We start from the raw sequence: 114811 nt of genomic DNA, 5'->3' as shown, positions 1-114811 counted from the left end.
GTCGGTGAACAGCAGGGCGCGCAGTTGCTGGTTGTGCGGCGCCGACGTTCCGTTGTCGCCATTCATCGCCTCTGTCTCCCGATCTAGGGTGAGTCCACTGCGTCTGCCCAACGCAGGCAGTTGCCACCATCACGCTTGGCCTGGTACAGCGCACGGTCCGCGCTGGCGTACCACTCGCTCCAGCCCGCCTCCGGTGCCAGCAGGCTGGCGCCGATGCTGACCAGGCTGACGTGCGGCGTGCCGTGGCTGCGTTCCAGCAGACCGTGTACCGCGCTGAGGATGAACTCGGCCGCGTGCTGCACGATCTCGTGGTTGCCACGACGCAGGATCAGGCAGAACTCGTCACCGCCGAGGCGGCAGGCAAGGTCCTGCTCGCCGGCCATCGAGCGCAGGATGTTGCCCATGCTCTGCAGCACGCGATCGCCGGCCTGGTGGCCATGGCGGTCGTTGATCTGCTTGAAGCGGTCGCAGTCGATCAGCAGCAGCGCCTGCGGCAGCCCACTGCCATCGGCGCGGCATTCCTGCAGGTACAGGGTGAGGCCACGGCGGTTGTGCAGCCCGGTCAGTTCATCGGTACGCACCAGCTCGCGGGTGTGGGTCAGCTGGTGGGTGGTGATGTACAGGTTGTCCAGCGCGGTTTCCAGGTCATGGTTGCACCGGCGCAGCTGGCTGATCAGGGCCTGTTCGTTGGTCAACACGCGCATGATCGTGCGGCGCAGGAAGTAGGCGACCAGGCCCGGATCGGATTCGACCAGGCGATGGAAGTCGGCGGGCCCCAGCTCAAGCACCTCGCAGTCCACCAGGGCGCGCGCACTGGCGCTGCGCGGGTGGTCACCCACCAGCAGCCCCAGTTCACCGAAGAACTCGTGCTGGCCAAGCGTCTTGATCACCAGGTCCTCGCCGAAGTCCAGTTCGATCTGGCCTTCCAGGATCACATACATGCGCTCGCCACGATGCCCGCGCTGGAACAGCCACTGTCCGGCATGAAGCTTGCATGGACGGGCAAATCTGGCGAACAATGCGACTTCGGCATCGGACAGCAGCGCATGCACGATCTCGGCCATCGCCACCCGGGCGATACCTGACGTCACATCACTGTTCTCGGCCGCACCCCTGCCGGTCATTCCCTGCACCCGCCGCCAGCGTCCCCTGGTGAGCCGCGGAGCATAGCACCGCTTTAAAATGTGCGCCCTATCTCATTTTGAGCCTTGTGGTCCACTTTCCCGATGTGAAGGCGCGCGGTGGCCGTTCTGCCCGCCACGGTCGAGGGAAAAGTCGTTCCGGATCAATCTGATGGCCACCTTCACAGGGTTTCGGCCAAGTTGCCGGTCTGTGGGGTGCGCCGGATTGACGCTGCCTGCGTTCATCGCGTTTCCATCGATACAACAACGCCGGCAGGTCCCCCGACCGGCCGGCGTTGTCTGGCCCTTCCCTGGCCACCCTGATCGTATTTCGAGGCTTCGGTAGCGCCGGCCGCTGGCCGGCACTACCGATCAGGCGGCGCGCTCGCTACGCCCGCCGTGGAACTGCTCTTCTTCGGTCGAACCGGTCAACGCGGTGGTCGAGGACTGGCCCTGCTGGATCGCCTGGGTCACGGCATCGAAGTAGCCGGTGCCGACCTCGCGCTGGTGCTTGACCGCGGTGAAGCCACGCTCGGCCGCTTCGAACTCGGCCTCCTGCAATTCCACAAAGGCGCTCATCTGGCGGCGTGCATAGCCGTGGGCCAGGTTGAACATGCCGTAGTTCAGCGCGTGGAAGCCGGCCAGGGTGATGAACTGGAACTTGTAGCCGTAGCTGCCCAGCTCGCGCTGGAACTTCGCGATCGTTGCGTCGTCCAGGTTCTTCTTCCAGTTGAAGCTGGGCGAGCAGTTGTAGGCCAGCAGCTTGCCCGGGAACTTCGCATGGATCGCCTCGGCGAACTTGCGCGCGAATTCCAGGTCCGGCTTGCCGGTCTCGCACCACACCAGGTCGGCATAGGGCGCGTAGGCCAGGCCGCGGCTGATCGCCTGGTCCAAGCCATTACGCGTCTTGTAGAAGCCTTCCACGGTGCGTTCACCGGTGGCGAACGGCTTGTCGTTGCCGTCGATGTCGCTGGTCAGCAGGTCGGCCGCCTCGGCATCGGTGCGCGCCACCAGCAGGGTCGGCACGCCCAGCACGTCGGCGGCCAGGCGCGCGGCGTTGAGCTTCTCGATCGCCTCGCGGGTCGGCACCAGCACCTTGCCGCCCATGTGGCCGCACTTCTTCACCGAGGCCAGCTGATCCTCGAAATGCACGCCGGCGGCGCCGGCCTCGATCATCGCCTTCATCAGCTCGAACGCGTTGAGCACGCCGCCGAAACCGGCCTCGGCATCGGCCACGATCGGCTGCAGGAAGTCGATGTCATCCTTGCCTTCGGCGTGGTGCAGCTGGTCGGCGCGCAGCAGGGTGTTGTTGATGCGCTTGACCACCGCCGGCACCGAATCGGCCGGGTACAGCGACTGGTCCGGATACATCTGGCCGGCCAGGTTGGCGTCGGCCGCCACCTGCCAACCGGACAGGTAAATCGCCTTCAGCCCGGCCTTGACCTGCTGCATGGCCTGGTTGCCGGTCAGCGCACCCAACGCGTTGACGAACTCGCGCTCATGCAGCGACGCCCACAGCTTCTCCGCGCCCAGGCGGGCCAGCGAATGCTCGATGTGCACGGTGCCGCGCAGGCGCACCACGTCGGCGGCGCTGTAGTTGCGCTGGATGCCTTCCCAGCGCGGGTTGGTGTCCCAGTCGTGCTGGATCTGTTCGGCAGTGGGCAGCTTGCTCATGTCTTTCTCCAGTTCGGTTCGTGCGTGCAGCGGGGAGGGAAACGGCGGGATTGCGGGCGGTCGGTCAGTCGATGCGCGCGTAGGCCGGCAGGGTCAGGAAATCGGTCAGTTCGTTGCTGCGGCTCAGTTCGGCCAGCAGCGCGATGGCTTCGCCGATGCGTGCGCCACCGGGCAGCGCGCCGGTGTCGCCCAGCCGCGCCGGCAGCTGTGCCAGCGTGGCGTCGAGCAGGGCCAGGTCGATCGCGGTGCCATCGTCCAGCTGCTGGCCCGGCGTGTGCAGCCACTGCCACAGCTGGCTGCGGCTGATCTCGGCGGTGGCCGCGTCCTCCATCAAGTGGTGGATCGGCACGCAGCCGTTGCCATCCAGCCACGCCGCCAAGTAGCGCACGCAGACTTCCACGTTGCCTTCGAAGCCGGCGCGGGTGATGGTGCCCGGCGGCCTTGCGATCAGCTCATCGCGACCGACGCGCACGTCCTGGCGCAGCACGCTGTGCTGGTTCGGGCCGGGCATGTGTTCGTCGAAGATTGCCATCGCCACCGGGATCAGCGCCGGGTGCGCGACCCAGGTGCCGTCGTGGCCGGCTGTGACCTCGCGCAGCTTGTCGGCGCGCACGCGGGCCATCGCCTGCTCATTGGCGGCGGCATCGTTGTTGATCGGGATCTGCGCGGCCATGCCACCCATCGCATGCGCACCGCGGCGATGGCAGGTCTGGATCAGCAGCTCCGAATAGGCCTTCAGGAACGGCTGGGTCATGGTCACCTGGCCGCGCTCGGGCAGCACGCGGTCGGCGTGGTGGCGGAAGGTCTTCAGGTAGGAGAAGATGTAATCCCAGCGCCCGCAGTTCAGGCCGACGATGCGGTCACGCAGCGCGTGCAGGATCTCGTCCATCTCGAACACCGCCGGCAGCGTTTCGATCAGCACGGTCACCTTGATCTGACCGTGCGGCAGGCCGAGCATGCCTTCGATGTGTGACAGCGCGGTCTCCCACAGTGCAGCCTCTTCCATGCTCTGCAGCTTGGGCAGGTAGAAGTACGGGCCGCGGTCCTTGCCCTGCAGGGTGCGGGCGTTGTGGAAGGCGAAGACGGCCGCGTCGAACAGGCCACCGGCCAGCGGCTGGCCGTCGATGGCTACGTGCTTTTCGTCCAGGTGCCAGCCACGTGGGCGCACGATCAGCACCGCCTGCTCGTCGTAGGGGCGCAGGCGGTAGTGCTTGCCATTGGGTGCGGTGTATTCCAGATCACCGCGCACCGCCGCCGCCAGCGACTGCTGCCCGGCCAGCAGGTTGCGCCAGGTCGGCGAGGTCGAATCCTCGAAGTCGGCCATGAACACCTTGGCGCCGGAATTCAGCGCATTGATGACCATCTTCGGGTCGGTCGGCCCGGTGATCTCGACGCGGCGGTCCTGCAGCGCGGCCGGCAGCGGCGCAACGGTCCAGTCGCCGCTGCGGATGGCGGCAGTGTCTTCGCGGAAATCCGGCAGGCCGCCCTGGTCGAAGAACGCCTGGCGCTCGCGGCGGGCCAGCAGCCGTGCCTGCCGGCCCGGTTCCACCGCACGGTGCAGCGACACCAGCAGGGCCAGCAGCGGCGCCGGCAGCATGGTGTCCTGGCCGGCCACGCGGGTCGCCAGGGCGATGCCGGGGGTAGCCTTGCTGGCAGGGGTGGGAACAGCGGAAGCGACGGCGGACATGAGGCGACTCCAGCGGTGGGGGAACGTCTCCACGGTGCGGCCGGGGCCGAGTATTTGGCAAAACAGTTTTTGCAATGTTCTACATAAATTGTGCTAATACTTATGACGCCATGACCACGCGTCCCTCGCCAAGTCCGCGTTTTTCCTACAAATCCGACCGGTTGAAGCCGCTGCGCGCGTTCTGCCAGACGGTGCGCCTGGGTTCGGTCTCACGGGCTGCTGAGGCACTGTTCGTCAGCCAGCCGGCCATCAGCCTGCAGCTGCAGGCGCTGGAACGGGAGTTGGGCGTGCCGCTGTTCGAGCGCAGCGGGCGGCGCCTGGTGCCCAGCCGTGAGGGCCAGCTGCTGTACGAAATGGCACAGCCGCTGGTGGAGAACCTGGACGGGCTGGAGGCGCGCTTCCGCGACAAGGTGCGCGGCCTGGACGCGGGCGAGCTGAACATCGCCGCCAACAGTTCCACCATCCTGTACCTGCTGCCGAAGATCGTGGAGCGCTTCCGCCTGCATCACCCGGACGTGCGCCTGACCCTGCACAACGCGATCAGCGCCGACGGCACCGACCTGCTGCGCGAGGATGCCGCCGACCTGGCGATCGGCTCGATGACCGACGTGCCGGCCGATCTCAGCTACGCCCCGGCCTACCGCTTCGAGCAGGTGCTGATCGCGCCGCACGATCATCCGCTGGCCAGTGGCGGCGAGCTGGAGCTGGCCGACATTGCGCGCTACCCGCTGGTGCTGCCGCCGAAGCGGCAGATCACCTACCGGCTGGTCGACCAGGTGTTCCAGCGCCACCGCATCGCCTACACCGTGGCGCTGGAGGTGGGCGGCTGGGAGGTGATCAAGCAGTACGTGGCGATGGGCATGGGCATTTCCATCGTGCCGGCGCTGTGCCTGAACGAGGCCGACCGCGAGCGGCTGGCGGCGCGGTCGATGAAGCGCTGGTTCCCGGAACGCAGCTACGGGGTGATCGTGCGACGTGGCAAGGCATTGTCGGCGCAGGCGCGGGCGTTCATCGAGCTGATCCAGCCGGAGTTGTTCAGCCCGCGCGATTACGACCAGAGCGGGCATTCCGAGCGGTAGGGGTGTTCTGGTTTGCAGGGCTGCCGCCCTGCACCTGCAGAGGCCGAAGCAACGGCAACGTCAACGGCAACAGCGGGCATTCCGTGGGATGGCGGGGTGGGTCCGGTTGCGGGGGACGCCGTAAACCCGTCCATGGGGGCTTGGTCGCGGCATCCATGCCGCTCACACCCCCGCAACCGGACCCACCCCGCCTTCGACAGTTGGTCGCTGCTGTTGGTGCCAGCTGCTGTTGGTGGGTGCCGACCGTTGGTCGGCACGGGATCGGATCCCATCTCTGATTCATTTCCGGCTGACGATGAATAAACTGGCCCCATGTCCATCGAACTCCGTCACCTGCGCTACTTCCTCGCTGTCGCCGATACGCTGCACTTCGGCCAGGCGGCGGAGCGGCTGGGCATGTCGCAGCCGCCGCTCAGCCAGCAGATCCGCCAGCTGGAAGACCTGATAGGTGCGCGCCTGTTCGTGCGAAGCCATCGCCGCGTGCAGCTGACGCCTGCGGGCGAACTGCTGCAGGAACGTGCACGCGCCATCGTGCAGCAGGTGGAAATGGCCGTGGACGAGGTGCAGCGTGTGCAGCGCGGTGAGCAGGGTGAACTGCATATCGGCCTGACCCGGGCCACGCCGCTGTCGCCGCAGATTCCACGTTCGATCCTGCATTACCGCCAGCAGTATCCGCAGGTACGGTTGCAGCTGAGCGAGATGAACACGCTGCAGCAGATCGACGCGCTGCTCGACGGTTCACTGGACGTGGGCATCATCCGCAAGCGCGCACTGCCCCCGGAACTGGTGGCACACAGCCTGTTTGTTGATCCGCTGGCGTTGATCGTGCATGCAGACCACCCTGCCCTTCATCGGCTCTCGAAACAGGGAACGCTGTCGCTGCGCGACTTCGCGCAGGAGCCGTTCGTGGCGTTCCGGCGCAGTGCCGGCGCGGGCATCCATGACCACATGATCGCGTTGTGCGCGGCTGCCGGATTCACGCCGCGCATCGTGCAGGAGGCAGGCGAAGCCTCGACGCTGATCAGCCTGGCCGCCGCCGGGCTGGGTGCGGCCATCCTGCCCTCCTCGTGCGATCACATCCGCGTGGAAGGGGCGCGCTTCGTAGCGCTGGCCGATGCCGGTGCGCATTCGGAGGTGCAGCTGGCCTGGCATCGCGAACGGGTAACGCCGTTGATCCGCAACTTCGCCACGCTGCTGCGCGGGGCGTTCGCCGGTAGAGTCGACTGTTAGTCGACTATCGCGCGCAGCGCGGGGCTTTTGCGGTCTGATGGAAGAGCAGTCGACTGACAGTCGACTCTACCAAGGCAAGCGCAACTCCACAGGATCAGGCAGTGACCGGCTGCGGCGCGCGCTGCTGCAGCGCCCAGACGATGCCACCACCAATCAGGGTCAGCACCGCAGCGAACGCGCACACACCCAGCCAATCCCAGGCCGCATAGGCCAGGCCACCGACCCCGCCCAGCACACTGGACCCCAGGTAGTAGGCGAACAGATACAGCGCCGAGGCTTCCGCGCGCATCGCACCGGCACGGCTGCCAACCCAGCTGCTGGCCACCGAGTGACCACCGAAGAAGCCGAACGTCACCAGCGCGATGCCCAGTGCCATCGTGCTCAGCCATGGCAATGCCAGCAGCGCGATGCCGGCGCCGATCAGCGCGAACGAGATCGACAGGATGCGGCCGCGCCCGTACCGCGTGGCCTGCTGGCCCATCCACGCCGAACTGAAGGTGCCCACCAGGTACACGCTGAAGATCAGGCCGACCACGGTCTGGCTGAGGTGGTACGGCGGCGCCAGCAGGTGGTAGCCCAGGTAGTTGTAGAGGGTGACGAACACGCCCATCAGCACGAACGAGGTGGCGAACAGCCACGGCAGGCCCGGGTCGGCGAACAGCATGCGCCAGCGCGACGGCAACTGGCGCAGGCCATCGCGACGCGCGTGGAAATGGCGCGACGGGGGCAGCTGCAGCCACAGCAGCGCGGTGCTGGCGATGGCGATGATCGAGACCACGCCGATACCCCAGCGCCAGCCCCAGTGGTCGGCGATGATGCCGGCCAGCAGGCGCCCGCTCATGCCACCGATGGCGTTGCCGCCGATGTACAGGCCCATCGCCAGGCCCAGCGCGCGGCTGTCCATTTCCTCGACCAGGTAGGTCATCGCCACCGCCGGTACGCCGCTCAGCGCCAGGCCGAGCAGGGTGCGCAGCACCAGCAACGTGGTCCAGTCGTCCACCAGCGCGGTGCTCAGCGACAGCATGGCCGAGGCCAGCAGCGCAGCGATCATCAACGGGCGACGGCCGACCGCGTCGGACAGCAGGCCGGCCAGCAGCATGGCCACCGCCAGCGTGCCGGTGGTCAGCGACAGCGACATCGCGCTGCCGGCAGCAGAAACGCCGAAGTGGCGGCTGAACTCGGGCAGCAGCGGCTGCACCGTGTACAGCAGGCCGAAGGTGGAAAAGCCGGCCAGGAACAGCGCCAGCGCAGTGCGGCGGAAGGCCGGCGTGCCCTGCTGGATGCGGGTGTCGGAAGCGGGGTCAACAGCGTGGGGGCAGCGTTCGACGGTCGCGGCGGTTTCGCCAGTCATGGGATCGGTGGGCCGGTGGGGACGGCCGGGTATGGGAGGGAACGGGCCTCAGACTAGGCCCGTCCATCCAGTCGATCCATAACCTGATAGGTCATGATTGATACACAGGAAGTATCAATTCAGCTTACAGGCGCTGCCACTCGAAGCCGTCGCCCCGGCGGTAGTACACCGCCACCGCCCGGCCGTAGACCTTGTCCGCATCGACGAAACCGAAGAAGCGGCCATCGAAACTGTTGCCACGGTGGTCTCCCAGCACCAGCACCTTGCCGGCTGGCACCACCAGATCGGCGATGTCCGGACCACCGCCCATGTCCAGGTCCAGGCGGGCACGACGTTCACCGAAGGCTTCCACGTCCTGCAGGTCAGCGATCTGCAGCGGCTGGCCGTTGATGCTCAGGTGTCCCTCGCGCATGTGCACGTGGTCCCCCGCCACCGCCGCCACGCGCTTGATCAACCGGGTGCCATCGGCCGGCGAATCAAACACCGCCACTTCGCCGCGCTGCGGGGTACCGGTCGCCAGCAGTTCCTTGTTGGTGAACGGCAGGCGCAGGCCGTAGGCGCGCATGTCCACCACCACCCGGTCGCCCGGTTGCAGGGTCGGCTGCATCGAGCCGCTGGGCACCACGTAGTGGTTGGCCAGGGTATCGCGGGCAGCGGCGAGCAGGCCGAGCATCACCAGCAGCGGCAACGCCTCCTTCTTCAGCCAGGCCAGCGCGCGTTCGGAAAAGGGAGGGCGGGCAACAGCATCCATGGCAGGCTCCGGGTGGGTGGTAGCTGCATCAGACCACAGGCGGGCGGGAGAGGTTCCCGCGCCACGATCCTGTAGAGCCGAGCCTACGCTCGGCTGCTTGTCGAGCGTCGGTTTGCGTCAGCCGAGCGTGGGCTCGGCTCTACAGGAAGGGTTACGCAGGTTTTACGCGCGGGGCCGGCCAAGGGCATCGCACCTTTACGGCCGCCGCGCGCATCGTGTGCCCACCGCGCCGCAGGGCGCATTCCGCAAGGTGTTGTATGACCCTCCTGGTGATCCGCCACGCGTCTTCGTCGGCGCCGCGTCCGCAGCTGCCGGCGCAGCTGGCCGGCCATCGCGTGCTGTGCAGCGATTGCGCCAGCCTGTCCGAAGTACGCCAGTGCCTGTGCCAGCCGCAGGCGCGTTCGGCCGACTGGGTGCTGCTGGATGTCGGCGTGGCCGACGAAGCGCAATGGCAGGCCGAGGGCGGTGCGTTGCAGGCGGCGCTGGAACGTCTGCCGGCGCAGTACATCGAGCTGCAGTCGCCCAGCGAGCTTGGCCTGGATGCGCGCCTGCGCCTGCAGCATGGCCCCGCCGCAGTGGTGATCGACCAGCGCAGCCAGCAGGCCGGCTATCCGCTGTCGCTGGCCATTGTCGGTCGCCGCCTGGCGCAGGAGGGCTGAGCCATGTCGATCTTCATCATCCGTGGCCCGGAAGCCGCCGGTGCGTTGATCCGTACCGCCATGCCGCTGCCGGCGCCGGTGCTGAAGTCGCTGGTGCATCGTGCGATCGACGCCGGCACCAGCGTGGCGATCCGTGCCTGTGGTTCGGAACAGGAACTGCTGGATGCACTGCGCGTGGCCGACCACAGCCGCGGCGAGGTGACGCTGCTCGATCCGGGCGCGTGCGCCAACAGCCTGCGCCTGCAGCGTCTGCTGCCCTATCTGCACAACGCGTACGTGGAAGTGCATGACGACGGCGCGGTGGCCGAGCCGTGCCTGCCGGCTGGTGTCGGCCATCGACTGGGCATTGCTGCAGGGTATGGCGCGCAGAGCTATGTGCTGGCGCTGGACATCGCGCTGGATCACCTGGGGCTGGCCGAGCAGGCCAATCGGGTGCACGTGGGGACGTAAACCGCTGGTGTAGCGTCGAGCCATGCTCGACTGGCTTTTCCGCCTTTGTAGAGCCGAGCCCATGCTCGGCTGCCTTTCCAGGAAACATCAGCCGAGCACGGGCTCGGCTCTACAGAAAGAAAAACGGCGGGGTTTCCCCCGCCGTTTTTTGTTTCTTACTTCAGCCCGCGGAACTTCAGCAGCGGTTCCACCGACGGGTCCTTGCCGCGGAAATCGCGGTACAGGGTCGACAGCTCCACGCTGTTGCCGCGCGAGAGGATCTTGTCGCGGAATTCCTGGCCGTTGGCCGCCGTCAGGCCACCGTGTTCGGTGAACCACTGGTAGGCGTCATGATCCAGCACTTCGGCCCAGAAGTAGGCGTAGTAGCCGGCCGAGTAACCGCCACCCCAGATGTGGTCGAAGTAGGTGGTGCGGTAACGCGGCGGCACCTGCGGCAGATCGACCTTGAACTTCTTCAGCGCGCTGGCTTCAAAGGCACCGACATCCTGCAGCGGCGCGTCGGCCTTCTGCGTGTGCCAGGCCAGGTCCAGCAGTGCGGCCGACAGGTACTCGGTGGTCGCATAGCCCTGGTTGAAGCTGCGTGCCTTGAGGATCTTGTCGACCAGTTCCTGCGGCATCGCCTCGCCGGTCTTGTAGTGCTTGGCGTAGTTGGCGAACACCTTCGGGTCCAGTGCCCAGTGCTCGTTGAACTGCGACGGGAACTCGACGAAGTCGCGCGAGGTGGCGGTGCCGGCGATCGACGGGTACTTCACGTTCGAGAACATGCCATGCAGTGCGTGGCCGAACTCATGGAACATGGTGGTGACGTCGTCGAAGCTGATCAGCGCAGGCTGGCCGGCGGCCGGCTTGGTGAAGTTGCAGACGTTGTAGACCACCGGCTTGGCACCGGTCAGGCCGTCCTGTTCGACGAACACGTCCATCCAGGCGCCACCGGACTTGCTGTCACGCTTGAAGTAGTCGGTGTAGAACAGGGCCAGCGAGGTGCCGTCCTTGTCGAACACTTCGTACACCTTCATGTCCGGGTTGTAGGTCGGAATGTCGGTGCGCGGCTTGAAGGTGATGCCGTACAGCTGGGTGGCGGCGTAGAAGACGCCGTTCTGCAGCACGTTGTCCAGTTCGAAGTACGGCTTGACCTGCGACTCGTCCAGATCGTACTTGGCCTTGCGCACCTGCTCGGCGTAGAAGTCCCAGTCCGAGGCGGCGACCTGGAAGCCGCCCTTCTGCGCGTCGATCACCTTCTGGATCTCGCCGGCTTCGGCACGGGCCTTGGCAGTGGCGGCCGGCACGGTGTCGGTCAGCAGCTTCAGCGCGGCGGCCGGGGTCTTGGCCATCTGGTCGCCCAGCTGGTAGTCGGCGAAGGTGTCGAAGCCAAGCAGCTTGGCCTTCTGCGCACGCAGCTGGGCCAGGCGCTGCACGGTCTGCCGGGTGTCGTTGGCATCGCCGCGCTCGGCGCGGGTTTCCGAGGCCTTCAGCACAGCGGCGCGCTGGTCGCGATCGCTCAGCGAGCCGAGCACCGGCTGCTGGGTGGTGTTCTGCAGCGGCAGCAGGAACTTGCCATCCAGCTTGCGGTCCTTGGCGGCGGCCGCAGCATTGTTGATCGCGTCCTCGTCCAGGCCGGCCAGCTTTGCCTTGTCGTCGATAACCACGGCCGCAGCGGCGGTGGCCGCCACCAGACGGGTGTGGAACTGGGTGGAGAGGGTGGTCTCTTCCACGTTGAGCTTGCGCAGCGAGGCCTTGTCGGCGTCGGACAGCTGCGCACCCGCACGCACCAGGCCGTCGTAGTAATGCTCGACCAGGCGCTTCTGCACCGGATCCAGTTCCAGCGTGTCGCGCTGGTCATAGATCGACTTCACGCGAGCGAACAGCTTCGGGTCGAGATTGATCTCGTCCTGGTGCGCAGCCAGCTTCGGCGCCACCTCTTCCTGGATCTTCTGGCGCGCATCGTTGGTATCGGCCTGGACCAGGCCGAAGAAGATGCGCGACACGCGGGTCAGGGTCTCGCCGCTGCGCTCCATCGCCACGATGGTGTTGTCGAAGGTGGCCGGCTCGCTGCTGTCGGCGATCTTGCGCACGTCGGCCAGGTGCTGGCGCATGCCTTCTTCGAAGGCCGGCAGGTAGTCGCTGTCCTTGATCTTGTCGAACTGCGGCGCCTGGAACGGCAGCGTGCTGGCGCTCAGCAGCGGATTGGTGGAGGCCTCGGCCGGCTGCTGGGCCGGGGCTTTCTGGGCATCGGACACGGGGGTGGACTCCTTGCCGGAACAGGCCGCCAGCGCCAGGCTGATGGCGGCGGCCAGGACTACGGTACGCGACATGTAAAACGCTCCTTGGGCAGACGGTATGGAATACCAGCCCTCCACCCTACTCCTGTCGCGCTCGCCCGGCATGTGCCGGACGTGGCGTCTATGCGGCGGCCTGTGACCGGCTCAGACCGTGCCGCGGGTCTTGCCGATCCACGGCCGGTAGAACTCGCGGATGGCGGCCATGTCGGCGGCGTCATCGCCGCTGGGCGTGAACAGCGGGCCGATGCCGATGGTCTTTTCCGGATAGTGGAAATACGCGGCCAGGATCGGTACGTCGGCCATCCGGGCGATCTTCAGGAAGCCGGCCTTCCAGTCCTTCACCGCCTTGCGGGTGCCCTCGGGCGTGATGGCGAACCACATCTTCTCGTTGTTGCGCAGCAGATCCACCGCCTGCCCGACCGTGCCCTGCGGCGAGCTGCGATCCAGCGGGATCACGCCCAGCTTGTGCAGCAGCGGCCCCAGCGGCCACCAGAACAACGAGGCCTTGCCCAGCACCTTCACCTTCATGCCCAGCGCGATCTTGGCCGCCATGCCCCACAGGCCGTCCCAGTTGGAGGAGTGCGGGGCGATGATGAACACCAGCCGCGGGATGTCAGGCAGGGTGCCGGTCACCTTCCAGCCGCCCATGCGCAGGGTGCAGCGCGCCAGCCAGCGCAGGAAGGCGTTGGGTTTGACCTGTGGCATCTGCGGCGGCACGGCCGGCAGCAACGAAGTCGGCTTGTTCAAGCAATCACTCCCAGTCACGTGATGAGCGCCCGCGCTTGATCTGCGCGCGCCCGCGTTTGGCGTCCAGACGACGCAGTTTCGACCCGAGGGTCGGCTTGGTGGCCTTGCGCGGTTTGGGCACGCTCAGCCCGGCCTGGATGAAGGCCGCCAGCCGCTCGCGCGCATCCTCGCGATTGCGATCCTGGGTGCGGAAACGTTGCGCGTCGATGACCAGCACGCCTTCGCCGGTCATGCGCCGGTCACGCCGCGCCAGCAGGCGCTCGCGCAACGGGTCGGGCAACGAGGGCGAGTTGGCCACATCGAAACGCAGTTCCACCGCGGTGGAGACCTTGTTGACGTTCTGGCCACCGGCACCGCTGGCGCGCACGAACCGCTCGACGATCTCGCCGTCGGGGATTTCAAGCTGCGCGCTGATGGTGACCGGTCCACTGCCCATCCGCGCATTGTAGCGGCAGCCACGTGTCGGAGTGCGCATCGCGCGCCGTATGCCGCCGATCAGGTACCGAACACGCCGCCTTCGCCTTGGCTGCGGGTATGCTGGCCATCCCATGTACCGCAGGAAGCTTCGCATGACCCGCTCCGCACCCGCCCTGCCATCCCTGCTGCGCCGCGCTGCCCTGTTGCTGGCGCTGGCCGTGGCCAGTGTCCCGGCCCTGGCCGCACCGCCGACCGACGGCGACATCAACCGCCTGCTCTCGGCCTCGCGCGCGCAGAGCATGATCGACACCATGCTGCCGCAGATCGAGGCGATGCAGCAGCAGCAGTTCCAGCAGGTGGCCGCGCAGCGCCAGCTCAACGCCCAGCAGCAGGAACAGCTCAAGCGGATCCAGGCACGGACCAGCCAGACCCTGCGCCAGGCCCTGTCGTGGCAGCAGCTGCGGCCGATGTACGTGGACCTGTACAAGAAAACCTTCAGCAAGGAAGACGTGCTGGCGATGGCCGAGTTCTATGAGAGCGCGGCCGGCCAGAGCCTGCTGGACAAGACCCCGGCGCTGATGCAGAACGTGATGGTAGCGATCCAGGCGCGCATGCAGCCGCTGTTCGCAGACCTGCAGAAGGACCTGGAAGCGATCGTCAACGAGCCGGAAAAGAAATAACGGGGTGCGCCGGGCCACGCCCGGCCGCTGGCTGTAGAGCCGAGCCCACGCTCGGCTTACCGCAGCAGCATCAGGCGTCGTCCACCTGCCAGCCGAACAGGTCCAGCGCCTTCTGGAACCCATGGTCCAGCGGCGCACGTACATCGACCACGCCACCATCAGGATGCGGGAAACGCAGGCGCTCGGCGTGCAGCAGCATGCGGTGCACGCCCTGCATGCGGAAGATGCGGTTGTGGCGGCCATCACCGTGGCTGGTGTCGCCGATCATGTGATGTGACAGGTGCTTGAGGTGCCGGCGGATCTGCCGGAAGCGCCCGGTCTGTGGCTGGCAGCGCAGCAGCGCGTACCGTGAGCTGGTGAACTCGCCGACCGGCACCGGCAGCTCGCCGATGGCCAGGCGCTGGAAATCGGTGATCGCCGGCTTCTTCACCGGCTTGCCCGGGCCACCGTCGAGGTCGTGGTCGACCCGCCAGGACAGTTCGGCCGGCCAGCCGCGGCAGACGGTCAGGTAGTCCTTCAACACCTCGCCGCCCATCAGGGCCTTGCCCAACGCACTGGCGGTATCGCGGTCGAAGGCCAGCAGCAGGCAGCCACTGGTGGCCCGGTCCAGCCGGTGGACCAGGAAGATCGGGCGGCCCAGCTGCTCGCGCAGGCGGTCGGCCAGGAAATCGTCTTCGCCACGGGCCAGCTTGCTGTCGTGGACCATCAGCCCGGCAGGCTTGTTGACCACGGCCAGGCGTTCATCCAGGTTCAGCAGCTGCAGGGGCGCGGTGTCGGTCTCGACCGCGGCGAGGGTCTCGGGTTCGGTGCTCACCGCGGGATTATCGCAGATCGGGGTCAGAACCCTTTTCCTTCGGAAAAGGGTTCTGACCCCGATGCGGGGCGGCACGGCAATCAGGCGTTGCGCACGGCCAGCAGTTCACCGTTGCCCACCGGCACCAGGCTGGTGCTGAAGTCCGCGTCAGACTCCAGCAGCGTCCGCAGCGGTTCCATCTCTTCCGCGTGCGAGGTGGCGTTGTCCACCACCAGCAGGCCGCCCGGGCGCAGCACGCGACGCAGCTGCGGCCACCAGCCGGCGTACTGCCCGCGGTCCGAATCGAGGAACAGCAGATCGATGCTGTCCTCACCGGCCTGAGCCAACCACTGCCCGGCATCGCCGTGCACCAGCGTGATGTGCTCGCCCAGACCGCTGCGTGCAAAGTTCGCACGTGCCATCGCCACCTTGTCCCCGGCGAACTCCAGCGTGGTCACGTGGCCGTCGATGGCGGCGGCGGCCTCAGCCAGCCACAGCGTGGAATAGCCGTTGGAGGTGCCGACCTCCAGCACCCGCCGCGCTGCGCCGAAACGCACCAGCACCGCCAGGAATTCGCCCGTATCCGGTGTGATGTTGAGCATGCGGCGGCCGCGTTCGACTTCACGGGCGTCGTTTTCGGCACCAAGCCGGGCCAGTTCATTCTTCAGTTCCGACAGTTCCAGAGCCATTTTCCCACTGAGCTCGCCATGAGGCAGCGTCCATTCTTACCCGAATCCCGAATTTCGTACTAATCCTAGAGCCGCTGCATTTTCACGCTGAGATAGTTCCCGCCTCCTTCACGCGGGGGCAGCATGCCTGGCCGCCGCGAACCCGGCTTCCGCTAGGACACAGCCATGACATTGAACATTCTGGCAATCGGCGCCCATCCAGATGACATCGAACTCGGTTGCGGTGGCAGCCTGGCAAAGCTCGCCCGCGCCGGCTCACGCATCCATGCACTGGTACTCAGCCGCGGCGGCCGCGGCTGCCACGCCGGCATCGATCGCAGCGAGGAATCGCATCGCGCGCTGCGCCGACTCGGGGTGGCCGAGGTGATCCAGAAGGATTTCCCCGACACGCGATTCCCCGCCTGCCGCAACGACATCATCGCGTCGATCGAACAGGCCTGCGCCGTGAACGGACCAGGCCGCGTCTACACGATGTGTGGCGAGGATCATCACCAGGACCATCGCACCGTCCACGAAGCGTCGATCATCGCCTGCCGCCACATTCCGCAGATCCTCTGTTATGAGAGCCCCAGCACCCTGCCGCAGTTCGCGCCACAGGTGTTCGAGGACATCAGCGCGCAGCTGGAGCTGAAGATCCACGCGCTGCGCGAGCATGCCAGCCAGGGCGATCGCCATTACATGCAGGAAAGCCACCTCCGCTGCCATGCGCAGTTCCGTGGTCAGCAGATCGGCATCGGGCCCAGCGAGGGTTTCCTGCCATACCGGTTGGTGCTGTGATGAAGACACTGTTGTTCCTGGCCATGTGCGCCTTCATCCTGGTGCGCATCTGCGTGCAGGTCTCGCGCCGGCCCAGCACCCGCCTGTACAGCATCGACGCGATCGTGCCGGCCTACAACGAAGCCCCGTGCCTGGAGCGCTCGCTGGCCAGCCTGTTGGAAAACCCCTACGTGGCGCGGGTGATCTGCGTCAACGATGGTTCCACCGACAACACGGCTCAAGTGCTTGATGCGCTGCAGGTACGCTGGCCCGGGCGTCTGGTGGCCGTGCACCAGGCCAACACCGGCAAGGGCGGTGCACTGATGCACGGGCTGCAGCACGCGACCGCCAAGCAGGTGTTCCTGACCGATGCAGATACCTATATCGATCCACGCAGCCATGGCCTGGGCCATCTGCTGGACGAGATCGAACGCGGCGCCGATGCAGTTGGCGGCATCCCTTCTTCCAGTCTGCAAGGTGCCGGCTTCCTCCCCCATGTGCGCGCCAGCCTGAAACTGCCGATGATCGTGATCAAGCGCAGCTTCCAGCAATGGCTGGGCGGCGCACCGTTCATCGTCTCCGGTTCGTGTGGCCTGTTCCGCACTTCGGTGCTGCGCAAGGTCGGGTTTTCCGATCGCACCTGCGTGGAAGACCTGGACATGTCCTGGTCACTGGTTGCGCAGGGCTATCGGGTTCGCCAGAGCGTCCGCTGCGTGGTCTACCCGCAGGAATGCAACACGCTGGTGGAGGAGTGGCGGCGATGGCGACGCTGGATCGTCGGCTATGCGGTATGCATGCGCCTGCATCGGCGCCTGTTGCTGACCCGCTTCGGCCTTTTCAGCATCCTGCCGATGATGCTGCTCGCCCTGGCCGGCATCGTCCTGTCGCTGCAGGTATGGTTCGGCGCGGCCCGGCTGCACGGACCCGGTGGCCTTGTACTGTCGGTGATGCCCCTGTTCTGGGTCGGCATCGTCATGCTGCTGGCAGTGATCAGCGCCGTCCACCACCGACGCGCGTGGCTGGTGCCGGCGGCGGCCTTCTCGATGCTGTATGTACTGCTCGCCTACGCGATCTGGCTGCTGCACGGCCTGGCGGGACTTTTCACCGGCCGTGAGCCGGTGCGCGACAAACCGACGAGGTACCCGCATGTGGTGGAATGACCTCGACGCCATGGCAGAGGCGCTGTCGACACTGGCGCCCCACACTGACCCCAGCGCACGGGTCTCGCCACGGGCCACCCTGCAGGGGGCCGTACGGATCGGTGCCGGCAGTCGCATCTGCGACGGCGCCCATGTCCAGGGTCCGGTGTCGATCGGCCGCGACTGCCTGATCGGCAACAACGCGCTGCTGCGCGGCCCGCTGTGCATCGGTGACGGCACGCGCATCGGCTTTGCCAGTGAACTGAAGAACGCGCGGTTGGGCAGCCAGGTCAGCGTCGGTCCGCAATGCTTCATCGCCGACAGTCGTATCGATGACCGGGTCTATCTCGGCGCTCTGGTGCGCACCAGCAACCACCGCCTCGATGGCGCCGCCGTCAGCGTGCACATCGAAGGCACCGCCATCGACAGCCAACGCGAGAAGCTCGGTGCCTGGATCGGTGAAGGTGCCGCGCTGGGTGTCGGCGTGATCATCCTGCCCGGTCGCATCGTCGCGCCGGGGAGCCAGTTCGGCCCACGTATCACCGTGGAACGAAACCTGCCGCCCGGCCGCTACCGGCTGCTGCAGTCACTGCATTCCCAACCCCTGGAGTAACCCCATGCGATTGATCATCCGTAGCGCACTGCCGTGCGCCCTGCTGCTGGCTGTTTCCAGCGCCCACGCCGGCGTCGACCGTGTCACGGTGCAGCTGGACCATGCCGACTACAGCGATGGCTTCGGCAAGCGTGACGTACAGACCGTGGACGTGGCCGGCCGCAATGGCGACAGCCGCTGGCACCTCGGGCTGGCCCATGGCGAGCGTGACTACGGCAGCAGGCGATTCAGCGGCAACCGCGTGCAGGGCTCGCTGCACCATCGCTGGAGCCCGCGCCTGTCCACCCGCACTGCCGTCACGGCATCCAACGATGATCCCGTGTTCGTCAACCGCCAGGTGAACCAGGACATCCTGTGGAAAGTGGCACCGCAGACCGTACTGAGCGTGGGCGGCAAATACGCCCAGTACCATGCCGGCGCCTACGTGAGCGGGTGGTCGGTGGGTGCCTCGCATTACTTCCCGCGCGTGACCACCTCACTGCGCCACGAGCGGCACCGCCAGTCCAATGGACCGGATGGGCATGGCACCACACTGTCGCTGCGGCTGAAGGATGCGCAAGGCCGTGGCTCGACCCAGCTGTGGCTGGGCAGCGGTACGTCCGGCTACACCGCCGAGTCCGATCCGCTGCTGCTGCGCGAGCACGACGCACGGCGTGCCTTCCTGCGCCGCAGCCAGCCGTTGGGTGAGCACCTGGTGCTGGACGTGGGTGTCGGCAAGACCTGGCACAAGACGCGCCTGGACAGCTTCCAGAGCGTGCAGTCGCACCTGGGCCTGGGCTACCACTGGTAAGCCTGTGGTCGATCGGCGGCGCACATTGCCGCCGATCTTCAATCTGCTGGGGTCAGCGCCACCACGCGCGTGCCAGCGCAACGACACCTACCACACCGGACAGCCAGCTCCACATCGGCAGGTCGCCCCAGTACCAGCCCGGCGGCTGCAGCACATACATCAGCGCGGCAATGGCGAGCAGGCCGACACCGGTGATCGCACCCACCGCGCGCTTCTGCAGGCGCTGCAGACTGGCATCGAGCGCAACCAGGTCGCGCGAACGCATCGCCAGTTCGTGGCGGCCCTCCACCTGCTGGGTCAACCAGGCGTGCACCAGGCGCGGCATGTCCGGCGCGTGGGTCATGATCTCCGGCAGGCGCTTGCCGATCTCGCGTACCACCCGGCGCGGGCTGTAGCGCTCGCGCAGGATCTTCGCCAGTACCGGCTTGGCCACCGCCCAGATATCGATCTGCGGGTCCAGCTGGCGGCCGACGCCCTCGATGTTCAGCAGGGTCTTCTGCAGCAGGATCAGCTGCGGCTGCAACGTCAGCTGGTAACGCTGCGCCACGCGGAACAGCTTCATCAGCACTTCGGCCAGCGAAATCTGCGACAGCGGCCGGGTGAAGTACGGCTCGCATACCGAGCGCACCGCCGCTTCCAGATCGTCGATGCGTACGTGGTCGGGCATCCAGCGTGCCTGCACGTGCAGTTCGGCGATGCGACGGTAATCCCGGTTGAAGATGGCCATGAAGTTCTCGGCCAGGTAGTACTGATCTTCCTGCGAGAGCTGGCCCATGATGCCGAAGTCCAGCGCGATGAAGCGCGGATTGGCTCGGCGCGCCGGATCGGTGTCGACCCAGATGTTGCCGGCGTGTGCATCGGCATGGAAGAAGTTGTCGCGGAACACCTGGGTGTAGAACACCCGCACACCCTTGGCGGCCAGCGCCTTTCGGTCGATGCCGGCCTTGTCCAGCGCGGCGATGTCGTCGGACGGAATGCCCCACACCCGCTCCAGCGTCAGTGCGCGCTCGGCGGTGTGGCTCCAGATCACTTCCGGCACGTACAGGTCGTCGCTGTTCTCCCAGAAACGACGCAGCACGCTGGCATTGGCGCCCTCGCGCTGCAGGTCCAGTTCGGCGGCCAGGGTGTTCTCGACTTCGGCCACCACTTCGCGCGGGCGGATCTTGTCGGCGCGTGGGTGGGTGCGCTCGACCAGCGCGGCCAGCGAGTTGAGCAGCGCAATGTCGGCGTCGATCTGCTTCTCGATGCCCGGACGCAGCACCTTGACCACCACCTGGCGGCCATCGGCCAGCGTGGCCGCGTGGACCTGCGCGATCGAGGCCGAGGCCAGTGGTTCGGTATCAAAGCTGGCGAACGCTTCGCTGACCGGCAGGCCGAGCGCGTCCTCGACGATGCGGCGCGCGGTCTCGCCATCGAACGGCTTGACCCGGTCCTGCAGCAGGGTCAGCTCGTTGGCCACGTCCGGCGGCACCAGGTCGCGGCGCGTGGACAGGATCTGGCCAAACTTGACGAAGATCGGGCCGAGGTCCTGCAGCGCCAGACGCAGGCGGGCGCCACGCGACTGCGAAGCGATACTGGCCGAGGCGCGCGGCACGAACGGCTTGGCCAGGCGCAGCCAGCGCTCGGCCGGCGTGCCCTGCAACAGGTCGTCGAGACGGTAACGCAGGATCACCCGGCCAATGCGGCTTGCCCGCAGCACGGCCTTCATGCGGCACCCCGCAGCCGCTGTACGCGTGCACCAAGGCGCTCCACGTCATCGCGCAGCACATCCACGTCGTCGTGGAAGGCATCCAGCTCCGCACGTGGCACCACGTCGCGCGATTCCTCGGTGATGAACTCGGCAGCGCTGTGGGCCAGGTCGATGGCACCCTGGCGTGCATGCTGCAGGGCGCTGCGCAGGGTGTTGGCGACCTGCACGCCCAGCACTTCGCCGAACACGCTGACGAAGGGCTGCTGCCAGTCCGGGTCGAAGCCCTTGGCCAGCTGCTGCAGGCGACGCGCCAGCTCGGCATCGCCGGCCACGCGCACACGGCCCTTGCCGTTGTTGTCACCGCGCCGCGCGTTGGCCAGCAGCGGCAGTTGAGCGAGCACGCCGGCCAGGCTGCTGCGCACGGCCAGGTCGGCCTCCTGCGCGTCCACCGGGCCGACCCGCAGTGCATCGCCGTCGACGCTGATGCGCATGGCCAGCGAAGGCGCTTCCAGGGTCAGGTCGATATGCCGGCCGTCGAGGCTGACCAATGCATGGCGGGTATCCGGATCCAGCGCCAGTGCGCGGTTCAGGGCGATCTGCAGGGCGCGGCCAGCGACCGGCTTGAGGGACTTGAGCAGGGAGAGAGCCATGTGCGCATTCTACCTGCGTGGGTGGGGGGCTTGGGCCGGGCTGCCGCCCGGCACCCGCAGACGCAACGGCAACTGCAATAGCCGAAGCAACAGCAACAGCGGGCATTCCGTGGGTTGGCGGGATGGGTCCGGTTGCGGGGGACGCCGTAAACCCGTCCGTGGGGGCTTGTCCGCGGCATCCATGCCGCGGACACCCCCGCAACCGGACCCACCCCGCCTTCGACAGGTTCCTGCCGTCTGTAGGGTCGGATCCCGTTGCTGCGCAACGGGCTCTGACCCCTGTTGATGGGCCATGAGGACGGTAGATCCACGCCATGCGTGGATGGATGGTTGGTTCATCCGCGCCTCACCTGGGCGGCAACGGAAGGTTCATGCTGTACGGCCACGCAACGCACAGGACATCGCATTCGCCATGGCACGGACCCGGGTCGGCATCATCTTCGGTGGCAAGTCTTCCGAGCACGAAGTTTCACTGCAGTCGGCGAAGAACATCCTCGACGCGCTCGACCGCGAGCGCTTCGAGCCGGTGCTGGTCGGCATCGACAAGCAGGGCCAGTGGCACCTGAGCCAGCCGGAGACGTTCCTGATCAATGCCGATGATCCGTCGCGCATCGCGCTGCATCGGTCCGGCGCGTCGCTGGCGGTGCATCCCGGCGCCGAACAGGCGCAGCTGCGCCCTTCCGATGCGGCCGCAGCGCTCGGCCAGATCGATGTGGTGCTGCCGATCGTGCACGGGCCACTGGGCGAGGACGGTGCGCTGCAAGGCCTGCTGCGCATGGTCAACCTGCCCTTCGTCGGTTCACCGGTGCTGGGTTCGGCCGCAGCGATGGACAAGGACGTGGCCAAGCGCCTGCTGCGCGATGCCGGCCTGCGGGTGGCACCGTGGTTGTGCATCCGCCGTCATCAGGCCGCAGCGGTCGATGTCGATGCGGTGATCGCCCAGCTCGGCCTGCCGTTGTTCGTGAAGCCTGCCAACCAGGGTTCGTCGGTGGGCGTGAGCAAGGTCAAGGATGCCGCGGGCTTCGCCGATGCGCTGGAACTGGCGCTGCGGCATGACCACAAGGTGCTGGTGGAATCGGCCATCGTCGGCCGCGAGATCGAATGCGCGGTGCTGGGCAATGAGCAGCCGCAGGCCAGCGTATGCGGCGAGGTGGTGGTGCACGACGAGTTCTACGCCTACGACACCAAGTACATCAATGCCAATGGCGCTGACGTGGTGGTGCCGGCCGACATCGATGCCGCTACCCAGGCACGCATCCAGCAGATCGCGCTGCAGGCCTACCAGGCGCTGGAATGCGCGGGCATGGCGCGGGTCGATGTGTTCCTCACGGCCCATGGCGAGATCATCATCAACGAGATCAACACGCTGCCGGGCTTCACCCGCATCAGCATGTATCCGAAGCTCTGGGGCGCCAGCGGCGTGGACTACACCACCCTGATCACGCGGTTGATCGAGCTGGCGCTGGAGCGCCATGCGGCCGATCGCGGATTGCACAGCGCCTTGTAGAGTCGAGCCATGCTCGACTCATGAAAGGGCGGCGGGGCAGGGGCGCCGGGACCGTGGGGGGGGGGGGGGGCCCGGGGCCCCCCCCCCACCCGGGGAGGCCCCCCCCCACCCCCCCCCCCCCACCGGAAAGAACAGTGCCGGCCAGCGGCCGATCCTGCCCTGCGGTCTGCTATCCGCGCTTGCGGAACATCGAGATCACCGCCAGCACCAGGAAGATCACGAACAGGATCCAGGCGATGTTGCTGGCAGCACCAGCGATGCCGGAGAAGCCGAGCACGGCGGCGATGATGGCGATGACGAAAAATATGACGGCGTAATGCAGCATGGCGCTCCTCGCAGATGTCCGGGCCGTTGGATGGCGTAGGTCCATCCTCCCGATCTGGCGGTGTGCAACCAGTGATGGCGATCTATGCGGCAGATGAAGCCTTCAGCCTGCGCAGCCCTTCTTCGATGCTGACCTGCGGCACGTAGCCGAAGTCGCGGCGCGCCGGTTCCATGCTGTACCAGTGCGGCGTGCACAGCTGCTCGGCCAGGAAACGGGTCAACGGTGGTTCGCCGCGCAGGCGCAGCAGCGGCCACAGGCGCTCGCAGATGGCGCCAATGCGATAAGCGGTCTTGAAGCTGATCGCCTTGTCCACCGTCGGTGCACCCACAGCGGCCAGCAACTTGTTGACCAGCTCGCGCATCGGCAGCGGTTCGCCGTTGGAAATGAAGTAGGCCTTGCCCGCACACGCGGCACCCGGCGCCAATGCCTCGAAAGCGAGGAAGTGCGCGAGCGCGGCGTTGTCGATGTAGGTGGTATCGACCTTGTTGTTGCCATCGCCCACCAGGCGCAGCCGGCCCTGCCGTGCACGTTCGGCCAGGCGTGGCACCAGCTGCTGGTCACCCGGGCCCCAGATCAGGCGCGGGCGCAGCGCCACCGTGGCCAGCACGGCGTCATTGGCGGCCAGCACGCGCTGTTCGGCAATCGCCTTGGTCGCCGCATACGGGGCCTGGAAGTCCTCGCCGTACGGCACTTCGTCGGCGCCGAGGCCTTCCACCGGGTGGGTGGCACGGTGCGTCACGCTGGGCGTGGAGGTATAGACCAGCCGGCTGATGCCATGCGCACGGCAGGCGGCGATCACATTGTCGGTGCCGACCACGTTGGCCTGGTGGTAGCTGTCATAGCTGCCCCAGGCGCCGGCCTTGGCACCGTTGTGGAATACCGCGTCGACGCCGGCCACCGCGTGCAGCACCGCCTGCGCATCGGCCAGGTCGCCACGGATCTGGCCCACGCCCATCGCCTGCAGTTCCGGGTAATGGCTGCGGTTGAACGCCAGCACCTGGTGGCCACGCTCGACCAGACCGCGGCACAGCGCTTGGCCAAGGAAACCACCACCACCGGTGACCAGGATCTTCATGCGCGCTTCTCCAGTTCGGCGCTGGCCCAGACGGCGAGCTTCTCGCGGCCGATCTTGGCGTTGTGACGGATATCGACGGGGAATGATGGATGCACCAGGAAGTGCTGCAGGCCGGCCTCGGGCACCCGTGCAGCGGCCTGCGCGCGCAGCGCTTCCTGAAGCGCCGGGCTGTCGGACTGGCCGCGCAGCAGTTCCACGCACAGCACCGGCACCTGCGCACCGGCCACGCCGACGCCGACCAGCGCGGTGCGCGCCACGCCTGCGACGGTGTTGAACACCGGCTCGACCTGTTCGGTGTACAGCGGTCCGCGCGCTGTCTCCACGCGCTGCGTCTTGCGTCCGCAGAACCACAGGCGGCCCTGCGTATCGAAGTAACCGACGTCACCCATGCGATGGACCACGCGCGTGCTGCCATCGGCCAGCGTCTCGCGGATCTTCGCTGCCGCCGTCGCCTGCGGGCGGTTGAAGTAACTGTCGGTGGCGGTCGGCCCGGCCACGGTGATCTCGCCCACCTCGCCGGTGGACAACACGCGCGCCTGCGACCAGTCCGGCAGCGGCGCGTCGTCGATGGCGATGATGCGCACTTCATTTGGTTCAACCACATTGCCCACGCAGGTACCGGCACCGGTCTCGGTGGCGGCGCGCGTACGCTCCAGCTCACGGCCTTCGACCACGGCCACCGGCAGGCACTCGGTGGCGCCATACGGCGTCCAGAACTGCGCGTCGGCCGGCAGCAGGCTACGGATGGTGGCGACCACGTCCGGCGGCACCGGCGCACCCGCCGAGGTCACCCGGGTCACCGTCGGCAGCGGCTGACCATGCTTCGCCAGCACCCGCATCAGCGCCGGCGAGCCGAACAGCTGGGTCACCCCGAAACGCTGGATGGCGTCGTGCAGGCGCGCCGGGTCGGCCTGCGCCGGCCGGGTAGGGTCCATGTCCGGGATGACCGAGGTCAGGCCCAGCGCAGGATCGAACAGGGCGAACGGCGGGAAGGTCGGCAGGTCCACCCCGCCCGCTTCCATGCCGAAGGCGCTGCCCAGCAGCTGGATCTGGCCGACGAAGTGGCGATGGCGGTAGACCACGCCCTTGGGCACGCCGGTGGAGCCGCTGGTGAACAGGATCGCGGCCATGTCCTCGCCGTCAGTGGCGGCCAGCATCGGCCCACCGCTGGCACCTGCGCGCTCCAGCGCGGCCAGCGTGGTCCCGCCCCAGCCGAGGCGGCGGCCGACGGTCACCAGGCGGGTCGCCGACGGTGCCCAGCGCAGCACCAGCCGCGCCACATGCGCCAGCGGAATGCCGATGAAGGCCTCTGGCTGCGCCTCGTCCAGGCACTGCTTCAGCGCGCGCTTGTCGATGCCCGGGTCGACCAGCACCGGCACCGCGCCCAGCTTGAACAGGGCAAACATCAGCAGGAAGAACTCTGGCGACGGCCGCACCATCACCACCGTGCGCACCCCACGGCCGATCCCGTAACCGGTCAGGCCAGCGGCCATGGCGTCGCTGCGGGCGTCCAGCTGTCGGTAGTCCAGGGTCACGTCGTAAGCGGCCATGCCGTTGCCGGCGCCACGGCGGCCAGGGCAGCGGATGGCGATCTGGTCGGGCCGTTCACGCGCCAGTTCAGGCAAGCGGGCGGCAATATTGCAGGGTCGGTTCATCCGTTCATTGTCGCCGCTTACGGAATTTCTTGCGCGGCGGCCCACTTCGTGGAAAATCCGCACCCTCGTTCCTGATTCCGACTGCCGCCCGAGGCGGCTTGCCCATGCAACATCCCTGCATGACCTGCGGCGCCTGCTGCACCCAGTACCGCGTGGCCTTCCACTGGATGGAATCGGACGAGGTCACCCCCGGCGGCGTACCGCACCAGCTGACCGAGGTGCTCGACCCGCATCGCCTGTGCATGCGCGGCACCCATTCCAAGCCAGTGCGCTGCGTGGCGCTGGATGCGCAGATCGGCGTGTATTCACGCTGCACCATCCACCCCAACCGGCCCAGCGTGTGCCGCGAGGTGGATGCATCGTGGGAGTACGGCAAGGCCAGCCCGCAGTGCGACAAGGCGCGCATTGCCTACGGCCTGGATCCGTTGACGCTGGCCGACTGGCGCTGGCGCGATGACGCCGACAATGACGACGACCATCCGGACGACAACGGCAACAGCCCGTCTTCGCCGCCGCAGGCGCCGGTCGCCGCGTGACCGGCGGGGTCGGATCCGTTTCCGGCACGGAAACGGCTCTGACCCCATGTACGACAACGCCGGGCATGGCCCGGCGCTACCGAAGGGTTCCGTCTCAGATGGGGTCAGAGCCCTCTCTGCGAGAGGGATCCGACCCCGCATCCGGTTACAGCGGGTTCTTGTCCAGGAACGCGCGGATCTCCGGCACCAGCACCTCGTGCTTGTCTTCCAGCACGTAATGCCCGGCATCCTCGAAGGCATGCACCTGGGCCCGCGGCAGCGCGGCCTGGAAGCCCTTCAGGAAATGATGGTCGAACACGAAGTCGCGCAGGCCCCAGCCGAGGAAGGCCGGGCGGTCGGCGAACGACGGCAGCGCCTTGCCGGCACGCTCCAGCAGCGACCACGCCTTGTCGGCCGGCGACAGCGGGATGTCCTGCATGAAGCGGATGGTGCTGATGCGGTTGGCGTAGCTGTTGTACGGCGACACATAGGCGCGGCGCACATCGGCCGGCATCTTCCGCTCCACGCCCAGCCACGAGGCACCGGACGAGAAGGCGTTGAAGGTGCGGATGATCCACTCGCCGATCTTCCAGTGGCGCCCCAGCGCGATCTGCCACGGCATCTTCTTCGCCGCCGGCATCGGGAAGGCAGCGGTGTTGAGCACCACCAGGCGCTTCACCTGCTCGTGGTGCGACAGCGCCCATCCGAAGCCGATCATGCCGCCCCAGTCGTGCACGGCCAGGGTCACCGGGCCGGTGATGCCCAGGTGCTTGAGCAGCGCATCAAGATCGTCCACACGCGACTGCAGCGTGTACTCGTAGCGGCTGTCGTCCGGCTTGTCCGACAGGCCCATGCCGATGTGGTCCGGCACGATGCAGCGGTACGTGTCCGACAGGCCTGCCACCAGCGTGCGCCAGTAATAGCTCCACGACGGGTTGCCGTGCACCATCACCACCACCTCGCCGTCGCGCGGGCCTTCGTCGAGATAGTTCATCGACAGGCCGGGGCGGACCTCGAAGCGCTGCGGGTGGGCGGGGTAACCGGGAAGATCGCGCATGCGGAGCACCTTGGAAGAATCGCGGCGCGGTGTAGCGCCGAGCCATGCTCGGCGGCTCTCCGGTCAGGCCGCGGAAGAACCGCGCTGTGCGCGTGAGCCGAGCGTGGGCTCGGCTCTACAGGGAGTCAGGCAGCGGGCTGCTTACCAGACCACTTCAGCCATCGAACAGTTCAGGCCCGAGCCGATGCCCAGAAGCGCGATGCGATCGCCCTTCTTCAGCTTGCCCAGCTGCTTGAGCTTGCTCAGCACGATCGGCACCGAGGCCGGGCCGATGTTGCCGTGCTCGCCGAAGATGGTCATGACCTTCTTCGGGTCGATGCCGAAGTTCTTGATGAACGCGGCGGTGTGCGGCTGGCTGACCTGGTGGATCACGAACTGGTCCAGCTCTTCCACGGCCCAGCCCAGGGCGATCTTGGCGGCGCTGAAGGTCTTCTGCGCCAGCTTGATGCCTTCGATCAGCAACAGGCGGGTGTCGGTGACCATGCGGTCCAGGTTGCCCAGGCACAGCTGGTTCCACTCGGTGGCCGAACGGGTCACGCCGCCCTTGTAGCGCGGCGCGTCCGGCACCAGCTCCGAGCGCGCCATCACCATCGCCGCGGCACCCGAACCGGTGGTCAGCGCGGCCAGTTCGTTGCGGAAGTCGTCGGCGGTGACGTCCGGGGCGGTCATGCGCTCCAGGGTCTTCTCGTACACCAGGTTGGCGGTCTCACCGTCCACCACCAACGCGTAGTCGATATCACCGCGCTCGATCATGCGCGCGGCGATATCCATGCCGTTGATGAAGGCCAGGCAGGCATTGGCGACGTCGAAGGTCATGCACTCGTCGCTGACGCCGAGGTTGCCCGACACGATGGAAGCGGTGGACGGTTCCAGGTAGTCGCGGCTGACCGAGGTATTGACCAGCAGGCCGACCTGCGTCGCATTGATGCCTGCGTCTTCCAGCGCCTTGCGGCCCGCCATGGTGGCAGCGTCGGACGCCAGCACGCCGTTATCCCACAGGCGGCGGGCGTGGATGCCGGCGATGTCGCCGAGCACGTCGGTGCGGATACCCAGGCGGTCCAACGTCGGCTGCAGCCGCTCGTTGATTTCCTTGGTCGTCAGCGTGTGCGGCGCGTCGACGTGTGCCAGGCCGGCGATCGAGACATTCTTGAAGAGCATCGAGGTTAGCGCCAAGGCTCAGGCAAAAGGGGGCGCTATTCTATAACCCCCGGGGCCTTCACCGCATCTTTACGAATTCAGCCTTGCCCGTATGGTGAAGCGTTCAGCGCGGCGGGCACTGGAACGCAGCAAAGCGCTGGCTGCCATCGGCGGGGGCCGCGGCGGCCTGCACGGCATTGGCGCCGGCACTCGGAGCCTCGTTGCGGGCCAGGGTTTCCAGCTCTTCCTGCACGCGCAGCGGGTTGCGGTTGTAGAAACCGACCTTGCTCTTCACGGTCACCACCACCTCGCCCTTGGCAATGCAGCCGGCCGGAACCGGGCCTGCCGGCAGCACGCGGGTCGCCTTGCCGGCCGGTTCGATCGGCACCCAGGTACAGGCGGTGACGGTGAGCAGCAGGGAGGAAAGCAGCAGAACGCGCATGGGCAGATCCTGGAAGGGTATGGGGGGATTCTGCCTGAACAGCCTGAATCGGGGGTAGCCGGGGCGGAGCCCAGGTAGCGGGGGGGGGGGGGCGGGGGGGGGGCGGCGGGGGCGCGCGGGGGGGGGGGGGGCGCGCCCGGCGGCGGGCCGGCGCGGACCACGCCGGGCCATGCCCGGCGAGCGCACAGCTCGGCATGGCTGGCCGCTGGAAGGCCGCCGGGCATGGCCCGGCGCTACCACGGGAGACCTGCCCGCCGTGGCGGGCAGGCACGTCCCTTATTTCTTGACCGGGTTGCCTTCGGCATCGATCACGGTCACCTCGCCCAGGTTCAGCGCGCGCACGGCCGCTTCGGTCTGCTTGAGGTCACCCACCACCACCCAGGTCAGCGCCTGCGGCTTGATCTCGGCGGCGGCCTGCTGCACCTGCGCCGGGGTCATCGCTTCGATCTCGGCCTTGCGACGCAGCACGTAATCGTCCGGGCGCTTGAATTGCACGATCGAGCCGATGGTCGATGCCACCGCGCTGGCGGTCTCGTAAGCACCCGGCAGGCTCAGGGTCTGGATGTTGCGGATGCGGTTCACCTCGTCGGCGGTGGCCGGCTTGCTGCCATCGGCAAACGCGGCGATTTCCTTGCGCATTTCCGCCATCGCCGGCCCGGTCTTGTCGATCTGCACCGGCGCGCTGGCCATCCACGGACGCTGGCCCACCGAGTTGACCGCGCTGCTGCGTGCACCGTACGACCAGTGCTTGTCTTCACGCAGGTTCATGTTCAGGCGCGAGGTGAAGTCGCCGCCGATCACGCCGTTGGCGATGTCGAAGCGGGTCGAGCTGGCAGCGCTGGAGGGCGCCACCACCTGGCCGGCGAACAGGTTGGCCTGCACCGCGCCCGGCTGATCGATCAGGAACACGCGCGGACCCTTCGGCAGCGCGACGTCGGTGGCCGCCTTCACCTGCGGAGCGTCGCCACTGGCCTTCCAGTCGCCCAGCTGCTTGTCCAGCAGCGGCACGATCTCGGCCAGGGTGGTGTCACCGACCACGATCAGGGTGCCGTTCTGCGGGCGCAGCCAGTCATGGTGGAAGTCGACCAGGTCTTCGCGGGTCAGGCCGTTGATCGCCGCTTCGTCACCGCTGCCGGTGAACGGAATGGCATACGGGTGGCCCTTGCCGTACAGCAGCGGCGGCAGCACGCGCATCGCCACCGCACCCGGGTTGACCTTCTCCTGCTGGATGCCGGCGATCCAGCTCGCCTTGACCCGGTCGATCTCGCCCTGTTCGAAGCGCGGCTCGCGCAGCAGGTCGCGGTACAGCGCCAGCGACGGCGCCAGGTTTTCCTTCAGCGCCGACAGGTCCACGCTCATCGAATCCAGGCCGGCCGAGGCGTCCAGGCTCGCGCCCAGCGCGTCGGCGGCATCGGCAAAGGCCAACGAACCGAGCTTGCCCGCACCCTCGGTCATCAGGCTCATGGTGAAGTTGGCGGTGCCCGGCTTGCGGCCCTGGTCGGCACTGAAGCCGCCCGGGAACTGGTAGCTGAACTGCACCACCGGAATCTCATGGCGCTCGGCCAGGATCACCTGCGTGCCGTTCTTCAGCGTGGCGCGCTGCAGCGCCGGGAACTTCAGCTGCGGGAACTCGCGGGTCTGCGGTACGCCGGCCTTGCGGTCGACCTGCTCCGGCAGGGTGCTGTACTTCGGGTCCACTGCAGGCACATTGAACGGCTTCGGCGCCTGGCTCGGGTCTTCCTTCAGTGCCACACGTTCACCCGGTGCGATCACCAGGGTGTGGCTGCCCTTGTCCAGCCACTGCGCGCCGAGCCGGCTCAGATCAGCGGCACTGGCCTTCTCGATGTTGGCCAGCGAGGTGCGGAAGCAGCCCGGGTCGCCGGTGAACACCGCGCACTCGGCCAGTGCGTCGGCCTTGCCGCCGAAACCACCGATGCGCTCAATGCCGCGGATGAAACCGGCGCGGGCACCGGTCTTGGCGCGCTCCAGCTCGGCCGCGGTCGGGCCCTGCTTGATCAGCCGGTCCAGTTCCTCGTCGATGATCTTCTCGACCTTGGCCGGGTCCTGGCCCTGCTTGACCGTCGCCATGATCACGAAGTTCGAACCCAGCTGCGAGGTCGACAGGCCCGACGCGATGCTGTCCACCAGCTTGTCCTGGTGCTGCAGGCGCTGGCTCAGGCGCGAGGACTTGGCACCGCCCAGCACCTGCGCGAACAGCTGCAGCTGATCGACCTCGGTGGTGCCGACCTGCGGCACGTTCCAGGCGCGGTAGATGCGCGCCTGCGGCACCTTGTCGGTCATCGTCTCGCGGGTATCGGCAGTGCGCTTGGCCACGTTCACCGCCGGCTGCGCCATGGTCGGGCCGGCCGGAATGCTGCCGAAGTACTTGCCGACCTTTTCCTTGGCGGTGGCCAGGTCGATGTCACCGGCCAGCACCAGCACCGCATTGTTCGGGCCGTACCAGGTGCGGAACCAGGTTTTCACGTCATCCAGCGACGCGGCGTTCAGATCGTTCATCGAACCGATCACGCCGTGGTGGTACGGGTGGCCCACCGGGTACATCGCCTTGTTGAGCTGGTCCCAGGCCTGCCCGTAGGGTTGGTTTTCGCCCTGGCGCTTCTCGTTCTGCACCACGCCGCGCTGCTCGTCCAGCGCCGCCTGGTCGATCGCGCCGACCAGGTGGCCCATGCGGTCCGATTCCATCCACAGCGCCATGTCCAGCGCGGTGGTCGGCACGTTCTCGAAGTAATTGGTGCGGTCGGTATTGGTGGTGCCGTTCTGGTTGGTGGCACCCACCTGCTTGAACGGCTCGAAGAATTCGCCGCTGTGGTTTTCGCTGCCCTGGAACATCAGGTGTTCGAACAGGTGCGCGAAGCCGGTGCGGCCGGCCGGTTCGTCCTTGCTGCCGACGTGATACCAGACGTTGACCGCGACGATCGGCGCCTTGCGATCGGTATGCACGATCACGCGCAGGCCGTTGGGCAGGGTGAACTGCTCATACGGGATATCGACCCTGGCCGGTGCGGCCGGCTTTGCCGCCAACGCATGGGAAGGCACAAGCGTGCCCAGGGCGGTGCTGAGGGCGACGGCCAGCAGCGCAGCGCGCGGGCGAAGGGCGAGAGACATATCCGGATCCTTGGTCACATAGGTGAACCCCGATCCTAGCGTGCGCACGCAATGGCAGGAATCGGTCGCCAGTCACTGGGGGTGTTTGCCCCGATTCGCCATCCGGGCAGCCGTCCCAGGCCGGCGTGGGAAGTCACATGCGCCCGCAGCAGGCGTCCGGACAGTGTCCGCGGTGCATCGAATGGACAGGTGTCCGCCCACCGGACACCTTTCTATCCCAAAAAAACCCTTGTAAATCAACAACTAAAAGTTGGCACGAGGATTGCTTGGTAGTTCCTGCGCCAGGAAGGGCTTCAGACAAAAGCTGACTGAAGACTGAACAAATGCGGGAAATCGAAAATTTTCCTTGCAAGCCCAGAATTGGTGTACTACCTTACTACCACACCACCGATCACCAACACTAAACAGGCCCCGTCATGAACGCCAAGACCATTGCCATCGCCATCGCCCTGATCGCCGGCACCGCGGTTGTTTCGTCGGTGCAGGCCTCCGAATCCATCAAGACCCTGTCTACCGTGCAGGTCCGCCCGGCCGCCGACCAGCTGGCCCAGCAGGCCTGGGAACAGGCCAGCGGCATCCCGACCCTGGCCACCGTGGAAGTGCGCCCGAGCGCCGACCAGCTGGCCGAGCGCAGCGGCTACGTCGCCGCCCCGGTCGCCGCCGCGATGCCGATCACCACCCTGGCCTCGGTGGAAGTGCGCCCGAGCCTGGAACAGCGCGTCGCCCTGGCCGCCGAACTGGAAGCCCAGCGCTACGCCGCCACCCTGGCCGCCGCCGCCACCAGCGTCGCCAACCAGGTGATCGTCAACCTGCCGGCCCTGCAGGTGCGTCCGAGCGCTGCCGACCTGCAGGCCCTGGCAACCGAAACCGCCCAGGTCCTGCTGCGCCCGTAAGCGGTGCCGCCCTGCCTCGCGCAGGGCGTGCGCCGTAAAGGCGGCGGCCGTCGCAGGTACACTGCGCCGATGAATGCCGCGCCCCAGTTCCACGTGATCCTGTTCCAACCGGAAATCCCGCCCAACACGGGCAACGTGATCCGGCTCTGTGCCAACACCGGCGCGCAGCTGCACCTGGTCGAGCCACTCGGCTTCGCACTGGAAGACAAGCAGCTCAAGCGCGCCGGCCTGGACTACCACGAGTATTCGCGCCTGCAGGTGCACCCCGACCTGGACACAGCGCTGGCGCGAATCGCACCGAAGCGGTTGTTCGCCCTGAGTACGCGTGCCAGCGTCCGCTATGACAGCGTGGCGTTCGAAGACGGTGATGCGTTCCTGTTCGGCCCGGAAAGCCGCGGCCTGCCGCAGGACGTGCTCGATGCCCTGCCTGATGGCCGCCGCCTGCGCCTGCCGATGCGGCCGGACAACCGCAGCCTCAATCTATCCAATACCGTTGCCGTGGTGATGTACGAGGCCTGGCGCCAGCACGGGTTTGCCGGCGGGGCGTGAAAGAAAGCAGCCGAGCATGGGCTCGGCTCTACACGTACGCTCCTTTAGAGCCGAGCCCGCGCTCGGCTCCCCCGTATCGCGTCCGGAAACCGGATAGCGTCAAAACGCGTTGATGCCGGTCAACTCACGCCCGATCACCAGCTGGTGCACGGTCTCGGTGCCTTCATAGGTGATCACCGATTCCAGGTTCAGCGCATGCCGGATCGCCACGTGTTCGGTGGTGATGCCGGCCCCGCCCAGCAGGTCGCGGCACTCGCGGGCGATATCAATGGCCATGCGGCAGTTGTTCCACTTGGCCAGGCTGACCTGCTGCGGCTGCAGCTGGCCAGCTTCCTTCAGGCGGCCCAGCTGCAGTGCCAGCAGCTGCGCGGTGGTGATGCGGCGGGCCATCTCGGCCAGCTTGATCTGCGCGCTCTGCGTGGCCGCCAATGGGCGGCCGAACAGCACGCGCTCCTTGGCGTAGCCCAGCGCCTCATCCAGGCAGGCGATGGCGGCACCGATCGGGCCCCAGCTGATGCCGTAACGGGCCTGGGTCAGGCAGCCCAGCGGGCCCTTCAGGCCTTTTACGTTCGGCAGGCGGTGGCTGTCGGGCACGCGCACGTCGTCGAAGAACAGCGCGCCGGTCAGCGACGCGCGCAGGCTCATCTTGTGCTTGATTTCCTGCGTGGTGAAACCGGCCATGCCTTTTTCCAGCACGAAGCCCTGGATGCCGTCCTCGGTCTGTGCCCAGACGATGGCCAGGTCGGCCACCGGGCCGCTGGTGATCCACATCTTGCTGCCGCTGATGCGCCAGTCGCTGCCGTCGCGCACCGCGCGGGTCTTCATGCTGGCCGGGTCGGAACCGCCGTGCGCCTCGGTCAGGCCGAAACAGCCGATCAGTTCGCCGCGGGCCATCGCCGGCAGCCATTGCAGGCGCTGTTCTTCGCTGCCGTAGGCGTAGATCGGGTACATGCACAGCGAGCTCTGCACCGACACGAAGCTGCGCAGGCCCGAGTCACCGCGCTCCAGTTCCTGGCAGATCAGGCCGTAGCTGACCGCACCGAGGCCACCGCCGCCGTACTCGGCCGGCAGGGTCGCACCGAGCAGGCCCAACGAGGCGATCTCCGGCACCAGTTCGTCGGGGAAACGTGCCTGGTCAAAGGCATCGCCGATGATCGGCAGCACCCGCTCGTTGGTGAAGCGGGCGACGCTCTCCTGTACGGCGCGCTCTTCCTCGTTGAGCAGGGAACGGACATCGAACAGATCGTACGGATGCAAAGCCATGGCACTCACACGCAGTCAGGACCCGGCCATTGTCGGTCATCCGGGCAGAGCGTGCCGACCAAGGTCGGCATCCACCAGAGCTGCGGCCCTACGCTGCATTGCAGCAATCCGGGTGTGAACATCGGCGATCTAGCTGGATCCGGCGCGTCCCGGTACCCTGACACATTCAAACAACCGTTTCGCCCGTGGCCGCACGCGCGATTCCCAGGCACCGCCGGTGGCCCCGATGCCGGCCCTACCCACGAGTCATGCAATCGATGAGCGCTGAAGCCAACGCCCTGCCCCCGCGTGAAGTAATGGAATTCGACGTGGTGATCGTCGGTGCCGGCCCCGCCGGCCTGGCCACCGCGATCCGCCTGCGCCAGCGCGCGATCGAAGCCGGCCGCGAGCTGTCGGTGTGCGTGCTGGAAAAGGGATCCGAACCAGGCGCTCACGTGCTGTCCGGTGCGGTGATGGACCCGCGCGCGCTGACCGAACTGTTCCCGGACTGGGCCGAGCGCGGCGCACCGCTGAAGCAGAAGGTCACCCGCGACGAATTCCTGTTCCTCAGCGAAACCGGTTCGCGCGGCACGCCCAACGCGCTGCTGCCGGAGTGCTTCCACAACGAAGGCAACTACATCATCAGCCTGGGCGAAGTGACGCGCTGGCTGGCGCAGCAGGCCGAGGCGCTGGAAGTGGCCATCTTCCCGGGCTTCGCCGCCGCCGAAGTGCTCTATGGCGACAACGGTGAAGTGATCGGCGTGGCCACCGGCGACATGGGCATCGAGAAGGACGGCAGCATCGGCCCGGCGTTCGAGCGCGGCATGGCCCTGCAGGCGAAGTACACGATCTTCGCCGAAGGCGCGCGCGGCCACCTGGGCCGCCAGCTGATCGCACGCTACAAACTGGACGAAGGCAAGGACCCGCAGGCCTACGGCATCGGCATCAAGGAACTGTGGCAGATCGACCCGGCCAAGCATGAGCCGGGCCTGGTGGTGCATGCCGCCGGCTGGCCGCTGGACAGCGACACCTACGGCGGCGCGTTCCTGTACCACGCCGACGGCGGCAAGGTCGCCATCGGCTACGTGGTCGGCCTGGACTACAAAAACCCGTGGCTGAGCCCGTTCGAGGAATTCCAGCGCTTCAAGACCCACCCGGACATCCGCAAGCACCTGGAAGGCGGCACCCGCATCGGCTACGGCGCACGCGCGATCACCGCCGGTGGCCTGCTGTCGTTGCCGAAGACGGTGTTCCCGGGTGGCGCACTGGTCGGCTGCGAGGCCGGCTACCTCAACGCCAGCCGCATCAAGGGCAGCCACGCGGCGATCAAGACCGGCATGCTGTGCGCCGACGCCGCGTTCGACGCGCTGGCTGCTGACCGCCAGCACGATGAACTGAGCGCCTATCCGAAGGCGTTCGAAGCCAGCTGGCTGTTCACCGAACTGCAGCAGGCCAAGAACTTCAAGCAGTGGTTCAAGAAGGGCCAGACCGTGGCCACGCTGATGACCGGCGTGGAGCAGTGGCTGCTGCCCAAGCTGGGCGTGCGCAACCCGCCGTGGACCCTGCACCGTACCCAGCCGGACCACGCCTGCCTGGAACCTGCGTCCAAGCACACCCGCATCGCCTACCCCAAGCCCGATGGCGTGCTGACCTTCGATCGCCTCAGTTCGGTGTTCCTGAGCAGCACCAACCACGACGAGAACCAGCCCAGCCATCTGACGCTGAAGGATCCGAGCATTCCGGTGAAGGTGAACCTGGCCGAGTACGCCGGCCCGGAAGCGCGCTACTGCCCGGCCGGCGTGTACGAGTTCGTTGGCGAAGCCGACAACGCGCGGCTGCAGATCAACGCGCAGAACTGCGTGCACTGCAAGACCTGCGACATCAAGGACCCCACCCAGAACATCGTGTGGGTGACCCCGCAGGGCGGCGGCGGCCCGAACTACTCGGGCATGTGATCGCCACGGGCTGCGACCGAGCGTCGCAGTCCATCGCTTGCCGCGCACCGCTATCCTGCCCGCCCATGCGTGCATCACTCCCGCTCATCGCTGTTGCCGTGGCCCTGGTCGCCACGGCCTGCCAGCGCCCGCCTGCAGCGCCCCCCACGCCGGAACAGGCGCACCAGCAGGCCATGCAACGCGCGTTCGAGTTGTGTGCCGGCTGCCACACCGTGCAGCCTGGCGGCATCCACCGCTTCGGCCCGAACCTGCACGGCGTGATCGGCCGTCGCGCCGGCAGCCTGCCCGACTACGGCTATTCCGACGGCATGCGCCGCGCCGACATCACCTGGTCCGCACAGACCCTGGATGCGTTCCTGCAGTCACCCACCCATGTTGTACCGGGCACACGCATGTACAACGCCTTCCCCAGCGCCGAACGCCGTGCGCTTGTGATCGCCTACCTGCAGCAGCAGTCGGCTCAGTGAGCCAGCCGCTGCAACTGCTGTTGCAGCCGCGCCACGAATGCCGCCACCGCGGCGAACAACGGCACCGGATCGGTCTCGGCCGCGTCCTGCAGGCGCTCGACCAGTGCATTGGCCTGCCCGGCCAGTGCCGTCGCCCCCACCGCACCCAATCCACCCGCCTGACGATGCAGGTGCAGCGCGGCAGCCTCACGGTCGCCGGCCTCCAGCGCGCGCTGCACAGCGGCCAGGTCACCTTCACTGGCCTGCAGCAGGCTGTCGCGCAACTGCTCGGCCACGGCCTGTGAACCGAAGCGCTGTCGCAGCGTGGCCAGGTCAGGCAGCATCACGCCGTCGGTGGCGGACTCCAGCACCGCCTCCTCGAACCGTTGACCCTGCGCCTGCGGCAACCAGCGCAACAGGGCCGCGCGCAGCGTCGCCAATGACAATGGCTTGGCCAGCACCTCATCCATGCCGGCTTCACGGCAACGACGCGCATCGTCGTCCAGCACGCTGGCGGTCAGCGCCAGCACGGCCAGCCGGGGTTGCCCGGTGCGTCCCTCGCGCTCGCGCAGAAGCCGGGTGAAGGCGAAACCATCCAGTACCGGCATACGGCAATCGGTAATGACCAGATCAAAGTGCTCCGATGCCAGGCGATCCAGCCCCTGCTGGCCATCACCGACCAGCACGTGCGGCACGCCCAGCTGCTGCAGCCGCCAGGCCATCATCGCCTGGTTGGTCGGATGATCCTCGATCACCAGCACGCGCGCCTGGCGCAGAGCCGACGGCAGCAGGGCAGCCTGTTCCTGTTCGGCAGCCAGCGCTTCAGCATCGGCAATGCCCGCTTCCACCAGCGATAGCCGTACCTCGGCGCAGGTACCTTCGCCGAGGGTACTGTGCAGCTCCAGCTCGCCCTCCATCATCTGCACCAGGCGATGGCAGATGCTCAGACCGAGGCCGGTACCACCATGGTCGCGCTGGATGTAGGCGCCGGCCTGGGTGAACGGCGCGAACAGGTGCTGCACCTGTTCGGGCGCGATGCCCATGCCGGTGTCGGTGACGCTCAGGCGGAGCGGTTGGCGGCCATCTTCGGAGGTCGGGCCCATCACCTCCACCTGCAGCCGCACTTCGCCGCTCGGGGTGAACTTGATGGCATTGCTGAGAAGATTGAACACGATCTGGCGCAGACGAACGCCATCCACTTCATGGGCCGCTGCCAACTGCGGATCGATCTGTACCTGCAACGCCAGGCCGCGCGCGCTGGCCTGTGCGGAGAGCAGGCGGCACACGCTTTCCAGCAACGGCCTCAGCGGTTGTGGTACCGGCTCCAGCCGCAATGCGTTGGCCTCCAGCCGCGAGTAGTCGAGGATGTCGTCAAGGATCTGCCGGAGCATCTGTGCCGAGTCCTCGATCACGCCAAGGATGCGCTTCTGCTCTGCATCCAGCGGTGAGTGCGCCAGCACTTCCAGCATGCCCAGCACGCCACTCATCGGCGTGCGGATCTCATGGCTCATGGTCGCAAGGAAACGGGATTTCGCCTCGGCCGCCTGCTCGGCCTCGGCCTTGGCTGCGGTCAGGGCATCGGCCTGCGCACGGGCCTCGCTGGCATCCACCCAGTAGCCACTCCAGGTCACCACTCCGGCCTCGGCGGCATAGGGTTGCGCCTGGGTACGCACCCAGCGCGGGCCTGCGCCGTCGCCACGCAGGCGGAATTCCAGCACGAGCGGTGCGAACTGGTGCGCGGCCTGTTCGACGGCCTGCAGGATGCGCGCGCGATCGTCCTCTTCAACACGTTCCAGCAGCATCCTGGCGTCCTGCTCGGCCTGCTGCCGGGTGATCCCGAACAGGGCCTGCAGGTCGCCGGCAATGAACGGGAAGCTGAGCGTGCCATCAACCTCGCGACGGGCCTGGTAGACCACGGCAGGCAGGTTGTCGGTCACTTCGGCCAGACGCTGCTCCAGGTGGCGCCGCCCGGCCACTTCACGGCGCAGGCGCCAGTAGCCGATGCCATGGACCAGCAGCGCGGTCAGCAGCACCAGCAGCAGTGGTACGCCCCAGCGCAGCGCACCGCTCCAGTTGATGCCGTTGCGGTACTCGACCGCCAACCAGTCACCGCGCAGCGCCTCGCGCTCGCGTGGAGTCATCTGCATCAACAGCCGGTCGAAGGTTGTGGCCAGGGCGGCATGGCGGCGCTCCACCGCCAGCACCAGCTGGTCGTTGAAGCCCGCCGGCGCAGCCACCTGCAGGCGGCCCGGGAAGCGGTCGCGCAGCAGATGATCAACCACGGCCAGATTGCCGACGTAGGCGTCGGCCTCGCCATCGATAAGTCGCTGCAGCGCCTGCTCCGCACTGCGCGCGGCGATGATCCTGGCCTGTGGCGCCTGCTGCAGCACGTAGCCACGCACGCGCTCGGGATCGGAAAGCAGCACGCGCTTGCCCTGCAGGTCCGACAGGCCCAGCAACGCCGCCCCGTCGTGGCGGCTGACGATCACGTTGGGCACGCTGATGAAGGGCTGGCTGAACACCCACTCCGGGCCCAGGTAGCGCGAATCGGCCGGAATGCCCATCACGGCCTGCACCTCGCCACGGCGCGCCTTCTCGCGTACCTCGAACCAGTCATGGCTGTTCTGCGGCTGCAGATTGGCACCGGCCTGCGTCAGCCGCTGCAGGTATTCGCTGGCCAGGCCACTGGGCCTGCCCTTCTCATCGGCGAACGACAGCGGCGCAGCGTTCGGTGCAAAACCGACCTTCAACGGCGTCTCCAGCACCCGCTGCTCGGCCTGGCTCAGGGCCAGCTGTGCCGAGGCCGACCACTGCGGCGGCGGCAGCCAGCGCCGCGCCAACGCGTCGCGCTGGGCCTGGCTGGTCGCGGCCAGGGCGACGTCCAGCGCTTCGGCCAACGGCTGCTTGCCGTTGGGAACCCCGAAATGCAGCCGCTCGGGAGGCAGATCACTGGGCCTCAGCAGCACCACGCCCTGCAGACGCTCACGCGCGATCAGCTCGTTGGCGACATAGGCGTTGCCGATATAGACGTCAGCTTTGTCGTCTCTGACCATTAGCAATGCCGCAAGCGAGCTGTTTGCGACAAGCTGCCGCGCGCGCGGGAAACGCGCGCGCACCTGCGGACCGGTCAGGAAATCCTGTTCGATCACCACCCGCAGGCCATCCAGATCGGGGGTATCGGAAGCGCGCAGATCGCCCGGTCGCCCCACCAGGGCCAGCGGCGACTCGCCATAGGCCGCGGTGTAGACCATGCAGCGGGTACGGTCGGCGCTCAGAGCGACGTTCATGACCACATCGATCTCGCCACGGCACGCCGCATCCAGCACGGATGTCCAATCGGGGTAACGACGGGCTTCGACCTTCACACCCAGATGATGGGCAAGAAGCGACAGATAATCCGGCCCCAGGCCAACCTGCTGGCCATCACGGAGGGACTCGAACGGTGGCCAGCCGCTGTCATACTGGCCCACGACGATGCTTGGATGGGCGGCGAGGTACTCGCGCTGCATGGAGCTGAGCGGCAACAGCCCAGGCACCGCCTGTGCCAGCGCCACGGGCAGCACCAGCACGGCCAGCAGCAGGACCAGCCCGCGAACAGCCCAGCTACGCATCGGCGTCGATCTCCTAGAATCCTGACAGGGCCGCGATGGTCGCGGTCCGGCTTGCCCGGTGGCCATACTAGAGCATGAGCTTGCGCATCATCATCGCAGACGACCACCCGGTGGTCCGTATCGGTACCCGCGCCGTCATCGAGTCGAGCGGGGTTGGCCGCGTGGTCGGCGAGGCCGACAGCGCGCAGGCGCTGATGGCCCTGCTCGGAAGCCAACCCTGCGACCTGCTGGTGACCGACTACTCCATGCCGGGCAGCCCACAGGCAGACGGCTTCGCCATGATCGGCATGATCCGCCGCCGCTACCCCGACCTGCCGGTGCTGATGCTCAGCGTCTCCAACAACCTGGCGATCCTGCGCATGGTGCTCGACAGCGGTGTGCTCGGTCTGGTCGACAAGAGCTCGTCGATGGACGAACTGCCGCAGGCCATCCAGGCGGTCTACCGGGGCCAGCCCTACATCAGCCGCAGCCTGCGTGAGCGGGTCGAGGCTGCGGGCAGCTGGCGCATGCGCGAGGGTGATGGCAAGCCCCTGTCACCGCGCGAAGTGGAAGTGCTGCGGCTGCTCGGCACCGGCATGACGGTGAAGGAAATCTCGCTGCAGCTGCACAAGAGCGTCAGCACCATCAGCCGGCAGAAGGGCGACGCCATGCTCAAGCTGGGCCTGAAGGGCGACGCCGAACTGTTCGACTACCTGCGCGACGGCAAGATCTGAGAACCAGATCACACTGTAGGGGCCTCTGTCACCGCCCTCTTTGACCGGCCGCCATTCTGTGCCAAGATGATCCGGCATGGGTTTTCAATGCGAGGTCGAAGGAATCGACCGGCTCATGTCCTCGCTCCCGTCCCTGGTGGATGGGGTGCGGTTTCCTGCCGGCCGTCTGGCCCGGCAACGCTGACCATGGAGAGGCGCATGCATCACCCCCCCGAGCTACGTTGGACCCTGCCGTTGCGGCCCCTGCGCGCATTCGCGGCGTGCCTGCTCGTCTCTCTTTCCGCTGCCGCCTGCAGCGCCGCCGATCCGGCCCCCTCGTCCTCCCAGCCTGGTGCCCCCGTGCAGGCTGCCGATGCGCCCCGACAGGATGTTGCCCCGATGCAGAACACCTCTCCCGACACCGCCGTCACCCCGCCCGACGCGCCGACCGTGATGTACTTCACCTACCAGGTGGACGGTGATGGCGCGACCTCCTACGAGGTACAGAACGGCAGCGTGGCGACCTTCTGGTTCGGCCACACTTTCACCCTCGACGGCACCACGTATTACACGGGTTTCTCCTGGGATACCCGCGAGCACTACGGCAAGCCGGGCGAGCAGTCACCGGCCGGCCCGGATGACCGCGCCAACCTCGCCGAGGCCACCTTCGTGCTGGCCGGCAGCGATGCGAACAAGCCCTGGAAGTTCCGTGGCCAGGAATGGACCATCGGCGCACTGGGCGCCTACGACAAGGCCGACGACGTCGATACACGGCGCAAGCCGCTTGAACACCGCACCGCCGACGGCCGCCTGCTGCTGGCGGTGCCAACCAGCAGCTTCGACCGTGGCATCAGCAGCACCGGCTACGCGCTGCTGCTGTTCAACCCCAAGCGCAGCGAAGACAACGTGGACAGCAAGGTCTGGCGCTATGTCGGCTCGGTGCGCACCGGCGAGGACAACAGTGCCGCCTGCGACGAGGGCAACGTGATGCCCTGCACCGACAGCGATGGCGAGCTGGCGTTCGCTGCCGACGGCAATGGCCTGCCGCGACTGACCGTGACCTTCAAGGGCACCACCATCGACGCCCCGGGCAAGACCCGTGCGCTGGCTGCCGGCGACGCCGTGCACTACACCTTCGACAGCGCGACCCAGCAGTACGTCGCGCCCTGATTGCCACCCGCACACGCGGGTTACCTGTTGACCGACATGTTCTTGACTCATGGATGAGTCCGGTTGGCGATTCGCGGCACGCGCCGCTCCATCAACCCCGAGGAAGACGTCATGGCACAGCATGACTACAGCAGAAAGGAAGTCCTGGACATCGTCGAGCAGGTCGCCCGGCACAAGGGCATTCCCGTCGATGATTTCATGCGCTTTGCGCACATCGAGACCGGCGGCACGTTCAACGAGCGCGCCCACAACACCTCGTCCGGCGCCAAGGGCCTGTTCCAGTTCGTGCCCGGCTCCGCGCGCCAGTATCACCTGACCGGCCACGAGTTCGACCCGACCCGCAACACCGAAGCGGCCGCACAGATGTACCAGGACAACCTGGACTCGATGGCACGCCGCAACGAACGCACTGGCCACCCGTACCTGTCCGGTGGCAGTACGCCGACCGGGCTGGACCTGTACCTGGCCCACCAGCAGGGCAGCGCCGGCTATGGCTCGGTGCAGACCGCAATCGCCACCGGAACCTTCGGCGTGGTGCGCAACGGCCATGGTGAAGAGATCAACATGCGCCGCAACGTGCTCAACCAGATCGGCTCCGATGCCAAAGCGCTCACCGGCCACACCCTGGCCGAGATGCGCGGCATGAACGATGGCGACCTGGCGCGCACCTTCTCCAGCTACTACATCCACAAGTACGCGGCGATCAGCATTCCGGAAAAGAACATCGCGCCGCAGACGGTGGCGTCGGGCCAGGGCCAGGCCCAGACCCCGGCAGCGGCCAGCGCCGCCGTGGCGGCCGGTGCTGCCACGCTGGCGGCGACCGCAACCGCTGCTGCCGCGCCGAAGCCGGGCATCGAACTGCAGGCGGCCTACGAGGCCGGCGTGAAGTACGACCACGTCAAGTACGCCATCAACATCCCGGGCCACGCGCTGTACGTACCGGGCAAGACCGGCAAGAACGTGGAGCAGGGCTACATCGACTGTTCCGGCTGGGTCGGCACGCTGCAGAACCGCACCATGGACGAGATCAACCAGAAGGCCGGGCATGCGGTGTTCAGCAAGGCCGATCGCATCGACCTGGGCAACCTGGGCTCCGGCGGCATCGTGCGCAAGGCATTCGACCAGTCCGGCGTGCTGCTTGACCGCGACGCGATCCTGAAGCCCGATGCGCTGAAGGAAGGCATGATCATCGGCCTGGATACGGCCAGGACCCGTCACGAGCATTGGAACGGCATCGACCACATCGTGATGGTGGTGCGCGACCCCAACACCGACAAGCTGCTGATCAGCCAGTCCACCGGCAGCAAGGGCGTGCACACCATGCCGGTGGAGGACTACCTCAAGCAGGTGAAGGAGCACCCGAACTGGAAGCTGTACGCCTCCGATCCGCTGTCCAAGGCGCGCGACCTGCTGGAAAACCGCACCCAGTCGCATGAGCAGACCCAGGGCAAGCCTGCCGCCGAGCACAAGGCCGCTGCCACGCCGCACGCCGAACTGTACAAGCAGGGCGCGCACAGCGAGGGCGTGCGCAAGGTGCAGGAGCAGCTGGGCCACCTCGGCTACGTCGGTGCCGACGGCAAGCCGCTGGTCGAGGATGGCCGCTTCGGCCGCAACACCGACGCGGCGGTGCGCCAGCTGCAGAAGGACAACGGCCTGGTGGCCGACGGCATTGTCGGGGTGAAGACGCTGGAGGCCATCAAGGAAGCCCGCGAACGGCCGTTGCTGAACGACGAGCGGCACCCGCGCAATCCATTGTTCATCCAGGCCAGCAAGGGTCTGGAACTGATGCCGGCAGGCACCTTCAAGGATCGCCATGCGCTGGAAAGCGCCGCTGCGGCCCTGACCAAGGAGGCGCATGCCGCCGGCCTGCAGCGCATCGACACGGTGGTGCCGAGCCCGAACGGTGAGCGCCTGTTTGCCGTGCAGGGCACGATCGGTGACCCCGCCGCCAGCCGCGTGGCGGTGGATACCCGTGCCGCCAGCGAGCAGAGCCTGGCGCTCAGCAGCGGTGCCGTGCAGGGCGCGCCGAACGTGCTGCACCAGCAGCAGGATGCCCAGCAGGAGCAGGCCCGGCAGGCACAGAAGGCGATGGGCGTCTAAGCCCGCAGCGCCTTGGGAGAGAAGGGAGGGCCACGTCCGCGTGGCCCTTTCCCTTTCTGCCAGCTGAGCGGCCGCAGCCGCTTTCAGCCTTGCTTCATGCCGCCTGCCGCTAGATGAATGCGCAAGCCGACCGGTGGACCAGGCAATGTTCCGGCAATGTTGGAACGCCAGCGTGGACACCACGGCAGCCGGGGCGCCCCGCGCCCTCCCTGCCCAGCGTGGCATGCACCTCACAGGAGAACGAACATGCTCAGTACTTCCACACTCAGCTTCCGTGGTCTGGCGATGGCGCTGGCACTGGTTGCCGGTGTCGCCGTGGTCAGCGATGCCAGCGCGATGTCGAGGAAGGACAAGCGCACCCTGGTCGGCGCCGTGGTCGGTGGCGTGGCCGGCAACCTGCTCTCCAACGGCGATCCTGCGGCCACCGTCGGTGGTGCCGTGGCCGGCGGCGCGATCGGCAACCTGACCACCTCCGACCGCCGCGACCGTCGCTATTACGACAATCGCTATTACGACAACCGCTACGACCGCCGCTACGATCGTGGCTATTACCGCAGCGGCTATTACGACCGTGGTGACGACCATCGCTGGCAGCGCGAGCGCTACTACGACAACCGCTACTACCACGACCGCGGCCGCCATCGCGGCTGGTAAGCGGCGCGGCGGCATCATCGCAGGTGATGCACGGACGGGCGGGTCGATGACCCGCCCGTTTGCGTTGGCCGTGGTCATGGCGTTGAATGCGCAGCCTTGGATGTGATTTTTCCCACTCGGGCTGCGGCATGACGTCTTCCTCCCACCGCGTGCAGGGCCTCAACAACGACGAGGTCGCTGCCGACTGGCCACCCATCAGCGCCGCGGACATCGCGTGGCTGGGTGCGCGCTACCCGCAGCTGGGCGAGCACAGCCAGGCCCGCTGGCACAGCCCGCGACCACTGTCGGCCGCCGCCATCGTCGACGGCGTGGACGGCGTGGACGGCGCGGTGTTCGTCAAGCGCCATCACCACAGCGTGCGCAGCGCGGCCTGCCTGGAAGAAGAACATCGCTTCATCGCCCGTCTCGCCGCAGGGGGCGTACCGGTGGTGCAGGTGCTGGCGGCGACCGATGGCCGCACGGCCGTTGAACACGGCGAATGGACCTTTGAACTGCATGCCGTCGGCGTGGGCGAAGACGTCTACCGCGACGCCGTGTCGTGGTCGCTGCTGACCGATGTCGCGCAGGCACGCGAGGCGGGCCGCATGCTGGCCACGCTGCACCGCGCCGCCGCCCGCTACCAAGCGCCCCAACGCAGTACCCACCTGCTGGTCGCGCGCGACGATCTGATCCGCGCCGACGATCCGATCGCGGCAATCAAGTCAGGGCTGCACGAACGCCCCGGCCTGGCACGTTACCTCGCACGCATCCCATGGGAGGCGCAGCTGCAGCGCGACGTGCTGCCGTGGCACGCCGGCCTGGCCGCGCGCCTGCGCGACGAGCCGCGGCTGTGGGCGCACAACGACTGGCATGTGTCCAACCTGCTGTGGCGCGACGGGCAGGTCAGCACCGTGCTGGATTTCGGCCTGGCCTCGCCCACCAGCGCGCTGTTCGACCTCGCCACCGCGATCGAGCGCAACGCGGTGGCGTGGCTGGAACTCGAGCGCGGCATGGAGGCGGTGCGCATCGATATCGCGCTGGCCCTGCTCGACGGCTACCGCCAGGTACTGCCGCTGTCTGCGGCACGCGTGCACCTGCTGGCCGACCTGCTGCCGATGGTCCATTTCGACTTCGCACTGTCCGAAGTGGAGTACTTCGAAGGCATCACCGGCTCCACCGCGAACGCGGACGTGGCGTGGCAGCCCTTCATGCTGGGGCACCCGGCATGGTTCCACAGCGCGCCGGGACAGGCACTGCTGCAGGCCCTGCACGCGGCAGCCTGAAGGGCGCCGGCTCGCAAATCCGTACCATTTGTAGTGAAATGGCCACCTGAAGCGGGGGTGCCTGGATCTGCCAGGCTGAGAGAGTCCCTTGGAACCTGATCCGGTTTGCACCGGCGTAGGGAGCTTTGAGCCGCAGCCACACCCCCGTCATGGGCCGGTGCACCTGCGCGCCGTCGCTTCGTCTCCCTTGTTGTCCGAAGACGAACCGAATGAACAGCTGCCTGCGCCCCACCCTGCTTTCCCTCGCCCTCTGCGCCGCGCTGCCATTGCACGCCAGCGGGGCCGATGCGTCCCCCGATGCGGCTGCCACCGGCGCCGAACGCTCGCCGACCGAACTGGCAGCGGTGCGCGTGCAGGCCGGCAGACCGAAGACCGATACTTCGCGCGTGAATGCCTTCGGTGGCGGCAGCTGGAAGGACACGCCGGCGTCGGTGAACGTGCTTGAGCGCGACTACCTCGATCGCCGCCAGGTGCGTTCGCTGTCCGAGCTGGCCAGCAACGATGCCTCGCTGGGTGATGCGTATGCGCCGGTGGGTTACTACCAGAACGTCGCCATCCGTGGCTTCGCACTGGACCCCGCCACCGGCTACCGCTTCAACGGACTGTCCATCGCCGGCGAACAGCGCCTGGCGCTGGAGAACGTGCAGTCGGTGGAGATCCTCAAGGGTGAAGCCGGCCTGGCCGCAGGCGTGATGGCGCCCGGCGGCATCATCAACTACATCGGCAAGCGCCCGGCCGAAGTGCGCACCGCCACGCTCGGTACCGATTCGGAAGGCTCGCGCTACGTCGCCGTCGATGTCGGCCACTGGATCACCCCGCGTTTCGGTCTTCGCCTGAATGCCGCCTGGGACTCCAGCAATTCCTATGTCGAGCACGCCGATGGCCGTCGCAACTTCTACTCGCTGGCGGCCGACTGGCTGATCGGCGAGCGCGGCAAGCTGGAAGTGGATGCCAACTACCAGACCAGCTCGCAGCGTTCGGTGTCCGGCTACCAGCTGCTGGGCGCACGCGACCTGCCGCGCGGCGTCGACCGCGAGCACCTGCTCGGCTACCAGCCGTGGCAGCGCCCGGTGGATATCGCCAGCACCAACATCACCGCCCTGCACACCTACGATTTCAACGACGCCTGGCAGTCGCGCGTCTCGGTCGGCCACAGCCGCTCGGTGATCGACGACAACGTCGCCTTCGCCTACGGCTGCTACTACGCCGTGCAATGCGCCGATGGCAGCGTGCCAGGCAACTACTTCGCACCCAACGGCGACTACGACATCTACGACTACCGCAGCCCGGACGACACCCGACGCAACCAGCAGGCCCGTGCCGAGCTGCGCGGTCGCTTCGAGACCGGCAGCGTCGGCCACCAGCTGACCGTCGGCGCCGACTACTTCCGCCGCACCGTGGACAAGCGCCCCAGCGTCAACGAGTACGTCGGCACCAGCAACATCCACGAAACGCCGGTGCCAGTGTTCGAGCCGTCGCCGAAGATGCCAGGCCCGTCCGCACGCCGCCTGGACAGCCGCCAGACCGCGTTCTTCGCGCTGGACCGGATGAGCTTCGGTGATGACTGGCAGTGGCTGGCCGGTGGCCGCTTCGTGCGCCTGGACGAGCGCGCCTACGACAAGCGCGGCACCCCGCAGCGCCACAGCCGCCTGTCGCGCTTCCTGCCACAGACCGCCGTGGTATGGAAGGCCACCGACCAGCTCAACGCCTACGCCAGCTACGTGCGTGGCATTTCGTTGGGCCAGGAAGCGCCGTTCTGGACCAGCAATGCCGACACCTTCCTGCCGTCGGTGCAGTCGCGGCAGCTGGAAGTGGGCGTGAAGTACGTGCCGGTCGAGGCGCTGACCCTGGGCGCGGCGGTGTTCCGAATTTCGCAGCCGTACCAGTACGCCAAGCCCGACAACAGCGACGTGGGCTACACCTTCGTCGAGGAAGGCACCCAGACCCACACCGGCCTGGAGCTGACCGCCAACGGCCAGCTGACGGACGCATTGCAGATCGTGGCCAGTGCAAGCCTGCTGCAGGCGCGTGCTCGCGATACCGGCACGCCCACCTATGAAGGCCATCAGCTGGTGAACGTACCGAAGGTTCGGGCCAGTGTGCACCTGGCCTATGCGCTGCCCTTCGTGCAGGGTCTGGACGTGACCGGTGGCTGGCGCTATGCCGGTGCCAAGGTGGCCCGCGCCGACGGCGGCGTGCGTGCACCGGACTACTCGGTGTTCGATGCCGGCCTGCGTTTCCAGCATCGCCTGCACGACCGTGCAGTAACCTGGAACCTGTCGGTGGACAACGTGTTCAACCGCTTCTACTGGCGTGATACCGGCAGCAGCGGCGGTGACTACTACCTGTTCCCCGGCGCGCCTCGACAGGCCCGCCTGTCGGTGACGTTCGCGCTGTGAGCGGCGTGATGCTCGAGTGGACCGCCGCCCTTTGCAGCATCCTCGGTGTCTGGCTGATGGCCCGGCGCCGGCTGGCGGCGTGGCCGGTGGGCCTGCTGTCGGTGACGCTGTACGGGCTGGTGTTCGCCGAGGCCAAGCTGTACTCGGACACCCTGCTGCAGGTCGCCTTCGGTGGCTTCCTGGTCTACGGCTGGCTCAACTGGCGGCAGCATGCCGTCGATGAGGGCAGCATCCGCATCGTGCCGCTGGCGCGCGGCAAGCTGCTGCGCGACCTGGCCATCGGCCTGTGTGGTGGCGTGGCGCTGGGAGCCGGCATGCACACCTTCACCGACGCCGCGCTGCCGTGGCTGGACGCGATGCTGACCACACTGAGCCTGGTTGGCCAGTGGTGGCAGGCGCGACGCCACGTGGCCTGCTGGTGGGTGTGGATCGGGGTGGACGTGGTCTACGTGGGCGCGTACCTGTTCAAGTCGCTGCACGTGACTGCCGCGCTGTACGTGTTCTTCCTGGGCCTGGCCGTGTTCGGCCTGCGTGCATGGAGCGCGGCCGCACGCGAACCGCAGGTGGCGCCGGTTCGTTGATGCGGATGGCCGGGCTGGGCACCGGTAGTCGCCAACCTTGGTTGGCGCGTGCGTGCCGACCAAGGTCGGCATCTACCCAGCACATTCACGCATGGCGTGGATCTACTGGGTAAGCAGCAGGCCCAGCCGCAGCGGCTGGCGCATGTCCGCCGGCGGGGCTGCCTGCAACGGCGCGGCCTGCAGCGTCGCGCGCAGGTCTGCGTCGACCTGGGCATCACCCAGGCTGTCGAACTCCAGCTTCGAGATGCGGCCGTCCGCCGCAATCCACAGGCTCACCGGCAGCGGCGTGGGTGTATCCGGGTGTGCACGCAACCACTCCACCACGCGCTGCGCCTGCGGGTCCTGCTCCTGCTGCAGGCGCTGCTGCAGCTGGCCCCCCACGGTGGCGGCATAGGCCATCCAGTGCGCAGGGGCCTCCTGCGCGGAAACGCTGGCACTCCCCAGTGCCAACGCGCCGAACAACGCAGCCAGCGGCCGCCACCAGCGCCGCGCGCCGGTCCCGTTCCCAGTCCTGACCATCGCCAGCCTCCTGCACTCCCATCCAGCGCGCCATGGTCGGCGCCATAGATGACAGGCAGATGGCGGGCCGTGATGGCCCGGCGCGATCAGTCGCCAAGGTCGGCCAGCACCTTGCGAGAAGGCGCAAAGAAGGTCACGCCGGTAGTGGCGGTGGAGAAGTCGAGGATGCGGTCGTGCAGCGGCGCGGGATTGCCGATGAACATGCGCTCGAGCATCTTCTCGATCACCCACAGGCGGCGCGTGTAACCGATGAAGTAGGTGCCGTACTCGCCACGGCCCGGGTTGGCGAACGGCATGTTGTCGCGCAGGATCTCGTGCTCGCCGTCGGCGTCTTCAATGGTGCACAAGGTCTTGTGCGACTTCTGCGCATCCGCCGGTGCGTCATCCAACTCGATGTTGTCGTGCTTGGTGCGGCCGATGATCGCTTCCTGCGCCTCGGTCTTCTGAGCGCGCCACGCATCGAGGTTGTGCAGGTACTTCTGCACCACCACGTAACTGCCGCCGGCATGCTCCGGGTCTTCGTCACCCACGATCGTGGCTTCCGGCAACGACAGCCCTTCCGGATTGGCGGTGCCGTCGACGAAATCGAGCAGGTCGCGGCCATCGAAATAGCGGAAACCGGCTACGTCATCGACCGCTTCCACCGCATCGCCGAAGGCCATCAGCAGGTTGCGCTCGAACGCCACGATCAGATCCATGGTGCGTGCGCGGATGTGATACAGCAGGTCACCCGGCGTGGAAACAGCGGTATGGGTCGCGCCCTTGATCTCGCGGAAGGGCTTGAGCTCGCGCGGTGGCGTGGTGCCCACCAGCGGCTTCCACACGCGGTGACCAATGGCCACGTTGCAGGTAAAGGTGCGCTCGATCTCGCGGATGGCGGTGTTCTTGATCAGGTCATCGGTGCTGGCCAGCACCTCGCGCGCCTTGGCGATCGACGCTTCGTCACCCTTCACCTTCAGCACCAGGAACGCCGCCGAATGGGTCAGCGGCGCAGTGATCTGCTGCGGCTCGTTGTCGAGCGTGTGGTTGAGGGCGGTGATCGGTGCGGGCTGGGAGTTCACGGCGGTTCCTGCTGGCTTGAGGCGGGCGCATCGCGTGGCGATGTGCGGGCGATCATAGCGGAACCACCTGACCGGGGACGGAGCGGTTCTCGTTCCGTCCACCAGCGAAGGTACGAAGACCTCAATCCACATCACTCCAGACCGCCAACTCGTAGCCATCCAGATCGCGGAACTGGAAGCGGCGGCCACCAGGAAACGCGAACACCGCCTGCACCACCTCGCCCCCAGCGGCAGTCACACGCTGCTGTGCATCGGCCAGGTCCGCGCAGTAGAGGATCACCAGCGGCCCGCCGTGGGCACGCACCGGCGCGTCGGCCACGAAGCCGCCTTTCAGGCGGCCATCGTCGAACTCGGTGTAGGCCGGCCCGTAGTCGGTGAAGTGCCAACCGAACACCTCGCCGTAGAAGCGTTTGCTGCGGGCGATGTCGGCGACGTTGAATTCGATGTTGTCGATGCGGCGTTCGGCATCGTGAGGTGCGACGTGGCTCATGGCGTGGCTCCGTGGTGGGAGCCCCAGCTTCAATCAACGTGGCATCGCGGTCTTGAACGAAACGGCCATCATTGGCCCCATTCCAGGCGCAGCTCGCGTGCTGTCATGCTGGCAAGCTCACGTGCCTCGCGGCTGAGATGGGCCTGGTCGGCATAGCCGGCCTCGGCGGCCAGCATCGCCAGCGAGTGCTGCGGCAGCGCACGGCTGTGGCGAAGAAAACGTTGCAGGCGCAGGATCCGCTCCAGCGTCTTGGCGCCGTAGCCGAACTGCGACTGGCTGAAGCGCCGCAGGCTGCGCGGACTCAGGCTCAGGCGTGCCGCCAGCGCATCCAGCGTGGCGTCACCAATGGCGAGCGCCTGGAACAGGACATGTGCCCGCTGCGCCGGGGTATCGAGCGCGGACGCACCCATATGCTGTTGCAGGCAGTGCGCCATCCGCTGCAGGCGCTGTGCAGGCGTGGTGTCACCAATGGAGGCCGCCGCCTTGCTCGCCCACGCGCCCTTCAGATCGGCCAGTGGCACGGCCTGGCCGATGATCTCGGCCAAGGGCAGGCCCAGCGCGGCCAATGCCTGGCCGGGACGGAAGCGTGCCCCCAGCACCTGCGCACCGGGTGCCAGCGCCGGGTGCGCGGCCACGCGATCCGGGCCGACCACGAACAACGCACCGTCGCGCCAGAGGATATCCACGCAACCATCGGGCAGTACGGTGATGTGCCCATCGGCATCGGCAGGAAGCTGGCTCTGCCACAGCTGACCAAAGTGGCCGCGCAGCGGCGCAGGCGCCGGATGCTCCTGGTAGGCCGTGCCAGTACCTGCGAGGGGGGAAGGGTCGCCCATGCCGCATTGTGGCGCCACAGGGCCCATAAAAGTGAAGCCCGGCGCGAGGCCGGGCTTCGGTTGGCGTGTGGGAGAGAGAGAGTCACACGCCAGAACAACACGCACTAACGACAGGCGTTTGTTACCAGGTGAAGCGCGGGCCCACGAACCACTCGCGGTCGCCGGCCTTGGCCAGCTTCACTTCGCCACTCAAGCCCCAGTTCTGGTTGAACTTGGCGGTGGCGCCCACGCGGCCGTAGAACTCGCCGTCCGGGTTGTAGCCGTGCTTCTTGCTGAAATCTTCGTAGCCGGCCATCACGTAGCCTTCCACGTACGGGTTGAACGCGGTGCGCACGCCCACTTCGGTGGAGTAGCCGTTGAAGTCCAGGCCACGCTTTTCGTCGTACTTCTGGTACGCAACACGGGCCACCAGGTCGGTGTTCGGTGCGATGCCGTAGTTGTAGCCGACACCCAGGCGCCACTGGTCGACGTCATTCTTGAACTTGTCGGTCTCCTGCGCGCTGTAGTCGCCGAAGATGTGGAAGTTCGGGTGCACCGCCACGGAACCCTTCACCTTCCAGCCATCGGCGTCGCCGCCCTTGGCATCGGTGTTCACGTAGCCGCCTTCAACGTAGTTGTACGACAGGCCATCGGTCGCCGATGCAGCGAACGGCAGAGCAGCCAGAAGACCCAGGGCGAGCAGCGAATTCTTGTTCATCGGGACACACCTTTAATTATTTTGGTTTCGTCGACCGCCTCCCGGGAGGGGGAGAGAGAGGAGGTGGTCGACAGGTGTGAATTATCCGTTAGGGGGTCTAATCGACCCTGAATATTGAACTGACTGGTGTATAAATAAGGCTCCCGTTCAGGGAACTCCAACTGCGGTGCGTACGCATCAATCCAACCCAGGGTCGCGAGATGAAGAGATTGGCTTGCCTGCTTCTGCTGCTCACGATGCCGATGCTTGCGCACGGTGCGCATGCAGCCGCCTCCGCGGCGGGGGTCAATGCGGGCACGCTGGATGACTTCCTCGATCAGGTCGAGAAAAGCAACGCAGGCGTCGGCAGCGTATCCATCTTCAGGAATGGCCACGAGGTCTACAACAGAAGCTTCGGGCAGAACAGCCTGCCGCCCGTCGCGCACGACGACAGCACCCGCTACCAGATCGCCTCGGTGACCAAGATGGTCACCGCCATCCTGGCGTTCAAGCTGGTCGAAGAAGGCCGGTTGAGCCTGGACGATCACCTGTCGGACTTCTTCCCCGACATGCCGTCGGCGCAGCAGATCACCGTTGGCCATCTGCTGGCGCATTCCAGTGGCCTGGGCAACTTCGCGATAAAGGACGGCGCGGTCTGGGTGGTGGACGAGGTTAGCCAGGCACGGATCCTCGACGAGATACGAAGGCAGGGCACTGCGTTCGAGCCGGGGACGCGCGTGGCCTACTCCAACTCTGCCTACCTGCTGCTGCGGATGATCCTGGAACAGCGCTACGGCACCGACTACCAGCACATCGTCGAACAGCAGATTGCAGAACCGCTGGCGTTGCAGCACTTCGCTGCAGCACCGTCGCACACCGCCAACACCTTCAAGTCCTATGCATACGCAGGGCAGTGGAACGAGATCAAGGACATCGCGTACACCAACGTCATCGGCGTGGGCGACATCGCCGGCACCACGCGCGAACTGAACGTGCTGATCAACGCGCTGTTCCACAACCGGTTGCTGCGCAGGGAAAGCCTCGACCGGATGACGCCGGTTGCCGGCGCGGGCTGGGGAAAAGGACTGGCCGAGTTCCCGTTCGGTGAGCAGCGCTTCCTGGGCCACGCTGGCGATGTACTGGGCTCTCATTCGCGCGTCATCTACAACCCTGCCGATGATGTGTCGATCGCGTACTCCACCAATGGCGAGCGCATTCCAACCTCTGACTTCCTGCAGACCCTCGTTGGCATTGTCTACGGCAGTGGCTTCACGCTGCCGGCCTTGAAGTAGCCATACGCGCCGATCTACCGGGCAACGGGCAATCCGTGTTTGCAGCCTGTATGAACACGCGAAAGCCTCACAGGGTGATATCGGCTTCATACAGATGAATTGGCTGTTCTGAACAGGCACAAGGCGATCGGCCGGCGTACATCAGCTCGCCTGATCCCGCTTGTTAATGCTGGGTCAGAAGCGGACTTCACAACCCATCCACGTATTCAAATTTCAGCTGAAAGCGCTTGTCAGCAGCGGGAACAAACGCCGCTATATTCCAGCTTCCCCAGACGAAGGAGGGAGTGCAATGAACCTGAACCCGCAACACATGAAGACGGCCCGCGCACTTGCTGTAGCGCTCATCGCCACCGTCAGCCTTGGCGCCTGCGCCTCTTACAAGAACGAGTTTGCAACCATCAACTCGCGTCTCGATCAGCTCGACGTAAAGGTGCAGGGTGCTGCGCAGAGCGCGGAGTCCGCCAACCAGTCCGCGCAGCAGGCCAACCAGCGTCTGGACCAGATCGAAGGTCGCGTGCAGCAGCTTGAAAGGGCACCGGCCGGCCGCAAGCCGCGCGGGTAATTGCTCCCTCACTGTTTGAATTGATCCACCTCTGTATCGGGAGCCAGTGGCCTTCGCCGGCCACTGGCGTCCTTCCACCCAGGATTGCATTGCAAGGAGCCGTCCCATTCGTACCTACTCCTCCCCTGCACGCCGCGCCCTCCATGCCGCACTGGCCATGGCGCTGGTCGTTGCATGCAGCGGCGTAGCCAACGCCAGGGACAAGGACGCACCTGCACCACCGGTGGCCGCCGTTGATGAACTTCCACCTGACCAGGGCGTGTCCGAAACGGTGATCGAACTGGCCGGCTGGGTGGTGGCCAGCAAGGATAACCAGGGCTATCCGTTTGCAGTCATGGACAAGGCGGCGGCGCAGGTTCTGATCTTCAGCGGCGACGGAAAGCTGCGTGGCGCGGCACCGGCGCTGTTCGGTTCGGCCATCGGCGACCACTCCGCACCCGGCGTCGCCAAGCTCGCACTGAGCGCGATTCCTGGCCACGACCGCACCACGCCGGCCGGCCGCTTCATTGGTGGCTACGGCCCCTCCGACGATGCCGGGCGCGTGCTGTGGGTGGACTACGATTCGGCCGTTTCAATGCATCCGCTGCCACCGGGCAGCCCGAAGGAGAAGCGCGCCGAGCGCTTGGCATCGCCCACGCCGGACGACAACCGCGTCACCCACGGTTGCATCAACGTCTCGCCCGCGTTCTACGGGCAGATCGTGCAGCCCATGTTCGAGAAGGGCGGCGTGTTCTACATCCTGCCGGACAAGGATTCGATCGCGAAGACCTTTCCGGAATTCGCGCAGAGCCGCGGGGATGCGAAGGACGAAGACGAGAAGGGCGCGCGGCGCGCAAGCAAGTAATACGTCGATCGGCGAATTGGAATTCAGGAAGCCGCAGCCCCTGCGGCCCTCGCCAATGCAGCGGCGTGCGCGGCGCCCTTGCGCTCGCTGTAGCGGTCCACCAGGTAGTCCGACCGCCCTCGCGTCAGCAGCGTGAACTTCACAAGCTCCTCCATCACATCCACCACGCGGTCGTAGTACGGCGAGGGCTTCATGCGCCCATCGTCATCGAATTCCTGCCAGGCCTTGGCCACCGACGACTGGTTGGGAATGGTCAGCATGCGCATCCACCGGCCGAGCACGCGCAACGTGTTGACCGTGTTGAACGACTGCGAACCGCCGCTCACCTGCATCACCGCCAGCGTCCTGCCTTGTGTGGGCCGCACGCTGCCATCTTCCAGCGGCAACCAGTCGATCTGGTTCTTGAACACACCGGTGATCGTCCCGTGCCGCTCGGGGCTGACCCAGACCTGGCCTTCCGACCACTGCGACCACGCACGCAGCCGCTGCACTTCGGGGTGGCTCGTGTCCACGCTGTCCAGCATGGGCAGCGCATGCGGATCGAACACCCGGGTCTCGCACCCCAGGTGACGCAGCAGCCGTTCGGCTTCCAGCGCCAGCTTGCGGCTGAACGACTGCGGCCGCAGTGAGCCGTAGAGCAGGAGGATGCGTGGCGGCCCCAGATCGGCGGCGGCGAGCTGGCGGTGATCGGGCTGGGGCAATGACGATTCCACCAGGTTGGGCAGGTGGGTACTTGTGATCGGCTTATTCATTCGACTATTCTAGAAATATGGAAACGTTGAATGCAATCGCCGCCCTGACTGCCCTGGGTCACGCCACCCGCCTGGCGGCTTTCCGCCTGCTGGTGGAGGCTGGCCCGGCAGGTCGCATGGCGGGCGACATCGCCACGGCCCTGCAGGTGCCCCCAGCCACGCTCAGCTTCCACCTGAAGGAGCTGGTGCAGGCCGGGCTGGTGGAGAGCGAAAACCAGGGCCGCCATGTCTGCTATCGGGCCAACTTCGGCGCCATGAACGGCTTGATCGAGTACCTGACGCACAACTGCTGCGCGGGCTCGCCTGACGCGGAGTGCGCACCCGCAGCACCTGCGTGCAAGTGCTGACACCGCACACGACCTTCCCCATCGAAGCGATTGCCCATGACCCGTTCTGTCCTGTTCCTCTGTACCGGCAACAGCGCCCGCAGCGTGCTTGCTGAAGCCACCCTGCGCGCCTGGGGCGGCGATCGCTTCAGCGCATTCAGTGCGGGCAGCCAGCCCACTGGCCAGATCAACCCCTTCGCGCTGGCCCAGTTGCAGGCCGAAGGAATGCCCATTGAAGGGCTGCGCAGCAAGTCGTGGGATGAGTTCGTGGATGCAGCACCGATGGATCTGGTGATCACCGTGTGTGATGCAGCCGCAGCGGAGGCCTGCCCTGTGGTGTTCGGTGACTTCGTCCGCAGCCACTGGGGCCTGCCCGATCCGGCGGCCGTAGCGGGTAGCGATGCCGACAAGGCCGCAGCATTCGCGCAGGCCCATGCCATCGGGAAGCTGCGACTGCGTGCATTGCTCGCGTTGCCCGAATCGGTGTGGTCCGACCGCACGGCGCTGCAGCAGGCGCTGGACCGGATCGGCCGGCTGCTGCCGACCGACGGCGTGCAGTGACGGTGCCATGAGCCTGTTCGAGCGACACCTGACGCTGTGGGTTGTGCTGTGCATTGCGGCTGGCACCCTGCTGGGCCACGTCCTGCCCGGCGCTTTTGCCGCGCTGGCATCCGCAGAGGTCGCCAAGGTCAACCTGCCGGTTGCGGTGCTGATCTGGCTGATGATCATCCCGATGCTGCTGAAGGTCGACTTCGCTGCGATGCGCCAGTTGCAGCAGCACTGGAAGGGCATCGGCGTAACGCTGTTCATCAACTGGGCCGTGAAGCCATTCTCGATGGCGCTGCTGGGCTGGCTATTCCTGCGCCATGCCTTCGCCGACTGGTTGCCAGCAGCACAGATCGACAGCTACATCTCCGGGTTGATCCTGCTGGCAGCCGCACCCTGCACCGCCATGGTGTTCGTGTGGAGCAACCTGTGCCGCGGTGATGCCAACTTCACCCTGAGCCAGGTGGCGTTGAACGACGCGATCATGGTGGTTGCCTACGCGCCGGTGGTTGCACTGCTGCTGGGCCTGTCGGCGATCACCGTGCCGTGGGATACGCTGCTGCTGTCGGTGGGCCTCTACATCGTGGCGCCGGTGCTGGTGGCTGCGTTGCTGCGGCGCTGGATCCTGATGCGTCGTGGCGAGGCAGCGTTGCAGCGGGTGCTTCGCAAGCTTGGGCCCGTCTCGCTGTGTGCGCTGCTGCTCACACTGGTCCTGCTGTTCGGCTTCCAGGGCCAGCAGATCGTGAAGCAGCCGCTGGTGATCGCACTGATTGCGGTGCCGATCCTGATCCAGGTCTATTTCACTTCCGGCCTGGCTTACCTGCTCAATCGTCGCCTGGGCGTGGCGCATTGCGTGGCCGGCCCTTCGGCGTTGATTGGTGCCAGCAACTTCTTCGAATTGGCGGTTGCCAGCGCGGTGGGACTGTTCGGCGTGCATTCGGGGGCGGCGCTGGCCACCGTGGTGGGCGTGCTGATCGAGGTGCCGGTGATGCTGTCCGTGGTGCGGATCGTGAACCGTACTCAGGGCTGGTATGAGAGGCGCGGGGAGCGCTGACAGATCAGGCGCGCGGCCAGCGTGGTCCTGCGGTGTCGATGTCCGATCCGACGTGCCGCTGTCGCTATTGCCTTGGTGATGCCGCCCCACGCCACACCCTCAACTTCGATCCGTGTCGCATATTGCCAAAGCCGCTGCGGCCATTGCGCCGCCTCGATCTTCGGCAACTCAACAGCATGCAAGAATGCTGAAAGCGTCTTCGATCGAATGCTGTTTGCAACTTGTCTGATTGGCGTTGCGCAGCGACGGCGGTACAGATGACGTGCCACCGGAAAAGGGTGGCCGGGACTCGAAAACCCGTCAGATCACGAACGTTGTTTTGCGCTTGCCGGCCGGCGTCACCTTGTGTGGCGCCGGTCGGTAATCCGTCTGCCGGCCATGGCGGGCGGAGCGTGGAGGCCTTGCGCCTGCCGGTCTTGTTCGTGATCTCCCGGTTTTCGAGCCACGTCTCCGCCTGCCACCTCTGCGTGGCGGCTGCCGTCTGTCCTGCACGGAGCCCTTGCCATGAGCACACCCGAATCCTCCCGCCTGCGCGCGCAGTACGTGCCCGCCAACGCGGACGCGCCCTCGGAAACACCGCACCCGCACGATCCGCACGGTTTCATCGCCACGCTCGACCGCATCGGCCAGGGCGCGGCCGCCGACGGCCAGCCCTGGCCCGAACGTCATCAGATGCCAGGGCGCCGCATGGCGCTGGCCGACGCGGACTGTGCGTTGGCCGGGCTGCGCGTGGCGCTGGAAATGCTGCTGGCTGCCGAGCGCGTGCGCCAGAACGGACCCGACAAGGAGTACGTGGGCGACCGCGTGATGGAGGGCCTGATGATGGCCAGTCTGTCGCTGGCCGCACAGGTCAGTGCACGCATGCGGCCGGAAGGGTGATACGGGGAACAACGCTCACTGCAGCGCCGGGCACGGCCCGGCGCTGCAGAGCGCGCCACATCACTCGCAGAGCGCGCTGTCTTCCTTCAACGCGGCATCCTGCAGTGGCTGGCGCTGTTCGATCTGCGCACGCTGTTCCGCCGTCGGTTCGCCCAGCCACCACACACGGCAGCGCGCGGTAAGACGGCCGACCAGCTTCGACTGATCGGGCGAGTACAGCATCGCCAACGCGGTGCCGGGGCAATCGTGGGCCTGGCAGGCGGTGTAGAACCACCACGGCTCGCCCTGCAGCACTACCAGCTCGCCAGGGCCGCTGGGTCCGCTCAACAGGCGCTTGCGCAGCGACGGAATGTCCTTGTCGGTGGATTCGGCGTCCTGCGTGCCCTTCATCAGCGCATCGAACGCGGCCAGCACCTTCGGGTCCTTGCGGCCGCAGTCGTCCACGGTGTTGCCGCCCACCAGGGTGAAGAAGTGGGTCGCCAGCGGATTGTCCGCGCAGGTCAGTTCGCCGCCGGCGTCCGGGTCTTCCGGTTCGCCTTCGTTGTCCCACACCGCGGGATCCACGCCGTCTTCGATGGACGGTTCCTTCTCGACCACGGTGGCCGTGGCGGCCGGTGCTTCAGTCGTCGGCGCTGGCGCCGCAGCAGGTGCAGTCCCGCCAGTCTTCTCAGGTGCCTGCCCGCAGGCTGCCAGCAGCGCCGCCATCATCGCCATCCCTGTGATCCGCATCTTCATCGCGTGTCCTTGTCTGATCTGCGCTGCATCCGCCGAATTGGCGGCCGCGTGATTCTAACCAGCACCGCGCTAGGATGCGTTTGTAGCTTCCCGTCATCGCCTGGAGCCGGACGCATGCGCCGTACACCACTCGCCATGATCTTCTGCAGTGCCCTGCTGCTGGCAACGCCGGCAATTGCCCACGATTCAGAAGCCACGACGTCTGCGCACCTGCCCGATACCCCCCTGCCCGCACCGCTGGATCGCGTACTGCGCGATTACGAGCAGGCGTGGCGCACCGGTGATGCCAAGGCACTGGCTGCGCTGTTCGCCGAAGATGGCTTTGTGCTGCAGAGCAACCAGCCGCCGGTGCGCGGCCGCAGCGCGATCGAGGCCGCGTATGCCGGCCAGGGCAGCAGCCCGTTGCGGTTGCGCGCGTTGGCGTATGCAGTGGAGGGGAACACGGGTTACATCATCGGTGCCTACGGCTACGGCAACAACGTGGGCGATACCGGCAAGTTCACGCTCACGCTGAAGCGTGAGGGCGATGGGCCGTGGCTGGTCTTTTCGGACATGGACAACGCCAACGCGCCGCCACGGGCGCGGTGATCGGGCGTTGCAGTAGATCCACGCCATGCGTGGATATGCAGCGCGCGTGATGCCAAGCAAGCTTGGCACCCATCAATGCCTGTCTCCGGTCCGGCACCCGCATGGGGTACTCCCTGATGAAAAAACCCCGGCGCGAAGCCGGGGTTTTTCGATTCACTTGAACAGTGTGTCCGGGTATTCCGGTTTCTGTTCCCGCGCCAGCAATGCGCGCAGGCCTTCTTCCGGTGTCTGCTCGCCGTGCAGTACGGCGCGCACGCGGTCGGAGATCGGCAGGTCGATGCCATGGCGGCGTGCCTGTCGCATCACTTCGTCGGCAGTCTGCACCGACTCGACCACCTGGCCGATTTCGCGCACGGCATCCTGCAGCGTCTGGCCACGGCCCAGGGCAAGCCCCAGGCGGCGGTTGCGCGACAGGTCGCCGGTGCAGGTCAGCACCAGATCGCCCAGGCCGGCCAGGCCCATCAGCGTTTCCGGCTTGGCACCGATGGCAGCGGCCAGGCGCAGCATCTCGTTGAGGCCACGGGTGATCAGCCCGGCACGGGCGTTGAGGCCCAACTGCATGCCATCGGCCACGCCGGTGGCCACGGCCAGCACGTTCTTCATCGCACCGCCCAGCTCGGCACCGACCATGTCGTCGCCGGTGTAGGCACGGAACGCCGGGCCATGCATCGCCTCGGCCACCGTCTGCGCGAACTCGGGCACGTCGCCATGCACGGTGATCGCGGTCGGCAGGCCTTGGGTCACTTCCTTGGCGAACGACGGGCCGGTGACGACGGCCAGCGGCACGTCCTCGCCCAGCACTTCGCGCGCTACTTCATGCAGGAAGCGGCCCGAACCGGGTTCGAAGCCCTTGGTGGCCCAGGCCACGCCGGCACCGGCCGGGCGCAGCGGCGCCAGCGCACGCACGGTTTCACCGAAGGCGTGCGACGGGGTCACCACCAGGATCCAGGCCGCGCCCTCCACCGCCGACGCCAGGTCGGTGGTGGCACGCAGGCTGTCCGGCAGCGGGATGCCCGGCAGGTAACGCGGGTTCTCGTGGCGCTGGTCGATGGCTTCGACCACGGCAGCGTCGCGCCCCCACAGCACGGTCGGGTGACCGTGCCGTGCGAGCAGGCTGGCCAGCGCGGTTCCCCAGGAACCGGCGCCCAGCACGGCGATCTTGTCAGCGGTAGTGCTCATCCGTGACGTCGCGGCAGGAATCAGGCGTTGCCGGCCGGCTCGGAGTCAGCCAGCGACGGTGCGTCGCCCTGCTCCTGGCGCTGGCGCAGGGTTTCTGCGTACAGGCCTTCGAAGTTGATCGGCTGCAGGAAGAACGGCGGGAAGCCGCCGGCCTGGATCAGGTCGCTGACCAGCTGGCGCACGTACGGGAACAGGATGTTCGGGCACTGGGTGCCGAGCAGCACGTCGATCGACTGCGGGTCCAGGCCGACCAGGCCGAACACGCCGGCCTGCTTCACTTCGGCCACGTAGGCGGTGCGCTCACCGGCCTGGCAGGTCAGGGTGACGGCCAGCACGACTTCGAAGGCGTTTTCACCCAGGCGCTGCACCTGCTGGTTCAGGTTCAGCTGCAGCTCCGGCTGCACCTGGTCATTGAAGATGGTCGGAGCGTTCGGCGACTCGAAGGAGACGTCCTTGACGTAGATCTTCTCGACGGTGAAAGCGGGGCCGGTGGCGGCATCGACCGGCGCAGCAGCGCCGTTGGTGATCTCTTCGGACATTTCCAGTAACTCCAATGAATGCAATGAAAACGATGGTCGAATTACTGCGATGGGGGCGGCATCAGGCCCATACAAGGCCGGATCCGCCACCTGCGGCAATCAGTTGCGGCCCTTGACCAGCGGCAGCTCGGCCTGCTGCCAGGCGGGAATGCCGCCGTCGAGCACGTAGACCTTCTCGAAGCCGGCCTTCTTCAGTGCCTTGGCGGCGGTTTCCGAGGCGTTGCCGCTGCGGCACACCAGCACCACCGGCGACTGCTTGGCATTGGCCACCAGCTTGTTGTCCGGGCCGAAGGCACTGGCCTGGGCGTTGCGGCTGCCGGCAATGTGGCCCTTCTCGAAGTCACCGCTGGCCGACAGGTCGACCACCACCGTGCCACCCGCGTTCATCAGCTGGGTCAGTTCGGCGGGCTTGATGCCCTTGAAGCCCCGGAACAGGCGGCGGATCTCGGTGACGATGATGGCCACGGTCAGGCCGACCAGGGCCGCGGACAGCATCGGGTTTCGGCCTGCAAAGGCCAGCAACTCTTCGTAATTCACTCAGGTCACGGGTCGATTAAGCGGGCGCCGATTGTCGCACAAGCCGGACGCGGCCCGTCACTGCCCCTTCCACAGGTCCGGCAGGCCGGCGGTCTGCCACCAGCGCTTGGCCTCCGGATCCCAGCGCCAGCGCTCGACCACCATCACGGTGCGTTCGGCCTGGGTGTTCTGGTTGATCACCCCGATTTCGACCCGGCGCTCGACCAGGCCGCCTTCCAGCGCCGCGCTGCTGCGCTCGCGGTAGGACGACACGCGCAGCTGCGCGTAGCGGTTGAGCTCGAACTCGGTGGGCGGCTTTTCCTTGCGCTGCTTGGGGTCCAGATAGCCGATGGCATCGTCCATGCTGCCCCAGCGGATGGTCGCCCCATAGGCGATCTGGGTCTCTTCCAGCAGCTTTCGCTGCTTGCGGCTGAGGTCGTCGGCCGAGGCGGCGGCGCTGGCCAGCAGCAGGGAACAGATCAGGAACTGGATGAGGCGGCGCATCGGTGGTTTCCCCAGAACGTCAGCCTGCCATCCTACCCTCTGGCGAAGGCAACAAAGCGCCCGCTGAACTCGGCGGCGGGCTTGCCATCGGCGCCGGGCTGGGTGGCGATGATGCTGATGCGGGCCTTGCGGCGCTGGCGGAAGGTATTCAGGAAGGCGTCCCAGCCGCTGGCTTCGGCCGCTTCGGCATGGGCATGCAGGTCTTCGTAGACCGGGGCCAGGTAGCGCAGGTTGCTGTCGGCCACGTAGACCTCGGCATCGTGGCCGGCCAGGCGCAGGCGCAGGCTGACCAGTGCCCAGCCCGACAGGGTCAGCACCGAGGCCAGGCTGCCACCGAAGGCATTGCCCTTGTCGTTGACGTTGGCGGCCAGCGGCGCGGTGATGCGCAGCACGCCGTCGGCATAGCCGTCGAGCTGGATCTGCATGGCGCGGACCGCCGGCATGCAGTCCAGCACGTCCTGCAGGGCGGCCAACGAGGAAGTCAGGGCATCAACGGACATCGGAGCAGCGACCACGACAACGAAGGGCCCGCATAATGCAGGCAATGGCCGACCATACGATACCCACTGGCGCTGCCGGTTCCGAGGCGGGCTGGACCTTCATTTCGCTGCGCCCGCGGGGCCAGAATGCGACGCTGCGCCGCGCCGTTGCTGGGCTGGGCGGGCATGTCGTGGCCCTGCCGCCCTGGCGCTTGCAACGCCTGCAGGGCACGCCAGTGGTGCGCCAGCTGCAACGCGCGCTGAACTGCGATCGGGTGGTGTTCACCAGCCCGGCTGCGGTGGCCGCAGCCGCCACGCTGCTGCCGCTGGCCGAGGCGCAGCGCAGTCCTTGGCTGACGGTGGGCGAAGGCACCGCGCGCGCGTTGCGGGCGCAGGGCATTGACCAGGTGCATGCACCGCAGCGGATGGACAGCGAAGGCCTGCTCGCCCTGCCGGTTCTGGCGCAGGTGCAGGGCCTGCGCATCGGCCTGGTCACCGCCCCCGGTGGACGCGGCCTCATTGGTGCGCAGCTGCAAGCGGCCGGCGCCACCCTCGAACGCGCCGACGTCTATCAGCGCCGTCTGCTGGGCCTGCCACCGCGTATGTTGGCCCGGCTGGAGCGTTCAGCGTATCCCTGGGTGCTTGCGGTCAGCAGTGGCGAAGCGCTTCAGCATTTCTGGCGCCAGATTCCGCCTGTGCTGCAGCACCGCCTGCGGGCACATGCCAGCATCGTGGTCGCCAGCGACCGGCTGGGTGAACAGGCTCGCGGCCTGGGCCTGCACCGGGTCGTGCGCAGTGCCGGGCCAACCACTGAACAATTGGTCGCCGCTGCACACGCCACGCTCACCGGCCCGGCAGCGACCTGAACAGGGACGTGCGTCACGCTTGCCGCTGCCGTCGGCAACAGTGATGCTGTGCACAACGCGGCCTGCCGGAACCGACTGGCAACACAGCCGACAAGGAAGCCCGATGAACGACACTCCGCCCGCTGCTCCACCCCATCGACCCGTGCGCTGGCTGCTGCCGCTGGCCGGGGTGGTCGTGCTGGGTGCGGGCGGCTATGCCGGCTGGTACTTCTGGCAGCAGCAACAGGAAGAGCAGTACGCGCAGGCGCAGACCACCGCCGTGCAGCTGCAGGGCCTGGAAGCCACGCTGGACGCGCTGCGCCGCGACCAGCGCGCGACCAGCCAGCGCCTGCAGGATGCGGCGGCCACCAACCGCGTGCTGCGCGACGAGATGCTGGGCCTCTCGCAGCGCAGTGCGCTGCTGGAAGAGAACCTGGCCAAGCTGGCCGACAGCGCCAACCAGGGGCGCCAGGCGGTACAGCGCGATGAGGCCGAACTGCTGCTGACCCAGGCCGCGCAGCGCCTCAACTACGCCGACGACGTGGACGGCGCGCGCCGCCTGTACGCACAGGCTGCCACCGCGCTGGCCGACCTTCCCGACAGCGAAGGCCTGAACCTGCGCCAGGCGCTGGTGCAGGAGCGCGATGCGCTCGATGCACTGGGCGCCGGCCCGCGCGTGCAGTCGCTGCAGCGCCTGGATGCCTTGGCCAAGGCACTGCAGGGGCTGCCCTCGCACGTGACCGGCAACGCTGCGACCGCCCCCGCAAAACCATGGTGGCAATCGACGCTGGCCCCGTTCGTGGACATCACACCGAGCCGCCAGAACGGCCCGCTGACCGCTGCCGAACGCCGCAATGCCGACGATGCATTGCAACTGGAACTGACCCTGGCGCGCGCCGCGATCGAACGTGGCGACCGCGCCGGCCGCGATACCGCGTTGGCACGCGTGGAGCACTGGGCACAGCGACGCTGGCCGGATTCACCGGCCCTGCGCGCGCAACGTGCTGAACTGAAGGCCTTGCGCGAGCTTCCGCTGCAGGCCAGCAACGCCGTTCTTGGCAGCACCCTGCAGCAACTGCGCACCCAGACCGACCGGAGGTAATCCCGCATGAAACCCCTGCAATCCCTGGTCGTGCTGTTGCTGGCCGTGGCCATCGGCGTGGTCGCCGCGCAATGGCTCGGCGCCGATGACCTCAACCGCTTCGGCGAAGTGACCCTGCGCTACGGCGGCTACGACTATCACAGCAACCTGCCGAAGGTAGCGCTGCTGTCGGTGATCGCGGTGCTGGTGCTGTGGCTGCTGTGGAGCCTGATTGCCGCACCGTTCCGGGCCTGGGGCCGCTACCGCCGCAAGCAGGGCCGGGTGCGCCTGATCGACGGCCTGCAGGCATACGAACATGGCCAGTGGCAGCGTGCCGAGAAGCTGCTGGACGGCGCGGCCAAGGACCCGGAAGTGAGCGCGGTGGCGCTGGCCAACGCTGTGCGCAGCGCACAGGCGCGTGCCGACGGCCCCGCCGGTGAAGCACTGCTGCAGCGCCTGGGCGAAAGCGATGCCACGCTGCAGGCGCTGCTGCGCGCCGAACAGCTGTTGGCGCGCGACCTGCCGGTGGATGCGATCAATGCCCTGGACGTAGCGGCAATCCAGCCGCTGCCGCCACGCGGCCTGTGGCTGCGTACCGAAGCGCTGGCCCGCGCCGGCCGCGCCCACGAGGCCTATGGCCAGCTGGGTGCGCTGCGCCAGAGCAAGGTGCTGCCGACCGACGCGAACAGCGAACTGGAAGCACGCCTGGCGGCACAGGCGCTGTTGGAAGCGGCCGACGTCAATGCGCTGGCCGCGCAGTGGGAGGCCACGCCGAAGGCGCTGCGCCCCACCCCGGACGTGGTGGGCGCGTATGCCAGCCGTGCGGTAGCACTGAACTGGGACGAGCCCGCGCTGCTGGCGCTGGAACAGGCCCTGGACCATCGCTGGGACGACGAGCTGGTGGCGCTGTATGGCCGACTGCCGGCCGAGCGCCTGGCCACCCGCCAGAGCAACCTGGCGCGCTGGCGCAACGTACATGACGACTCGGCCGCGCTGCGCCTGGCACAGGGCCGCGTGGCGCTGGCCCAGCAGCAGTGGGATGCCGCCGATGCGTTCCTGCACGAAGCCATCGCCGCGGGCGCGGGTGCGCCGGCATGGGAAGCGCTGGGTGAACTGTTCGCGCAGCGTGGCGAACACGCGCTGGCCGCGCAGTGCCTGGCCAATGCACTGCGCCTGCAGCGTGGCGAGGACAGCGTGGAGCTGGTTCGCGGCATTGAAGCGCCGTCGCGGGCCACGGTGGAAGAGCAGCCGATCGCGGTGCAGCCGCCGGTGTATGACGCCAACGAAGAGCGCGACGAATTCGGTAATCCGCGGTTGCCGTAAGCATGGCTGAGGTGTGCCGGCCAACGGTCGGCACCCACCGGAGCAACCAACGAAAACGCCGCCCATCGGGCGGCGTTTTCATATGTGGAACCCGGTAGTCGCCAACCTTGGTTGGCGTGTGGTCGCAACAATCAGCGTTCGACGATCGCCACCACACCCATGCCGCCGGCGGTGCAGATCGATACCAGTGCACGGCCGCCGCCGCGTTCGGCCAGCTGCTTGGCCGCCGTTGCGATCACGCGTGCGCCGGTGGCGGCGAACGGATGGCCGGTAGCCAGCGACGAACCCAGCAGGTTGATCTTGTCCGGGTCGATGCGGCCCAGCGGCGCGTCCAGGCCCAGGCGGTTGCGACAGTAATCCTCGCTCTCCCACGCACGCAGGGTGCACAGCACCTGCGCAGCGAAGGCTTCGTGGATCTCGTAGATGTCGAAGTCCTGCAGGGTCAGGCCGTTACGCTTGAGCATTTCCGGCACGGCCACCGTCGGCGCCATCAGCAGGCCTTCGCCGTGCACGAAGTCAACGGCCGACACGTGGGCATCACGCAGGTAGGCCTGCGGCTCATGGCCGTGCGCACGCGCCCATTCCTCGCTGGCCAGCAGCACCGCGGCAGCGCCATCGGTGAGCGGGGTGGAATTGGCGGCGGTGAGCGTGCCGCGGCCGGAGACCTTGTCGAAGGCCGGCTTCAGTGTGGCGAGCTTTTCCAGCGAGGTATCCGGGCGCAGGATGTTGTCGCGCTCGACGCCACGGAACGGTGCGATCAGGTCGCTGAAGAAGCCACGCTCATAAGCGGCAGCCAGCTTCTTGTGCGAGGACACCGCCCACTCGTCCTGCGAGTCGCGCGAGATGTTCCATTCCTTGGCCATGTCCTCGCAATGGTCGCCCATGCTCTTGCCGGTGCGCGGCTCGGCCACGCCCGGGAACTCGGGCTTCAGTTCGGAGAACTTGAAGCCGGCGGTGAGCGCACGGATCTTGTCGCCGGTGCTCTTGGCACGGTTTGCAGCCAGCAGGCGCGCACGCAGCTTCTTGCCGTAGACGATCGGCACGTCGGACGTGGTATCGGAACCGCCGCCGATGCCCGATTCGATCTGGCCCAGCGCGATCTTGTTGGCAACGGTGATGATGCTGTCCAGCGAAGTACCACAGGCGCGCTGCAGGGTGATGCCCGGGGTCAGCGGCGACAGGCCGGAGGATAGCGTGGCTTCGCGGCCCAGGTTCCAGTCGCTGGAGTGCTTGATCACCGCACCCATCGCCACTTCACCGAGCTGCTGGCCATGCAGGCCGAACCGTTCGACCAGCGCGCCCAGCGTACGGACCGACATGCCGAGGTTGCCGACATCCGAATACGCGGTGTTCTGGCGGCAGAACGGAATGCGGACGCCACCGAGGATGGCGACGGGACGAGCGTTGGGCATGGAGATACCTGGCATGGATGAGGGTGTCTGCAACATGGCCTGCACGACGGAGCAGGCATAATGGAGCCAAGTGTAGCTGCCGCCCTGTGATGGGCCAACCGTGGAACCATGAGCAAACCCGACCCCGCGATGAATGCCCTTGGCGTGCTGGCCCTGGAACTGGCCGGCGGCGAAATCCCCCGCCAGGCGGTGCTCAGCGCTGAACAGGCCGGTGAACTGGCCGAACGCGTCGGCCGCGACCTGTCCAAGCTGGTGCCGCAGGTGGCCGAGCTGGACCTGGTGTTCGCTGCCGCCCATTTCGACCCGGCCGAAGTACTGCGCCCGGGCTGGCCGATCCATCGCCGCCTGGAAGAACTGCAGATGCGTGCCCCGGGCCGCAACCAGGGCCCGCGCCTGCTGGCGTTCGGTACCGATGCCAACGGTGACGTACCGCTGCCGTTCCAGGCCGATGCCAGCCTGGTGGGCGGTGGCCTGCGCGTGGTGCCGTTCCTGCTGACCGGCAGCGACGTGGCCACCACCAATGCAGTGGCCAATGCGCTGGAAGAGACACTGCTGGCCAACGGCATGGCGCATGCCGACACCGCGTTGATGGCGCAGAACAGCTTCGGTGCCCGCATCGAGCACGCGCGCTATTTCACCGTGAACGACCTGGCCGCGATGATGTCGATGCAGTACGACAACCAGGGCCTGGCCGCGCTGTGGCCGCTGATCGAGACCGCTATCATGGCGCCGGGCGAGGACGAGTGGCTCAACGCCGCGCCCGAGCCGCTGCTGCGTTACACCCATGGCGAGGCACGCATGGCGCTGTTCGACCCGGCCGGCTGGTGTGCGCACTACAACCACGGCAAGAACGACTGCGACCGCCTGAAGGGCATCTACGAGCAGTTCCTGATGCGCCAGCGGCAGATGGCCGCGGTGCTGGAAGCACACGGTGTGCCGGTGCTGTTCGTGCATTGCGAGGCCGGGCAGGACGCGCGCGAGCTGCTGGCGCGCTGACAGGAAACGGGCGCCGCGTGTTGTAGCGCCGAGCCCATGCCCGGCTCAGGCCGCCTGCAGAGCAGCCGAGCGTGGCTCGGCTCTACAGGCGGCACGTGCTTCTTACGGGGCCTTCTGGATCACCGCACAGGCCAGGCGCGCGCCGGCGTTGCCGGTCGGCTGGGTCTTGTAGTCATCCGCATCGGCGTGGACGATCAGGCCGCGGCCGATGATGTCGAAGTCATCACCCTTGCCGATGTTGACGTTGCTGGAGACCGGGCCGTCGATGGTGGCCACGCCCTTGTCGTCGGCCTTGATGTTGGGCATGTCGCCGCCGTGGTGCGGATCGGTGGCAACGTTGCCGTGATCCTGGTGGCCCGGGTTGAAGTGGCCGCCGGCGCTCATGCCATCCGGCGCGCTGCAGTCACCCTTCTCGTGGATGTGGAAGCCATGCTCGCTGCCCGGCTTCAGGCCGCTGATCTGGCCGGTCACGTGAACCTTGCCGTCGACCACCTTGAAGGTGACGCTGCCCTTGGCTTCGTTGCCCTGGGTCGGTGCCAGCTCGGCGGTGGCCGAAGCATCGGCGGCCGGTGCGGCGGCCGGTGCCGGTGTTGCGGCCGGTTCGGTGGTGGCGCCGTCGGCCGGTGCGGCCGGCGGGGTTTCCGCCTGCGGTGCGGCGGGCTGCTGGCCGCAGGCCGCCAGGCCCAGCGCGGTGATGGCGGCGAACAGCGAAGTGTGGATCAAACGCATGGAATCTCTCCCTGGATGATGCCTGCAGTGATCAGCGGACAACCCGGATCACGCCGCAGGCGATGCGGACGCCGGCATTGCCGGCGGGCTGGCTGCGATAGTCGTCGGCGTTGGCATGCACGACCAATGCACGTCCGGCGATATCGGTGGCGGCGCCTCCGCCAAGGGTAACGCCCTTGAGGTGGATATCGACGTTGGCGCGGCCCTGGGCGTCGGCACGCAGATTGTCCATGTCGCCCAGGTGGTGCTTGCCGGTGCCGGCGCGGCCATGCGCGGCGCCACCGGGGTTGAAGTGGTTGCCGGCACTGCTGGCATCCACCGCGCTGCAGTCGCCGCGCTCGTGGATGTGGAAGCCGGCCTGCTGCATTGGCTGCAGGCCACCAATCAGGCCGGTGATGTGCAGGCCACCGGGCTCCGCCATCAATGCCAGGCGGCCACTGACGATGCTGGCCGAGGCCGGCGACAGATTGGCCTCAGCCTGTTTCGCGGCGCTGACCACGGTCGGCGGCGGCGGGGTGGGCTCGGCCTTCTTCGGCGCACTGCCACAGGCAGACAGCAGCACGGCGGCGGACAACGGCAGGATGGCAGAGCACAGACGCATCGAAGACTCCTTGCAGGTGACACTACGGACGGCATCGTCCATGAACGATCAACGGTTCGGCAAGCGGGCGCGAGGATCGCGTGCAGGGGCCGTTCAATGGCCCCCGCGGCGACGTCCGGCGCCCAGCTTGCGGGTAAGGGTATTGCGGCCCAGGCCCAGGCGGGCAGCGGCTTCTGCGCGGCGCCCATGGGTGATCTGCAGCGCGGCCTCCAGCAGCGCATGGTCGACCCGCTCGCGCACCTGCGCATGCAACCCTTCCACGCCTTCGGCCAGCTGCCGGCGTGCCCACTCGGCCAGCAGCGCTTCCCACTGCCCCGGATCGGCACCGTGCGCGGGGCTGCGGCGGCCATGCGCGCGATTGAGCGCGGTATCGACGTCGGCCACGCCGATGGTGTCGGCGGCGGCCAGCGCGGCCATCCGCCAGCACACGTTCTCCAGCTCGCGCACATTGCCCGGCCAGTCGTGCTCGCGCAGCGCCTGCAGGGCCGCGGCGGTCAGGCGCTTCGGCGGGGTATCCAGCTTGCGTGCGGCGGCAGCCAGGAAGGTGCTGGCCAATTGCGCGATGTCCTCGCGGCGCTCGCGCAGTGGCGGCAGCTGCAGGCGCACCACGTCCAGGCGGTGCAGCAGATCAGCGCGGAACTTCCCCTGCGCGACCAGTCCCTCCAGATCCTGGTGGGTGGCGGCCACCACGCGCACGTCGACGCGGATCAGCTCGCGGCCACCCACGCGGAAGAACTCACCCTGCGCCAGCACACGCAGCAGGCGGGTCTGCAGCGGCAACGGCATGTCGCCGATTTCATCCAGGAACAGCGTGCCGCCGTCGGCCTGCTCGAAACGGCCGATATGGCGGCGCTGCGCGCCGGTGAAGGCACCGGCCTCGTGGCCGAACAGCTCGCTCTCCAGCAGTTCGGCGGGAATCGCCGCAGTATTGAGCGCGACGAACGGACCGTGCGCGCGGGGTGATTCACGATGCAGCGCATTGGCCACCAGTTCCTTGCCGGTGCCGGTCTCGCCGGTGATCAGCACCGCCAACGGCGCCTGTGCCAGGCGACCGATGGCGCGGAACAGCGCGCGCATCGGCGGGGTATCGCCCACCAGTTGCGGCGGCTGGTCGCTGTGCGTTTCGGCGGCAGGCGTGGGCGTGGCCAGTGCCGGTGCCACAGCCGGCAGCACGCGCTGTGCCAGCGCCACCGCATCGTCCAGATCAAACGGCTTGGACAGGAACTCATGCGCGCCACCGCGGAATGCCCCCGCCGTGCTGGCCACATCGGTGTAGGCGGACATCACCACCACCGGCAGCTGCGGCAGCGCGGCCTTGAGCTTGTCCAGCAGCACCAGGCCGTCGTCGCCGGGCATGCGTACATCGGTGAACAGCAGCGCCGGCGGCGGGCCCTCGCTCAAGGCCTGCAACGCAGGCGCGGCGCTGTCGAAATCGACGACCTGGTAGCCCGCCTCACGCAGCGCGGTGCACAGCACGAAGCGCACGGCGCGGTCGTCGTCGACCACCCAGATGCGCTGCGGGGACGAAGAAGACTCAGACATCGCGCAGGGCCTCCTCGGCCGGGGCGGCGCCGTTGCCGATCGGCAGCAGCAGGGTGAACACGGTATGGCCCGGGCGCGAGCGGTAGGTCAGCGTGCCGCGATGCTCGCGCGCCACCTGCTGGGCCAGCGCCAGTCCCAGACCGGTGCCTTCGGCGCGGCCACTGACCAGCGGCAGGAACAGGTGCTCGGCCAGTTCTTCGGGCACGCCACGGCCGTCATCGGCGATCTCCAGGCGCAGCGCCAACGTATGCAGCTGTTCGGCGATGCGCACGCCATGCTCCACGCGGGTGCGCAGGGTGATGTTGCCCGCACCGGCCTGGATCGCGTTGCGCACCAGGTTCCACACCGCCTGGGTGAGGCGGTCGGCGTCGCCGTGGAATTCGGGAATGCTGGGGTCGTAGTCGCGCTGCAGGCGCACCGCCCAACCGGCCTCGTTCTCGGCCAGGCGCAGCACGCGTTCCAGCGCGGCATGGATGTTCAGTTCGGCGTGCGGCGCCGCCGGGGCCGGCGACAGCAGCTGGTCGAGCAGGCCGTTGAGGCGTTCGATCTCAGAGCCGATCAGTTCGATCAGCTCGCGTTCGCTGGCGTCGCGCTGGGCCGCGCGCCGGGCCAGCAGCTGGGCCGCGCCCTTCAGCCCGGCCAGCGGATTACGCAGCTCGTGGGCCAGCCCCTTCAGCGCCGCACTGAGTGCGCTGGGCAGGGCCTGGGTCGGGTCGAGCCCGGGGAACTCATCGACCGGATGCGCTTCCAGCAGCCAGCCGCCATCGTCGCGGCGGCTCATCCAGCCCTCGGCGAAGCGCGGCGCCTCGCCGGGCACCGCCAGCGCCAGCCGGTTCAGGCGCAGGCTGTCGCGCTCGTCGCGGGCCAGGAAATGGGCCAGCGCCTCCCCCTGTACTTCCAGCGCGGCCAGCGGCTGGCCGAGCAGGCGACGACCACTGACACCCAGCCAGCGGCCGAAGGCCGGATTGCAGCCGATGATGCGGCCATCAGCGCCAGCCCAGGCCAGCGGCGTGCCAAGGGCATCGAGGGACGGCGGGGATACGGGGTCGGACATTGCACCAATGTAGTGCAAAAAACGGCTATGGGGTCAGAGCCCTTTCCGTTCGGAAAGGGATCCGACCCCGGGACCAGCGGCGTCAGACCGGATAGCCGGTGGCCAGCCGTGCCTTCTTCCAGGCGCTTTCGAACTCGCGCGCGGAGATCTCGTCGTCCTCATCGAAATCGAGGAACGACACAGGCTGGTCGGCCAGCGGGAAGCGGTCGTCGCTGTGGCCGTGTTCGTCGGCCCAGACCGCCGTCGTGCCGTAGGTCTCCACCTGACGGACGATCTTCTCGCCGCGGGCTTCCATCAGCACGTTGCCCTTGCCCAGGCCCGATTCGGCCCAGTGCTTGTAGTACTTCTTTGCGGCGGACTTCGCGCCGGATTTTGCGTGGTGCTTTGCGTAGGTCATTGCAGGGGTCCTGGCCGCAGGCGCGGCCGGAAAGTACGGAATGGCGCCATTATCAGGCATCCGGGGTCAGAGCCCCTTCCTTTGGAAGGGATCCGACCCTTGCCGGTTCAGTTCGGCAGGGGCACGCCCTTCGGCCACAGCATCCAGATGTTGCCCTTCTGCTTCATGTCGCCAGCCAGCTTGCCGGCGGCATCGCCGCTGCCCCAGTACAGATCGGCGCGCACTTCACCGGCAATCGCGCCGCCGGTGTCCTGCGCGGCCACCGGGCGCACCACCGGGGTGCCATCCGGGCGCGTGGTGGACAGCCACAGCAGGCTGCCCAGTGGCACCACGGTACGGTCCACTGCCACGCTGTAGCCAGCGGTGAGCGGCACGTTCAGTGAACCGCGCGGGCCTTCCGGGCTGTCCGGGTTGCGCACGAAGAACACGTAGCTGGGATTGCTGCGCAGCAGTTCCGGCACGCGTGCGGGGTTGGCCCGGGCCCAGGCGCGGATCGCATCCATGGTGACGTCTTCCTTCTTCAGCTGGCCCTGGTCCACCAGCCAGCGCCCGATGGCGCGGTAAGGGTGGCCGTTCTGCTCGGCGTAGGCCAGCCGCACCTGCGTGCCGTCGGCCAGGCGCACCCGGCCGGACCCCTGGATCTGCAGCAGCTGCAGGTCCATCGGGTCGGTCAGCCAGGCCAGTACTGGCGCCTTGGCGCCCTTGGCCGCGATGGTGCCGGCATCGTCGTAGGGCTTGAGCACCTTGCCCTCAACACGACCACGCAGGCGCTTGCCCTTCAGTTCCGGGTAGAGGCTGTCCAGCTGCACCACGATCAGATCATCGGGCGTGCCGTAGACCGGCACCGTCGCCTTGTCGGTGCGGGTGAGGCTGCCGGGGTAGATCGGCTCGTAATAGCCGGTGATCAATCCGTCGGCCTGGTGGCCACCTGCACGCAGGGCGTAGACATCGAGGTCGCGCTGCAGGAACTGGCGGATCGCGGCCGGATCCTTGTCTGACACCGCTGCGGCAGTGGCGCAGGGCCGGGCCCAGACAGCGTCGTTCTTCAGGCGGGTGCAGCTGCTGCGCCAGGCCACGAAGCCGGCCTGCAGATCAGCATCGGAGACCGGCGGCAGTGCGCTCCACTCGGTCTTGGCGTAGGTGGCGGGCGACGGGGCAGGCACCGCTGCGGGTGGTGTTTCCAACGTGGAGCACCCCGCCAGCACTACGAGGATACCCAGGCTCCAGTACCTGCGGTTCGATTGGGTGTTGAATGTGGTCATCGGTCAAATGTAGTGCAAATGACCCGCTGCAGAGCGGCTTTTCCATGACGTTTACCAACTCATCCGCTTCAGGATCGCATTGCCCGATAGATGATGCTTGACCACGGCAGCAATGTGCAGGAACAGGAGCCCAGCAAGCAGGACGCATGCATATCGATGTGCGGTATTGAACGCCATTGTCATCTGCGGGTCGGTGATGGGCTGTGGGAAAGTCACCAGGTTGAACACGTTGATCTCCCGCTCCATCATCAGCACGCCGGTCAGCAGCACAACGATCGTGACAAGATACAAAGCTGCGTGAGCAATCAACGCGGCCCATTCCGCTCCGCTGGCGGGCACATCCCCATGATTTGAGACGGCAATCACCACGCGTACGGCAAACAACGGAATCAACACCGAGGTGATGGATACGTTGAAGAAGCCGATGGCTTCCGCGACGGTATGCGGCACGTCAAGGAGCGCTACGGAGAAACCACTGATGGTGGCCCAGAGGATGATGACTGCAGAGATCCAGTGCAGCAGCACCTGGGCTTTGGAGTAGCGCATGGGAGGTGATTCGCTCGATTGATGATGTCGGGCGACGTTAGGCATTCACCTCCTTGAACAACATCGAATGGATTGCAAAAAGATCTCGCAGCCATCCATTCAGTGATCCCGATCAGATTCCCGAGGGACCAGCCCGTTGCCGGCCACAAGCCGGTGGCCTGTTTACGGCGTCTGCAGCAGCAGCGAATGCAGGATGCGGGCGTCCTCGGCGTCCAGCGTCATCGGCAGGTCGTCGCGGCCTCGGAAGCGGCGGTGGAAGGCGGCGACGGTGGCTTCGCGGTTGTCCAGTGGATAGCCGAAGCGGGCCAGCGCATTCCACGCGTCGAAGCCTTCCGGTGCTGCCCCGTCGGCCGCGCGCGGCCAGACGCCGAAGCCGGCCTCGGCCAGCTCCTGCCACGGGAAGAAACGGCTCGGATCCTGCTTGCGCGTCGGCGCCAGGTCGGCATGGGCGATGACCTGGCGCGGCGGGATGTTCAAGCGGGTGGTGAGGTCGCGCAGCAGCACGATCAGCGATTCGATCTGCGCCGCACTGAACCGGCTGCGGCCATCGTTGTCGAGCTCGATGCCGATCGAAGCCGAGTTGAGATCGGTGATGGTGCCCCAGCGCCCGGCACCGGCGTGCCAGGCACGGCGCTCATCGGCGACCAGTTGATAGCGATGGCCATCGGCGCCGATCAGGTAGTGCGCACTGACCGGCCCACCACTGTTGGCGGTACGCAGCGTATGCAGGCTCTGCTGCACCGACTTCTGCTCGGTGTGGTGGATGACGATGATGAGTGGCGTGCGCGCGTTCTGGTTGGGTGACGGCACCCAGGTGGCGAGCGGGTTGTGCTGCACGGGCGCGGTGGCGGTGCAGGCCGTCAGGGCGAGCGCCAGCAGTGCGGAAACCAGAAGGCGGGGGCTGATCATGGACGGATTGTAACCATGGACTGCAGCAGTCGTTCGGCGCGAAGTGCCGATCTCCCAGACACCCCTTGGCCCTGAAACCGGATATTCGACAACCACAATTCGCCTAATGACCCGCACGAGCCCATAGAAACAATTGCACGCAAACACCTCGCCCGACACTAGACACAACCCCACTCTCCAATGACAACCAAAATAATCAAAAACCCACAACCTCAATCAGACCACAAAGTACCAATCAGTATCCGCAAACAACCAACATCAAACTATCACTTCAAACACCAATTCATCCCTGAAAAGTGTAAGTCTTGAAACTTCCGCAATGGACGCAAGGTCTCTCCGGGTCGTCGCTTCGCGAACTACTCCCGATATGAGGATCTCATCAAAGTATGAGGAAACACCACCAACCCATCCCCCCACTGCCTCATCAAGCAACCTTTCGAGACCAGGTGAACACACATCCATCCTAAGATCAGAAAATTGATGATCACGACTATCCACCAGAAAGCATTCCCTACCACGAACAACAAGAAAAGCCCTCAACGAAACCACACTTCCATACAGAGCCGTAAAATCAATGCAAGAGAATTTTTCGAAACTATCCGACATTAAAAGCCACCCAATTTCCATTAATAATTTCTTCGCCAGAGAATTTTCTTCCAAACTCATCATCGCAGTGCTTCAGAACTGCCCGCCTTCGCACCCTTCCCGAGGCCTCCGCTCCCTTCGATTATGGTAACAGCGCCATATTTTCGAAGCAGTACCTTCGAAAGTCCAAGCCCCAGCTCAGCTGATGATTCCTTCGAGAAGAGGCCGTACTGATCAATCGTCCTGTCAAGATTCCCGGCCTACTCCGCCAGTGCAGCTACAGTGTGTTCTTGAGGCAGGATATAGACCGGCTGGAGCCCCCACTCTCAAAAATCAGCTCACGATAGGCACGTCCGTTCAGGGAGTGGCCGAACGAGGAAAGCGCCTCGCTACTGTGACCAAGTTCATCGAACAGCCCAAGCACTCCGGGCCACGAGCCGTACTTGTAGGAGACGGCCGCATTGACAAACACCTGACACGCAGGGCTCGACGAGTTCGCGCTACACACCGATAGCAGCCCGTAGTCCATTCGCTCCGACAGTTGCTTAACAACATCACGCACCGTCTTCTGGCATGAAGTGTCGCCGCCGCACTCGTCGAGCTGCTGCTTCATTGCACGAGCCTGGTCTTCCGCAAGGAAGTTGTTCTCAACCGAATTCTTGGCAATCCCCGCATTCAACGTGATCCCAGCCAGATCCTGCGCTAACAAGCCACCCGCCAGTACTCCGACCGCGTGCGACAGCGCCAGCGCCACCTCCTTCTGTTCCGGGCTCAGCTTGGCGGGGTTTCCGCCGGTCAACGAATTGGTCAGCACTCTCGCGGCCAACTCGCCGCCGGTCGCGGACACCGCTTCGGTTCCCGCGCTGCCTCCATTGGCTTCCGCCAGCGGCGCACCCAACACCGTATGCGACAGAAAGTGCAGAGTCGCATTGGGATCGCTGCCGTGGCTCGGGTCCAGCTTGCTGCCGATGAAGTAAGCGGCATATGGCGCCAGTGCATTGGGCGCGACCTGACCAGCGCCCTGTCCCGCCACACCACTCACCAGCGCCGTCGTCACTGCGTTCAGTGCACGGTTGTAGTCATCGAGGCGCCCCACTTCCCCGCGCCGCTGTATGCCTGGCTGTCAGCCGCCGCCACCTTGCTGCGCACAGGCACCCGATTCCATCGCCCTCAATCACAGGCCGTGTTGACCTTCATCATTCGTCCAATCCGCGGCCAGATCAACATGTAGAAGGCACCCGCGGCCAACCCAATGAAAAGCATGATGCCAGCGCGCCTGGGAGCCCACTCAAGCCAAAAGGAAGGACTGGTCCAGACCTTTATCCAAGCGCCAGGAGAGAAGGCACCCTCGAACGCGAGCCACGCCAACAAGGCACAGACTGGTGCAGCTACAACATGGCGAGCTTTGAGCCGCGGAAGAAATTTATCCACAAGCATAACCCCAGGCACACCGAAGATGAGGCCCAACACAGCAGCTATGGCGCAAACCAGCGATGCGAAAATTGCAGCCTGCGAAAGACTGCCTATCCGATAACTCAGCGGAATGCCTATGAATAAAGCCCCTCCAAGCGCGGAACTGGCAATCACGGACACAATCTTTGCCCCCAACTCACGCTCACTCACTGGCAGACCTCCACCATCTTTCCATCAGGGCCCCGGTAGCTCATGCGTTTCTGCCTCGAGGGAAAAGTACTCCAAAGCCACTGCAACTTGCCAATTTCGCTACCAATATCGCGCGTACTGGAACTCCACACTTGTCTATCGGCCCACGAATTCTAGTTGAACATTGGACTCGAACCCGTACCCCAGCCTCTGGTTGAGACTGAGAATCCACCGGATCCATTCGTATGCACCTGTCGGATCACAAAGCCCGGATCCAATGCATGTGCTCCAGGCACCGTGATGTTGATCAGACTACTGGTGCTCGGATCGATGAGGTGCGTTACGTAACCCGTCGGGTCATCCCGTCACGCTCCGGACTACTGCAAACCCAGAAGCGCTTTTGCGCGGCGATTGAACTACAGATACTCCTCATAGGAAAGATCAACCTTGTCACTCAGGAGAATGTAGACACCACTCGCTGTCAGTTCCACCTTATCAACCTTACCTTCAAGGCGGGAGGAAACCTCCTCGGGTCCAAATCCAAGTGCGTCGCTGCAAAGCCGGGCATCCCAGAACTGGGCAGGGTACATCGTCAGGATGTTCTTCCTGCCGTCGAAATCCTTGACTCCAGCAGCTTTCAGATCCTCAAGGGTTGGCCCCTCTCGGCCCACACCGTCCTGATAGTCCATCGAATGCATGCCGTACGTGACCTTCACTCTGTACGCACCGAACGCCTCGGCAACAGAAGCGACGCAGTTCGTCAGAACGCTCGGATAGTCCCGTGCCTTGTTGCTGCTTCTGAACCCATACAGAATGATCTCGTCCAACGCAGCCACATCCGCGTAGTCGTACCCGGTCCCCCTGAAAGCGTATGTACCGATGATCGACAGACCTTTCAGTCCAGTCTTGATCTCATAGCTTGCCAGCAATTCTCCTCCACAGTCGGGTACAGGCGGCAGCTCGAGAGCATGGAATCCCAATGGGCACTCGATTGCCGACATCCTATCCATGACATGGAGATGCCTCTCGGCAATCGAGATGGCTCTGTCAGGCCGTGCCTGAAGATGGATTGCAATGCCCTCAGTACTCACTGATTCCTCGTCCTCACAGAAATCACATCATCCATTCCATCCGGCGTGTGCGCGTTCTGGTTCGGCGACCACACCCAGGTGACGAACGGGGTGTGCTGCACCGGCGCGCTAGCCGCGCAGGCCGCAAGGGCCAGTGCCAGCGGTGCGGAAACAGGGAGGCGGGGACTGATCATGGACAAATCGTAGCCAGTACACTGGCGATTGACAGAAGCGCGATCGACCACTTCGTCATCTTGCCCACATTGCTCATATCGCTACTGCCGAGCTGATTGAACCTGTTTCATTCATATGGAGTCTGCACTTGCCGGACGCCGATCACCCGAAGCACCGCTGCCCCCCCTTGGCCCTGAGCGGATATCCAGCAGGAAGTGAAGTACGTCGCGGAAAGTCCGAAAACAACCAACGAACAAATAAGCAAAATAGTTCAGGACGCCCGCAGCTGCGGTGCCGCATGAAGCGCACGATCGCCACGATACTCAGGACAGGTAGGGTGACCAACCCAAGCATGAGGATACAGCGAACCAAACCCCACAGTAGATCACATGGAATGAGTGCCACCACGCGCATCTGACCGCAGCGGAGGGAGCTGATTCGGAACTCAGAATCGAGGAAGACAATCGCCCCTGCGACCAAGCACGCCGACCAGATGGATAGATACATACCCATAACAGGTCGGTAGCGCCACGCATTTTGTCAACTTTCCATGTACTGATTGATTACTCATTCAGTAACAGGATCGTAGACCGCACCAACCACCCCAGCCTCATCCAGGCGACGCCTCACCTCTTCACTCACGATCAACGCGCCCATGAATTTCTCGATTCGGAAAATATGCCTCGCGCCGATCCTCTCTCGATCGACAATGAGTTTCGTGAACGCCCTGTACTGACCCGCGAGATCCGGTCTGACCGGATCATCCTCTTCAAACTTCATGAAATCGGAACGACCTTCGTCTACGCAGTCAACGCGCGTCTCCACGATCAATACAGAGTACTCGCCACGAACATCCTGACCCTCGATGATCAATGGTTCGACAACGACATTCATATAGGGCTCATCGAACTCAGGCAAGCCAACAAGCGCATCTCGAAATCTCGCACTTACCACTGGAACACTTGCATACCCGGCAAGAGAGTAATCGACCTCAACCCCACAATTCACGAGATCAAGGCTGTAGGTCCCAGGTTCCATGAAGTTGACGGGAGGATCTATGAAGAGCCAGTTATCCACATGATTGATATTCCCTAGAGTCCATCGCTCTGCAATGCTCATGTCGGGCCTGATGCGAAAGTATTTCAACTCAACTCCTCGTCAACCACTTGTTGACCTGACTTCCCACGATAACCGCTTCTGCCTTCATCCTCTCCAGCGTTCTTGTGACTGCAGAGTTGTACGCTGCCGTGCCAGGCTTCAAGCCACTGGTCGCTCTGTCAAGATTATCATATACGTACTGATGGTATGCCTCAGGGTGCGGCCCACGATGGCCCTTGACTGCAACCAGATTCTCTACAGACTTGTTTATATCAAGCCCTGCGCCTTCGAAGAACCGCATGTACTCTTTGGTCCACGCGACCTTTCCATTGGCCCCCACAAGACATTTATTGGTGCAAATATGATGCTTGGGAGCAGACTCGAAATCGACGGGAGCGGGGACCGATGAACGCGCACCATCCAAGGTGACGTAACCCCCACTATTGTCTTTGAAGATCGGCTTGCCTTCATCCGTATATCTCCCGGTCGAGGTGTAGGTTCCTCCTCGCGGACCAGTAACGCTGGCCGTGCCATCGGCGTTCTTGACCAGCGTGTAACCGTTGGGAACATTGAACTCTGGCGAAGGCAGTGCCAACGGCTTGTTCACAGGCGCCGGGACGTCTGCCGGCTGTCGCGGGGGGACCAGATCGGGTGCCACCGGCTTTGCAGCGGCGCCTGACTCCAACGCCGCCAGTTTCCTGGCCTTCGCGGCCGCCCGCATCGCGGTGACATCACCCAGGCTGATCACAGCCAATGCGACGTCCAGCCCAATGTCCCCCTTGGTGAATCCGTTTGCGGCCACATCGGCCAGGTTCCATTTCTGGTTCAGGCCCAGCTCGTAGGTCGCCGCATCCCAGCCGTTCCCGAAGTAGCCTGAAATGGACGACCAGGCGCCGGCGCCCTTTTCCTTCATGACACCCCAGCCGCCAATTTCACCGATGCGCTGGAAGTCGTTCAAGGCCTGCTTGGTGCTCTCAATGGACATGTAGATGGCATTCATCTTCGCCATGTCCATGACCATTCCACCCGCGTTGGTCACCACGCCTGCTCCCGAGCCCGCCTTGTCGAACAGCAGATTCAGTGCCGCGTTGGCCGCCGCCTCCTGTGTCTTCCCATTCAACGCGAGCATGCCGGCGGTGAATGGATCGCAGCGCCCTGCCGCTGCACAGGTGATCTTGTAACGGGCATCCAGGGAAGACGTATGCGTCAGCAGATCGGAGGCGAGCTGGCCACCATTGCCCTTCGTCAGTGCCGCCTGGGCCAGATCAAGGCCATTGTCGTTGATCCATCGCAGATAGGTGGAATCATTCTGGGTAAGTGACCAATAGGCGTCACCCAGTTTCGACTGCTCTGCGCGGCAGGCAGGCGAATCGGCAGCCGCGGTACATGCTGCAATCAGTGCCGTATTGCGCGCATCCGACAGCGCTGCCAGCTCCTTCTGTTCGCCGCAACGCTCCCCGCTCTTCATGCAGCTAAGCATGGCGTCCAGGAACTGCATGCGCTCTGCATGATTCAGGTAGTTGTTCTCGACGGAGTTCTTGGCGATGGTGGCTCCCAACGCCGCACCCATGGCTCCGTCTCCACCAATCCCACCAGCCATCGCGCCGACCGCCTGGCCCAATGCCTTGATCTGCTGTTCCTGCTCCGGAGTCAGCTGCCCGCCATTCTGCCGCGCGTAGTAGTCACCCAGGAATTTGGCTGCCAGTTCACCACCTCCTGCAGCAGCGGCTCCGGTACCCGCCGAACCCCCATTCGCCTCCGCAAGCAGCGCGCCAAGAAGCGCGTGCGAGAGCATCTGCATCGCCTCACTTGGGACGGCGCTCTGCTTGTTTGGATCGAATGTCTTTCCAATCAGCTCAGCGGCGTAGGGCGCGAGTGTGTTCGGGATGACCTGACCACCTGCCTGCCCTGCCACGCCGCCGACCAGCGCGGTGGAGACCGCGTTGAGCGCACGGCCGTAGGTACCGTCGGGTGCCCACTTCTGCTGCGTGACCAGTGCATCAGGGTAGGAGCTGTCAAATCCGGCAAGGGCGGCGTACTGGTCCTTGGAACTGAGGTTGGCAAACGCCTCCTTCTCTGCGGCGCTCTTCCCTTCCAGGTAGGCATCAGTGATCTTGTTGATCCCGTAGCTGCCAATGTCCGATGCGATCTGCTTGCTGGTGGCCAGTACCGTGCCTGCTGCATTCGCCATCGCCTGCTGATCGGCCAGCATCTTGTTGGCATCCGGCATTGCCTCCAGCGCGCGGTGTGCCGCAGCTGCATCGGTATTGACACCAAGTTCGGCCGCTGTGGTCTTCCTGCCGCCGATGGTGATATTACCCTCGGTCAGTGTTGCACGCGTGCTTGAACTGTCGCTGCCACTTTCATGCATCGGCAGTCCACCGCCGAACCCGACACCATCCACGCCGCCGAACGTTCCGGATTTGATGCTGCTGCCGATACCCTGCAGCTGCTCAACCGCTCCCACACTCTTGTCCGTCGGGCCCTTGCCACTGCTGCCGAAGCCACCGCTGATGCTGCCCGACGTGGCCTTGTAGTCCATATGGTTCTGCAGGTCGGTAAACGTCAGCGAATCCGCAGTCAGCTCGCTGTTTCCTGCATTGGTGCTGGCGATCGCGCCGCCCACCAGATTCACGTGGCCAGCATCCACGTGATAACCACCATTGCCGGCAAACAGGCCGCTCTGCTGGCCAACGCCCTGATAGCTACCGTTGGCCTTGCCTCCGCTGGCGTAGCCGTCGGCGTTCCACGCGGTGCCGAACGAGACCTGCACGCGGCCGCCCACCTGGCTGTTCTTGGACATGCTCTCGGCGACGTCCTGCAGCGATTCGATGGTCAGCGTGCCCCCCGTCTTGACGTCGATGCGGTCGGCGGTGGCGGTCGCGCCGCGAAGGGTGGTATCGCCCTCGGCCTTCATCGAGATGTTCTTGCCGGTCAGCGTGGTGTTCTGCCAGGTGCTGCTCTCGGCATTGGACTTGCTGCTGCCCACACTCGCTTCGGCGTAGACATACACACCGGTCTGCGCACCCACCGCAACGCCCACGCCGACTTCGGCGCCGGCATTGCTGCTCTTGCTACGGTCGGCCACATGCGCCTTGCCGGCTTCCAGCAGGATGTCACCGGCCGAATCCAGACTGAGCGTGTTGCCCGCGCTCAGGTTGCCCTGCACCACGTGGATGTCGCCCTGGGTGCTGGTCAGGTTGACGTTGCCGCCGCCCTGGATGGTAGAGCCACGCGAGACCTGGCTGCTGCCGTCGGCACTGCTGCTGGAGGTCTTGAAGCCAACGCCGGCCTCGGCACTGATCAGTGCCCCGCCTCCGCCCTTGCCGGCCATGCTGGAGATGGCACTGGCGGCCTGATAGGCATTGGCACCAGCAGCAAGCCCCTGCATCTTCTGCAGGCGGTCGTCGGACTTGCGGGCGGCGTCGACGTTGTTGAGCAGATCGATCAACGGCGATTTCACCCGCGCGAAGGCGCCGATCTTCAGGTCCTTGTCGCTCTGCGAGTAGTGACCGCTTTCGTCAGCGGTCAGCAGCTCGATCTCAGCGGCAGTGATGTTCACGTCCTTGGCCGCCACCACATTGCTGGCGCTCTGCGTGTACTTGCCACCGGCGGTGAGGTTGACGTTGCCGCCGAGACTGCCAATGGTGCTGGCTACCTGCGAGACCTGCGCGCTGTCATCGCGATGCTGCTCGCGATGCCAGCCGGAGAACTTCTCGGTATCGGAGATCTGCACAGTGCCGATCGCCTTGCTGTCCGAGCGGTTGGCATTGCTGACCGTGTCCTGCCCACTACGGATCGTCAGGTCGCCCGCAGCGCGGATGCTGACGTCCTTTTCCGCCGCAATGTTGGCGGCGGTCAGGCTGATATCGCCCTCTGTGGTGGCCATGCGTACACCGCCACCCACCGACAGCTGTGTGCCGGTGATGGTATCGCTCTGGCCGGCGCCCTCGCTGCGCGAATTGTTGGTGCCAAACGGCAGACCGGCGGAGTTGGTGGCGATACCCCAACCCTTGCCCCGGCTGTCGCTGTCACTGCGCTCGGTGTTGTGCGCGACATCGAACACGATGTCCTTGGTGGCCAGCAGGACAGCATTGCCCTCGGCCGTCATCTGCGCACCCTGGCTGGTGATCGAGCCGCCATTGGCGATCAGCGAGAGATTGCCGCCAGCATTGAGGTTGCTGACCCGGGCGTCACTGGTGGAGTGGCTCTGGTTGCTGTTCGAGCGCTGGCTGCCGGCCGTGATCGCCGGCAGCACGGCCGCCGACACGCCGGCCGCTACGCCTTCAGCGGTACGCGTGATCCGGCCCATCATCGTGCCACTGTCGGCCATGCCTTCGGTGGCGTTGTCGCGTGCAGTGCGGTACGCCTTGGCCGGGTCGTAGGTGACGCCCACCGAGAACCCGCTGGACTTGCTCGACTGGCTGGCCTGGGTATCCACCGTATCCTGGCGGGCAATCAGGTTGATGTCCTTGCCGACCAGGGTCAGGTCCTTGCCTGCGGCCACGTCGGACGCGGCGATCGTCAGCTGGTTGCCGGCGTTGATCAGCACGCTGCCTTCGCGCGAGGCGATGGCGGAGCCGACCTGGGTGGTCGACTGCTCGGCAGAACTGCTGCTGTTCTTCGAGCTGCCGTAGCCGATCGAAGCGGTTCCATTGGAGAAGCCACCGGTGAAGCCGGACTTCTTCCTGGTCTCGCTGGACTCACTGCTGTGATGGTCTTCCGCAGAAGTGATCAGCACATTGTTGCCCGCACCGAGGACCACTGTGCCGGTGGCATCAACCACCGCGCCTACGGCGGTCAGATCGCGGCCGGCGGTGACGCTCACGCTCTCGCCCATCAGGCCGGTGCCAATGGCGTAGCTGTCGCTGCTCTCGGCGTGGCGGGTGGTGGTGGTGCTCGACAGGGTTTTCTTTTTCTTGTCGTAGCTGTCCAGGCTGAAGTCATGCGTTTCGTTGGCCGAAAGCAGGTTGACGTCGCGACCGGCCGCCACACTCAGCGTGCCATCCGAGCTGGCAACCTGGGTGGCAGTCAGGTTGATATCGCGGTTCGCTCTCAGCACTACATTGTCGCCAGCCTGCAACTGGCTGCCACGCACGGTCTCATCACTCTGGCTGATCTGCAGCGAGCTGCGCTTGCCACCTGCATTGAAGTCGCTGCTGCGGCTGTCCACCAGCGCCTGGCTGTTGATATCGCCACCGGCCTGCAGGGCCATGCCGCCATCGGCCTTGATGCGGGTTGCAGCCAGGTTGATGTCCTTGCCCGCCGCCAGCACCACATCGCCAGCGCCCTCAATCGACGTCACCGCATGCGTGGTCTGGCTGTTGCTGGTGTGGTTGCGGCTGTCGTGGTTCAGCGCACTGCTCTGGCCCAACGTCTGCGCACCCAGGTCCAGGTTGCCACCGGCAACCAGCTGGGTGATGCCGTGGCTGCCGGCATTGCGGATCTCTGCAGCCTTGAGGCCGATGTCACCGCCGGCCACCACCGACAGCACGCCATCGCCACCGGAGTTGGTGACATACAGGCCCGCCACGCGATCCAGCGTTGTCTTCTGCTGCGACAGGCGGTCGCCCTGATCCTTCCATTCCGTGGTGGTCGAGGCCACGGTGATGTTGCCGCCGGCCTTCAACGCCAGCGCATCGGTAGCCTTGACGGTACTGCCGATGATGTCGATGTCCTGCCGCGCCGACAGGCCCACCTGGGCACCGCTGATCTGGCCGCCGGACAGGTTGCGGATGTTGCCGGCATCGATGCTGACCAGCTGCCGGCCGGCAATCGTGCCGCTGTTGACCAGGTCACCGCGCAGTTTGACGTCCACCTCCGCGCCGGCCAGCAATGCGCCATCGTTGCCAAGGTCGCCCGGCAGCACCCGCAGGTAGACCTGCGGGACCAACGCGCGAACCACCGAGCCATCGGCCAGGGTGACGTCCTTTTCCACCAGCCAGACGATGTCGCTGGTCAGGCGTGCCATCTGCTCGGCGGTGAGCGCTACGCCTGGGCGCAGGCCCCATTCGCTCGCCACCGTGGCACCGGCCTCGAGCAGCGCGCGGTACTGGTCCTCGTCGCTGGCATGGCCGGTAAGGAAGCGGCGGCCGGTGAGTTCGCCGATCTGCTCGCGCACCAGCTTCTGCTCGTAGAAGCCGTCGCCCAGGCGCTTCTGCGTCTGCGAGGGATCGAAGCCTGCGCGCTGCAGCAGGTAATCCGAGCTGAGCCAATCGCGATAGCTGGCAAAGCGCGGGTCGGTTTCCACGATGTGGTTGCCACGGTTGGCGTCCACATTGAACAGGCTGGCGGTGGGTGCACTGGCATTCGGGCTGGTGGTGATCACCACGCGCGGATCAGCACCGGTTGTCGTCGTGGCCTGCTTGCCATCCACTGCGGCATTGCCACCACTGCCGGCATGCTCTCCGGCGCGCACCGCCGCCGGGCCGTTGGCATTGGCCTGCCCGGCCTGGGCGGCATTGATGTCCTGCGCCGTGCCAGCACCCGCCCCGGCGTTGCCGGCCTGGCTCGGGCCCTGGGCACCCGCCGCGTCCGCGCGCACGCCGTCGGTCTGGGCGACCGCCTGCTGATGACCACCGTTGGCGCCCTGCGCCGCGCCAGCGGTGCCCGGCCCCTGTGCGTCCACGCTGCCGGCACCCTGGCCTGTGCTCTGGCCGGGCCCCTGCACGCTGCCCGCGCCGGGGCCGACCGCACCTGCACCGCGGCCGTTGGTATCCAGCTGCGCGGTGCCCTTGCCACCACCGGCGTTGGGGTTGCTGCCCCCGTTGTTGTCGTTGCGCAGGTTGCCGACATCGATGGTGAGCTTGCCACCGGCGGTTATCGACGAACCCAGCGCGCCGGTCTTCTCGGTGATCGGTGCCGCCTTCCAGCGGCTGGAGGAGCCACCGTAGGTGATGGACTGGTTGTCGAAGGTGCTGGTACGGGTCAGCTGCTCGGCAGCATTGATCACCTCGGACTGATCGCGGTTCAGGCCGACGATGGCCAGGTCGCGACCCGCGGCGATGTTGGCGAAACGGTTCTCCAGCCGATCGGTGCTGATCCGCATGCTGCCGCCCGCGTTGATCACGGCGTTGTTTCCTGCCGAAACCACCACGTCTTCCACGGTGGTGCGGGTGGCAATGCGGGTCTTCTCGTTGCCGCTGGTCTCCTGCGGGTGACGCTGCATGTTGATCAGCGTCGCGTCCGGATTGTCATAGTCCGGATAGGTGATGATCTGCACGCAGGTCGTGGTGCAGGTGCCGTAGGCGTTGTTGTACCGAAGGGTATCGGTCACGTACTCGATCGGCGGCGACCCCGGACCACGGGTGGACAGATCGCGGAAGGGATCTTCCGCGCCTGCGCCAAGCTGATCGGGATTGTTGCGGTTGTCGGCGCGGCTGACGTAATAGATCGTGACCGTGCCGTCCTGCACGCTCAGGCGCTCACGTGACGCGCGTGCGCCATGCACGCCACCGCGGGCGAACGCATAGGCGCTGGTGTTGCTGGACAGCCGGATCACCGCCTTGCGGATCTGCTGGCCATCCGGAGTGACATAGGGGGTGTCTTCGAGGATGTCCGCCGGGTTGAGGTAGTAGATCTCATACGGCTGGTAATTCGAGGTAGCGCGGAAATCCCGGTTGTTGTTGTTGGCGTTCTTGAACCAGCCGGGTTGTTCCAGCCGCACCGGTGCATGCACGGTGGTGACCTTCTCCACGACCACGTTCTCGCGGATGTTGTTCACCGCCAGCGCGGACAGGTCCAGGTTGCCGCTGACCTCGATGGTGGAGCCGATGTTGTCCACCTTCTGGGCGCTGCCTACCGCGCCCAGGCCGTTCAGGGCACCGCCGATGGCAGCGTCGCCATCGCTGAAGATCAGGCTCTTGCCGCTGTTGGTCAGCGTGCCGACGCCGAGGTCCAGGCGCTGGCGCGCGGCGATGGTACCTGCACGGTCCACGCCGCCGATGTTGGCTGCCAGGTTGTTGAGCGAACTTGCCTGGATGGCGACGCGGTCACCGTAGATGCGGCCGCTGCCGATGTTGTCGACGGTCGCGGCGGTAATATGGGTGACGTTGCCGTCCAGCAGGCCGTAGTTGACCAGTGCGCCGCCCGCTGCAAGGCGGGTCAGGCCGATGCTGCTGATCTCGCCGGTGGAGGCGTTGGTGATGTTGCCCGCATTGATGTTGACGTTGGCGCCGGCCAGCTTGCCGGTGTTGTCCAGGTTGCCCTGGATGGACAGGCTCAGCGTGCCGTTGGCCACCATCTCGCCACGGTTGGTGTGGCTCTGGCCCAGCTCCAGAGTCATGTCACCCTGCGACATCAGCCGGCCATCACCAATGATCTCGCGGGTGCGGAGGGTCTGCTGCCTGCCGGCCACCAGGGTGCCGCCGCTGTTGACCAGGGTATCGGCGCGGACATCGGAGCCCAGCGCCGCCGACACCAGGCCACCGCTGTTGTCCAGGCGCTGGTTCACCTGCAGCACGAGGTTGTCGGCAATCACCTGGCCGTTCTGGTTGTCCAGGTTGCTGGTGGTCACCTGCAGGGTCTTGCCCTGCAACCCCAGTGCAGGACCATTGCCCGGGCTGAGCGTATTGCGGTTGTCGACATGGCCGGCCTGCAGGTCGAGGCGGCCGGTCGCGGCCACCAGGCCGCCACTGTTGAGCAGCGCGCCCTGCAAGCTGATGTCGGCATTGCCACCGGCGGTCACGCTGCCACCGGTGTTGGCCAGCTGCTGCGCGCGCAGCAGCAGGTCGGCCGCACTCACCAGCGAGCCGCCGCCACTGTTGTCGATGTTGATGGCCTGCACGTCGGCACCGGCCTTGGCGGACACCGCGCCACCACGGTTGTCCAGATCGCCGCTGCGGATCTGCAGCGTGCCACTGCTGACAATGCCGTTGCCGTTGGAACCGGCATTGATCAGCCGCTGTCCGGCGGTGTTGATGCTGAGGGCTGCCGCCGACTGCAGCAGGCCGCCTGTGTTGTCCAGGGCACCGCTGCGCAGCTCTGCGTTTCCGGAAAGGCTGGCAATGATGCCGCTGCGGTTGTCCAGTGCCTGGCCGCGGGTATCCAGCTGCAGGTCGTTGGCGATGATCCGGCCACTGTTGTTGTTCAGGCCGCTGGCCGAGACCTGCAGGTGCTTGCCGGCCTGGACCAGGCCGCCCTGGTTGCGCAGCGCATCGGCGCTGGTCAGCTGCATGTCCTGACCAGCAGCCACGGTGCCACCATCGTTGTTGATGGACTGTGCCTCGGCCAGCAGTGCGCCTCCGGCAGACAGGGTGCCCTTGTCGCTGTTGTCGAGCAGGCCGTCGACGCGCACGGTCAATGCGCTGCTGCCATCGCTGTGCACGATGCCGCCGCGATTGTCGAACGCGCCTGCGGTGAGGGTGGCGTCTCCTGTGGTCAGGATGCGGCCACCGCGATTCTCCAGCGCGTGGGTGATCGCCAGGGTGCTGATACCGCCGCCGGCAGCCTGGATCGTGCCCCGGTTGTTGAGCAGCTGCGCGCTGCGCAGATCCAGCGTGCCATTGCCGGCAAGCGTGCCACCGCTGTTGTCCAGCCTGTCGCGCGCGGACACCTTCAATGCTTCGCTGCCAGAGGCGATGATCGAACCGCCCGCGTTGAGCAGCGTGCCTGTATCCACGGCGATGCGGGTAGCCGACAGCGTGCCGTCACGCAGGTCGGTGGTTTCGCCGGTCAACTGCAGGGCGCCATTGCTGAGCAGCTTGCCGCCCTGGCCATTCAAGGTGTGTGTGTTGATGGCCAGCATGCCGGTGCCAGCCTGCTGCACGGTGCCGCCGGCATTGCCGAACACTGCACTGGTCAGTGTCAGGTCACCATTGCTGGCGATCAGGCCGTTGCCGCCATTGTCCAGTGACGTGGTGGCCTGCACGGTGCTGGCCTGCGTGCCCGTCGCCAGCAGCTTGCCGTTCTGGTTGTCGAAGCGGTCGGCGTTGAGGGCGAAGTGATCGGCAGTGAGGGTGGCGCCGCGATGGTCCACGGTCACCGCATCCAGCTGCAATCCGCCTGCCGTGGCGATGCTGCCGCCGGCGCCGTCCAGCTGGGTGGCCTGTACGGTCAATACGCCCTTCCCTGCATGGACGATGCTGCCCGCGGCATTGACCAGCTGCCCGGCATCGACACGCAGGTTGCCGGCATTGCTGGCGAGGGTGCCGCCGCCGTTGTTGAAACGGCCGGTGACGGTGATCCGGCTGTCGGACGTACCTGCCGAGCTCAAGGTACCGCCCGCATTCGACAGCGAACCGGCGCTGATCTGCTGCGCACCGTTGGCAGCGATGGTGCCGCCGTCATTGCCCAGCGCGCCGCGTACCTGCAGCGACATCGCCTGGTTGCCGGTAGCGTTCAGCGTACCCGCCGTGTTGTCCAGCTGGCCGGCCTCGATGCTGACCTGCTGCGCGGCCGTGGTGCCCGCACTGAGATCGATGGTCTCGCCCTTCAGTTGCAGCTCGCCATTGCTGACGATGCGGCCGGCATGACCCTGCAGCGTGTCGGCATCGATCTGCAACAGGCTGTCGCCCGCCTGCTCGATGCTGCCGGTGCGGTTGTCCAGCGAAGCCGCTGCCAGCTGCATGCCCGCGCCGCTGGCAATCACGCCCTTGTTGCTGTTGTCGAGCAGGCCATCGGCCTTTGCCACCAGGCGTGCTGCGCTGTGCAGCGTGCCGCCCTGGTTGTCGATGCTGCCTGAGGTGATGCCGAGCCCACCGTTGGCCAGAATGCGGCCGCCACGGTTGTTGAGGTCCTGGCCGATGCTCAGCTGGCTCGCTGCGGTGCCGGCGGACTGCAGCGTACCGCCAGCATTGACCAGCACGGCGCTGCGCAGGTCCAGCCCACCGTTGCTGGATACGGTGCCGCCGCTGTTGTCGATGCGTTCGCGCGCGCTCAGTCGCAGCATGTCGCCGCCGGTCGCGGTCAGCGTGCCGCCGGCGGTGATCAGGGTGCCGGTATCCACCTCGATCCGCTTGGCCGAGGTGACACCCGCCCGCAGGTCGGTGGTGGTGCCCTTGAGCAGCAGGCTGCCATTGCTGACCAGCGTGCCGCCCGTACCGTTGAGCGTTCCAGCATTGATCGACAGCACGCCTTCGCCAGCGTGCTGCACGGTACCGCCGGCATTGCCGAACACCGCCGCCTGGATGCCCAGGTCGCCATTGCTGGCCAGCAGGCCACCCCCGCCGTTGTCCAGGCTGCCGACCACGTCGATCCGGCTGCCCTCCGCACCCGTCGCCATGACCTTGCCGGCCCGGTTGTCGAAGGACTGTGCGTCCAGCGCGATGCGCTCGGCCTGCAGGGTGGCGCCGCGATGGTCCACGCTGCCCGCCTGCAGGGTGATGGCGCCCGCGCTGGCGATGGTGCCGCCCTGGCCATCCAGTTGCCCGGTGCGCAGCAGCAGGCCCTGGCTGCCGGCATGGCTGAGCGTGCCCTTGACGTTGGCCATGCTGCCGGCGTCGATCTTCAGCGCCGCACCATTGCTGGCCAGCACGCCGTTGCTGTTGTCGAACAGGCCATCCACGTGCAGCTCGGTGGAAGCGCTGCCTGCCGAACTGAGCGTGCCGCCGCGGTTGGAAAGCTCGCCGGCTTGAATGTTCTGGGCACCGTTGCTGGCGATGGTGCCAGCGTCGTTGGCCAAGCGACCGCTGATCTGCATCGCCAGCGTTCCACTGCCCGTAGCGCGCAGCGCACCCGCACTGTTGTCCAGGCTGCCGGCCACGATGTCGAGCTGCTCGGCCGCCACGGTACCGCCGCGCAGGTCCAACGACCCGCCCTGCAGATCCAGCGCGCGGGCAGTACCGATGCTCCCGCCCTGGCCCGACAGTGTTTCCGCCTCGATGTGCAGGTTGCCGTTGGCAGAGATCGAGCCGCTGCGGTTCTCCAGCTGTGCAGCCCGGATCGCAGAGGCCGCTTCACCGGCCGCAATCAGCTTGCCATGGTCGTTGACAAAGCGCCCTGCGCGTACGTCGATGGCGCCATTGCTGCCCAGCGTTCCGCCGGTATTGTCTAGCAGGCTGCGGGCCTGCAGCTGAAGGGGCTGGGCGCCCAGCGCGCTCAACTGACCACCTGCCGTGATCACGCTGTCACCATCGATGCTGATGCGTTGCGCCGTCGTGGTGCCCTCGCGCAGATCGAGGCTGTCGCCCTGCAGGTCCAGCGAACCATTGCTGAGCAGGGTGCCGCCGGCACCGGTCAGGTCCTGCGTGGTGATGGCCAGGCTGCCGGAACCGGCCTGCTGCACGGTTCCCCCGGCATTGCCGAAGGTGCGCGCGTGGATATCCAGGTTGCCGTTGCTGGCGAGGGTGCCGCCATTGCCGTTGTCCAGCGTGCCCTGCACGCGCAGCGTATTGCTGCCGGTGCCAGTGGCGACGATGCGTCCGCCCCGGTTGTTCCACCCGGCTGCCGTGATGTCCAGTTGCGTGGCGGTCAGCGACGCGCCCTGGTGATCGACTTCGGCCGCGTTGAGCTGCAGTGCGCCGGCGGTGGCGATCTGTCCCTTCGCGCCGTCCAGGCGCCCGGTGTCGATGACCAGGCCGGCGGTACCTGCATGGCTGAGCGTGCCACCTGCGTTCATCAGGGCGCCGCTCTGCAGCTGCAGGTTGCCCGCATTGCTGGCAATGCTGCCGCCGCTGTTGTCGAGCGTGCCGTCGACCCGGATCTGCGACGCCGCGGTACCGGCCGAGTTGAGCGCGCCGCCGCGGTTGGACAGCGCGCCCGCGTGGATCTGCTGGGCGCCGTTGGCACTGATGCTGCCGCCGTCGTTGCGCAGCAGGCCCTGCACCTGCAGCTGCATCGCATTTTCGCCCAGTGACAGCAGGCTGCCGCCACTGATGTCCAGCCCGGCAGCATCGATCTTCACGTCATGGGCGCGGGTGCTGCCCTTCTGCAGGTCCAGCTGCTGCCCGCTCAACTGCAGCTGACCGTTGCTGGCAATGCTGCCACCGGTCCCCTGCACCGAGGTCGCGTTGATCTTCAGCGTGCCGGTGCCGGCGTGGTCGATGCTGCCGCCCTCGTTCAGCAGGCCATCGGCCGTGATGTCCAGGTCGCCATTGCCGGACAGCAGGCCGCGCTGGTTCTGCAGCCGCTGGCTGGCATGGATGCGGCTGGTGCCGGTGCCTGCGGCGATCAGCTTGCCGCCATCGTTGATGACGGTGCCGCCGTTGATGTCCAGCGCACCATTGGCACCCACGGTGCCGCCGCTGTTGTCCAGGGTGCGCGCGACCTGCAGGCGCAATGCATCACTGCCCGTCGAGGTCAGCGTGCCGCCCGCGGTGGTCAGGTCGCCGGCACGTACATCGATGCGCTGTGCAGCGGTGGTGCCATTGCGCAGGTTGAGGGTATCGCCGTGCAGCTGCAGGGTACCGTTGCTGAGGACGGTGCCGCCCTGGCCCTGCAGGTTGGCGGTGGTGATGCGCAGGTTGCCGGTACCCGCCTGCTGCACGGTACCTGCGGCATTGCCAAAGGATGCTGCGTCGATCTGCAGGTCGGCATTGCTGGCCAGCAGGCCACCGTCGCTGTTGTCCAGATGATTGCGCACGCTGAGCGTACTGGCCTGCTGGCCGGTGGACAGCACGCGGCCGCCACGGTTGTCGAAATCCCGTGCCGTCAGCTCGAGCTGGCGGGCGACCAGCTGCGCGCCGCGGTGGTCGGCACGGCCCAGCAGCAGGTCTGCCGCGCCTGCGGTAGCGATGCTGCCCTGTACACCCTCCAGTACCTCCGCTCGCAGCAGTAGCCCTTCGCTGCCGGCGTGGTTGATGTTGCCCTTCGTGTTGACCAGGGTGCCGATGTCCAGACCCAGGCGCGTGGCATTGCTGGAGATGCTGCCCTCGCCGTTGTCGAGCTGACCGATCGTCCAGGTCGTCGCCGCGCTGCCACCGTGGGCAAGGCTGCCGCCACGATTGATCGCCGACTGCGCCTTCAACTCGAAGCCACGGGCGAAGGTCATGCGGCCGGCGCTGTTGTCCAGCTGCTGCACCTGCGCGCTGGCCGCACCCTGGACCTGCAGGGTGCCGCGCATGTTGCGCAGCGCCTGTCCCTGTACCTGCAGGGTACTGGCGCCCAGCGTACCGTCGCTGTTGTCGAGGCTGTTGCGGGCGCTGAGCTGCAGGTCACCGCTGGCTTCAATGCGGCCACCGTCGTTGCTCAGGGTTCCGGCGATGTTGAGCATGCCGGTTGCCAGGGGCGGGAGCGGCGTGACCGGCGGGGTGCCGGTGCCCGGAGAGCCGGTGCCCGGGGTACCCGTGCCGGGCGTGCCGGTGCCCGGCGTCCCGGTTCCGGGCGTACCGGTGCCAGGCGGGGTACCGGTGCCGGTACCCGGCGAGACGCTGGCCACGTTGCCGATGCGGCCCTGCAGATTGCTGACATCGGCCGCCTGCAGCTGCAGCGCCTGCGTTCCGAGCTGTTCAATGCTGCCGCCACGATTGCGCAGCGCATCGGCGTTCACTTCGATGCGGCGCGCATTGAGCGTGCCACCACTATTGTCGACGTCTACCGGGGTCTGCACGCGCAGCTCGCGCTCGGCACTGAGCGTGCCGGCATTGGCAATCCCGCCGCTGGCGTCGATGCGGGTGTCCTGCTGCGCATGCATCGCGCCGACATTCTCCAGCCGGCCATCGGCGGTGACCACCAGTTCACCGGCCTGCGCGCCAATCTTGCCGGCGTTGCGCACGCCCACGCCGTGTTCGTTGCCGACCAGCCAGATCCGATTGGCGTACATGCCGCCCAGTGCGCCCACGTCCAGCGCGAAGACGGGCGCCGCAGAAGCCGGCTTCTGCGCCTGGACACTGCTGTGATCGGCACTGACCACGTTGCTTCCCAGGCTGGCCTGCAGCTGGTTGGCCCAGATGCCGGCGTTGACCTGCAACGAACGGGTGATGATGTCGGTGTAGTCGGCGCGACTGGTATCCAGGCCTGCACCACCGACTCCGATGCTGCCGCCTTCCACGCGATACCCGTCCAGCACGCCATTGGTAACGATCGGCGTGCCGGTGGTGAGGGTCACCCGGCTGGCGTTGAGGAAGCCTGCGCCATTGACCTGGATGCCGGCCGGGTTGGCGATGACCACCTGCGCCCGCGCACCCGCGACCTCCACGTAGCCATTGAGGTGGCTGGGGTTGCTGCTGTTGACCTCGTTGAGGATGACACGCGCGGTACCGGTGGCCAGCCACGGATTGCCCTGCACCCAGCCACCCAGCTGGGTCTGCACGTCGCCGCGCGAGTTGTTGAGGATGACACCCTGCTGGCCGACGTCGAACTGCTGGTAGGTGTTGCGCGACACACCGCCGGCGCTGGGCGTGGTGATGTTCACCTGCGGCGTGCCGTTGGCCGAGGTGATCACCGTCGGGCGCTGGTTTGCCGGTGCGCCGGGGTCGGCGGCAATACGGCCGGGATCGGCCGGCGCCTGCTGCGCGGACAGCGGCTGCACCAATCCCACCCAGCCCAGCACCAGCCAGAGCGCGAAACTGATCGGCCGCAGGGTGCCGACGGTATTGCCGCCGCGGTGGTCTACCCCGCCGTGTGCAGCGTTGACCAGCTCGGAGGCGACCTGCATGACGCCGAGCGTACGGTTGAAGACCAGACGGTAGACTTTGTTCACGGCGCTGATTCCTTTCGGTGCTGTTGGGTTGTATGCGCAGCAGGCTGCGCGGTACCGCATCGTGTTGGCCGCGCAGGGGACTGCGCAGGCCGGTCATGTGCAGGCGTCAGAACGAGACGCCCAGGTTCATTCCGAAGGTGGTGTAGGCGGTCTGGAAGCCACGCGGCTTGGACAGCGGGCTGCCGACGAACGCATCCCAGTTGATGTGGCGGGTGCCACCGCGAAGCCCGAGGGCCGTACCGGTGAGCCGGTCGCCCAGCAGTCGGGCCGTGGACGGGCCGGCGACACGCCCGTGATCAACGGCGACGTAGGCCTCCACGCCGCCGCCCAGGGGCACGCCCACTTCATTGCGCAGCAACCAGCCACGCTCACCGGTCAGCGACATTTCGCCATCAAAGCCACGCACGGTGTAGCGGCCACCAATGGAGAACCGGTCCTGCGGCACCAATGGCGAGCGGTTCCACTGCGCACGCCAGCTGCCGATGTAGCGCAGGCTCTGCTTGCCCCACTGCAGCGGCAGGACCAGCTGCGCGTCCGCGGTATAGATGCGGCCATGCGCCGTGCCTTCGCCAAACGCCTCTTCCGGCGCACGCAACGCGTTGAAGGCACCGGTACCCTTGCGGTACGCCAGGTTCACATCCAGTGTCGCCTTGCCGATGAAGTGACGGTGGCCCAGGCCCAGCTCCCAGCCGGCCATACGCCGGCGCTGCACTTCGATCTCGGTATCGTTGATGAAGTTGTCCGATTCGCGGTACCAGCCACGCGCGTACATGCTGGTCTTGGCATGCGCGTTGCGGAACAGCATGCGGGTCAGCCGCAGTTCCGCATTGCGGCTGGAGCCGCTGTAGACGTAGTTCTCGAACGCACCGGCAACGGTCTGCTCATAGTCGTACTTGCTGGCGTTGGCACCCAGCAGCCAACCGCCCAGCGGTACGCTGTAGTGCGCCGCCCAACTGTCGGTGCCACGTTCGCTGCCGTTGAACAGCGATCTGCCCACGTTGACGTAGAACAGATCGCTCAGGCCCGCAGGGTTGTCCACCGACACCGTGGCACCGGCCTGCATCTTGCCCGTGCTCTGGCTGCCGGCATCGTCCAGGGTCAGGTTGACGCGTACCGGACGCGCCTGCTTCCAGCTGATCACCAGGTCGCTTTCGCCGGGTTTGGCGGCCGCGCCATCGGCCGGTGGCGCGATCTGTATGTCCACCGAGGCGGTCGGCACGCGCTGCAGGTTCTCCAGCGCCTGCTCGATGTCACGCAGGTTCAGCACCTCGCCACGCGTCACCGGCATCGCATTCCAGAGGGTGGGGGTACGGCCTTCTCCGTCCGCGAAGCGGATGGCGTTGACCCGCCCTGGCACGACCGTGAGCATCAGCACGCCGGTCTTCAGGTCCTGTGGTGCGGCAAGGATGCGGGTGGTGACGTAGCCGCGCTCGATGATCGCGTTCTGCACGCGCTTCATCACGATGTCCACGCCCGCCGTACCCAGGCAGCGCCCGGTGGCGGGATTGCTGCGGGGATCGGCTGCCGCCAGCGCCCAGCGGAAGCGGTCGGCAAGCTCGCCCTGCAGCGCGATGGTGGTGATGGTGAAACAGGGCGACTCATCAACCGGCAGGCGGCCGAGGTCTTCGGTGGCTGGCTGCAGGCGCACATCCGGTGTGGATTCCTGCTGTTCACGCAGCACGCGCTCGCGCTCCTGCTGCCGGAGCAGTTCCTGCTCCGGTGACACCGTCTGTGCCCATGCCGGCGCCTGGAGGCCAGTGATGGCCAATGCCACGCCCACGGACAACCGCCACTGCAACACCCGGCTGCGTACTTTACGTCCCTGTTCCACGATGCTTTTCCCTGCTGATGACTGCCAGACCGACGAAGATGCGGCTGGAAGAGGCAGCACTGTAAGGGAATCGTGTGGCAGGAAAAAGCACCAGCGAACCACGCTGGCGCAAGCCTTCAAGGCAAAGTGTGATGTCTGACGGAGGGTATTCCGCCAGCGGGCAGAGCCCTGGATCTACACTGGAACCAGCAGAGCTCCGTCATTGCGTCGACTGATGCCGGTGGCACAAGGAAAACCTGTACCTGACGCCCGCCACTGCGTGCAGCGCAGCAGTGGCGGGACGCCCTTGAAACCGTGAAACCGGTCAGGCCTCGTAGGCCGATTCGCCGTGCGAGGTGACGTCCAGACCGGTGCGCTCGGCTTCCTCGGTCACGCGCAGGCCGACCACGCTGCGCACCACCAGCAGGATCAGCGTGGTCACCACCGCCGACCACACCACGGTCAGGCCCACGCTGACCACTTGCACCCAGACCTGATGGCCGATATCCAGATCGGCCTTGGTGCCACCCAGCGACTGTGCACTGAACACACCGGTGAGAATCGCGCCGACGATGCCGCCGACACCGTGCACACCGAACACGTCGGCGGTGTCGTCCACTTTCAGCAGGCGCTTGAGACCGGTCACCCCCCAGACGCAGACCACGCCGGCGACAAAGCCGATGATGATCGCGCCAAGCGGGCCGACGGTGCCGCAGGCCGGGGTGATGCCGACCAGGCCGGCCACCGCGCCCGAGGCGGCACCCAGTGCCGACGGCTTGCCCTTGCTGATCGCTTCCACCAGCGTCCAGCCGAGCACGGCCGCTGCCGTGGCCAGTACGGTATTGAGGAAGGCCAGCGAGGCCACGGTATCGGCCGCTGCCGCCGAGCCTGCGTTGAAGCCGAACCAGCCCACCCACAGCAGCATCGCGCCGATGTAGGTGAACGGCACGTTGTGCGGCTTCAGCGCGGTCTGCCCATAGCCCAGACGCTTGCCGACGAACCAGGCAGCGACCAGACCGGCCACACCGGCGTTGATGTGCACCACGGTGCCGCCCGCGAAATCGATCGCGCCCAGTTCACCCAGGTAGCCGCCACCCCAGACGATGTGGGCCATCGGGATGTAGCTGAGGGTGAACCACAGCGCCGAGAACAGCAGCACCGCGCGGAACTTGATGCGCTCGGCGAAGGCACCGACGATCAGCGCGGTGGTGATGCCGGCGAAGGTCGACTGGAAGGCGACGAACAGATAGTCCGGCAGTCCCTTGATCGGCGTGTTGCCCACCGACTCGGGGGTGAAGCCCTTGAGGAAGGCGAATTCGGTGAACGAGCCGAAGAACGGATTGCCGGCGCTGAACACCGCGCTGTAGCCATAGGCCACCCATAGCAGCAGCACCAGCGAGAACACCACCAGGATCTGGCTGAGCACCGAAAGCACGTTCTTCGAACGCACCAGGCCGCCGTAGAACAGGGCCAGGCCCGGCACCACCATCATCAGCACCAGCAGGGTGGAGGTGAGCATCCAGGCCACGTCGCCACGATCATAGGCGGCGGCCGCTTCGGCCACGGCCGGCGCAGCGGCTGCAGCTGCAGGGTCCTGCAGCGGTTCGACCGCAACGGTTTCGCTCGGCAGCGGCGACACCTGTGCCTGGGCATGGGCGCTGCCCGGCCACGCACCGACGGCGAACGCGCTGAGCAGCATCAACAGCCACACGACATGGAACCGGGCTTGCCACCCGGTGAGAAAGCGCATCTTCATGGGGGAGTCTCCGGAAGGGGGTTACAGCGCGTCGGCACCGATTTCGCCGGTGCGGATGCGGATGACCTGTTCGACGGCGGTGACGAAGATCTTGCCGTCACCGATCTTGCCGGTGCCTGCCGACGACTGGATCGCTTCGATCACCGCATCGGCACGTTCGTCGGTGACCACGGTTTCGATCTTGATCTTGGGCAGGAAATCGACGACGTACTCGGCGCCGCGATACAGCTCGGTGTGGCCCTTCTGGCGGCCGAAGCCTTTCACTTCGGTCACGGTGATGCCCGACACGCCTGCGTCGGACAGGGCCTCGCGGACCTCGTCGAGCTTGAACGGCCGGATGATGGCGGAGATCAGTTTCATGCGCATGTCCCGATGGTGGATGGGGCCAGCGCGCCAGCGCGCGTTGGCATCAGGCAACCAGCGGCCATCAGGGTGATGGCCGTGGCTGTTGCACCGGACACGTACAGGGCCGGGACGGCCGTGCCTCTCTCCTTGCACGACCGACGCGGGAGGGAGGGCGGCCCTGGTCGCGTATCCGGTCTCTCTCTTGCCCCTGGATAAGCGGATTGAAGTTCAGCGGACTAACAGTCCGCTCTACCACCGTCCGCTCTACAACGGCGGGCCTGCGCCCGCCTTGCGGCTCCCCAGCCGCGAAAACGGAAGCGATGGCGGCGGGTGGGAGGGGGAAGCCCACCGCCATCGCATCCGGTCAGCTGGCGTAGTACAGCTGGTATTCCAGCGGGTGGGTGGCCGCGCGGAACTTGGTCACTTCCTGCATCTTCAGCGCGATGTAGCCGTCGATGAAGTCGTCGCTCATCACGCCACCGGCCTTCAGGAACTCGCGGTCCTTGTCCAGCGCTTCCAGCGCCTGGTCCAGCGAGGAGCAGACCTGCGGGATCAGCTTCTCTTCTTCCGGCGGCAGGTCGTACAGGTCCTTGTCGCTCGGTGCGCCCGGGTCGATCTGGTTCTTGATGCCGTCCAGGCCGGCCATCATCAGCGCGGTGAAGGTCAGGTAGCCGGACTGGATCGGGTCCGGGAAGCGCATTTCGATGCGGCGTGCCTTCGGGTTGGACACCCACGGAATGCGGCACGAGGCCGAGCGGTTGCGGGCCGAGTAGGCCAGCATCACCGGCGCTTCGAAGCCCGGCACCAGGCGCTTGTAGCTGTTGGTGCCCGAGTTGGCGAAGGCATTGATGGCCTTGGCGTGCTTGAAGATGCCGCCGATGTACCACAGCGCCAGCTGGCTCAGGCCGCCGTAGCCGTCACCGGAGAACAGGTTGGTGCCGCCCTTGGACAGCGACTGGTGCACGTGCATGCCGCTGCCGTTGTCGCCGACGATCGGCTTGGGCATGAAGGTGACGGTCTTGCCATTGCGGTGCGCGACGTTCTTGATGACGTACTTCATGCGCAACAGTTCGTCGGCCTTCTGCACCAGGGTGCTGAACTTGGTGCCGATCTCGCACTGGCCGGCGGTGGCCACTTCGTGGTGCTGCACTTCCACTTCGATGCCGACCTGTTCCAGAGTCTTGCACATCTCGGCGCGCAGGTCGTGCAGGGTGTCGGTCGGCGGAACCGGGAAGTAACCGCCCTTCACGCCCGGACGGTAGCCGCTGTTGGCGCCGTCGTACTTGGCGCCGCTGTTCCAAGCGGCTTCTTCGGAATCGACCTTGAAGAAGGTGTTGCCCATTTCATTGGCAAAACGGACCGAATCGAAGATGAAGAATTCCGGTTCCGGGCCGAAGAACGCGGTTTCGGCGATGCCGGAGGACTTCAGGTAGGCCTCGGCGCGCTTGGCGATGCCGCGCGGGCAACGGCCATACGGCTGCATGGTGGCCGGGTCCAGGATGTCGCAGCTGATCACGATGGTCGGATCGGCGTAGAACGGGTCGACGTAGGCGCTGGCGGTATCCGGCAGCAGCACCATGTCCGACTCGTTGATGCCCTTCCAGCCGGCGATCGAGCTGCCGTCGAACATCTTGCCTTCTTCGAACAGCGACGGCTCGATGATGCTGACCGGGAAGGTCACGTGCTGCTCGACACCACGCATGTCGACAAAGCGCAGATCGACGAACTCGATCTGGTTGTCCTTGATCAGCTTCTCAACGTTTTCCACGGACATCGGTACGACCTCGGATGGGGATGAATGCCTGCTGAGGTACAGCAATGACCGTGCCAACTTTTCAGATGCCGCAAGTCATTGATTTCAAAAAGACCGCCCCGTGCGGGTGCAGAGCGGGGCGCACCAAACGGGTGCGCCGGTCACCAGACGCACCCGTTTGGTGCAGCAGGGATCGTCTATCCTCTCGACCTTCTTCCTTCCGCCGCGCGTGCACGCACCGTCCATGTCCGACCTGCTCTCCGCCCTGCTGCTGGGCATCCTCGAAGGCTTGACCGAATTCCTGCCGATCTCCAGCACCGGCCATCTGCTCATCGCCCAGCACTGGCTGGGGGCCCGCTCGGACTTCTTCAACATCGTCATCCAGGCCGGCGCGATCGTGGCCGTGGTGCTGGTGTTCCGCCAGCGCCTGCTGCAGCTGGCCACCGGCTTCAACCAGCGCGAGAACCGCGAGTACGTGTTCAAGCTGGGGGCCGCCTTCCTGGTCACCGCGGTGGTCGGCCTGGTCGTGCGCAAGGCCGGCTGGTCGCTGCCGGAAACGGTCAGCCCGGTGGCCTGGGCACTGATCATCGGTGGCGTCTGGATGCTGCTGGTGGAGGCCTACACCGCGCGCCTGCCCGACCGCGATCAGGTGACCTGGACGGTAGCGATCGGCGTGGGCCTGGCGCAGGTGGTGGCCGGTGTGTTCCCGGGCACCTCGCGCTCGGCCTCGGCGATCTTCCTGGCCATGCTGCTGGGCCTGAGCCGCCGTGCCGCCGCCGCCGAGTTCGTGTTCCTGGTCGGCATCCCTACCATGTTCGCCGCCAGCGCCTACACCTTCCTGGAGATGGCCAGGGCCGGGCAGCTGGGCAGCGAGAACTGGACCGAGGTGGGCGTGGCCTTCCTTGCCGCGGCCGTCACCGGCTTCGTCGTAGTGAAGTGGCTGATGGGCTACATCAAGTCGCACAAGTTCACCGCCTTCGCCATCTACCGCATCGCGCTGGGCGCGGCGCTGCTGCTGTGGTTGCCTTCCGGCAGCTGAACAGCGCCGGGGCACGGTAACCCCGTTGCCGGCCCCACCCCGTTTCCCCCACGGTTCCCCCAAGGAGAATCACCATGAACCGCAAGCTCACCCTGCTCCTCCCGCTGGCCCTGATGGCCGCCTGCAGCCAGACCCCGGCCCCGGCCGGCAACGGCGGCGACGACGTGGCCCCGGCCGCGGCCAAGGCAGCAGACCAGCAGACGCTGGCGCACCTGGACGCGCAGCGCCTGCAGAGCCAGCACTGGCTGCTGCAGCAGGCCACCGGTGCCGACGGCAAGCGCATCGACGCGCTGTTCGCCCGTGAAGACAAGCCGGTCACCCTGGACTTCGCCGACGGCCGCCTGTCGGTCAGCAACGCCTGCAACCACATGGGCGGCAGCTACACCCTGGCCGACGGCAAGCTGACCGTGGGCGCGATGGCGTCCACCATGATGGCCTGCACCGACAAGGCGCTGATGGCGCTGGACGAGGCCGTGTCGAGCCGCCTGCAGGGCGAGCTGAAGGCCACGCAGGATGCCGATGGCAAGCTGACCCTGACCACTGCCAAGGGCGACGTGCTGGTCTTCAACCCGGAACCGACCGCTGAAACCCGCTATGGCGGCGCCGGCGAAACCGTGTTCCTGGAAGTGGCTGCGAAGACCGAAAAGTGCTCGCACCCGCTGATCCCGGACTACCAGTGCCTGCAGGTGCGTGAAGTGAAGTTCGACGACAAGGGCCTGAAGCAGGGCGAGCCAGGCAAGTTCGAGAACTTCTACGGCAACATCGAGGGCTACACCCACGAAGACGGCGTGCGCAACGTGGTGCGCGTGAAGCGCTACGAGGTGAAGAACCCGCCGGCCGATGCGCCGTCGCAGGCGTACGTGCTGGACATGGTGGTCGAGTCGGCCATCGAGAAGAAGTAAAACGATGGAAGGGCGGGCGAAAGGCCGCCCTTCTTCGTTCTGTAGAGTCGGGGGGGGGGGGGGGGGGGGTTTTGTGGGGGGGGGGGGGCGGGGGGTGGGGCAACTCGAGGAGGAAAGGCCGCCCTTCTTCGTTCTGTAGAGTCGAGCAATGCTCGACTGCTTTTTGCGGTCAGTCGAGCATGGCTCGACTCTACAGAATGCATCAGGGAGATCGGCTTGAAGCACGTCCCCATCCTCCTGGCCGCTGCACTGCTGGCCGTGTGCGTCGATGCCTCCGCTGCCAGCACGCCCACCACCGCCCAGCTCGAAGCCCACACATGGCAGCTCACCCGCGCCACAGATGCAAAGGGCAGGCGCATCGGCGCGTTGTTCGTCCGCGGTCGCGCGCCCTATACGCTGCACTTCGGGCACGGTTACCTGAGCGAGTTGAACCTGTGCAACAACGTCAGCAGCCAGTACCGGATGCAGGGCAACGCACTGATCCTGGAGAACGGCATCCAGACAGTGGCCGGATGCATGCGTGGTGACATCGTCGTGCAGCAGGAACGTGCTGGAACGCTGATGAGCAGCCGGAGCCCGGCACCGACGCTTGAGCTGGATGACCGCGGCGCGCTGGTACTGCGCAACGCGCAGGGCGACACCGCGGTGTTCGAACCGGCACCGCTGCCAACGAATGGAAGGTAGAGCCGAGCCCGCGCCCGGCTGAAATCCCGCGGATCCTGCATGCTAACGTTCCGCGATGAAGATTCTTGCCCTCTCCGGAAGCGTACGCCGGCGGTCGACCAACACCGCTCTGCTGATGGCGCTGAAGGCCATCGCACCGCCCGGAATGGAGATTGAGGTCTACACTGGCATCGGCGAACTGCCGGTGTTCTCCCCGGATCTGGAAGGCGCCGACGAACCTGGCAGCGTGACCTGCTTCAAGGCGGCCATCGCGCACAGCGATGGCGTGCTGGTATGCAGCCCGGAATACGTGCGCGGCATTCCCGGCGGGCTCAAGAATGCGATTGACTGGCTGGTATCCGGCGACCAGATCGTCGGTCGGCCCATTGCGTTGGTGCACGCGTCCCATCGTGGCGAGGACATGCTGCAGGAACTGCGCGCGGTGCTGTCCACGGTCAGTGCCGCGTTCAGCACAACGCTGTTCCTGCGTGTACCGGTGCTTGGCCTGGAGCCCGAGCAGGTGATTGACGTACTGCAGTCGAAGGCCCACCGCGCCGACGCTGATACGTTCCTGGCGCGGTTTGCCGATTACTGCCGGTCAATCGTGTAGCAGAAGCAGCCGAGCATCGGCTCGGCTCTACCCTGTGTGCTGCTCAGCCCAGCGCCGGGTTCAACGTGTAGGTGCCATGCAGTGCGGCTTCGGCCAGCACGTGGCCGTGCATGGCGCGGTACGCGTCGGCGGCGGTGAAGCGCTGCGGCAGGTCCAGCGACGCCACGTCCAGCGCGAATACCCGGAAGAAGTAGCGGTGCATGCGCTCGTCGTTGAACGGCGGATACGGGCCGTCATAGCCCAGGTAGTCACCGGCCATGTCCGGGTTGCCCGCGAACCAGCCGGTGAAGTCGTTCAGGCCCTGGCGGCTGCCGGCCGGGCCGGCGGGAGCGGGCTTGCCCTTCACCACGAAGCCGTCGCTGCAGCTGCCAGCGGCGATCTCCTGCACCGTGGCCGGGATATCGGCCATCACCCAGTGCACGAAGTCGCAGCGCGGCTGGTCGCGCGGCACCGTCATGTCATTGCGGCCAACCGTCTCCGGCACGGTCGGCACGTCCGGGTCCACGCATACCAGCAGGAACGAACGGGTGCCGGCTGGCACCCCGCTCCAGGCCAGGTGCGGGTTGCGGTCGGGGGCGAAACCGTTGGCGTCGCCCGCGGCGAACTCACGATCGATCGGTGCGCCGTTGGTCAGGCTGTGGCTGGTCAGCTGCATCGGACTCTCCTCACTCTTCCGGGTAGCCCAGGCGCACCGCAACCGGGGTGAGCTGGGCGAAGGCGGCGCTCATCACGTCGCGGTAGTTGCGCCAGTGGCCGGCCGGCAGGCGCGGGGCGCCCAGCTGTGCCGCCGGCGGCATCGGCCGCTCGAAGAGCCGGCCCAGCAGTTCGGCCATCGCCTGCGGATCGTTGCCGATCTGGTCGATGCGCAGCAGCACGTGCGGGTACAGGTCGTCCTCATGCAGCGTGGCGATCTGGTTCAGCGCACGGGTCAGCCATTCACTGGCTTCGGCCAACGACGTCATCGCCAGCGGCGCGGCGGCACCGTAGGCCACCCAGTCCAGCAGCATGTCACGCGGGTCGCGCAGCACCAGCACCAGGCGGCCCTGCGGCAGCTGCGGGCGCAGCGCCCACAGCAGCGCGTTGTCCCACCACAGCAGCCAGTCGATCACGGTGTCGCTCTGCAGGCCGCGTGCCGGCAACTGTTCACGCCAGCGCTGCACCAGCCGCTCCGGCGTCAGCACGCCCGAGGCCAGGTCCTGCAGCGTGTTGTAGTTCTGGAACGCGTCATCGGGCGGCGTGTTGGTGTAGCGGTCGCTGCGCAGCACCGGGCTGGCAGCGGCCAGGCCGGTTGCCACGCGCTCAACGCCCGAACCCGGCGCGCCCCAGAGGAAGATCGGCGCGGAGCTGGCATCGCCGTCGATGCTGCCCTTGTCCGGCCAGCTCGGCGGGGACTTGGCCTGTGGCGGCAGTGGCAAGCGCTGCGGTGCCTGGTCGGCCTGCAGCGACAGCCACGTGCGCAGCGCGTCCTGCGGCTGCCCGGCACGGTCCTGGATCTCGCCCATCCACGTCCGCAGGTCGGCGCGATGGTCTTCCGGCGCCAGCTCGATCAGCGCCTGCACGCGGGCCACGGCGGCGGCGGGATCGCGCTGCAGCAGGCCTTCGACCAGGCGGGTCTCGCCGCTGACGCGGCCCGGTTCCAGGCTGACGATGCGTTCGGCGATCGCTTCAGCCTGAGCATGTTCGCCGACCATGTCATGCAGGCGCAGGCGCGCCTCCAGGGCCGGCAGGTGCGCGGGCATGGCCGCCATCCAGCGCTCGACCGCGGTCACGGCGCTTTCGCTGCCCACCTGCTCGATGGCCAGTCGCGCCAGCCACACGTCGTGCAGCTGGTCGTTGCTGTCCAGCACCGCATCCAGGCGTGCGCGCGCTTCGTCCTCGCGGCCCAGGCGCTGCCAGGACATCAGCAGCAGCTGCAGCACCTGACGGTCTTCCGGCTGCGACTCCAGCAGCGGCAGCAGGTAGTCCAGGGCCTGCAGCGGCTGGCCATTGCGCAGCGACAGCTCACCCGCCAGGCGGCGCATCGACGGTACGTCCATCTCCGGCTGCTGCAGGGCCACCTGCATGGCCTCGGCGGCGGCCGGCACGTTGCCCTGGCGCAGTGCCAGCTGCACCACCAGGCCATGCAGCGAGGACAGCGACGGATTGAGTTCCAGCACGCGGCGGAACGACTGCTCGGCGAACGCCAGCATGTCCTTGCCGAGGTAGGCAAAGCCCAGTGCGTACAGCACGCGGGTATCGTCCGGCAGCGCCTTGCTGGCCGCCGACAGCAGCGCCAGTGCGCGGTCCGCATCACCGCGGCGCAGTGCAACCATGCCGTCGATGGTCAGCAGTTCCGGATGGTCCGGCTCGACGCGCGCGGCCAGGGTCGAGATGCGCTGCGCTTCGTCGAAGTCATTGCGGCCGATCGCCAGGTGCGCCTGCATCAGATAGGCGGAGAACGAGTTCGGATCGAGGCCGGTGGTGCGCACCAGTGCTTCGTCGGCACCCTCGAACTGGCGCAGTGCCAGCAGCAGGCCGGCATGCTGCAGGTGCAGCTGGGCGTCGTCCGGGGCCAGCCGCAGCGCCTTCTGCAGGGCCTCCATCGCCTCCTCGGCGTTGCCCTGCTGCTGCAGCGCAAGCGCCAGCCAGCGGTGGGCGTTGGCCTGGCCGGGTTCGTCAAGGGTCCACGCCTGGGCCAGCTGCACGGCCTGATCGGCCTGGTTCTGGCGCAACGCTTGGATGATCTGGTCTTGCATGGCAGTCCGGTTCAAGTGCAAACCCGCATTGTAGCGGGCTGCGCGCTGCCGCCGGTTCAGGCCCGCAGGACCCGCTGCAGGCGCTGGGCGACCCAGCGTTCGGAGAAGCCGTCGCCGCGCCAGTTCTCGATGAACCCGCAGTGGCCGCCCCAGCAGGCGGTTTCCAGGTGCGCCTGGCGTGGCAGCTGCCAGTTGTTGAAGGTGGCATATGGGATCACCGGGTCATCCTGTGCCATCAGGATGTCGGCCGGCACCTGCAGGGTGGACAGGCGGTCACCGGCAATAGAGTAGCCATCGAAATAGGCCTGCAGCGAGCCGAAGCTGGTGTGGCGCTCGACCAGCCAGGCGGTCAGCGCGCGGATGTCCAGCTTCAGCACGCGGTCGTCGCAGTCGCTCAGCTCGGGGAACAGGTCACGCTTGCGGCGCAGCGAACCGGCCCACTTGCGGCGGAAGTACCAGTCGTACATCGCCGGGCCGTTCTCGATGCTTTCCATGGTCAGCGCCGGGTCCAGCACCGGGCACACCGAGGCCACGCGCTGCAGCGGCACGCCGGCGGCCGGTGCGCGCAGGGCCAGGCGCAGCACGAAGTTGCCGCCCAGCGAGTAGCCGGCGGCCACCAGCGGCAGCTGCGGCCAGCGCTGGGCGACGTCACCCGCGGCATGCACCACTTCATCGATCAGGTTGGAGTGGAAGATGCCGGGGTTGAGGTGATGGGTGTTGCCGTGGTCGCGGAAGTTCAGCCGCACCACGTCGAAGCCCTGCTCCAGCATGCGCGCGGCCGCCATGCGCATGTAGCTGGATTCGGCACTGCCTTCCCAGCCATGCAGCAGCAGCGCGATGCCCTTGGGCTCGCGGCCTTCGACATGGCTGTGCCAGCCCTGCAGGCGAACGCCATCGCCGCCATCCAGGATCAGCTCCTCGCTGACCGCACCGGTGGCGGCCAGCAGCAGCAGGCCGCGCTGCAGGCGCATGCGGCTGGAGCTGAGCATCGACTGCAGGTGGGGATTGCGCAGCCAGCGCGGTGGCTGGTAGTCAGCCGCATGCAGCGTCGGCGTGCCGGCGTCCAGGACAGGTGGCGGGATCAGGGCCACCGCAGCCTCACCCGGTGCTCATGGCCGCCACGATGCGCGCGCGCGAGGTTTCCGCGATGCGCCGACGGCCTTCCAGGTCCTGTGCACCGATCGGTGCCAGGAAGTGCACTTCCGCACGTCGCGCCGGCTCGCCGAGCAGGCGCAGGAAATTGGCAAAGAAGCTCTCGTTCGGGCCGAACGCGACGATGGTCTGCGCGTCGCCCTTCACCCCGTACACCAGTGCCACCGGCTGCACCGGCACGCCGGTCTCGACCGCGGCCTGGAAGATGCGGGCGTGGAACGGGCCCACTTCGTGACCGCCGCGGGTCCGCCCTTCCGGGAACACGCCCACGGCCTTGCCTTCGCGCAGGCGGCCGGCCATCACCTGCATCACGCCACCGAGCGATTCGGTGTTGCCGCGCTGGTGGAAGATGGTCTGGCCGCGCGCGGCGAGCCAACCGACCAACGGCCAGCTGGCGATCTCGCGCTTGGCGACGAAGCCCATCATGCGCTGGCTGTGCAGGATGCAGATGTCGACCCAGCTGACGTGGTTGGCGACGAACAGCACGGCACCGGGCAACGGCCTGCCGATCTGCACCAGGCGGAAGCCGAAGATCCACATCAGCCCACCCTGCCACCAGTTGACCACCTTGGCGCCGAGGGTCGCCTCGCCCACGCGCAGCTCGCCCCACGGCGGAAGCATGCCGATCAGGATGAGCGGCAGGAACACGATGATGTGGACCAACAGCAGCGGTACGCGGTACAGGTAACGGCACACACGCGCCACGCCGCCACGGGGGGCCGGAGTGGGGGAAGTCATCCGCGCACGATACCGGAGGGCCGTCATCGCTGCCAGCCGATTTAGGCCATAACAGCCATCGACCGGGGCAATCGGCGGGGAACGCTGGGTTCCGCCACCGTCAACGAGCCCCGGGGGCTCAGCCGTGACCGGCAGCCACCACCGCCAGGGTCAGCCGCGAGATGCAGACCAGGCGGCCCTGCTCGTCCTCGATGCGGATCTCCCACAGCTGGGTGCTGCGGCCGACGTGCAACGCGCGGGCGGTGCCGGTGACCGTGCCCGAGCGCACGGCGCGCACGTGGTTGGCGTTGATCTCCAGGCCCACGCAGATCTGCTTGCCGGTATCCACGCACAGGTTGCCGGCGCTGCTGCCCAGGGTCTCGGCCAGCACCACCGAGGCACCGCCGTGCAGGATGCCGTAGGGCTGGCGGGTGCGCTCATCCACCGGCATGGTGGCCTGCAGCCAGTCCTCGCCGGCGGCGCTGAAGACGATGCCCAGGGATTCAATCGCAGTGTTGCGGCTGAGCGCGTTGAGCTGCTCGATGGAAACGGCTTCGCGGAAGACCTGGGCCATGCGGGTACCTTCAGAGGATGGGAACAAGGCCGGCGCCGAATGCGGTCAGCATGCGTACCAGCAGCCACTTCGGGCCGACGTTGACTTCGGGGAAGTCGCCGACGGCGACGTAGCAGCGATGGAAATCAGGATCCTGCCGCGGCAGCGGCTGCGGGCACTCCGGGCCGGGCTTGAACTCGTAGTCGGTGGCGTAGCGCCACGGCCAGAAATCAAGGATGGGCAGCGCTTCGGAAGCCTTGCCGACGCTGTAGTTCAGCCCCGACAGCACCGGTGGCTTGGCCCGCGGCGCCACCGTCCAGGAGTTCTGCGGGTGGGTGTCACGCAGGATGCTCTGCGCCAGTTCCTCGGCAAAAACCGGGTCGTCGATGATCACCGCGCCTTCGGTGTTGTAGTTCTCGCTGCGCGGATCGAAGTTGTGGGTGCCGACCACGCCGATGCGGCGGTCGACCACCAGCGACTTGGCATGCAGGCCCATGCGCGCGCCCTTGCGGGTGACCGGCAACGGCTTGTTGACCGCCTTGCTGCCCAGGAACGACGGCCGCGTCTCGGTGCGCAGCAGGCGCGTTTCCACCTCGCTGCCGGCGGCGCGACGGCGCGCGCGTGCGTTGTCGTAGGCACCATCGCTGTGGCGATGGTTCAACGGGCCCTGCCTGCTGCCTTCACCCGAACCACTACTGCTGCCACTGCGTGCGTTGCTGCCGGCGGCACTGCCACCGATCAGCGGGTTGCGGTCGCCCTCGTCTTCCCCCCCGGGCGCGGCAATCGGGTCCGGCAGCAGGTTGCGGTAATCGACCGGCGCATCCAGCGGGAATGGCTTGTATTCGAAGATGTTGAAGCCCAGTTCGCGCATGTTGCGCCGCTTGTACTTGTACGACAGCGCATACACGATCGGGTTGTCGGTCGCCGCCAGGCTGTTGCTGGACACCACCACGCGTGGTGGCTGCGGGCGCTTGCGCAGTTCACGGAACAGCTTCTGCGCCGGCTTGGACAGCACCAGGTACGGTGTCTGCAGGATCACTTCCTTCTGCGCACTGGCGATCAGCGCATCCAGCTGTGGCTCGGTCACATGCTGGCCGGCCAGCGGTGCATCGGCCTTCTCGCGGCGATGCTTGCGTGGCAGGTCGGCCACGTAGCGCACCGAAGCCACTGGTAGCGCGGTATCGACGAAGGACCGGGTGACGAACTCGGTGTCGTTGGCTTCGGCGCTGACCCGCTGTACCCGTTCCGGGCGGCGGAAGGTGGCCGGTGGCAGCGTTGGCACGCCTTCGCGCAGCAAGGTGCGGCCCACGTCGTTCAGGCGCTCGGCCGGGACGCTGCGGTGGGCGCGCCAGAACGCGTCGAAGTTGGCCGCCATCGCACGCGCTTCCGGACCGGCGATCAGCACATCGCGGTCGCGGAAGTTGTACTCGCGGTCCCAGTCGTAATAGTCGTCCTGGTAGTTGCGGCCACCGACCACGCCGATCGCATCGTCGATCACCAGCAGCTTGTTGTGCATGCGCTGGTTGAACCGGCGGAAGCAGCACAGCACGCTGCCGGCATAGTCGAAGTAGTTCAGCCGGGCCTTGCCGAAGGTCGGGTTGTAGACCCGCAGCTGGAAGTTCTGGTGGGCACCGGACAGGGCGCCGAGGATCTGCAGGTCGGAGATCGCCGAGAGCTGGTCGATCAGCAGCCGCACCTTCACCCCGCGGCGCGATGCGGCCAGCAGTTCGTCGATGACGAGGCGGGCGCTGTCGTCCTTGTCGAAGATGTAGGTCTGCAGGTCGATGCTGCGGGTGGCACTGCGCAGCAGGTTCAGGCGTGCGACCAGGGCACCCTCGCCCTCATCGAGCAGGGTGGCGTAGTGGCGCGGTCGTTCCGGGGTGGATTCGGTGAACGCCCGGCCCGCCAGCGCACGCAGCGGCGAGTCCTGCGCACAGCGGTCGGCACGCTGGCAATCAACCACGGTCGAACGTGCCTGCACGGCGATGGCCTCGGCGCGGTCGCGCTCGGCATTCGACAGCGATGCACAACCGCTGCCCAGCAACACGGTTGCCAGCGCCAGTACACGCAGCAGGAGGTTCACGGTTTCGGCGCCTCGCTCAGGCGCGCACGCAATACGAAAGTCACTCGGTCACTCAAGGCAAGCTGCCAGCTGTCCATGCCATACCGGCCTCGCTGCACGGTACCGCGGCTGACGACGTCGCAATCATAGCCGGGTCGGGCGCACTCCGCCTTCTCGACCTTCAGTGTCTCGGGGTGGCTGATCCCGCGCAGGGTCAGCCGGCCATTGATGTCGCCACCGCTCTCCACGGTTTCCGGCCAGTACGGCAGCGAGTCGAACTCGACCAACGGATGGCGGGCGGCATCGAAGAACTCCTCGCCGCGCATCCAGCCGGTGTAGCGTGATTTGCCAGGAATCTCGACCGAGCGCGTGAACATCTTCAGGTGCACCTGGTGGCGGCCGTCGGAGAGTATCTCGATGCGCCCTTCGAAGTGCGGGAACAGGCCTTCGATACGCTGCCCGAAGCGGGTGCGCACCTCGAAGCCGATCTGCGAACGCTGGGTATCCAGGCGCATCACCCGGTGCGCTTCGGCGACCACCGGTGGCAGGGTGGTCGGCGTGGGCACGGCGGCCCAGGCCGGGCCGAGTGCCAGCAGCGCGGGCAGCAGACAGCGGCTGCGCCGCGCCAGGCTCATCGGATCACGGCCACCAGAATGCGTTCAGGCTGGCCACGCCTGGCTCGATCGAGGCCTCACGCGGGAAGCCGAGCACGGCGATGCCCGCCGGCGGCATGCCGCGGTAGTCGCTGCTGGTACCCTCGGTCATCAACGCCACCAGCCGCTCCAGGCCCGGGTTGTGGCCAACGATCAGTACCCGGTCGAGATCACGGCGGTCGTCCACCAATGCCGCCAGGGTGCCGGGGGTGGCTTCGTAGATGCGGTCTTCCAGGCGCTTTTCCACGTAACCGATGGTGCCGAGCACGGCTTCCAGGGTTTCGCGGGTACGCCGCGCCGGTGAACACAGCACGCAGTCCGGCAGCAGGTTGTTTTCCTTCAGCCACTTGCCGGCGGCTTCGGCTTCGGCCAGCCCCACCGGCGACAACGGCCGGTCGAGGTCGGCCTGGCCGGGGGTAGCCGGTTCGGCATGGGCATGGCGCAGCAGGATCAGTTCACGCATCGCGGGTTTCCATGAAGAAGAGGATGCAGCAGAAAGAGTGACGCAGGCATCAAAGCTTGAGCCAGGACAGCAGCGGCTCCCAGTCGGCCTGGTGCTCGCGCACCTGGGCGGAGCGGTAGTCGAACAGGCTGCGGCCGAGGCCGGTCATGACCACGTAGCTCTGGCTGTCACGCAGCTGCGCGACCACCGGGTACGGCCATTCGGCCAGCATCTGCAGCGCCTGCTGCGAGGTCTGGGTCCAGGGCTTGGTGCGGTTCAGGACCAGCCCGACCGGCAGCTTGCGGCTGTGCACCCGCGGGTTCCGGGCCAGGCTGTTGAGGAAGCCGACGATGGCTTCGATGTCCAGCGCCGAGGGCAGCACCGGCACCACCACCGCGTCGGCAGCGTCAAGGAAATGGGGGATATCGTCGGCCAACGCACCGGCCGGTGCGTCGATGATGACGGTTTCGGTGCCGTCGGGCAGCTTCTGTGCCCACTGCTTCTTCCGATACACATCAATGGGGAGCACCGCGCTTTCCAGCCCGGCACGCCGTTGTGCCCAGCGGGTGCTGGAGCCCTGCGGGTCGGCATCGGCGATCACCGTGGCCTTGCCCTGCAATGCCGCGTACGCGGCCAGGTGGGTGGCGAGGGTGGTCTTGCCCACCCCGCCCTTGGAACCGGCCACCAGGATCGTCTTCATGCCAGCCTCGCTTCCGGGTACGTGCCCCGAGCGTACACCGGCGGTGGTGACGGGAGGTAGCACTGTGCTGAACCTGTAGCCATCGCCTTTGCTATCGTGGC

Annotated in this window: 100 protein-coding genes and 1 riboswitch (1 of these 101 running past the window's edge); of the genes, 38 read left to right on the top strand and 62 right to left on the bottom strand. The window is 66.6% G+C overall.

Annotated features, from left to right (window positions below; all coding sequences use genetic code 11):
* From V3B41_RS09855 to aceB, 4 genes are all read right to left on the bottom strand, one after another.
* Positions 1–66: the start of a putative peptide modification system cyclase gene (locus tag V3B41_RS09855; protein ID WP_049429784.1), read on the bottom strand. 2472 nt of this gene lie to the left of the window's left edge; only the first 66 of its 2538 coding nucleotides appear in the window; the start codon lies at positions 64–66; the stop codon falls past the left edge of the window.
* A gap of 17 nt (positions 67–83) precedes the next feature.
* Positions 84–1124, bottom strand: coding sequence for a GGDEF domain-containing protein (locus tag V3B41_RS09850; protein ID WP_329860879.1), 1041 nt, complete (start codon positions 1122–1124; stop codon positions 84–86).
* Positions 1125–1493: 369 nt separating this feature from the next.
* Positions 1494–2795, bottom strand: coding sequence for an isocitrate lyase (gene aceA, locus V3B41_RS09845; RefSeq protein ID WP_004153647.1), 1302 nt, complete (start codon positions 2793–2795; stop codon positions 1494–1496).
* A gap of 64 nt (positions 2796–2859) precedes the next feature.
* Positions 2860–4482 carry a malate synthase A gene (aceB, locus tag V3B41_RS09840; RefSeq protein WP_329860877.1) on the bottom strand — a complete coding sequence of 541 codons (1623 nt, stop codon included), beginning with the start codon at positions 4480–4482 and terminating at the stop codon, positions 2860–2862.
* 110 nt (positions 4483–4592) lie between these two features.
* On the opposite strand from aceB, the gene V3B41_RS09835 reads away from it, so the two are divergent.
* Both V3B41_RS09835 and V3B41_RS09830 read left to right on the top strand, forming a co-directional pair.
* Positions 4593–5561 carry a LysR family transcriptional regulator gene (locus V3B41_RS09835; protein ID WP_024956234.1) on the top strand — a complete coding sequence of 323 codons (969 nt, stop codon included), beginning with the start codon at positions 4593–4595 and terminating at the stop codon, positions 5559–5561.
* A 312-nt stretch (positions 5562–5873) separates the two neighbouring features.
* Positions 5874–6791 carry a LysR substrate-binding domain-containing protein gene (locus tag V3B41_RS09830; protein WP_197620718.1) on the top strand — a complete coding sequence of 306 codons (918 nt, stop codon included), beginning with the start codon at positions 5874–5876 and terminating at the stop codon, positions 6789–6791.
* A 94-nt stretch (positions 6792–6885) separates the two neighbouring features.
* Here the strand turns inward: V3B41_RS09830 and V3B41_RS09825 are convergent, their stop codons facing one another.
* Positions 6886–8142 carry an MFS transporter gene (locus V3B41_RS09825; protein WP_164146537.1) on the bottom strand — a complete coding sequence of 419 codons (1257 nt, stop codon included), beginning with the start codon at positions 8140–8142 and terminating at the stop codon, positions 6886–6888.
* A gap of 124 nt (positions 8143–8266) precedes the next feature.
* Positions 8267–8893 (bottom strand): signal peptidase I, encoded by a 627-nt coding sequence (gene lepB, locus V3B41_RS09820; RefSeq protein ID WP_049429789.1) that lies wholly within the window; start codon positions 8891–8893, stop codon positions 8267–8269.
* Between the two features lie 257 nt (positions 8894–9150).
* Here lepB and V3B41_RS09815 point away from each other — a divergent pair, with 257 nt between their 5' ends.
* Positions 9151–9552: a hypothetical protein gene (locus V3B41_RS09815; protein ID WP_049429790.1), complete on the top strand. Its 402-nt coding sequence runs from the start codon at positions 9151–9153 to the stop codon at positions 9550–9552.
* A gap of 3 nt (positions 9553–9555) precedes the next feature.
* Positions 9556–10002 (top strand): hypothetical protein, encoded by a 447-nt coding sequence (locus V3B41_RS09810; RefSeq protein WP_049429791.1) that lies wholly within the window; start codon positions 9556–9558, stop codon positions 10000–10002.
* A 155-nt stretch (positions 10003–10157) separates the two neighbouring features.
* Here the strand turns inward: V3B41_RS09810 and dcp are convergent, their stop codons facing one another.
* The 3 genes from dcp to arfB form a co-directional block, all read right to left on the bottom strand.
* Positions 10158–12314 carry a peptidyl-dipeptidase Dcp gene (gene dcp, locus V3B41_RS09805; protein ID WP_049429792.1) on the bottom strand — a complete coding sequence of 719 codons (2157 nt, stop codon included), beginning with the start codon at positions 12312–12314 and terminating at the stop codon, positions 10158–10160.
* A 111-nt stretch (positions 12315–12425) separates the two neighbouring features.
* Positions 12426–13028 carry a lysophospholipid acyltransferase family protein gene (locus tag V3B41_RS09800; protein ID WP_111113281.1) on the bottom strand — a complete coding sequence of 201 codons (603 nt, stop codon included), beginning with the start codon at positions 13026–13028 and terminating at the stop codon, positions 12426–12428.
* 4 nt (positions 13029–13032) lie between these two features.
* Positions 13033–13464, bottom strand: a complete 432-nt coding sequence (arfB, locus tag V3B41_RS09795; protein ID WP_049429794.1) for an alternative ribosome rescue aminoacyl-tRNA hydrolase ArfB — start codon at positions 13462–13464, stop codon at positions 13033–13035.
* A 133-nt stretch (positions 13465–13597) separates the two neighbouring features.
* On the opposite strand from arfB, the gene V3B41_RS09790 reads away from it, so the two are divergent.
* Positions 13598–14125 (top strand): DUF2059 domain-containing protein, encoded by a 528-nt coding sequence (locus tag V3B41_RS09790; RefSeq protein ID WP_005407643.1) that lies wholly within the window; start codon positions 13598–13600, stop codon positions 14123–14125.
* A 70-nt stretch (positions 14126–14195) separates the two neighbouring features.
* On the opposite strand, the gene V3B41_RS09785 is transcribed toward V3B41_RS09790, so the two are convergent.
* Both V3B41_RS09785 and V3B41_RS09780 read right to left on the bottom strand, forming a co-directional pair.
* Positions 14196–14939, bottom strand: a complete 744-nt coding sequence (locus V3B41_RS09785; protein ID WP_049429795.1) for a pseudouridine synthase — start codon at positions 14937–14939, stop codon at positions 14196–14198.
* 80 nt (positions 14940–15019) lie between these two features.
* On the bottom strand, positions 15020–15607 hold the full coding sequence (locus tag V3B41_RS09780) for a class I SAM-dependent methyltransferase (protein ID WP_197633708.1): 588 nt from the start codon (positions 15605–15607) through the stop codon (positions 15020–15022).
* Positions 15608–15772: 165 nt separating this feature from the next.
* Here V3B41_RS09780 and V3B41_RS09775 point away from each other — a divergent pair, with 165 nt between their 5' ends.
* From V3B41_RS09775 to V3B41_RS09760, 4 genes are read left to right on the top strand one after another with little or no spacing between them, the layout of a single operon-like run.
* Positions 15773–16384 (top strand): PIG-L deacetylase family protein, encoded by a 612-nt coding sequence (locus V3B41_RS09775; RefSeq protein WP_049429797.1) that lies wholly within the window; start codon positions 15773–15775, stop codon positions 16382–16384.
* Complete coding sequence (locus V3B41_RS09770) at positions 16384–17523, top strand: glycosyltransferase family 2 protein (protein WP_049429798.1); 1140 nt, start codon at positions 16384–16386, stop codon at positions 17521–17523. The genes V3B41_RS09775 and V3B41_RS09770 overlap by 1 nt, the downstream gene beginning before the upstream one ends.
* Complete coding sequence (locus V3B41_RS09765) at positions 17510–18115, top strand: acetyltransferase (protein WP_329860870.1); 606 nt, start codon at positions 17510–17512, stop codon at positions 18113–18115. The genes V3B41_RS09770 and V3B41_RS09765 overlap by 14 nt, the downstream gene beginning before the upstream one ends.
* 4 nt (positions 18116–18119) lie before the next feature.
* Positions 18120–18905: a YaiO family outer membrane beta-barrel protein gene (locus V3B41_RS09760; RefSeq protein WP_049429800.1), complete on the top strand. Its 786-nt coding sequence runs from the start codon at positions 18120–18122 to the stop codon at positions 18903–18905.
* Between the two features lie 52 nt (positions 18906–18957).
* On the opposite strand, the gene ubiB is transcribed toward V3B41_RS09760, so the two are convergent.
* Positions 18958–20613, bottom strand: coding sequence for a ubiquinone biosynthesis regulatory protein kinase UbiB (gene ubiB, locus V3B41_RS09755; protein ID WP_197633711.1), 1656 nt, complete (start codon positions 20611–20613; stop codon positions 18958–18960).
* The gene (locus V3B41_RS09750) at positions 20610–21245 is read right to left on the bottom strand and encodes an SCP2 sterol-binding domain-containing protein (RefSeq protein WP_111113288.1); all 636 of its coding nucleotides are present in this window, start codon (positions 21243–21245) and stop codon (positions 20610–20612) included. The genes ubiB and V3B41_RS09750 overlap by 4 nt, the downstream gene beginning before the upstream one ends.
* Positions 21246–21657: 412 nt before the next feature.
* On the opposite strand from V3B41_RS09750, the gene ddlA reads away from it, so the two are divergent.
* Positions 21658–22752, top strand: coding sequence for a D-alanine--D-alanine ligase (gene ddlA / locus V3B41_RS09745; protein ID WP_049429803.1), 1095 nt, complete (start codon positions 21658–21660; stop codon positions 22750–22752).
* 169 nt (positions 22753–22921) lie between these two features.
* Here the strand turns inward: ddlA and V3B41_RS09740 are convergent, their stop codons facing one another.
* From V3B41_RS09740 to oleC, 3 genes are all read right to left on the bottom strand, one after another.
* Positions 22922–23077: a DUF1328 domain-containing protein gene (locus tag V3B41_RS09740; RefSeq protein WP_049429804.1), complete on the bottom strand. Its 156-nt coding sequence runs from the start codon at positions 23075–23077 to the stop codon at positions 22922–22924.
* Positions 23078–23159: 82 nt separating this feature from the next.
* Positions 23160–24152 carry a 2-alkyl-3-oxoalkanoate reductase gene (oleD, locus tag V3B41_RS09735; RefSeq protein ID WP_049429805.1) on the bottom strand — a complete coding sequence of 331 codons (993 nt, stop codon included), beginning with the start codon at positions 24150–24152 and terminating at the stop codon, positions 23160–23162.
* Positions 24149–25807 (bottom strand): olefin beta-lactone synthetase, encoded by a 1659-nt coding sequence (oleC, locus tag V3B41_RS09730; RefSeq protein ID WP_329860864.1) that lies wholly within the window; start codon positions 25805–25807, stop codon positions 24149–24151. Before oleC ends, oleD begins: the two co-directional genes overlap by 4 nt.
* A 104-nt stretch (positions 25808–25911) precedes the next feature.
* On the opposite strand from oleC, the gene V3B41_RS09725 reads away from it, so the two are divergent.
* Positions 25912–26343, top strand: coding sequence for a YkgJ family cysteine cluster protein (locus V3B41_RS09725; RefSeq protein ID WP_029380125.1), 432 nt, complete (start codon positions 25912–25914; stop codon positions 26341–26343).
* 145 nt (positions 26344–26488) lie between these two features.
* Here the strand turns inward: V3B41_RS09725 and V3B41_RS09720 are convergent, their stop codons facing one another.
* The 4 genes from V3B41_RS09720 to V3B41_RS09705 form a co-directional block, all read right to left on the bottom strand.
* A complete protein-coding gene (locus tag V3B41_RS09720; protein WP_049429807.1) occupies positions 26489–27379 on the bottom strand; it encodes an alpha/beta fold hydrolase in 891 nt (296 codons plus the stop codon).
* Positions 27380–27520: 141 nt separating this feature from the next.
* Entirely contained in the window at positions 27521–28537 is a 1017-nt protein-coding gene (locus tag V3B41_RS09715) for a 3-oxoacyl-ACP synthase III (RefSeq protein ID WP_049429808.1), read from the bottom strand.
* A gap of 103 nt (positions 28538–28640) precedes the next feature.
* Positions 28641–28958: a DUF4156 domain-containing protein gene (locus tag V3B41_RS09710; RefSeq protein ID WP_005407628.1), complete on the bottom strand. Its 318-nt coding sequence runs from the start codon at positions 28956–28958 to the stop codon at positions 28641–28643.
* A gap of 276 nt (positions 28959–29234) precedes the next feature.
* Entirely contained in the window at positions 29235–32084 is a 2850-nt protein-coding gene (locus tag V3B41_RS09705; RefSeq protein ID WP_049429809.1) for a pitrilysin family protein, read from the bottom strand.
* A gap of 416 nt (positions 32085–32500) precedes the next feature.
* Here V3B41_RS09705 and V3B41_RS09700 point away from each other — a divergent pair, with 416 nt between their 5' ends.
* Together V3B41_RS09700 and V3B41_RS09695 are read left to right on the top strand one after the other, a co-directional pair.
* Positions 32501–32977: a hypothetical protein gene (locus tag V3B41_RS09700; RefSeq protein ID WP_005407626.1), complete on the top strand. Its 477-nt coding sequence runs from the start codon at positions 32501–32503 to the stop codon at positions 32975–32977.
* 69 nt (positions 32978–33046) lie between these two features.
* Positions 33047–33526, top strand: a complete 480-nt coding sequence (locus V3B41_RS09695) for a tRNA (cytidine(34)-2'-O)-methyltransferase (RefSeq protein WP_005407625.1) — start codon at positions 33047–33049, stop codon at positions 33524–33526.
* Between the two features lie 99 nt (positions 33527–33625).
* Here the strand turns inward: V3B41_RS09695 and V3B41_RS09690 are convergent, their stop codons facing one another.
* A complete protein-coding gene (locus V3B41_RS09690) occupies positions 33626–34789 on the bottom strand; it encodes an acyl-CoA dehydrogenase family protein (protein WP_049429871.1) in 1164 nt (387 codons plus the stop codon).
* A 257-nt stretch (positions 34790–35046) separates the two neighbouring features.
* Here V3B41_RS09690 and V3B41_RS09685 point away from each other — a divergent pair, with 257 nt between their 5' ends.
* Together V3B41_RS09685 and V3B41_RS09680 are read left to right on the top strand one after the other, a co-directional pair.
* Positions 35047–36723: an electron transfer flavoprotein-ubiquinone oxidoreductase gene (locus V3B41_RS09685; RefSeq protein WP_049429810.1), complete on the top strand. Its 1677-nt coding sequence runs from the start codon at positions 35047–35049 to the stop codon at positions 36721–36723.
* 65 nt (positions 36724–36788) lie between these two features.
* Positions 36789–37190: a c-type cytochrome gene (locus V3B41_RS09680; protein WP_049429811.1), complete on the top strand. Its 402-nt coding sequence runs from the start codon at positions 36789–36791 to the stop codon at positions 37188–37190.
* On the opposite strand, the gene V3B41_RS09675 is transcribed toward V3B41_RS09680, so the two are convergent.
* Positions 37184–40780, bottom strand: coding sequence for a transporter substrate-binding domain-containing protein (locus V3B41_RS09675; protein ID WP_049429812.1), 3597 nt, complete (start codon positions 40778–40780; stop codon positions 37184–37186). The two genes, V3B41_RS09680 and V3B41_RS09675, sit on opposite strands and share 7 nt — an antisense overlap.
* 74 nt (positions 40781–40854) lie before the next feature.
* Between V3B41_RS09675 and V3B41_RS09670 the strand changes: the two genes are divergently transcribed.
* The 7 genes from V3B41_RS09670 (at position 40855) to pnuC (ending at position 49638) form a co-directional block, all read left to right on the top strand.
* Positions 40855–41493, top strand: a complete 639-nt coding sequence (locus V3B41_RS09670) for a response regulator transcription factor (RefSeq protein WP_049421098.1) — start codon at positions 40855–40857, stop codon at positions 41491–41493.
* 378 nt (positions 41494–41871) lie between these two features.
* Complete coding sequence (locus V3B41_RS09665) at positions 41872–42642, top strand: hypothetical protein (protein WP_329860859.1); 771 nt, start codon at positions 41872–41874, stop codon at positions 42640–42642.
* A gap of 111 nt (positions 42643–42753) precedes the next feature.
* Positions 42754–44742: a peptidoglycan-binding protein gene (locus V3B41_RS09660; protein ID WP_049429872.1), complete on the top strand. Its 1989-nt coding sequence runs from the start codon at positions 42754–42756 to the stop codon at positions 44740–44742.
* Positions 44743–44988: 246 nt separating this feature from the next.
* The gene (locus tag V3B41_RS09655; RefSeq protein ID WP_049429814.1) at positions 44989–45396 is read left to right on the top strand and encodes a glycine zipper 2TM domain-containing protein; all 408 of its coding nucleotides are present in this window, start codon (positions 44989–44991) and stop codon (positions 45394–45396) included.
* 128 nt (positions 45397–45524) lie between these two features.
* Entirely contained in the window at positions 45525–46658 is a 1134-nt protein-coding gene (locus tag V3B41_RS09650; protein WP_329860856.1) for a phosphotransferase, read from the top strand.
* Between the two features lie 43 nt (positions 46659–46701).
* Positions 46702–46797: riboswitch (TPP riboswitch) on the top strand.
* 70 nt (positions 46798–46867) lie between these two features.
* A complete protein-coding gene (locus V3B41_RS09645; protein ID WP_329860854.1) occupies positions 46868–49057 on the top strand; it encodes a TonB-dependent siderophore receptor in 2190 nt (729 codons plus the stop codon).
* A gap of 8 nt (positions 49058–49065) precedes the next feature.
* Positions 49066–49638 carry a nicotinamide riboside transporter PnuC gene (gene pnuC / locus V3B41_RS09640; protein ID WP_197650222.1) on the top strand — a complete coding sequence of 191 codons (573 nt, stop codon included), beginning with the start codon at positions 49066–49068 and terminating at the stop codon, positions 49636–49638.
* A 102-nt stretch (positions 49639–49740) separates the two neighbouring features.
* Here pnuC and V3B41_RS09635 read toward each other — a convergent pair whose 3' ends face one another.
* The 5 genes from V3B41_RS09635 to V3B41_RS09615 form a co-directional block, all read right to left on the bottom strand.
* Positions 49741–50163 carry a hypothetical protein gene (locus V3B41_RS09635; protein ID WP_197650233.1) on the bottom strand — a complete coding sequence of 141 codons (423 nt, stop codon included), beginning with the start codon at positions 50161–50163 and terminating at the stop codon, positions 49741–49743.
* An 80-nt stretch (positions 50164–50243) separates the two neighbouring features.
* Positions 50244–51218 carry a Dyp-type peroxidase gene (locus V3B41_RS09630; protein WP_197650223.1) on the bottom strand — a complete coding sequence of 325 codons (975 nt, stop codon included), beginning with the start codon at positions 51216–51218 and terminating at the stop codon, positions 50244–50246.
* Positions 51219–51339: 121 nt separating this feature from the next.
* Positions 51340–51708, bottom strand: a complete 369-nt coding sequence (locus V3B41_RS09625) for a VOC family protein (protein ID WP_010487140.1) — start codon at positions 51706–51708, stop codon at positions 51340–51342.
* A gap of 68 nt (positions 51709–51776) precedes the next feature.
* Positions 51777–52544, bottom strand: a complete 768-nt coding sequence (locus tag V3B41_RS09620) for a DUF6597 domain-containing transcriptional factor (protein WP_197650224.1) — start codon at positions 52542–52544, stop codon at positions 51777–51779.
* 121 nt (positions 52545–52665) lie between these two features.
* Positions 52666–53241 (bottom strand): Ax21 family protein, encoded by a 576-nt coding sequence (locus V3B41_RS09615; protein WP_004153562.1) that lies wholly within the window; start codon positions 53239–53241, stop codon positions 52666–52668.
* Positions 53242–53441: 200 nt separating this feature from the next.
* On the opposite strand from V3B41_RS09615, the gene V3B41_RS09610 reads away from it, so the two are divergent.
* The 3 genes from V3B41_RS09610 (at position 53442) to V3B41_RS09600 (ending at position 55918) form a co-directional block, all read left to right on the top strand.
* On the top strand, positions 53442–54512 hold the full coding sequence (locus V3B41_RS09610) for a serine hydrolase domain-containing protein (RefSeq protein ID WP_285310197.1): 1071 nt from the start codon (positions 53442–53444) through the stop codon (positions 54510–54512).
* A 289-nt stretch (positions 54513–54801) separates the two neighbouring features.
* Complete coding sequence (locus V3B41_RS09605) at positions 54802–55074, top strand: hypothetical protein (RefSeq protein ID WP_010487149.1); 273 nt, start codon at positions 54802–54804, stop codon at positions 55072–55074.
* A gap of 157 nt (positions 55075–55231) precedes the next feature.
* Complete coding sequence (locus V3B41_RS09600; protein ID WP_049429831.1) at positions 55232–55918, top strand: hypothetical protein; 687 nt, start codon at positions 55232–55234, stop codon at positions 55916–55918.
* A gap of 23 nt (positions 55919–55941) precedes the next feature.
* Here V3B41_RS09600 and arsH read toward each other — a convergent pair whose 3' ends face one another.
* Positions 55942–56670 (bottom strand): arsenical resistance protein ArsH, encoded by a 729-nt coding sequence (gene arsH, locus V3B41_RS09595; protein WP_197632175.1) that lies wholly within the window; start codon positions 56668–56670, stop codon positions 55942–55944.
* Between the two features lie 17 nt (positions 56671–56687).
* Between arsH and V3B41_RS09590 the strand changes: the two genes are divergently transcribed.
* The 4 genes from V3B41_RS09590 to V3B41_RS09575 all read left to right on the top strand — a co-directional run bounded on the left by V3B41_RS09590 (position 56688) and on the right by V3B41_RS09575 (position 59475).
* Entirely contained in the window at positions 56688–57017 is a 330-nt protein-coding gene (locus V3B41_RS09590) for a metalloregulator ArsR/SmtB family transcription factor (protein ID WP_049429833.1), read from the top strand.
* 36 nt (positions 57018–57053) lie between these two features.
* Complete coding sequence (locus V3B41_RS09585) at positions 57054–57557, top strand: arsenate reductase ArsC (protein WP_329860844.1); 504 nt, start codon at positions 57054–57056, stop codon at positions 57555–57557.
* 7 nt (positions 57558–57564) lie between these two features.
* On the top strand, positions 57565–58596 hold the full coding sequence (gene arsB, locus V3B41_RS09580; RefSeq protein ID WP_329860842.1) for an ACR3 family arsenite efflux transporter: 1032 nt from the start codon (positions 57565–57567) through the stop codon (positions 58594–58596).
* A 504-nt stretch (positions 58597–59100) separates the two neighbouring features.
* Complete coding sequence (locus V3B41_RS09575) at positions 59101–59475, top strand: hypothetical protein (RefSeq protein ID WP_329860840.1); 375 nt, start codon at positions 59101–59103, stop codon at positions 59473–59475.
* Positions 59476–59535: 60 nt separating this feature from the next.
* Here V3B41_RS09575 and V3B41_RS09570 read toward each other — a convergent pair whose 3' ends face one another.
* On the bottom strand, positions 59536–60210 hold the full coding sequence (locus tag V3B41_RS09570; protein WP_049429836.1) for an Ivy family c-type lysozyme inhibitor: 675 nt from the start codon (positions 60208–60210) through the stop codon (positions 59536–59538).
* A gap of 135 nt (positions 60211–60345) precedes the next feature.
* Between V3B41_RS09570 and V3B41_RS09565 the strand changes: the two genes are divergently transcribed.
* Positions 60346–60798, top strand: a complete 453-nt coding sequence (locus V3B41_RS09565) for a nuclear transport factor 2 family protein (protein ID WP_329860987.1) — start codon at positions 60346–60348, stop codon at positions 60796–60798.
* 153 nt (positions 60799–60951) lie between these two features.
* Here the strand turns inward: V3B41_RS09565 and V3B41_RS09560 are convergent, their stop codons facing one another.
* The 5 genes from V3B41_RS09560 to V3B41_RS09540 form a co-directional block, all read right to left on the bottom strand.
* The gene (locus V3B41_RS09560) at positions 60952–61977 is read right to left on the bottom strand and encodes an NAD(P)H-dependent glycerol-3-phosphate dehydrogenase (RefSeq protein ID WP_005407597.1); all 1026 of its coding nucleotides are present in this window, start codon (positions 61975–61977) and stop codon (positions 60952–60954) included.
* A 20-nt stretch (positions 61978–61997) separates the two neighbouring features.
* Entirely contained in the window at positions 61998–62516 is a 519-nt protein-coding gene (secB, locus tag V3B41_RS09555; RefSeq protein WP_004153553.1) for a protein-export chaperone SecB, read from the bottom strand.
* Positions 62517–62615: 99 nt separating this feature from the next.
* Positions 62616–63053 carry a rhodanese-like domain-containing protein gene (locus tag V3B41_RS09550; RefSeq protein ID WP_004153552.1) on the bottom strand — a complete coding sequence of 146 codons (438 nt, stop codon included), beginning with the start codon at positions 63051–63053 and terminating at the stop codon, positions 62616–62618.
* Between the two features lie 57 nt (positions 63054–63110).
* Positions 63111–63536: a hypothetical protein gene (locus V3B41_RS09545; protein ID WP_049429838.1), complete on the bottom strand. Its 426-nt coding sequence runs from the start codon at positions 63534–63536 to the stop codon at positions 63111–63113.
* A gap of 32 nt (positions 63537–63568) precedes the next feature.
* The gene (locus V3B41_RS09540; protein WP_100443740.1) at positions 63569–64036 is read right to left on the bottom strand and encodes a YiiD C-terminal domain-containing protein; all 468 of its coding nucleotides are present in this window, start codon (positions 64034–64036) and stop codon (positions 63569–63571) included.
* Between the two features lie 35 nt (positions 64037–64071).
* On the opposite strand from V3B41_RS09540, the gene V3B41_RS09535 reads away from it, so the two are divergent.
* From V3B41_RS09535 to V3B41_RS09525, 3 genes are all read left to right on the top strand, one after another.
* Complete coding sequence (locus V3B41_RS09535; RefSeq protein WP_049429840.1) at positions 64072–64881, top strand: uroporphyrinogen-III synthase; 810 nt, start codon at positions 64072–64074, stop codon at positions 64879–64881.
* A gap of 103 nt (positions 64882–64984) precedes the next feature.
* Positions 64985–65962: a uroporphyrinogen-III C-methyltransferase gene (locus tag V3B41_RS09530; RefSeq protein WP_049429841.1), complete on the top strand. Its 978-nt coding sequence runs from the start codon at positions 64985–64987 to the stop codon at positions 65960–65962.
* A 6-nt stretch (positions 65963–65968) separates the two neighbouring features.
* Positions 65969–67264 (top strand): heme biosynthesis HemY N-terminal domain-containing protein, encoded by a 1296-nt coding sequence (locus tag V3B41_RS09525; RefSeq protein ID WP_197632178.1) that lies wholly within the window; start codon positions 65969–65971, stop codon positions 67262–67264.
* Between the two features lie 131 nt (positions 67265–67395).
* Here the strand turns inward: V3B41_RS09525 and V3B41_RS09520 are convergent, their stop codons facing one another.
* Positions 67396–68691, bottom strand: a complete 1296-nt coding sequence (locus tag V3B41_RS09520) for an acetyl-CoA C-acetyltransferase (protein ID WP_100443738.1) — start codon at positions 68689–68691, stop codon at positions 67396–67398.
* Positions 68692–68784: 93 nt separating this feature from the next.
* Between V3B41_RS09520 and V3B41_RS09515 the strand changes: the two genes are divergently transcribed.
* Positions 68785–69672, top strand: a complete 888-nt coding sequence (locus tag V3B41_RS09515) for a hypothetical protein (RefSeq protein ID WP_049429844.1) — start codon at positions 68785–68787, stop codon at positions 69670–69672.
* Between the two features lie 102 nt (positions 69673–69774).
* Here V3B41_RS09515 and V3B41_RS09510 read toward each other — a convergent pair whose 3' ends face one another.
* The 18 genes from V3B41_RS09510 to glnA form a co-directional block, all read right to left on the bottom strand.
* Complete coding sequence (locus V3B41_RS09510) at positions 69775–70401, bottom strand: superoxide dismutase family protein (protein WP_197632179.1); 627 nt, start codon at positions 70399–70401, stop codon at positions 69775–69777.
* Positions 70402–70432: 31 nt separating this feature from the next.
* On the bottom strand, positions 70433–71002 hold the full coding sequence (locus V3B41_RS09505; protein WP_329860834.1) for a superoxide dismutase family protein: 570 nt from the start codon (positions 71000–71002) through the stop codon (positions 70433–70435).
* Positions 71003–71095: 93 nt separating this feature from the next.
* On the bottom strand, positions 71096–72544 hold the full coding sequence (gene ntrC / locus V3B41_RS09500; RefSeq protein ID WP_049429847.1) for a nitrogen regulation protein NR(I): 1449 nt from the start codon (positions 72542–72544) through the stop codon (positions 71096–71098).
* Complete coding sequence (locus V3B41_RS09495; RefSeq protein WP_049429876.1) at positions 72537–73598, bottom strand: ATP-binding protein; 1062 nt, start codon at positions 73596–73598, stop codon at positions 72537–72539. Before V3B41_RS09495 ends, ntrC begins: the two co-directional genes overlap by 8 nt.
* Positions 73599–73680: 82 nt before the next feature.
* Positions 73681–73995 (bottom strand): hypothetical protein, encoded by a 315-nt coding sequence (locus V3B41_RS09490; RefSeq protein ID WP_049429848.1) that lies wholly within the window; start codon positions 73993–73995, stop codon positions 73681–73683.
* A 107-nt stretch (positions 73996–74102) separates the two neighbouring features.
* A complete protein-coding gene (locus tag V3B41_RS09485) occupies positions 74103–75257 on the bottom strand; it encodes an MltA domain-containing protein (RefSeq protein WP_049429849.1) in 1155 nt (384 codons plus the stop codon).
* 51 nt (positions 75258–75308) lie between these two features.
* Positions 75309–75803, bottom strand: a complete 495-nt coding sequence (locus V3B41_RS09480) for a cytochrome b/b6 domain-containing protein (protein ID WP_049429850.1) — start codon at positions 75801–75803, stop codon at positions 75309–75311.
* A gap of 162 nt (positions 75804–75965) precedes the next feature.
* Complete coding sequence (locus tag V3B41_RS09475; protein ID WP_049429851.1) at positions 75966–76712, bottom strand: N-acetylmuramoyl-L-alanine amidase; 747 nt, start codon at positions 76710–76712, stop codon at positions 75966–75968.
* Positions 76713–76970: 258 nt separating this feature from the next.
* On the bottom strand, positions 76971–77378 hold the full coding sequence (locus V3B41_RS09470) for a hypothetical protein (protein WP_152906590.1): 408 nt from the start codon (positions 77376–77378) through the stop codon (positions 76971–76973).
* Between the two features lie 196 nt (positions 77379–77574).
* The gene (locus tag V3B41_RS09465) at positions 77575–78393 is read right to left on the bottom strand and encodes a VENN motif pre-toxin domain-containing protein (RefSeq protein WP_157804768.1); all 819 of its coding nucleotides are present in this window, start codon (positions 78391–78393) and stop codon (positions 77575–77577) included.
* 74 nt (positions 78394–78467) lie between these two features.
* Entirely contained in the window at positions 78468–78920 is a 453-nt protein-coding gene (locus V3B41_RS09460; protein WP_033834609.1) for a hypothetical protein, read from the bottom strand.
* A 395-nt stretch (positions 78921–79315) separates the two neighbouring features.
* A complete protein-coding gene (locus tag V3B41_RS09455; RefSeq protein WP_049452638.1) occupies positions 79316–79990 on the bottom strand; it encodes a hypothetical protein in 675 nt (224 codons plus the stop codon).
* Positions 79991–80710: 720 nt separating this feature from the next.
* Positions 80711–81262: a DUF1629 domain-containing protein gene (locus V3B41_RS09450; protein WP_197572800.1), complete on the bottom strand. Its 552-nt coding sequence runs from the start codon at positions 81260–81262 to the stop codon at positions 80711–80713.
* Positions 81263–81290: 28 nt separating this feature from the next.
* Complete coding sequence (locus V3B41_RS09445; protein WP_329860827.1) at positions 81291–96818, bottom strand: hemagglutinin repeat-containing protein; 15528 nt, start codon at positions 96816–96818, stop codon at positions 81291–81293.
* A 106-nt stretch (positions 96819–96924) separates the two neighbouring features.
* Entirely contained in the window at positions 96925–98592 is a 1668-nt protein-coding gene (locus V3B41_RS09440) for a ShlB/FhaC/HecB family hemolysin secretion/activation protein (protein ID WP_238378714.1), read from the bottom strand.
* 361 nt (positions 98593–98953) lie between these two features.
* Positions 98954–100384, bottom strand: a complete 1431-nt coding sequence (gene amt, locus V3B41_RS09435) for an ammonium transporter (protein WP_049429857.1) — start codon at positions 100382–100384, stop codon at positions 98954–98956.
* Positions 100385–100405: 21 nt separating this feature from the next.
* Entirely contained in the window at positions 100406–100744 is a 339-nt protein-coding gene (locus V3B41_RS09430; protein ID WP_004134334.1) for a P-II family nitrogen regulator, read from the bottom strand.
* Positions 100745–101093: 349 nt separating this feature from the next.
* Positions 101094–102503 (bottom strand): type I glutamate--ammonia ligase, encoded by a 1410-nt coding sequence (glnA, locus tag V3B41_RS09425; protein WP_010487206.1) that lies wholly within the window; start codon positions 102501–102503, stop codon positions 101094–101096.
* 223 nt (positions 102504–102726) lie between these two features.
* Between glnA and V3B41_RS09420 the strand changes: the two genes are divergently transcribed.
* The 4 genes from V3B41_RS09420 (at position 102727) to V3B41_RS09405 (ending at position 105696) form a co-directional block, all read left to right on the top strand.
* On the top strand, positions 102727–103521 hold the full coding sequence (locus tag V3B41_RS09420) for an undecaprenyl-diphosphate phosphatase (protein WP_049429858.1): 795 nt from the start codon (positions 102727–102729) through the stop codon (positions 103519–103521).
* Between the two features lie 74 nt (positions 103522–103595).
* The gene (locus V3B41_RS09415) at positions 103596–104423 is read left to right on the top strand and encodes an META domain-containing protein (RefSeq protein WP_197632188.1); all 828 of its coding nucleotides are present in this window, start codon (positions 103596–103598) and stop codon (positions 104421–104423) included.
* A gap of 216 nt (positions 104424–104639) precedes the next feature.
* The gene (locus V3B41_RS09410) at positions 104640–105107 is read left to right on the top strand and encodes an META domain-containing protein (protein ID WP_329860822.1); all 468 of its coding nucleotides are present in this window, start codon (positions 104640–104642) and stop codon (positions 105105–105107) included.
* A 55-nt stretch (positions 105108–105162) separates the two neighbouring features.
* Positions 105163–105696: an NADPH-dependent FMN reductase gene (locus V3B41_RS09405; protein WP_295549061.1), complete on the top strand. Its 534-nt coding sequence runs from the start codon at positions 105163–105165 to the stop codon at positions 105694–105696.
* 43 nt (positions 105697–105739) lie between these two features.
* Here the strand turns inward: V3B41_RS09405 and V3B41_RS09400 are convergent, their stop codons facing one another.
* The 9 genes from V3B41_RS09400 to V3B41_RS09360 form a co-directional block, all read right to left on the bottom strand.
* A complete protein-coding gene (locus V3B41_RS09400) occupies positions 105740–106351 on the bottom strand; it encodes a YbhB/YbcL family Raf kinase inhibitor-like protein (RefSeq protein WP_049429862.1) in 612 nt (203 codons plus the stop codon).
* Positions 106352–106361: 10 nt separating this feature from the next.
* A complete protein-coding gene (locus V3B41_RS09395) occupies positions 106362–108431 on the bottom strand; it encodes a tetratricopeptide repeat protein (RefSeq protein ID WP_329860819.1) in 2070 nt (689 codons plus the stop codon).
* A gap of 56 nt (positions 108432–108487) precedes the next feature.
* Complete coding sequence (locus V3B41_RS09390; protein ID WP_049429877.1) at positions 108488–109477, bottom strand: alpha/beta fold hydrolase; 990 nt, start codon at positions 109475–109477, stop codon at positions 108488–108490.
* Positions 109478–109529: 52 nt separating this feature from the next.
* Positions 109530–110321: a lysophospholipid acyltransferase family protein gene (locus V3B41_RS09385; protein WP_049429864.1), complete on the bottom strand. Its 792-nt coding sequence runs from the start codon at positions 110319–110321 to the stop codon at positions 109530–109532.
* A gap of 118 nt (positions 110322–110439) precedes the next feature.
* Positions 110440–110874, bottom strand: coding sequence for a hotdog fold thioesterase (locus V3B41_RS09380; RefSeq protein WP_049429865.1), 435 nt, complete (start codon positions 110872–110874; stop codon positions 110440–110442).
* A gap of 10 nt (positions 110875–110884) precedes the next feature.
* Positions 110885–112936 carry a phospholipase D family protein gene (locus V3B41_RS09375; RefSeq protein ID WP_329860817.1) on the bottom strand — a complete coding sequence of 684 codons (2052 nt, stop codon included), beginning with the start codon at positions 112934–112936 and terminating at the stop codon, positions 110885–110887.
* On the bottom strand, positions 112933–113550 hold the full coding sequence (locus V3B41_RS09370) for a YceI family protein (RefSeq protein ID WP_049429867.1): 618 nt from the start codon (positions 113548–113550) through the stop codon (positions 112933–112935). The genes V3B41_RS09375 and V3B41_RS09370 overlap by 4 nt, the downstream gene beginning before the upstream one ends.
* Before the next feature lie 4 nt (positions 113551–113554).
* Positions 113555–114031 (bottom strand): histidine phosphatase family protein, encoded by a 477-nt coding sequence (locus V3B41_RS09365; RefSeq protein WP_005407539.1) that lies wholly within the window; start codon positions 114029–114031, stop codon positions 113555–113557.
* Between the two features lie 49 nt (positions 114032–114080).
* Positions 114081–114710 (bottom strand): ParA family protein, encoded by a 630-nt coding sequence (locus V3B41_RS09360; RefSeq protein WP_049429868.1) that lies wholly within the window; start codon positions 114708–114710, stop codon positions 114081–114083.
* Between the last annotated feature and the right edge of the window lie 101 nt (positions 114711–114811).

Source organism: Stenotrophomonas sp. SMYL89 (assembly GCF_036319985.1).
Classification (GTDB): Bacteria; Pseudomonadota; Gammaproteobacteria; order Xanthomonadales; family Xanthomonadaceae; genus Stenotrophomonas; species Stenotrophomonas maltophilia_Q.
Note: the sequence above shows the minus strand (reverse complement) of the source record. Positions and strands in the feature narration are given on the sequence as shown.

Bases quoted from the DNA above. Each gene is read 5' to 3' on its own strand.
- V3B41_RS09850 (WP_329860879.1), bottom strand. From the start codon at position 1,124: ATGACCGGCAGGGGTGCGGCCGAGAACAGTGATGTGACGTCAGGTATC.
- aceA (WP_004153647.1), bottom strand. From the start codon at position 2,795: ATGAGCAAGCTGCCCACTGCCGAACAGATCCAGCACGACTGGGACACC.
- aceB (WP_329860877.1), bottom strand. From the start codon at position 4,482: ATGTCCGCCGTCGCTTCCGCTGTTCCCACCCCTGCCAGCAAGGCTACC.
- V3B41_RS09835 (WP_024956234.1), top strand. From the start codon at position 4,593: ATGACCACGCGTCCCTCGCCAAGTCCGCGTTTTTCCTACAAATCCGAC.
- V3B41_RS09830 (WP_197620718.1), top strand. From the start codon at position 5,874: ATGTCCATCGAACTCCGTCACCTGCGCTACTTCCTCGCTGTCGCCGAT.
- V3B41_RS09825 (WP_164146537.1), bottom strand. From the start codon at position 8,142: ATGACTGGCGAAACCGCCGCGACCGTCGAACGCTGCCCCCACGCTGTT.
- lepB (WP_049429789.1), bottom strand. From the start codon at position 8,893: ATGGATGCTGTTGCCCGCCCTCCCTTTTCCGAACGCGCGCTGGCCTGG.
- V3B41_RS09815 (WP_049429790.1), top strand. From the start codon at position 9,151: ATGACCCTCCTGGTGATCCGCCACGCGTCTTCGTCGGCGCCGCGTCCG.
- V3B41_RS09810 (WP_049429791.1), top strand. From the start codon at position 9,556: ATGTCGATCTTCATCATCCGTGGCCCGGAAGCCGCCGGTGCGTTGATC.
- dcp (WP_049429792.1), bottom strand. From the start codon at position 12,314: ATGTCGCGTACCGTAGTCCTGGCCGCCGCCATCAGCCTGGCGCTGGCG.
- arfB (WP_049429794.1), bottom strand. From the start codon at position 13,464: ATGGGCAGTGGACCGGTCACCATCAGCGCGCAGCTTGAAATCCCCGAC.
- V3B41_RS09790 (WP_005407643.1), top strand. From the start codon at position 13,598: ATGACCCGCTCCGCACCCGCCCTGCCATCCCTGCTGCGCCGCGCTGCC.
- V3B41_RS09780 (WP_197633708.1), bottom strand. From the start codon at position 15,607: ATGGCTCTGGAACTGTCGGAACTGAAGAATGAACTGGCCCGGCTTGGT.
- V3B41_RS09775 (WP_049429797.1), top strand. From the start codon at position 15,773: ATGACATTGAACATTCTGGCAATCGGCGCCCATCCAGATGACATCGAA.
- V3B41_RS09770 (WP_049429798.1), top strand. From the start codon at position 16,384: ATGAAGACACTGTTGTTCCTGGCCATGTGCGCCTTCATCCTGGTGCGC.
- V3B41_RS09765 (WP_329860870.1), top strand. From the start codon at position 17,510: ATGTGGTGGAATGACCTCGACGCCATGGCAGAGGCGCTGTCGACACTG.
- V3B41_RS09760 (WP_049429800.1), top strand. From the start codon at position 18,120: ATGCGATTGATCATCCGTAGCGCACTGCCGTGCGCCCTGCTGCTGGCT.
- ubiB (WP_197633711.1), bottom strand. From the start codon at position 20,613: ATGAAGGCCGTGCTGCGGGCAAGCCGCATTGGCCGGGTGATCCTGCGT.
- V3B41_RS09750 (WP_111113288.1), bottom strand. From the start codon at position 21,245: ATGGCTCTCTCCCTGCTCAAGTCCCTCAAGCCGGTCGCTGGCCGCGCC.
- ddlA (WP_049429803.1), top strand. From the start codon at position 21,658: ATGGCACGGACCCGGGTCGGCATCATCTTCGGTGGCAAGTCTTCCGAG.
- V3B41_RS09740 (WP_049429804.1), bottom strand. From the start codon at position 23,077: ATGCTGCATTACGCCGTCATATTTTTCGTCATCGCCATCATCGCCGCC.
- oleD (WP_049429805.1), bottom strand. From the start codon at position 24,152: ATGAAGATCCTGGTCACCGGTGGTGGTGGTTTCCTTGGCCAAGCGCTG.
- oleC (WP_329860864.1), bottom strand. From the start codon at position 25,807: ATGAACCGACCCTGCAATATTGCCGCCCGCTTGCCTGAACTGGCGCGT.
- V3B41_RS09725 (WP_029380125.1), top strand. From the start codon at position 25,912: ATGCAACATCCCTGCATGACCTGCGGCGCCTGCTGCACCCAGTACCGC.
- V3B41_RS09720 (WP_049429807.1), bottom strand. From the start codon at position 27,379: ATGCGCGATCTTCCCGGTTACCCCGCCCACCCGCAGCGCTTCGAGGTC.
- V3B41_RS09715 (WP_049429808.1), bottom strand. From the start codon at position 28,537: ATGCTCTTCAAGAATGTCTCGATCGCCGGCCTGGCACACGTCGACGCG.
- V3B41_RS09710 (WP_005407628.1), bottom strand. From the start codon at position 28,958: ATGCGCGTTCTGCTGCTTTCCTCCCTGCTGCTCACCGTCACCGCCTGT.
- V3B41_RS09705 (WP_049429809.1), bottom strand. From the start codon at position 32,084: ATGTCTCTCGCCCTTCGCCCGCGCGCTGCGCTGCTGGCCGTCGCCCTC.
- V3B41_RS09700 (WP_005407626.1), top strand. From the start codon at position 32,501: ATGAACGCCAAGACCATTGCCATCGCCATCGCCCTGATCGCCGGCACC.
- V3B41_RS09695 (WP_005407625.1), top strand. From the start codon at position 33,047: ATGAATGCCGCGCCCCAGTTCCACGTGATCCTGTTCCAACCGGAAATC.
- V3B41_RS09690 (WP_049429871.1), bottom strand. From the start codon at position 34,789: ATGGCTTTGCATCCGTACGATCTGTTCGATGTCCGTTCCCTGCTCAAC.
- V3B41_RS09685 (WP_049429810.1), top strand. From the start codon at position 35,047: ATGAGCGCTGAAGCCAACGCCCTGCCCCCGCGTGAAGTAATGGAATTC.
- V3B41_RS09680 (WP_049429811.1), top strand. From the start codon at position 36,789: ATGCGTGCATCACTCCCGCTCATCGCTGTTGCCGTGGCCCTGGTCGCC.
- V3B41_RS09675 (WP_049429812.1), bottom strand. From the start codon at position 40,780: ATGCGTAGCTGGGCTGTTCGCGGGCTGGTCCTGCTGCTGGCCGTGCTG.
- V3B41_RS09670 (WP_049421098.1), top strand. From the start codon at position 40,855: ATGAGCTTGCGCATCATCATCGCAGACGACCACCCGGTGGTCCGTATC.
- V3B41_RS09665 (WP_329860859.1), top strand. From the start codon at position 41,872: ATGCAGAACACCTCTCCCGACACCGCCGTCACCCCGCCCGACGCGCCG.
- V3B41_RS09660 (WP_049429872.1), top strand. From the start codon at position 42,754: ATGGCACAGCATGACTACAGCAGAAAGGAAGTCCTGGACATCGTCGAG.
- V3B41_RS09655 (WP_049429814.1), top strand. From the start codon at position 44,989: ATGCTCAGTACTTCCACACTCAGCTTCCGTGGTCTGGCGATGGCGCTG.
- V3B41_RS09650 (WP_329860856.1), top strand. From the start codon at position 45,525: ATGACGTCTTCCTCCCACCGCGTGCAGGGCCTCAACAACGACGAGGTC.
- V3B41_RS09645 (WP_329860854.1), top strand. From the start codon at position 46,868: ATGAACAGCTGCCTGCGCCCCACCCTGCTTTCCCTCGCCCTCTGCGCC.
- pnuC (WP_197650222.1), top strand. From the start codon at position 49,066: ATGCTCGAGTGGACCGCCGCCCTTTGCAGCATCCTCGGTGTCTGGCTG.
- V3B41_RS09625 (WP_010487140.1), bottom strand. From the start codon at position 51,708: ATGAGCCACGTCGCACCTCACGATGCCGAACGCCGCATCGACAACATC.
- V3B41_RS09620 (WP_197650224.1), bottom strand. From the start codon at position 52,544: ATGGGCGACCCTTCCCCCCTCGCAGGTACTGGCACGGCCTACCAGGAG.
- V3B41_RS09615 (WP_004153562.1), bottom strand. From the start codon at position 53,241: ATGAACAAGAATTCGCTGCTCGCCCTGGGTCTTCTGGCTGCTCTGCCG.
- V3B41_RS09610 (WP_285310197.1), top strand. From the start codon at position 53,442: ATGAAGAGATTGGCTTGCCTGCTTCTGCTGCTCACGATGCCGATGCTT.
- V3B41_RS09605 (WP_010487149.1), top strand. From the start codon at position 54,802: ATGAACCTGAACCCGCAACACATGAAGACGGCCCGCGCACTTGCTGTA.
- V3B41_RS09600 (WP_049429831.1), top strand. From the start codon at position 55,232: ATGGCGCTGGTCGTTGCATGCAGCGGCGTAGCCAACGCCAGGGACAAG.
- arsH (WP_197632175.1), bottom strand. From the start codon at position 56,670: ATGAATAAGCCGATCACAAGTACCCACCTGCCCAACCTGGTGGAATCG.
- V3B41_RS09590 (WP_049429833.1), top strand. From the start codon at position 56,688: ATGGAAACGTTGAATGCAATCGCCGCCCTGACTGCCCTGGGTCACGCC.
- V3B41_RS09585 (WP_329860844.1), top strand. From the start codon at position 57,054: ATGACCCGTTCTGTCCTGTTCCTCTGTACCGGCAACAGCGCCCGCAGC.
- arsB (WP_329860842.1), top strand. From the start codon at position 57,565: ATGAGCCTGTTCGAGCGACACCTGACGCTGTGGGTTGTGCTGTGCATT.
- V3B41_RS09575 (WP_329860840.1), top strand. From the start codon at position 59,101: ATGAGCACACCCGAATCCTCCCGCCTGCGCGCGCAGTACGTGCCCGCC.
- V3B41_RS09570 (WP_049429836.1), bottom strand. From the start codon at position 60,210: ATGAAGATGCGGATCACAGGGATGGCGATGATGGCGGCGCTGCTGGCA.
- V3B41_RS09565 (WP_329860987.1), top strand. From the start codon at position 60,346: ATGATCTTCTGCAGTGCCCTGCTGCTGGCAACGCCGGCAATTGCCCAC.
- V3B41_RS09560 (WP_005407597.1), bottom strand. From the start codon at position 61,977: ATGAGCACTACCGCTGACAAGATCGCCGTGCTGGGCGCCGGTTCCTGG.
- secB (WP_004153553.1), bottom strand. From the start codon at position 62,516: ATGTCCGAAGAGATCACCAACGGCGCTGCTGCGCCGGTCGATGCCGCC.
- V3B41_RS09545 (WP_049429838.1), bottom strand. From the start codon at position 63,536: ATGCGCCGCCTCATCCAGTTCCTGATCTGTTCCCTGCTGCTGGCCAGC.
- V3B41_RS09540 (WP_100443740.1), bottom strand. From the start codon at position 64,036: ATGTCCGTTGATGCCCTGACTTCCTCGTTGGCCGCCCTGCAGGACGTG.
- V3B41_RS09535 (WP_049429840.1), top strand. From the start codon at position 64,072: ATGCAGGCAATGGCCGACCATACGATACCCACTGGCGCTGCCGGTTCC.
- V3B41_RS09530 (WP_049429841.1), top strand. From the start codon at position 64,985: ATGAACGACACTCCGCCCGCTGCTCCACCCCATCGACCCGTGCGCTGG.
- V3B41_RS09525 (WP_197632178.1), top strand. From the start codon at position 65,969: ATGAAACCCCTGCAATCCCTGGTCGTGCTGTTGCTGGCCGTGGCCATC.
- V3B41_RS09520 (WP_100443738.1), bottom strand. From the start codon at position 68,691: ATGCCAGGTATCTCCATGCCCAACGCTCGTCCCGTCGCCATCCTCGGT.
- V3B41_RS09515 (WP_049429844.1), top strand. From the start codon at position 68,785: ATGAGCAAACCCGACCCCGCGATGAATGCCCTTGGCGTGCTGGCCCTG.
- V3B41_RS09510 (WP_197632179.1), bottom strand. From the start codon at position 70,401: ATGCGTTTGATCCACACTTCGCTGTTCGCCGCCATCACCGCGCTGGGC.
- V3B41_RS09505 (WP_329860834.1), bottom strand. From the start codon at position 71,002: ATGCGTCTGTGCTCTGCCATCCTGCCGTTGTCCGCCGCCGTGCTGCTG.
- ntrC (WP_049429847.1), bottom strand. From the start codon at position 72,544: ATGTCTGAGTCTTCTTCGTCCCCGCAGCGCATCTGGGTGGTCGACGAC.
- V3B41_RS09495 (WP_049429876.1), bottom strand. From the start codon at position 73,598: ATGTCCGACCCCGTATCCCCGCCGTCCCTCGATGCCCTTGGCACGCCG.
- V3B41_RS09490 (WP_049429848.1), bottom strand. From the start codon at position 73,995: ATGACCTACGCAAAGCACCACGCAAAATCCGGCGCGAAGTCCGCCGCA.
- V3B41_RS09485 (WP_049429849.1), bottom strand. From the start codon at position 75,257: ATGACCACATTCAACACCCAATCGAACCGCAGGTACTGGAGCCTGGGT.
- V3B41_RS09480 (WP_049429850.1), bottom strand. From the start codon at position 75,803: ATGCGCTACTCCAAAGCCCAGGTGCTGCTGCACTGGATCTCTGCAGTC.
- V3B41_RS09475 (WP_049429851.1), bottom strand. From the start codon at position 76,712: ATGATCAGCCCCCGCCTTCTGGTTTCCGCACTGCTGGCGCTCGCCCTG.
- V3B41_RS09470 (WP_152906590.1), bottom strand. From the start codon at position 77,378: ATGAGTTTGGAAGAAAATTCTCTGGCGAAGAAATTATTAATGGAAATT.
- V3B41_RS09450 (WP_197572800.1), bottom strand. From the start codon at position 81,262: ATGAGCATTGCAGAGCGATGGACTCTAGGGAATATCAATCATGTGGAT.
- amt (WP_049429857.1), bottom strand. From the start codon at position 100,384: ATGAAGATGCGCTTTCTCACCGGGTGGCAAGCCCGGTTCCATGTCGTG.
- V3B41_RS09430 (WP_004134334.1), bottom strand. From the start codon at position 100,744: ATGAAACTGATCTCCGCCATCATCCGGCCGTTCAAGCTCGACGAGGTC.
- glnA (WP_010487206.1), bottom strand. From the start codon at position 102,503: ATGTCCGTGGAAAACGTTGAGAAGCTGATCAAGGACAACCAGATCGAG.
- V3B41_RS09420 (WP_049429858.1), top strand. From the start codon at position 102,727: ATGTCCGACCTGCTCTCCGCCCTGCTGCTGGGCATCCTCGAAGGCTTG.
- V3B41_RS09415 (WP_197632188.1), top strand. From the start codon at position 103,596: ATGAACCGCAAGCTCACCCTGCTCCTCCCGCTGGCCCTGATGGCCGCC.
- V3B41_RS09405 (WP_295549061.1), top strand. From the start codon at position 105,163: ATGAAGATTCTTGCCCTCTCCGGAAGCGTACGCCGGCGGTCGACCAAC.
- V3B41_RS09400 (WP_049429862.1), bottom strand. From the start codon at position 106,351: ATGCAGCTGACCAGCCACAGCCTGACCAACGGCGCACCGATCGATCGT.
- V3B41_RS09395 (WP_329860819.1), bottom strand. From the start codon at position 108,431: ATGCAAGACCAGATCATCCAAGCGTTGCGCCAGAACCAGGCCGATCAG.
- V3B41_RS09385 (WP_049429864.1), bottom strand. From the start codon at position 110,321: ATGACTTCCCCCACTCCGGCCCCCCGTGGCGGCGTGGCGCGTGTGTGC.
- V3B41_RS09380 (WP_049429865.1), bottom strand. From the start codon at position 110,874: ATGGCCCAGGTCTTCCGCGAAGCCGTTTCCATCGAGCAGCTCAACGCG.
- V3B41_RS09370 (WP_049429867.1), bottom strand. From the start codon at position 113,550: ATGAGCCTGGCGCGGCGCAGCCGCTGTCTGCTGCCCGCGCTGCTGGCA.
- V3B41_RS09365 (WP_005407539.1), bottom strand. From the start codon at position 114,031: ATGCGTGAACTGATCCTGCTGCGCCATGCCCATGCCGAACCGGCTACC.
- V3B41_RS09360 (WP_049429868.1), bottom strand. From the start codon at position 114,710: ATGAAGACGATCCTGGTGGCCGGTTCCAAGGGCGGGGTGGGCAAGACC.